The 99,969-nt window shown below is 54.9% G+C and carries 96 protein-coding genes and 1 pseudogene; 5 read left to right on the top strand and 92 right to left on the bottom strand.

Features of this window, described 5'->3' with window-relative positions; all coding sequences use genetic code 11:
* Positions 1-119 precede the first annotated feature (119 nt).
* The 24 genes from TCARDRAFT_RS08650 to TCARDRAFT_RS14630 form a co-directional block, all read right to left on the bottom strand.
* Entirely contained in the window at positions 120-1,886 is a 1,767-nt protein-coding gene (locus TCARDRAFT_RS08650; protein ID WP_007289621.1) for a BamA/OMP85 family outer membrane protein, read from the bottom strand.
* Between the two features lie 14 nt (positions 1,887-1,900).
* Positions 1,901-2,452 (bottom strand): hypothetical protein, encoded by a 552-nt coding sequence (locus TCARDRAFT_RS08645; RefSeq protein WP_007289620.1) that lies wholly within the window; start codon positions 2,450-2,452, stop codon positions 1,901-1,903.
* 155 nt (positions 2,453-2,607) lie between these two features.
* Positions 2,608-3,255 carry a sigma-70 family RNA polymerase sigma factor gene (locus TCARDRAFT_RS08640; RefSeq protein WP_007289619.1) on the bottom strand — a complete coding sequence of 216 codons (648 nt, stop codon included), beginning with the start codon at positions 3,253-3,255 and terminating at the stop codon, positions 2,608-2,610.
* Between the two features lie 23 nt (positions 3,256-3,278).
* Positions 3,279-7,613 (bottom strand): translocation/assembly module TamB domain-containing protein, encoded by a 4,335-nt coding sequence (locus tag TCARDRAFT_RS08635; protein ID WP_007289618.1) that lies wholly within the window; start codon positions 7,611-7,613, stop codon positions 3,279-3,281.
* Positions 7,614-8,275: 662 nt separating this feature from the next.
* Complete coding sequence (locus TCARDRAFT_RS15810; protein WP_007289617.1) at positions 8,276-9,394, bottom strand: RNA-guided endonuclease InsQ/TnpB family protein; 1,119 nt, start codon at positions 9,392-9,394, stop codon at positions 8,276-8,278.
* A 142-nt stretch (positions 9,395-9,536) separates the two neighbouring features.
* Complete coding sequence (locus TCARDRAFT_RS08620; protein ID WP_007289616.1) at positions 9,537-10,832, bottom strand: TolC family protein; 1,296 nt, start codon at positions 10,830-10,832, stop codon at positions 9,537-9,539.
* A gap of 338 nt (positions 10,833-11,170) precedes the next feature.
* A complete protein-coding gene (dcuC, locus tag TCARDRAFT_RS08615) occupies positions 11,171-11,530 on the bottom strand; it encodes a C4-dicarboxylate transporter DcuC (protein ID WP_007289615.1) in 360 nt (119 codons plus the stop codon).
* A gap of 422 nt (positions 11,531-11,952) precedes the next feature.
* Positions 11,953-13,071, bottom strand: a complete 1,119-nt coding sequence (locus TCARDRAFT_RS15305) for an RNA-guided endonuclease InsQ/TnpB family protein (RefSeq protein ID WP_007289614.1) — start codon at positions 13,069-13,071, stop codon at positions 11,953-11,955.
* 157 nt (positions 13,072-13,228) lie between these two features.
* Positions 13,229-14,503 (bottom strand): MlaD family protein, encoded by a 1,275-nt coding sequence (locus TCARDRAFT_RS08600; RefSeq protein WP_007289613.1) that lies wholly within the window; start codon positions 14,501-14,503, stop codon positions 13,229-13,231.
* Positions 14,500-15,258 (bottom strand): ABC transporter ATP-binding protein, encoded by a 759-nt coding sequence (locus tag TCARDRAFT_RS08595; RefSeq protein ID WP_040683227.1) that lies wholly within the window; start codon positions 15,256-15,258, stop codon positions 14,500-14,502. Before TCARDRAFT_RS08595 ends, TCARDRAFT_RS08600 begins: the two co-directional genes overlap by 4 nt.
* Positions 15,259-15,276: 18 nt before the next feature.
* Entirely contained in the window at positions 15,277-16,047 is a 771-nt protein-coding gene (locus TCARDRAFT_RS08590) for an MlaE family ABC transporter permease (RefSeq protein ID WP_007289611.1), read from the bottom strand.
* 184 nt (positions 16,048-16,231) lie between these two features.
* Positions 16,232-18,037, bottom strand: coding sequence for a SpoIVB peptidase S55 domain-containing protein (locus TCARDRAFT_RS08585; protein WP_040683226.1), 1,806 nt, complete (start codon positions 18,035-18,037; stop codon positions 16,232-16,234).
* A 5-nt stretch (positions 18,038-18,042) separates the two neighbouring features.
* On the bottom strand, positions 18,043-18,351 hold the full coding sequence (locus TCARDRAFT_RS08580; protein WP_007289609.1) for an HlyD family efflux transporter periplasmic adaptor subunit: 309 nt from the start codon (positions 18,349-18,351) through the stop codon (positions 18,043-18,045).
* A 41-nt stretch (positions 18,352-18,392) separates the two neighbouring features.
* The gene (locus TCARDRAFT_RS08575) at positions 18,393-19,856 is read right to left on the bottom strand and encodes a phosphodiester glycosidase family protein (RefSeq protein ID WP_007289608.1); all 1,464 of its coding nucleotides are present in this window, start codon (positions 19,854-19,856) and stop codon (positions 18,393-18,395) included.
* Positions 19,857-19,911: 55 nt separating this feature from the next.
* Positions 19,912-20,271: a rod-binding protein gene (locus TCARDRAFT_RS08570; RefSeq protein ID WP_007289607.1), complete on the bottom strand. Its 360-nt coding sequence runs from the start codon at positions 20,269-20,271 to the stop codon at positions 19,912-19,914.
* A 340-nt stretch (positions 20,272-20,611) separates the two neighbouring features.
* Positions 20,612-21,031 (bottom strand): hypothetical protein, encoded by a 420-nt coding sequence (locus TCARDRAFT_RS08565; protein WP_007289606.1) that lies wholly within the window; start codon positions 21,029-21,031, stop codon positions 20,612-20,614.
* A 196-nt stretch (positions 21,032-21,227) separates the two neighbouring features.
* The gene (locus tag TCARDRAFT_RS08560; RefSeq protein ID WP_007289605.1) at positions 21,228-22,337 is read right to left on the bottom strand and encodes a flagellar basal body P-ring protein FlgI; all 1,110 of its coding nucleotides are present in this window, start codon (positions 22,335-22,337) and stop codon (positions 21,228-21,230) included.
* 14 nt (positions 22,338-22,351) lie between these two features.
* Entirely contained in the window at positions 22,352-22,942 is a 591-nt protein-coding gene (locus TCARDRAFT_RS08555) for a flagellar basal body L-ring protein FlgH (protein ID WP_007289604.1), read from the bottom strand.
* A gap of 9 nt (positions 22,943-22,951) precedes the next feature.
* Positions 22,952-23,689, bottom strand: coding sequence for a flagellar basal body P-ring formation chaperone FlgA (flgA, locus tag TCARDRAFT_RS08550; protein ID WP_007289603.1), 738 nt, complete (start codon positions 23,687-23,689; stop codon positions 22,952-22,954).
* Between the two features lie 9 nt (positions 23,690-23,698).
* A complete protein-coding gene (gene flgG / locus TCARDRAFT_RS08545) occupies positions 23,699-24,487 on the bottom strand; it encodes a flagellar basal-body rod protein FlgG (RefSeq protein ID WP_007289602.1) in 789 nt (262 codons plus the stop codon).
* A gap of 160 nt (positions 24,488-24,647) precedes the next feature.
* Positions 24,648-25,391, bottom strand: a complete 744-nt coding sequence (gene flgF / locus TCARDRAFT_RS08540) for a flagellar basal-body rod protein FlgF (RefSeq protein WP_007289601.1) — start codon at positions 25,389-25,391, stop codon at positions 24,648-24,650.
* A 38-nt stretch (positions 25,392-25,429) separates the two neighbouring features.
* A complete protein-coding gene (mreB, locus tag TCARDRAFT_RS08535) occupies positions 25,430-26,455 on the bottom strand; it encodes a rod shape-determining protein (RefSeq protein ID WP_007289600.1) in 1,026 nt (341 codons plus the stop codon).
* A gap of 161 nt (positions 26,456-26,616) precedes the next feature.
* Positions 26,617-26,883 (bottom strand): sporulation transcriptional regulator SpoIIID, encoded by a 267-nt coding sequence (spoIIID, locus tag TCARDRAFT_RS08530; RefSeq protein ID WP_007289599.1) that lies wholly within the window; start codon positions 26,881-26,883, stop codon positions 26,617-26,619.
* A gap of 108 nt (positions 26,884-26,991) precedes the next feature.
* Entirely contained in the window at positions 26,992-27,756 is a 765-nt protein-coding gene (locus tag TCARDRAFT_RS14630; RefSeq protein WP_007289598.1) for a peptidoglycan DD-metalloendopeptidase family protein, read from the bottom strand.
* Positions 27,757-27,958: 202 nt separating this feature from the next.
* Between TCARDRAFT_RS14630 and TCARDRAFT_RS08520 the strand changes: the two genes are divergently transcribed.
* The gene (locus TCARDRAFT_RS08520) at positions 27,959-28,147 is read left to right on the top strand and encodes a hypothetical protein (protein ID WP_040683224.1); all 189 of its coding nucleotides are present in this window, start codon (positions 27,959-27,961) and stop codon (positions 28,145-28,147) included.
* A gap of 51 nt (positions 28,148-28,198) precedes the next feature.
* Here TCARDRAFT_RS08520 and spoIID read toward each other — a convergent pair whose 3' ends face one another.
* From spoIID to TCARDRAFT_RS08370, 30 genes and pseudogenes are all read right to left on the bottom strand, one after another.
* The gene (spoIID, locus tag TCARDRAFT_RS08515) at positions 28,199-29,194 is read right to left on the bottom strand and encodes a stage II sporulation protein D (RefSeq protein WP_007289597.1); all 996 of its coding nucleotides are present in this window, start codon (positions 29,192-29,194) and stop codon (positions 28,199-28,201) included.
* A gap of 260 nt (positions 29,195-29,454) precedes the next feature.
* Positions 29,455-30,714 carry a UDP-N-acetylglucosamine 1-carboxyvinyltransferase gene (murA, locus tag TCARDRAFT_RS08510; RefSeq protein ID WP_007289596.1) on the bottom strand — a complete coding sequence of 420 codons (1,260 nt, stop codon included), beginning with the start codon at positions 30,712-30,714 and terminating at the stop codon, positions 29,455-29,457.
* Between the two features lie 26 nt (positions 30,715-30,740).
* The gene (locus TCARDRAFT_RS08505) at positions 30,741-31,523 is read right to left on the bottom strand and encodes a YwmB family TATA-box binding protein (RefSeq protein WP_007289595.1); all 783 of its coding nucleotides are present in this window, start codon (positions 31,521-31,523) and stop codon (positions 30,741-30,743) included.
* 214 nt (positions 31,524-31,737) lie between these two features.
* Positions 31,738-32,148, bottom strand: a complete 411-nt coding sequence (locus TCARDRAFT_RS08500) for a F0F1 ATP synthase subunit epsilon (RefSeq protein ID WP_007289594.1) — start codon at positions 32,146-32,148, stop codon at positions 31,738-31,740.
* A 3-nt stretch (positions 32,149-32,151) separates the two neighbouring features.
* A complete protein-coding gene (atpD, locus tag TCARDRAFT_RS08495) occupies positions 32,152-33,561 on the bottom strand; it encodes a F0F1 ATP synthase subunit beta (protein ID WP_007289593.1) in 1,410 nt (469 codons plus the stop codon).
* A gap of 12 nt (positions 33,562-33,573) precedes the next feature.
* On the bottom strand, positions 33,574-34,425 hold the full coding sequence (atpG, locus tag TCARDRAFT_RS08490; RefSeq protein WP_007289592.1) for an ATP synthase F1 subunit gamma: 852 nt from the start codon (positions 34,423-34,425) through the stop codon (positions 33,574-33,576).
* 6 nt (positions 34,426-34,431) lie between these two features.
* Entirely contained in the window at positions 34,432-35,973 is a 1,542-nt protein-coding gene (atpA, locus tag TCARDRAFT_RS08485; RefSeq protein WP_007289591.1) for a F0F1 ATP synthase subunit alpha, read from the bottom strand.
* Position 35,974: 1 nt separating this feature from the next.
* Complete coding sequence (gene atpH, locus TCARDRAFT_RS08480; protein WP_007289590.1) at positions 35,975-36,541, bottom strand: ATP synthase F1 subunit delta; 567 nt, start codon at positions 36,539-36,541, stop codon at positions 35,975-35,977.
* Positions 36,535-37,038, bottom strand: coding sequence for a F0F1 ATP synthase subunit B (atpF, locus tag TCARDRAFT_RS08475; RefSeq protein WP_007289589.1), 504 nt, complete (start codon positions 37,036-37,038; stop codon positions 36,535-36,537). Before atpF ends, atpH begins: the two co-directional genes overlap by 7 nt.
* 72 nt (positions 37,039-37,110) lie before the next feature.
* Entirely contained in the window at positions 37,111-37,362 is a 252-nt protein-coding gene (gene atpE / locus TCARDRAFT_RS08470; RefSeq protein ID WP_007289588.1) for a F0F1 ATP synthase subunit C, read from the bottom strand.
* A gap of 54 nt (positions 37,363-37,416) precedes the next feature.
* On the bottom strand, positions 37,417-38,097 hold the full coding sequence (gene atpB, locus TCARDRAFT_RS08465; protein ID WP_007289587.1) for a F0F1 ATP synthase subunit A: 681 nt from the start codon (positions 38,095-38,097) through the stop codon (positions 37,417-37,419).
* Between the two features lie 4 nt (positions 38,098-38,101).
* Positions 38,102-38,506, bottom strand: a complete 405-nt coding sequence (locus TCARDRAFT_RS08460; protein ID WP_007289586.1) for an ATP synthase subunit I — start codon at positions 38,504-38,506, stop codon at positions 38,102-38,104.
* Positions 38,507-38,512: 6 nt separating this feature from the next.
* Positions 38,513-38,725 carry an AtpZ/AtpI family protein gene (locus tag TCARDRAFT_RS08455; RefSeq protein WP_007289585.1) on the bottom strand — a complete coding sequence of 71 codons (213 nt, stop codon included), beginning with the start codon at positions 38,723-38,725 and terminating at the stop codon, positions 38,513-38,515.
* 210 nt (positions 38,726-38,935) lie between these two features.
* Positions 38,936-40,342, bottom strand: a complete 1,407-nt coding sequence (locus tag TCARDRAFT_RS08450; RefSeq protein ID WP_007289584.1) for a DASS family sodium-coupled anion symporter — start codon at positions 40,340-40,342, stop codon at positions 38,936-38,938.
* A gap of 292 nt (positions 40,343-40,634) precedes the next feature.
* Positions 40,635-41,810 (bottom strand): non-hydrolyzing UDP-N-acetylglucosamine 2-epimerase, encoded by a 1,176-nt coding sequence (gene wecB, locus TCARDRAFT_RS08445; protein WP_007289583.1) that lies wholly within the window; start codon positions 41,808-41,810, stop codon positions 40,635-40,637.
* A 144-nt stretch (positions 41,811-41,954) separates the two neighbouring features.
* Positions 41,955-42,983: an MraY family glycosyltransferase gene (locus TCARDRAFT_RS08440; RefSeq protein WP_007289582.1), complete on the bottom strand. Its 1,029-nt coding sequence runs from the start codon at positions 42,981-42,983 to the stop codon at positions 41,955-41,957.
* Positions 42,984-43,369: 386 nt separating this feature from the next.
* Entirely contained in the window at positions 43,370-44,281 is a 912-nt protein-coding gene (locus tag TCARDRAFT_RS08435; RefSeq protein ID WP_007289581.1) for a hydroxymethylglutaryl-CoA lyase, read from the bottom strand.
* A gap of 13 nt (positions 44,282-44,294) precedes the next feature.
* Entirely contained in the window at positions 44,295-45,488 is a 1,194-nt protein-coding gene (locus TCARDRAFT_RS08430) for a CaiB/BaiF CoA transferase family protein (protein WP_007289580.1), read from the bottom strand.
* 11 nt (positions 45,489-45,499) lie between these two features.
* Positions 45,500-45,988: a LeuD/DmdB family oxidoreductase small subunit gene (locus tag TCARDRAFT_RS08425; RefSeq protein ID WP_007289579.1), complete on the bottom strand. Its 489-nt coding sequence runs from the start codon at positions 45,986-45,988 to the stop codon at positions 45,500-45,502.
* Positions 45,989-45,999: 11 nt separating this feature from the next.
* Entirely contained in the window at positions 46,000-47,262 is a 1,263-nt protein-coding gene (locus TCARDRAFT_RS08420) for a 3-isopropylmalate dehydratase large subunit (RefSeq protein ID WP_007289578.1), read from the bottom strand.
* A 28-nt stretch (positions 47,263-47,290) separates the two neighbouring features.
* Positions 47,291-48,550 carry an SLC13 family permease gene (locus TCARDRAFT_RS08415; protein ID WP_007289577.1) on the bottom strand — a complete coding sequence of 420 codons (1,260 nt, stop codon included), beginning with the start codon at positions 48,548-48,550 and terminating at the stop codon, positions 47,291-47,293.
* Between the two features lie 236 nt (positions 48,551-48,786).
* Positions 48,787-49,713, bottom strand: a complete 927-nt coding sequence (locus TCARDRAFT_RS15300; RefSeq protein WP_050769612.1) for a sigma-54-dependent Fis family transcriptional regulator — start codon at positions 49,711-49,713, stop codon at positions 48,787-48,789.
* A gap of 1,029 nt (positions 49,714-50,742) precedes the next feature.
* The gene (locus tag TCARDRAFT_RS08405) at positions 50,743-51,600 is read right to left on the bottom strand and encodes a DUF6282 family protein (protein WP_007289575.1); all 858 of its coding nucleotides are present in this window, start codon (positions 51,598-51,600) and stop codon (positions 50,743-50,745) included.
* A gap of 9 nt (positions 51,601-51,609) precedes the next feature.
* A complete protein-coding gene (locus TCARDRAFT_RS08400; RefSeq protein ID WP_007289574.1) occupies positions 51,610-52,881 on the bottom strand; it encodes an MFS transporter in 1,272 nt (423 codons plus the stop codon).
* 54 nt (positions 52,882-52,935) lie between these two features.
* The gene (locus tag TCARDRAFT_RS08395) at positions 52,936-53,688 is read right to left on the bottom strand and encodes an MBL fold metallo-hydrolase (RefSeq protein WP_007289573.1); all 753 of its coding nucleotides are present in this window, start codon (positions 53,686-53,688) and stop codon (positions 52,936-52,938) included.
* 317 nt (positions 53,689-54,005) lie between these two features.
* Positions 54,006-55,405, bottom strand: a pseudogene (locus TCARDRAFT_RS08390) (anion permease).
* A 365-nt stretch (positions 55,406-55,770) separates the two neighbouring features.
* On the bottom strand, positions 55,771-56,274 hold the full coding sequence (locus TCARDRAFT_RS08385) for a 3-isopropylmalate dehydratase small subunit (protein WP_007289571.1): 504 nt from the start codon (positions 56,272-56,274) through the stop codon (positions 55,771-55,773).
* Between the two features lie 12 nt (positions 56,275-56,286).
* Entirely contained in the window at positions 56,287-57,540 is a 1,254-nt protein-coding gene (locus tag TCARDRAFT_RS08380) for a 3-isopropylmalate dehydratase large subunit (RefSeq protein ID WP_007289570.1), read from the bottom strand.
* A gap of 256 nt (positions 57,541-57,796) precedes the next feature.
* Positions 57,797-59,083 carry a nickel-dependent lactate racemase family protein gene (locus TCARDRAFT_RS08375; protein ID WP_408643047.1) on the bottom strand — a complete coding sequence of 429 codons (1,287 nt, stop codon included), beginning with the start codon at positions 59,081-59,083 and terminating at the stop codon, positions 57,797-57,799.
* A gap of 97 nt (positions 59,084-59,180) precedes the next feature.
* Positions 59,181-60,584, bottom strand: coding sequence for an anion permease (locus tag TCARDRAFT_RS08370; RefSeq protein WP_007289568.1), 1,404 nt, complete (start codon positions 60,582-60,584; stop codon positions 59,181-59,183).
* A gap of 230 nt (positions 60,585-60,814) precedes the next feature.
* On the opposite strand from TCARDRAFT_RS08370, the gene TCARDRAFT_RS08365 reads away from it, so the two are divergent.
* Positions 60,815-62,680, top strand: coding sequence for a sigma-54-dependent Fis family transcriptional regulator (locus TCARDRAFT_RS08365; protein ID WP_007289567.1), 1,866 nt, complete (start codon positions 60,815-60,817; stop codon positions 62,678-62,680).
* Positions 62,681-62,696: 16 nt separating this feature from the next.
* Here TCARDRAFT_RS08365 and TCARDRAFT_RS08360 read toward each other — a convergent pair whose 3' ends face one another.
* The 3 genes from TCARDRAFT_RS08360 to TCARDRAFT_RS08350 form a co-directional block, all read right to left on the bottom strand.
* The gene (locus TCARDRAFT_RS08360) at positions 62,697-64,055 is read right to left on the bottom strand and encodes a PFL family protein (protein ID WP_007289566.1); all 1,359 of its coding nucleotides are present in this window, start codon (positions 64,053-64,055) and stop codon (positions 62,697-62,699) included.
* An 18-nt stretch (positions 64,056-64,073) separates the two neighbouring features.
* Entirely contained in the window at positions 64,074-64,343 is a 270-nt protein-coding gene (locus TCARDRAFT_RS08355) for an ACT domain-containing protein (RefSeq protein WP_007289565.1), read from the bottom strand.
* A gap of 165 nt (positions 64,344-64,508) precedes the next feature.
* Positions 64,509-64,952: a deoxycytidylate deaminase gene (locus TCARDRAFT_RS08350; RefSeq protein WP_007289564.1), complete on the bottom strand. Its 444-nt coding sequence runs from the start codon at positions 64,950-64,952 to the stop codon at positions 64,509-64,511.
* A 249-nt stretch (positions 64,953-65,201) separates the two neighbouring features.
* On the opposite strand from TCARDRAFT_RS08350, the gene TCARDRAFT_RS08345 reads away from it, so the two are divergent.
* On the top strand, positions 65,202-65,912 hold the full coding sequence (locus tag TCARDRAFT_RS08345) for a YetF domain-containing protein (RefSeq protein WP_007289563.1): 711 nt from the start codon (positions 65,202-65,204) through the stop codon (positions 65,910-65,912).
* 96 nt (positions 65,913-66,008) lie between these two features.
* On the opposite strand, the gene TCARDRAFT_RS08340 is transcribed toward TCARDRAFT_RS08345, so the two are convergent.
* The 5 genes from TCARDRAFT_RS08340 to spoVAD all read right to left on the bottom strand — a co-directional run bounded on the left by TCARDRAFT_RS08340 (position 66,009) and on the right by spoVAD (position 69,615).
* Positions 66,009-66,215: a hypothetical protein gene (locus TCARDRAFT_RS08340; protein ID WP_040683222.1), complete on the bottom strand. Its 207-nt coding sequence runs from the start codon at positions 66,213-66,215 to the stop codon at positions 66,009-66,011.
* 15 nt (positions 66,216-66,230) lie between these two features.
* Entirely contained in the window at positions 66,231-67,142 is a 912-nt protein-coding gene (locus TCARDRAFT_RS08335) for an acyl-CoA dehydratase activase-related protein (protein ID WP_007289562.1), read from the bottom strand.
* Positions 67,143-67,215: 73 nt separating this feature from the next.
* A complete protein-coding gene (locus TCARDRAFT_RS08330) occupies positions 67,216-67,422 on the bottom strand; it encodes a DUF1657 domain-containing protein (RefSeq protein WP_007289622.1) in 207 nt (68 codons plus the stop codon).
* A gap of 92 nt (positions 67,423-67,514) precedes the next feature.
* Complete coding sequence (locus TCARDRAFT_RS08325) at positions 67,515-68,597, bottom strand: hypothetical protein (RefSeq protein ID WP_007289561.1); 1,083 nt, start codon at positions 68,595-68,597, stop codon at positions 67,515-67,517.
* Positions 68,598-68,610: 13 nt separating this feature from the next.
* A complete protein-coding gene (gene spoVAD / locus TCARDRAFT_RS08320; protein ID WP_007289560.1) occupies positions 68,611-69,615 on the bottom strand; it encodes a stage V sporulation protein AD in 1,005 nt (334 codons plus the stop codon).
* A 357-nt stretch (positions 69,616-69,972) separates the two neighbouring features.
* Between spoVAD and TCARDRAFT_RS08315 the strand changes: the two genes are divergently transcribed.
* On the top strand, positions 69,973-70,947 hold the full coding sequence (locus TCARDRAFT_RS08315; protein ID WP_007289559.1) for a 2-hydroxyacid dehydrogenase family protein: 975 nt from the start codon (positions 69,973-69,975) through the stop codon (positions 70,945-70,947).
* Between the two features lie 71 nt (positions 70,948-71,018).
* Here the strand turns inward: TCARDRAFT_RS08315 and TCARDRAFT_RS08310 are convergent, their stop codons facing one another.
* The 28 genes from TCARDRAFT_RS08310 to TCARDRAFT_RS08175 all read right to left on the bottom strand — a co-directional run bounded on the left by TCARDRAFT_RS08310 (position 71,019) and on the right by TCARDRAFT_RS08175 (position 97,296).
* Positions 71,019-71,633: a class I SAM-dependent methyltransferase gene (locus TCARDRAFT_RS08310; protein WP_007289558.1), complete on the bottom strand. Its 615-nt coding sequence runs from the start codon at positions 71,631-71,633 to the stop codon at positions 71,019-71,021.
* Between the two features lie 139 nt (positions 71,634-71,772).
* Positions 71,773-72,093, bottom strand: coding sequence for a DUF2680 domain-containing protein (locus TCARDRAFT_RS15510; protein ID WP_007289557.1), 321 nt, complete (start codon positions 72,091-72,093; stop codon positions 71,773-71,775).
* Between the two features lie 158 nt (positions 72,094-72,251).
* Positions 72,252-72,878: a uracil phosphoribosyltransferase gene (gene upp / locus TCARDRAFT_RS08300; RefSeq protein WP_007289556.1), complete on the bottom strand. Its 627-nt coding sequence runs from the start codon at positions 72,876-72,878 to the stop codon at positions 72,252-72,254.
* Between the two features lie 39 nt (positions 72,879-72,917).
* On the bottom strand, positions 72,918-74,159 hold the full coding sequence (locus TCARDRAFT_RS08295) for a serine hydroxymethyltransferase (RefSeq protein WP_007289555.1): 1,242 nt from the start codon (positions 74,157-74,159) through the stop codon (positions 72,918-72,920).
* 27 nt (positions 74,160-74,186) lie between these two features.
* Positions 74,187-74,753: a TIGR01440 family protein gene (locus tag TCARDRAFT_RS08290; protein ID WP_007289554.1), complete on the bottom strand. Its 567-nt coding sequence runs from the start codon at positions 74,751-74,753 to the stop codon at positions 74,187-74,189.
* A 15-nt stretch (positions 74,754-74,768) separates the two neighbouring features.
* Positions 74,769-75,209: a ribose 5-phosphate isomerase B gene (gene rpiB / locus TCARDRAFT_RS08285; protein ID WP_007289553.1), complete on the bottom strand. Its 441-nt coding sequence runs from the start codon at positions 75,207-75,209 to the stop codon at positions 74,769-74,771.
* A gap of 24 nt (positions 75,210-75,233) precedes the next feature.
* On the bottom strand, positions 75,234-75,731 hold the full coding sequence (locus TCARDRAFT_RS08280; RefSeq protein WP_007289552.1) for a low molecular weight protein arginine phosphatase: 498 nt from the start codon (positions 75,729-75,731) through the stop codon (positions 75,234-75,236).
* A 77-nt stretch (positions 75,732-75,808) separates the two neighbouring features.
* Complete coding sequence (locus TCARDRAFT_RS08275; RefSeq protein WP_408643046.1) at positions 75,809-76,417, bottom strand: manganese efflux pump MntP; 609 nt, start codon at positions 76,415-76,417, stop codon at positions 75,809-75,811.
* A 54-nt stretch (positions 76,418-76,471) separates the two neighbouring features.
* Positions 76,472-77,512 carry an L-threonylcarbamoyladenylate synthase gene (locus TCARDRAFT_RS08270; RefSeq protein WP_007289550.1) on the bottom strand — a complete coding sequence of 347 codons (1,041 nt, stop codon included), beginning with the start codon at positions 77,510-77,512 and terminating at the stop codon, positions 76,472-76,474.
* Positions 77,513-77,523: 11 nt separating this feature from the next.
* Complete coding sequence (prmC, locus tag TCARDRAFT_RS08265) at positions 77,524-78,393, bottom strand: peptide chain release factor N(5)-glutamine methyltransferase (protein WP_007289549.1); 870 nt, start codon at positions 78,391-78,393, stop codon at positions 77,524-77,526.
* 1 nt (position 78,394) lies between these two features.
* A complete protein-coding gene (gene prfA / locus TCARDRAFT_RS08260) occupies positions 78,395-79,465 on the bottom strand; it encodes a peptide chain release factor 1 (RefSeq protein ID WP_007289548.1) in 1,071 nt (356 codons plus the stop codon).
* Entirely contained in the window at positions 79,455-80,354 is a 900-nt protein-coding gene (locus TCARDRAFT_RS08255; protein WP_007289547.1) for a DUF1385 domain-containing protein, read from the bottom strand. The genes prfA and TCARDRAFT_RS08255 overlap by 11 nt, the downstream gene beginning before the upstream one ends.
* Positions 80,355-80,444: 90 nt before the next feature.
* Positions 80,445-80,645, bottom strand: coding sequence for a 50S ribosomal protein L31 (gene rpmE / locus TCARDRAFT_RS14990; RefSeq protein ID WP_007289546.1), 201 nt, complete (start codon positions 80,643-80,645; stop codon positions 80,445-80,447).
* 190 nt (positions 80,646-80,835) lie between these two features.
* Entirely contained in the window at positions 80,836-82,275 is a 1,440-nt protein-coding gene (locus tag TCARDRAFT_RS08245; RefSeq protein ID WP_007289545.1) for a glucosyl-3-phosphoglycerate synthase, read from the bottom strand.
* 191 nt (positions 82,276-82,466) lie between these two features.
* Positions 82,467-83,720: a radical SAM protein gene (locus TCARDRAFT_RS08240; protein WP_040683220.1), complete on the bottom strand. Its 1,254-nt coding sequence runs from the start codon at positions 83,718-83,720 to the stop codon at positions 82,467-82,469.
* Positions 83,721-83,726: 6 nt separating this feature from the next.
* The gene (gene pth / locus TCARDRAFT_RS08235; protein WP_007289543.1) at positions 83,727-84,284 is read right to left on the bottom strand and encodes an aminoacyl-tRNA hydrolase; all 558 of its coding nucleotides are present in this window, start codon (positions 84,282-84,284) and stop codon (positions 83,727-83,729) included.
* On the bottom strand, positions 84,281-85,111 hold the full coding sequence (locus tag TCARDRAFT_RS08230; RefSeq protein WP_007289542.1) for a polysaccharide deacetylase family protein: 831 nt from the start codon (positions 85,109-85,111) through the stop codon (positions 84,281-84,283). Before TCARDRAFT_RS08230 ends, pth begins: the two co-directional genes overlap by 4 nt.
* The gene (locus TCARDRAFT_RS08225) at positions 85,104-85,736 is read right to left on the bottom strand and encodes a GNAT family N-acetyltransferase (RefSeq protein WP_007289541.1); all 633 of its coding nucleotides are present in this window, start codon (positions 85,734-85,736) and stop codon (positions 85,104-85,106) included. The genes TCARDRAFT_RS08230 and TCARDRAFT_RS08225 overlap by 8 nt, the downstream gene beginning before the upstream one ends.
* A 397-nt stretch (positions 85,737-86,133) precedes the next feature.
* Entirely contained in the window at positions 86,134-87,087 is a 954-nt protein-coding gene (locus TCARDRAFT_RS08220) for a ribose-phosphate diphosphokinase (protein WP_007289540.1), read from the bottom strand.
* 47 nt (positions 87,088-87,134) lie between these two features.
* A complete protein-coding gene (glmU, locus tag TCARDRAFT_RS08215; RefSeq protein ID WP_007289539.1) occupies positions 87,135-88,505 on the bottom strand; it encodes a bifunctional UDP-N-acetylglucosamine diphosphorylase/glucosamine-1-phosphate N-acetyltransferase GlmU in 1,371 nt (456 codons plus the stop codon).
* Between the two features lie 152 nt (positions 88,506-88,657).
* Positions 88,658-89,872, bottom strand: a complete 1,215-nt coding sequence (gene ilvA, locus TCARDRAFT_RS08210; RefSeq protein ID WP_007289538.1) for a threonine ammonia-lyase — start codon at positions 89,870-89,872, stop codon at positions 88,658-88,660.
* Positions 89,873-89,902: 30 nt separating this feature from the next.
* Positions 89,903-90,715, bottom strand: a complete 813-nt coding sequence (gene purR, locus TCARDRAFT_RS08205) for a pur operon repressor (protein ID WP_007289537.1) — start codon at positions 90,713-90,715, stop codon at positions 89,903-89,905.
* 151 nt (positions 90,716-90,866) lie between these two features.
* Positions 90,867-91,637 (bottom strand): nucleotidyltransferase family protein, encoded by a 771-nt coding sequence (locus TCARDRAFT_RS08200; protein WP_007289536.1) that lies wholly within the window; start codon positions 91,635-91,637, stop codon positions 90,867-90,869.
* Between the two features lie 35 nt (positions 91,638-91,672).
* Entirely contained in the window at positions 91,673-92,368 is a 696-nt protein-coding gene (locus tag TCARDRAFT_RS08195) for a GntR family transcriptional regulator (RefSeq protein ID WP_007289535.1), read from the bottom strand.
* A complete protein-coding gene (gene ispE, locus TCARDRAFT_RS08190) occupies positions 92,369-93,232 on the bottom strand; it encodes a 4-(cytidine 5'-diphospho)-2-C-methyl-D-erythritol kinase (protein ID WP_007289534.1) in 864 nt (287 codons plus the stop codon).
* A 12-nt stretch (positions 93,233-93,244) separates the two neighbouring features.
* Complete coding sequence (locus TCARDRAFT_RS08185) at positions 93,245-93,715, bottom strand: chemotaxis protein CheW (RefSeq protein WP_007289533.1); 471 nt, start codon at positions 93,713-93,715, stop codon at positions 93,245-93,247.
* A 93-nt stretch (positions 93,716-93,808) separates the two neighbouring features.
* Positions 93,809-96,466 (bottom strand): cyanophycin synthetase, encoded by a 2,658-nt coding sequence (gene cphA, locus TCARDRAFT_RS08180; RefSeq protein ID WP_007289532.1) that lies wholly within the window; start codon positions 96,464-96,466, stop codon positions 93,809-93,811.
* Positions 96,467-96,483: 17 nt separating this feature from the next.
* Positions 96,484-97,296: a cyanophycinase gene (locus tag TCARDRAFT_RS08175; RefSeq protein ID WP_007289531.1), complete on the bottom strand. Its 813-nt coding sequence runs from the start codon at positions 97,294-97,296 to the stop codon at positions 96,484-96,486.
* Between the two features lie 192 nt (positions 97,297-97,488).
* Here TCARDRAFT_RS08175 and TCARDRAFT_RS08170 point away from each other — a divergent pair, with 192 nt between their 5' ends.
* Positions 97,489-98,124: a L,D-transpeptidase family protein gene (locus tag TCARDRAFT_RS08170; RefSeq protein ID WP_007289529.1), complete on the top strand. Its 636-nt coding sequence runs from the start codon at positions 97,489-97,491 to the stop codon at positions 98,122-98,124.
* On the opposite strand, the gene TCARDRAFT_RS08165 is transcribed toward TCARDRAFT_RS08170, so the two are convergent.
* Complete coding sequence (locus TCARDRAFT_RS08165; RefSeq protein ID WP_007289530.1) at positions 98,086-98,877, bottom strand: HipA family kinase; 792 nt, start codon at positions 98,875-98,877, stop codon at positions 98,086-98,088. The genes TCARDRAFT_RS08170 and TCARDRAFT_RS08165 overlap by 39 nt on opposite strands.
* 386 nt (positions 98,878-99,263) lie before the next feature.
* Complete coding sequence (locus TCARDRAFT_RS08160; protein ID WP_007289528.1) at positions 99,264-99,923, bottom strand: IS110 family transposase; 660 nt, start codon at positions 99,921-99,923, stop codon at positions 99,264-99,266.
* Between the last annotated feature and the right edge of the window lie 46 nt (positions 99,924-99,969).

Genomic DNA, 99,969 nt, shown 5'->3' with positions numbered 1-99,969 from the left:
GGCCAAGAAAGTAACGAGCATGCTGATGAAAAACCTTCTAACCAAAATAACCGTCAACCTCCCTTAGCGCAAGAGTCAGGCCGGCTGGCCTGACTCGCGCGGGCTGCAGTGTATGGTTGTTAGAACTGGCCGCCAAAGCTAAAGTGCGTCCGGCTGCCCTGCTCGCCGACAGCGTAGTCGATGCGGATCGGTCCGATCGGGGTAGTTATCCTGAGCCCCACACCGGCGCCGGTTTTCAGGTCGTTCAGCTTATAGTGGTCACCGTCCCAGGCATTGCCCACATCGGTGAATACCACACCCTGAACCTTTTGAGCCACCGGGAAGCGGTATTCGGCCGTGGCCGCAAACATTTTGTCGCCTTTAAACTGATCGTCATTGTATCCGCGCAGGGTATCGGCGCCGCCGACAGCAAACTTGCCGGCTTCCGGCATCTTGCCATCGGCATAACCGACGGTGAGACGGAAGGCCACCACTTGCGAACGGCCCACTTTCAGGTATTGCCGGCCTTCGGCGGTGTATTTGTTGAAGTCAAAATCGCCGCCCAGCAGGCCGCCGGCAAACTCGGCCGCAAGCGAATAACGCCGGCCCTCGGTAGGATTGAAGACGTTATCGCGGGAGTCATAGACCCGCATAAGGGTAATGCTGCGGGTCAGCCCGAAGTTGTCTTGGAGGTACTGTTGGTTGTAGCTGGCATTGTAGTTGGCCGACCCTGGTGTCGCCATGTAATCCACCGGGCCATCGACATATTTTACATAGGTGTCGCGGCGGTTTTTTAAGGTAATATAGTTTTGAATATATTCACCAGCCGGACGGCCAAGGGTAATGTCCCAGCCCTGGCGCTTTCTGTCGTAGGTGGAGCGCAGGTCACCGTTATCGTAGTAGTCGTCATACTGATTGGTCATATTGTAAATATTGAAGCCCAACGATGTCTGTTTTTGGTCCAGCCAGGGACGGGTGTAGCTAAATTCGTAGTTGTTGTTGCTGCCGCTGTTGCCGCCAAACTCCCAGTGCACTTTCACCTTGTCACCGGTGCCGCGGAAGTTGTTGTCGCCCAGCTCGATGATGCCGACCAGGCCGTCAGCCTTGCTGTAGCCGGCGCCGATGGAGAAGGTGCCTGTTTTTTGCTCAACAACGCTGGTTTCCAGCACTACGCCGTTGGGTTCTTTACCGGGATTGAGCTTCATGTTGACATCCTCGAAGTAGCCGAGGTTGTACACTTTTTGCATGCTGCGGCGGGCGTCCTTGACGTTAAACGGCTCGCCCGGTTTAAGCTTCATTTCCCGGGTAATGACATACTTCTTGGTCTTGTCGTTGCCCTTAACGACAATGTCTTCCAGGATGCCTTCGTTAATGGTAATGGTCAGCACCCCGGTCGGGCTCATGGCCACATCGCTGACCCGGGCGAGAATATAGCCCTGGTCGTGGTAATACTGCTCGATGGCCCGCATGTTGTCGTTGAGGATCTTAGTGTTCAGCGTCTTGCCCTTTTCGGCGGTAACAAGCGAATTAAGCTTGTCGGTCGTCACTTTGGTGTTGCCCTTGAAGACAACGTCCTGTAGGGCGGGGTTTTCCAAAACGGTATAGACTACTTTGACGCCTTCCGGAACTTCGGTGAAATTAGCTACGACATCAAAAAAGTAGCCAAGTTCGTAAATGGCCTGCATGTCCTCTTTAATCTTGTCCGCGCTCAAAATATCGCCCGGCTTGGTCTTGACCGCCGCCATGATGGTGCTTTCGGCTACGGCCTTATTGCCGGCAACGGCCACCGCCGTTACCGTCCGGCCGGTGAGGTCGGCGGCAAACGCCGGCGTCAAGGCGCCAACGACGATGCTGAGCGCGAAAATAGCCGCAAAGAATAGTAGCCCGTAGCGTCGAGTTCTCGTCATGCATTACCTCCTTATTAAGGTTGCTGGCCGCGCAAGGATTTGCCGGCCGCCCGGATAAGTTTTTGTATTTCCTCAGGCGGCAGATTAACATCATGACCGCCTGGGCGGGCCTCCTTCACCGCCGGTTCCTGACGCACCGCCTCCGCCTGCTTGGGCGGCTCGGTCGCCGGCTGAGCCGCGACAGTGACCGGTTTGGCATTTTCCGGCCGCGGTTGCTCTGGGCCTTGCGGTACGGTCTGTTCCCCCGCCGCCGGCCGCGGCTGGGGCGTGGCGAGCGGAATAGGAATGGCGGCTTCCTGGCGCTGCAGCCACCAGTAAGCGCCCGCCCCGCCGACGGCGACACTGACGGCAAGCACGAGCGCCAGACCATGGCGCAGCAGCGAGTATTTATAGCGCCACTGCCGCGAGCGATGCTGCTCTCTGGCATGCTGAAGCTCGGCCTGGGCCAACAAGAGATCAAGCTCGCCCCGAATGTCCTGATCCCGGTCAAAGGCTTCTTCCGCCCGGGTGAGCCACTGCCGAGCACTGCGGAGATTACGGGTAATACGCTGCTTGAAGTCCGCCATTTCACCACCCCTCTATTATACCTACATTTTTATAATCCTGAGAAGGGGACCGATTCTGGGCTTATCTTATCGGTAAAAAACAGGCTTATTTCGGGATTATTATAAAATTCACTGCAAAAGCTCCTGTTTTCTACTTGTTTTCGCTGTTATAAACTTTATTTTGCTTTCAGTTCGTGCATCAGTCGGGCCAGCATGCCGCGCACGCGGCGGATGCCCTGCTTCTGCAGGCGGTACAGGTGAGACAGGCTCATGTCCAGCGCTTCAGCCAGCTGCTTAGGTTCCCGTTCTTCCAGGTACACGCCGCTCAACACCAGCTGCTCTTTGGCCGGCACCGTCCCAGCGCCTGCAGCACCTGGTTCGATAAGGAAGTTGCGCTCGGCCTGCTCGGGAACGGCCGCCGCCTCATCCACCAGCCGGTCGGCCAGTGTACCACTCTCGTCCTCGTCTGCCGGGCCGTCAATGGACGCCCACTTTCGTTTGCCTTCCCGCTCCAGATAAGTGAGCATCCGGCCGCGGATGCGGTGCGGAGCATACAAGCTGAAGGCTACGCCCCGTTCCGGGTCGAAGTTTTCCACCGCCTCGATCAGGCCGACCGTACCCTCCTGGATAAGGTCCATGACAACGCCCTCGTGCGCCCGCCAACGCATAGCCTCTTTGAAGACCAGCGGTTGGTAGTGCTCAATCAGCCGACGGCGACAATCAAGGCAGCCATCGACCTTGAAACCGCGCCACAACGCCGCTTCTTCCGCCGGCTCGAGCAGGCGGATTTTCTTGAGTTCATCCAGATATTGGGCAAAAAGCATGGACCATCATCCTTTTACTAATACTAAAATCTAAACCGTGTTTCCAGACCAAACCGGCGGTGATTTTGTTCATCGACTGAGCCGGTAATACTGAAGCGACGAGTAAGGTCGTAGCGAAAACCCATCGTCCGCTCGTTGTGACCAACCCCCAGCGTGTAACTAAGCATCAGCCGGTCATTGACATACTTGCTGACTTCAATGTTATAGACCTCGCGGTCGGTGTAGAGCTCTTGTTCGGTTTTATCGGTCGCATTTTTATCGGTCCGGCCGTCGGCGGCCAGCGTCCCGCGCACCACGCGAAACTCGTCCAGACCGAAGGCGCGGCGGAAGGCATCTTCCATCTCGGCGATGAAGCGCATCTGCAACCCGGCGTCAAGGAGGCTCATCACTTCCTCCCGGTCAAGCCCCGCGTCCCGTCCGGTGCTCGCGCTTTTTTGTTTGTCAAAATAGCGGCTGCGCAGGGTGAGCAGCGACAAGATTTCCTGCTGACTCATGGCCGGCACGGCGGTAAGCCGCATTTCCATCGACGTCACCGGACCATGCAAGTCAAGCAGCACCTGGGTGCGCTCCAGCCGCGTTTCGGCGCTGAGATGAATGACCGGCTCAAACGAGCCATACTGGGTAAATTCGGCCCGCGCTTCCTTCAGCCGGAAGATGGTGCGCAGATAACTGACCGTGCCGCGGATCGCCTCAAACCGGCCGCTGGCGGCCGGCTGACGGACGCTTCCGGCGAATTTGGCCCGACCGGTAACAAGAATGTCATACATGTATGGGTTATGGAGACGGACCTTGTTGCCAGCCACAAGTTCGACGTCCAGGCCAAGATCCCAGTCAGCTGCCGCGAATTCGGGCACAAGCGGGATATCGATTTCGGCGTTCTCAAAGAGCAGCCGGCCGCTCAAGAAAGGGGTGCCGCCGCGGCTGGTCAGGGTGAGCGTGCCGTTTAGCGGGCCGTGGAAATATTTATGGCTAATCCCCAGGTGGTCAAGGACCAGGAGCAGGTCGTAGTCGGCGAGCGCCATCCCTTGCAGGCGCAGCGCCCCGGCCAGCCGGTAGGACCCACCCCCCATCTGCCCGTCAAAGGTTTTTATATTAATTTTATCACCATCAAACTGAATATCAACCGCCACATTTTGGATGGGCTCGGCAAGCGACGCCAGTTTGATCGCCCCGTTTTTGACGAGAATTTGTCCCCGCAGGGTGGGTTCGGCCAGCGTGCCGCCGATGGTGAGCTCACCTTTGGTTTCGCCGGCCGCCCAGGCTACTTCCCGCGTCAGAAGCGGCAGAATGCTGAGGTTGGCCTGTTCCAGCCGCAGTCTGAGATCCATCTGGTCGGCAACGCTGGCCTGACTCCGCCCTTCCTGGCTGAGCGCCGCCAACGGAATAACGCCGTAAGCGCTGGCCCGGTAGGGCCCTTTAGTCAGCAAGATTTGGTCGACGCGAATGCTGCCGTTGTCCAAGATAAACAAGCCGTACAGGCTATCAAAGGTGGCGCTACCCAGCTGGCCGCCGGCAATTTCCATGGACACCGCCGTATGGGGATGCCTGGCGGTGCCGGAAACCTGGGCGGCAAAACTTAGTTTGCCTTTGGTGGTGACCGCAGCGTCGAACCAGGCGGTCAATAGCCCGGCATCAATGTCCCGGCCGCCGATCTCCAGATTTAGTGGCCCATCCAGGTTGGCAACGCCACGGGCCGCCAAAATCCCCGTTCCTTGTTGGGCCGTAAAGGTGTGAATGGTCAGGATATTGTTCGTGAGTTCGACATCAAGGTCAACGCTGTCCAGGGGATAGTTCCGGAGTTTGCCTTGGCGAAGCTTGCCGGTGACGGCGATATTGGGGCGGTCGGCGGCGCCATTGACCATGACATGGCCGTCCAGCCGCCCCTCAATACCCTTGGCCGGCACGCGAACAACGGCAAGTATTCCAGCCAGATCACCGTTGGTCACATCAAGGCTGCCGTCCACCCAGCGGGTATTAAGGTCAAAGGTGCCGCTAAAGGCAAAGGTCCCCTGGGCTTGGCTGAACCCAAAGTGAGGAATATGGATGCGCCCAGCGTTGACGCTGATAATGCCACGTACATTTTCTACTTCGCGTTCGGCCAGCACAAGTTTGGCTGCCGTGACTTCCCCATAAAACACTGGCGCGCTGGCTGGCCCGCTGAGGGTGCCACTAAAAGTAGCCCGGCCAGTTACCGGATAGGGCAGGCCATAGTTAAACCGCGCCAAGTCAATGTCCTGAGCGGCGAGCTTAATATTGAGTTCATTGTTGGCGTCCACGCGACCGCTGAGCCGAATTTCCGTGTTTAGCGAGTGAATGAGTGCATCATCAATAATCGTTACGCCATCCTGGCGGTGGAAGCGGCCAACCGCTTTGGCAATCAACTGACCGCGAAAGCTGCCCTCGGTCAGCGTTACCGTACCGGCGGCATTGGGGTTACTTGCCGGCCCGGTGAGCACAAAATCGCTGTCCACATTGCCAGTCAGGCGCTCGCCGGGCGCCACCAGGAGAATAAGGTTCTCGGCCCGTACCTGGCGGGTCGTCACCGTTAGATTCACTGCCTGCTCCCCGGTAAGGCTGATTGTCCCGCTTATCCGGTAGACGGCCGGGCCGCTTGCGGCGACGATATTATCCAGCACCAGCTGCCCGGAATGCAGCTTGAGGCCGCCGGTCGCCGTCCGGAACGGCTGGTGAAGGACGCGGCCGTTGGTGGCGGTAAAAGTGATGCTGGCTTCCGGGCGATCAAGTGTGCCGGTTACCGTGCCGCTAAAGTCGGCCGTACCGTCGGGAAGCAGGCCAAAAGCGACCGGCGCCAGCGCCGACAAGGGCGCCTGATAACCACAAACGGCAAGATCGAGCGCCTGCCCCGCTATTTTGCCGCTGGCAGTCAGCAACCCTTGGCCGGTTTTGATATTCATATAGTCGAGCGTAATCTGTTCACCTGATTTGTACAGACCGGCTTTGAGCTCGGCAAACGGTATACCGGCCGCCTGCCCGCCCTGCACCACGACCGTACCGCTGGCGACGGTCGGCATTTCCCCAGCCTGGCCGGCAACAAAGAAATCGCCCTCGATGCGGCCGCTCAGCCGGGAAGCCGTGCCGGGCAGCGCGCCGGCGTCCAGGCCGCTGGCCGTCACATACAGCTCGTAATTTTGACCGGTCAGATCCAATGTGCCCTTCACGGCCACCCGGCCGCCAAAGGCGTTGACCGTACCGTCAGTGACGGTCAGGACTTTATTTTTTAGCACGATTTTCGTTTGCAAATTAGTCACGGGGTAGCCGGCGATACGCCCATCCCGCAAGGCGGCTTGGCCGGTCACGACCGGATTTGCCGCCGTCCCGGCAACCGTCAGTTTAAAGGCCAGCGGGCCCTGCAGCGGCTCATAGCCCAAAGCCGCCGGATCAAAGGCCGCCGACGCCACCGCGAGATCGAGCACCGGCTCGCTGGTTGCGAGCGCAATCCGGCCGTGCACGGTGACCGTCTGGCCGTGGATTGTCGCCTTGCCCTTGTATAAATAAAGGTATTGCGGCGTTATAGTCAGCAGAGCGCTGCCATCGCGAATAGGAATGCCGTCAATGTCCAGGGCGGCGCCAGCAATGCGCGCCTCGCCGGCATAGGTCAGGCCCTGCCCGTCCCGTCTTACGGTAAGCATTATGTCTTGGGCAGTGCCCGCGGTGAGCTTGACCATGCTGCCGGCCGGCGCCAGCGCGGCCAAGCGCGTCAAGGGAGCCTCTGCCGCCGTCAGACGGACTACGCCCTGGCCGTCGGTATTTAGCGTTCCTTCGGCCGTAACTTTTGCCCCATCGACGGTGCTATCCAGCTTAATGAATATTGTCGGATTATGTACGAAATCAATAGTACCGCTGACTTTTTCCGCCTGCCATGCCCCTTGCGGGCTGCGCATACTGACCGTGCCATCTTCCAGGGTGATGCGGGCCCGACAAGCCGAACCGTCACGGCCGGGTCGATCAAGAAACTGCTCTACGTTCCACCGGCCGTCATGATGCTGGATAAGCTCGAGCAGCGGCCGCTCAAGCGTCACGCTGGTAACGGCCTCGGGACCGAAATGGCCGCTGAGCATGCTCGTCAGGGATATAGTGACGGTAACGCGCTCGCTGGCAGCCAGCCGCTCTCCCCGGGCATCATAAACAGCCACGTCATAAAAGCTCAGTTTGTTATAGCCGGTTACTTCCACCCGGGCAAAGGTCACTCGCCCGCCTGCGGCGCGGCCGAGTTCTTCCGCTACTTTATCCTGCATGCGGGCCAATACCGCCTGACTCCGCCCGCTTCCCCAAAGGCCGGCGGCGATCACCATAATGGCGGCGGCGATAAGCAGTAAAACCAGGGACTTTTGACGCATGGATGCGCCTCCTGCATAATCAGTACCTGCTACATTCGACATAACCCGTCTATCTTCCTGTAGCACCTGGCTGGAATATTATTCTGCACGGAAAAATTTGGGTTATGCGCTGCGCCGAAAGTGTAAAACCGCGAAGGGCGCAAAGAACGCAAAGGGCTACGCGCGCGACAGTTGTCGCGCTTGAATTTATATTATAGAACCGCAGAGGACACGGAGGGTATTTTTACTTTAGCGCGATGAAATCGCGCTTTCTGCGCTCTCCGCGGTTGAATAACTATTTTCATGCTTTTGTGGTGCCAATTTATTGGCATTATTATCTTCGTGGTTAAACTTCAATGTTTTCATGTTTTGTGATGACATTTATGTCATGAATATCTGCGCGGTTAAAAATTTATACTTTGATATGGGGATATAGAAAAAAGCCGCCCCGCCGGGCAGCCGCCAATTACACGAAACCTTCATTCTGCTTAATAATTTGTACTGCTTCGTTTACCCGTTCGTCCGGAACAAAGGCCACCAGCGTGACATCCTCCCCTCAATAAATTGAGGGGCATCCCAACGTGGGATGGCGATTGACCAATCGCAGGTTAGCCAGCATTCCCCGGTCGACCCGGATCATCACCTTGGCCTTAAGGGGTGCCACACTCCCCTTTCTCCTAGGGTCATGCCCCAAGAGCATTGAGCGCTTTGGCGGCAATGTTTAAGGCACCAACTCTGTCCGCATCGGATTGGTAGCCACATTTGATACATTTGAACCAACCCTGCGTTTTGCGGTTGCAGCGGGAAACATTCCCGCACTTCGGACAAGTCTTGGAAGTCTCTTTGGGGTCAACGTAGAAAACCAGCACTCCGGCAAGAGCGGCTTTGTACTCGATAAAAGATGCCAATTCTTTGAAATTCCAGCCGGACAGCATCCGGTTGAACTTCTTTGAACCTCTGACCCGCTCGCGAATACCGGTTAGCTGTTCCAGCGCGATGGCTTTACCTTCATCCTTCGCTATCTGCACAATGCGCTTAGAAATGCAGTGGTTGATATAGCGCATCCACCTGCGCTCATGACCAGCTTCTTTCTTCATGCGGGAAAGCCGGCCTGTCTGCTGTAGCGCTTTGCGCCGCTCTGCCCAATGTTCTTTGCGCCACCTTATCGGGCGACCGTCAAAAAAGATATTGCTTGACAGTACGGCCAATTTTACTATCCCAAAGTCGACCCCTATTACGCCGCTTGGCTCTTTAAAACTTGGTTCATATATAAGAGATATAGAAACGTACCATTCGCCGCCTTTATCACGCCAGATTTCCATAGACCCCTGGCGGCAAGAACCTCTTGCCAAATCTATGAGCTTTCTGACGTGATATAAAGAAGCGGCAATAGGTACGGCTATCTGGCTTCTGCCGGAAGAGACGGGAAATTTAATAACCCACGTCCCGGAAGGGAGCTGGTGGAGAGAGTAGCAGTCCTGCCGCACCATTACCGGAACCATTGTCTCAAACTTAGGCAGACTAGCCTTTTTACCCCTTTGCTTGCGGGAAAGGTAGGAGCGCCTGGCAGACAAGGCTTTAAGCATGGCGCACTGGAGCGTACCTCGATTTAGGTCGAATAATCCCGAAGCCTGCTTATAAGTTTCACGGTTTAAAACTGCCCGGCTGACAGTATTGAGTGCTTCGGCCTGGGCCAGGAACCAGGAGCACGCCTGGTGGTAGATCTCCAGCATCCGGATCATTTTCTCCAGCTTACCTTTGTTGGGAGACAGGAGTTTCATTTTAAGAGTTATAGTTTGCATTTAATATCTCCTCCGGTTTGCTTAAATTATAGCATAACCAGGGGAATTTTCAAATCGCCATTCATCCCCCGATTAAAATCAGGGGTATTCTGGCGGAAATTTTGTAAGAAAATTAACAGCCGGAAATTCCGGCTGCATGCTTTTATTTGACAGGAATGCCCATGGCTTTGTCCAGTTTGGCTTTGCTGGTGTTGTAGTCGTAGAGGGCCTGCACATAGTTGGTCTTCGCCTGGGTCAGCGCGACCTGGGCGTCCATGACGTCAAGGTTGGTACCCACGCCGGCGCTGTAGCGGACCTGGGCGATCTTATAGTCTTCTTCGGCCTTGTCTACGGCCACTTTCGTTGTTTCAATGCGTTTTTCCGCTTCCTTCAGGCTAAGATAGGCCTGGCGCACTTCCAGCTGGACCGCATCCCTGGTCTGGCGCGCCTGTTCCTGCGCTTTGGCCAGGGCGGCGTCGGCCTGCTTGATTTTGGCGCTGGTCACGTTACCGTCAAAAATGTTGAAACTGGCCGACAAGCCCAGCGCCCAAGAGTCGCTGCTTCTCCCGGGATCGGTATCAGACCAGGTCTGGCTGCCCTGGAAGGATACGGTCGGCCGCTGACCGCTCTTGGCTACTTGCATGCCGTCTTCGGCGCTCTTGACATTGAGGTCGGCCTGAGCGACCTCCGGCCGGTTTTTGAGGGCATAATCAATTGCTTCTTCCAAGGTAAGGGAGTATTTATCGTATTTTAGGTCGTCCTTAACCGAAATTTCGGTGTCCAACGGCAAGCCAAGCACGTTATTGAGGCTAGCCACTGCCAGGTCATAGCTGTTCTGAGCTTTAATCAGGTTTTGCTCGGCATTGGCCAGTTCCACTTCCGAACGCAGCACGTCCGATTTGGCCACCGTGCCGACGGCATACTGAGCCTGCACGTTCTGTAGGTGGGCCGCCAGCCGGTCTACCGATTCCTGGTTGAGTTTAACCATGTTGCGGGCTTGCAAAAGATTGAAGTAGGCGGTGGTGGCATCAAGTTTTATCTGTTGCTGTGATTTGGCTACCCCCAGTTCGGCAGCCTTCAACCCCAGTTTGGCCTGGTCAATGAGGCCCTCCAGCTTGCCGCCGGTATAGAGCGGCAGAGTAAGGGTGACTTTATTGTCAAATTTATCAATAATCATTTCCGGCGAGGCTGAACTTGCCGGAACATCCGACCGGGCGGCCGAAAAGCTATAGCTCAGTGTCGGCAGCTTGCCGCCTTTGGCCTCGGTTACCTTGCCGGCGGCCGTTTCCTTATCCGCCTCGGCGATTTTTACCGCCGGGTTGTTCTTGAGGGCGAGAGCGATGCTTTCCTCCAAGGTCAGCTCTACCGGCGCCGCCAAAGCGGCCGCTGTATTGACCGCCAGCAGCCCGCCGATAACGGCTGCGGTAATGCGCTTTTTCCAATAGGCTTGTCCCGTCATTAGGCTCTTTCCTCCCACTCATGTCGCTTGTGCTGCTGACTGATTAGTCAATCATGTTTTAATTATAGGCCACTGTGCTGGCACTGTCAATAAATAGATATACCCTTGTCTGGCGGCAATTGCCAGTCCTGCGGCGACAAAAGGGGCGCCCAAAATAGGGCGCCGAAAAATTAAGTTTGCTTTCCCCGCGGGCTAGCGTATATTGAAGTAGTCAAGAAATTGCCACTACGAAATGTATATGGCAGGGAAACCATTCTCCCTGCCGTTTCAACGAAAAATTTGCTAGCGGCTTGAATTAGCGGCCAATTAAGGCGGTATCAGAAGAACGTTAAACATTTCTACACGAGCATAAGCATCGCGACGATAACGGCCAAGGTCATGCCCAAAGCATTGCGTTTGGCCAGCTCCATAGGGCTGACGCCGGCAATTGTGGCGCAAATAATGCAAGCGCCATTCACCGGCGACATGGTACGGCCAATGGCGCCGGACAACGCAGCAATACTGCCCATGTTGATGATTTCCATGCCAAACTGTTTGGCATGCGGAGTAACAGCCTCGTTGAAGGCGAACGTGGCTGCGTCGCCCGAACCGGTGATGATGGCCAGCAGCCAGGGGCCGAAGGTGGCAGCGTATTTGGCGGCTCCGGCGACGCTGGTGAGAGAGCTAATCAAGTATTTTACCAGGCCAATGGCATTCATAAAAAATTACTAATCCAAACACAATATATATACTTTGGAACCTGCAAAAACACTATATATTGTGTTGTGGATAACTTCATTTGGAATTATGAAAATCCCTCACACTAATAACTCTTGAATTTGACATCAAAAGTCTTAAAGATATCTCATTGTGGATAACTTGCGATTGAATTATGCAAAACTCTCATTTAGGTTAAACATTACATTGGTTTTCATTATTTGTGGTGCCAATTTATTGGCATGATTAGCTTGGCAGTTAAAAATTTATACTTTCTGATATAGTGACATCCTCCCCTCAATAAATTGAGGGGCATCCCAACGTGGGATGGCGATTGACCAATTGCAGGTTAGCCAGCATTCCCCGGTCGACCCGGATCATCACCTTGGCCTTAAGGGGTGCCACACTCCCCTTTCTCCTAGAGTCATGCCCCAAGAGCATTGAGCGCTTTGGCGGCAATGTTTAAGGCACCAACTCTGTCCGCATCGGATTGGTAGCCACATTTGATACATTTGAACCAACCCTGCGTTTTGCGGTTGCAGCGGGAAACATTCCCGCACTTCTGACATGTCTTGGAAGTCTCTTTGGGGTCAACGTAGAAAACCAGCACTCCGGCAAGAGCGGCTTTGTACTCGATAAAAGATGCCAATTCTTTGAAATTCCAGCCGGACAGCATCCGGTTGAACTTCTTTGAACCTCTGACCCGCTCGCGGATACCGGTTAGCTGTTCCAGCGCGATGGCTTTACCTTCATCCTTCGCTATCTGCACAATGCGCTTAGAAATGCAGTGGTTGATATAGCGCATCCACCTGCGCTCATGACCAGCTTCTTTCTTCATGCGGGAAAGCCGGCCTGTCTGCTGTAGCGCTTTGCGCCGCTCTGCCCAATGTTCTTTGCGCCACCTTATCGGGCGACCGTCAAAAAAGATATTGTTGGACAGTACGGCCAATTTTACTATCCCAAAGTCGACCCCTATTACGCCGCTTGGCTCTTTAAAACTTGGTTCATATATAAGAGATATAGAAACGTACCATTCGCCGCCTTTATCACGCCAGATTTCCATAGACCCCTGGCGGCAAGAACCTCTTGCCAAATCTATGAGCTTTCTGACGTGATATAAAGAAGCGGCAATAGGTACGGCTATCTGGCTTCTGCCGGAAGAGACGGGAAATTTAATAACCCACGTCCCGGAAGGGAGCTGGTGGAGAGAGTAGCAGTCCTGCCGCACCATTACCGGAACCATTGTCTCAAACTTAGGCAGACTAGCCTTTTTACCCCTTTGCTTGCGGGAAAGGTAGGAGCGCCTGGCAGACAAGGCTTTAAGCATGGCGCACTGGAGCGTACCTCGATTTAGGTCGAATAATCCCGAAGCCTGCTTATAAGTTTCACGGTTTAAAACTGCCCGGCTGACAGTATTGAGTGCTTCGGCCTGGGCCAGGAACCAGGAGCACGCCTGGTGGTAGATCTCCAGCATCCGGATCATTTTCTCCAGCTTACCTTTGTTGGGAGACAGGAGTTTCATTTTAAGAGTTATAGTTTGCATTTAATATCTCCTCCGGTTTGCTTAAATTATAGCATAACCAGGAGAATTTTCAAATCTCCATTTATCCCCCCGATTAAAATCAGGGGTATTCTGGCGGAAATTTTGTAAAAAAGACCCTGGGAGCAAACCCCAAGATCTGTGATAACGGCCGGCGGACTCAAAACGTCGTCCGCACGCCGACCGAAGTGCTTGTGTCAGCGCTTTTGTTTACGCCGTCTACCTGGCCGACAATAAAGGTATCAGGGGCCACCTGGTACTGGGTACGCAGTTTGACCCGGACATCGTTGGGGTCGTAGGCATCCAGGGAGAGGCGCAGCTGCTGCCCAAGTTTGGCGTCAAGGCCAATGCCGGCTTTGCCGTCGATGACGCCGGCGCGCCCGGCCAGACTCTCGCCGCGGCCTACTTGGAAGTTGGTTTTGCTGCCATCGCCGATATCGCTGACACCGATGACGGCAAAGTCGCGGGGCGACGTTTGGATGCGCACGTCGGCACTACTGCGGTACTTGTGGTTGTCGGTATCGTATAACATTTCAATGCCAGCTTCGGCTTTGACACTGTTCACCTTGCCCAGCATGCGGTTGGCCTTTTCGCTGGCCTCCCGGGCGTTACGCAGCGTTTCTTTGAGATTGCGGGCAGTTTCCGGGTCGGTAACTACCCCCTCCAGCGATGCGGCCATTTTTTCTACCCGGGCGCTGGTCGTTTTTAAATTTTCAATTGTTTCACGCAAGTCTTTGGCCGTCCGGCCGTTATTATCCACCTCGGTCATCAGTCTGTCCACCCTGGCCGCCACATCGCGCAAACTGCCGGACATCGTCCGCAGATTGCGCACCGTATCCTGGATGTCGCCCTCGCTGTTTTTTGCCATCCGGGCCATGCTCGCGCTCAGTTCATTTAAATGGTTGGTGATTTCGCGGGCGTTCAGCAAGGCTTCCTTCATGGCTCCCTTCACTTTTTCGTCGCCCAACACCTCGTTCAGCGATTTGACCAAGGCCTGAATGTCTAAGAGCACCCGATCGGCAGTGGCGATGAGCTGGTCAAGCCCTTGCGGGTCTTCGCCGCGCACATGGGCGCCGGGGGACAGAAATCCCGAATTGGTCGCGGGGGGAAGAATATTGATAAATTTTTCGCCGAGCAGCCCGTCGGTACCGATGGTAAACTGCGCTCCCTGCGGGATTTTTACCCCGGGATTGATAAGTAGATGTACCTTAACCCCCTCGGGGACAACCGCGACCTCCTGCACCCGGCCTACCTCCACGCCGGCGTAGCGGACTATGTTGCCCTCTTTCAGACCGCTCACCTGGTTGAACGTGACGGTCACGGGATAGCCCTTGTCGCTGAAACTAAAGCCGCCCAAGTGGACGATCATATAAGCCAGCAGAAAGAGGCCGACAATGGTAACGGCACCTACCTTCGCTTCTGTGCTCAGTTTCATGGTTTCTGCCTCCTTCGCGCCAGGGCGCTGGACTTGTAACCGTGGATAAACTGCTGGACGATGGGGTTTGTCGACTGCCGAATTTCGTCAACCGTCCCGATTTCAATAATCCGGCCGCCATAAATCATGGCGATGCGGTCGGCAATGTTAAACGCACTCGACATGTGGTGAGTAACTACCACCGATGTCACGCCGAAAAGGCGGCGAGCGCTGGTAATCATCCGGTCAATGGTGCCGGACATAATTGGATCCAGACCGGCGGTAGGCTCGTCGTAAAGGACGATTTCCGGATTGATGGCCATCGCCCGGGCTAAACTGACCCGCTTCTTCATCCCGCCGGAAAGCTCGCTCGGCATGACGTTTTCCTGTCCCGCCAGGCCGACCATCCGCAAGCGCCGCCGCACCACGCGGGCGATTTCTTCCTCGCTCAGGTCGGTATGCTGGCGCAGGCCAAAGGCGACGTTTTCCCCCACCGTCATGGAGTCAAACAGCGCCGAATACTGAAAGACCATTCCCATATGCCGGCGCAGTTTATTCATTTCGTCTTCGCTGGCGCGGGAAATTTCCTGTCCCTTGACCCAGATCTCGCCGCTGGTGGGTTTTAGTAAGCCGATGATGAGGCGTAGCAGCGTACTCTTGCCCGAGCCGCTGGGGCCGATAATCACCATGATTTCCCCTTTGGCGATTTCTAGGTTGATGTCGTGAAGAACAGGTCGGCCGCGAAAAGACATATTAACGTTTACTAATTTAATCACGCCTGCCACCTCTGGCTCCTAGCGATATAACAGGAGCGACAAAAAGTAGTTGGTAACGAAAATCAGAATGATGGAAGCAACGACTGAGCCGGTAGTGGCCCGGCCTACCCCCTCGGCCCCTTCGTCGGTCGTCAGTCCTTTGTAGCAGCCAATGATGGCGATTATGGCGCCAAAGACCATGGCTTTTATAAGGCCGCCGGTCACATCGTTGATAGCGGTGAAAACCTTGATGGAGTGCAAGTATGTAAAGGAGCCGATGCCGGCGTATAGCGTGGCCACCAGATAGCCGCCAAACGTGCCGATGACGTCGGCGAAAACTACCAGGATGGGCAGCATAAAAACGCAGGCCACCAGCCGCGGCACGACCAGATAGGCAATGGGGTTGGTCGCCATTACCCGCAGGGCGTCAATCTGCTCGGTCACCTTCATCGAACCGATCTCGGCCGTGATTGCCGCCCCTACCCGGCCGGCCGCCACCACTCCGGTCAGCACCGGCGCCAGTTCCCGGCCCATGGCCACGGCGACGACGCCGCCGACCGAAGACTGGGCGCCGTATTTGATAAATTCATGGGCGGTCTGCACGGTCATAACCATGCCGGTAAACAGGATGGTTAACAGCACGATGGGCAGCGAATCGACGCCGAGGTGGGCTGCCTGGCGCAGCGTCAGCTTTAGGTTAAACCGCCGCAGGTGGTAAATTGTTTCGGTAAATAAAAGGATAACACGGCCGGTGGTTTCCAGTTGCACCAGCACCGTCCGGCCAAGTTTTTCCAGCATTGGTATCAGCATCTGTCCAGCCTGCCTTGGGCCCGAAACGGGCGCCGTTTTTTTGCAATATATTACTCACTGGTTGGTATTATTCAATATTATGCGGCCATTCCCCTGCCCGGCTTGTTTTTTTTCGTCCGATGGCCAACGAGGCCAGGCCGGCGTTAAGGCGAGAGGTGCATCCCGCTTACACGGGGTGCACCTCTCATTTGCCTTCATCTTTAACTACCTCAATCATGACCTGGGCATCGCTGTCAATGATATAGTCGGTAGTGATATGATATTTGGTCCGGTTTTCCTCGCTTTTTTTCAAAAAGTCGCCCAGCGGGCCGCGCGCCCTGCTTGGCTGGTTGGTTTTATCGCCGGCGGGTTGGGGGTCATGGCCCAATTTCAGCCGGTTGGTCTGACTGCCAGCCAGACCGCTGCCCAGCTGTGACAGATCAACGTCGAGAATTTCGACGACGATATCATTGTTGCGGTCGCGCTCCACCACGTCCCGGACGACGTCGGCAAAAGTGCGGTGTTTGTTTTTTTCCACCCGCGCCAGTTCACCTTCCAGCCCCTGGTCTTTCAGCAAACCGTACATAAGCGGTACAGTGCCGCCGCCGCGCACTTCAAGGGTCAGCGGCCCGGCCGGCTGGTCCTTGGGAATGACGAAGCTGACCACGCGGGTAATGGGTTCTTCCCGATAAGGCTTGAGTTTAACCGTAATGTCAATTTTATCGCCCGGCTTCGCCGTCGCTACATTGGCCCGTGCCTCCATGATGGTGGCCGTGCGGCGCTCGGCGGTAACGTCGACATTAACTTTCACGTCCATAAGCTCGACCGGCGTAAACTTGTTGTCGGCAACAAGCGCGAGCGCTTCGTACAGTTCGCCGACAGCCGCCTCGCCAATATTGACCGGACTGTAAAACATGTTCTCGCGCCTCAGTGTTTCATCCGGCAGGTTGCGGCCGCTGACCTCAAAGGTGACGCGGGCCGAGCCGGGGCCGACGCGATCCATGGTCTTTTCAATAAAATTGAAGACCGTGGTGGCCGTGAGAATGGGGGCCAGCTGTTCGTCCTGCACAATCTGCACGGCGGCGTCGGTCGTTTTGCCGGCGCTGCTATCCTTGACGATAATGCGCACCGGGATCACACTGGGATAGCGACCGGTTATGCCGGCCACCCCGGCGCCGCGGTCCTGATTAATCGTGCCGAGGAGACTCCCGGTAACACCTACTTTAAAGGAGTTCTCCACGCCTTTCACGGTGGTAAACACGTAGGCGTCAGTAAGGAAAAAGTTCGTATTGCCTTTTTTCAGGAAAGGATGGCCAAACGCCAGCACCTTATCGCCCTCGACATAGGTAACGGTGCCGATTGCGCCTAGGCTGACGTCGCCCCGCACCAGCTCAATGCCCACGGCGCTACCGGGTTCAAGCCGGTCCTGGCTTGCCCCTGGATCCGCACTGCCAACGGCGTATGGTACCAGATTGAAGGGCTTGAGTTTTTCGGCCAGCATCGCCAGCGCCCGTTCGCCAAAACCGGCGGCCATGACCGGCGTTGCCACCGGGCGAGCGTCTGCTAAAAGCGGCGGGCTGGCCCAGCTATTCGCCTTATCCGGCATTTCCCACAGCTTTAGCATGTCGGCAATCGGCGTCACCATGCCGATCCGGTGGTCGGTCAGCGACCAGCCGTAAGCAATGGCCCCGACCAATTTGCCGTCAATATAAACGGGGCTGCCGCTCATGCCTTGAGCGATGCCCCCGGTACGCTCAATCACATCGCCATAAGTACGAACTAAGATGAGGTCGCCGGACGGGCCTTTATCTTTCATGACCCCCAGCACTTCGACCCCGAACTCTTCAATTTGGGTTCCGGCAACGACTGTCTTGCCCACACCCTGCATTCCCGGCCGTACCTGGTCGACCGGCATGATGGCAACGGCCTGCACGAGCGCCGCCGGCAAAATCAGAAGCAGCGCCAGCAGCACAATCCGGTACGGCTTTTGTAAACGCGCCAACAATATCATCCTCTCTACTTGCGGGACGGTTCAATCCGCACCACCGTATCCCCCTGACGGATAATGTCTCCAGGGCTTATCATTACTTCTTTGACCACGCCGTCCACGGTGGCACGCACGGCCGGTACCGGGCCGGTAATCGTGCCAACCACAACCAGCACCGTACCTTCCTGCACAGCCGTGCCAGGCGTGACAACGCTCAGTACATGACCCGACAGGACGCTGCGCTGGTCGACGAGCGCCCCGGCTGACGCCGACCAGGCGCCAATCACGGCAACCATTACCAATGTCAGCAACAGGATGGCGGTTTTTCGGCGGAACATAACCTCACCCCCCATGTTACTTTCATTATACCCTATCTGTTTTAAATAGCAAGCCTTGCCGAAATTACCGCCAAGGCACTGCCCACCTTGCGCTCCCGGCCGTCAGAGGGTTTATTGACCACTTTGTCATTAATTACCATCTCACTGGAACCGCCGCCATCCAAATTCATGGCATCCACCGCCCCGAGTTCCTGTAAAAACAGCGCCAGTTCCAACAGGGTCATGCCAGCGCTGGTTGGCTGGCGGCCGTCCACCACCACCAGCAGTACCCGCCCGTCCTTGGTCAAACCAAGGGCGGTGCGCGGCGCCCGCCCGCCGGCGACATCGCTGCCAAACTCCTCAATTTTGGTGGTAAGATAAATACTGCCGTTTTTTAGCAGCATCGGCCCGGCCCCCAGGGCATGTACCGTCTTGTCCCATACCGGTCCGAGCGACTGGTGGATTTTAACTTTATCCCCTACCTTTAGGCCCGCCAGGGCCTGCGCCTGCCGGCCGTGAGCCGACAGGACGAAGCCGTCGGCGGGGATAACGCTGTCATTGGTCTTTACGGCCTTGACCTCATCACCGGCAATTACATATTCAATCCCGTAAATATTAGTGCCGGTCGTCACGCCGTAGCGGCTGCTGTATAAGATAATCTCATCGACGCCGCGTTCGCGGTTGACGCCGTCCAAGCTGAGCCGGTCACCGCTCGGCAGCTGTACATAGCCCTGGTAAGTTACCTGGTCCATAATTATTTTCCCGTCAGGCATGATGCCCATGGCGGTGCGCGCCAGCGGCGGGGTGCTGACAATTTCGCCGTCCAGCTTGAGCAGGCCCAAAATTTCCCCCGTCGGGGCGAAGTAAGAGCCGTTGACGGCTGCTACCGCCCGACAAGCGCGGGCCATGGCGGAAACGGTGTCCAGGCCCTGCACCACACCGTTGGCCAGAACCGGTTTTAAGACAAAGCCCTGTTTGAGGTCAATGGTTAAAATATGGGCCGACACCGGGCCGTACGGCCGTCCGCTCAGCCACGACGTATAAGTAAGCCCCGGCATCACTTCCTGGGTGACTTTCTGTTCATATACTTTCACTAGGTCGATAACCAGCCGGTTGGGCGCCTTGAGGGAAAATACATTATAAATTACGGCCTGCTTGAGGTCGATCGTCAGCCGCAGTTTGCCTGGTTCGGCTTGAGCCAATCGCGCGGCGCCCACCAGCGGGTCGTTAAATTTGAGCTCGGTCAGGTCGCTTTTGTTTACCGCGCCTTCCAGATCAACGACCAGCCGCAGCGGCTCGTCGAGCAGCCTTACCTTATAGGCCGGAACTGCAGTCATATCCAAAACAATGCGCACCTTATCGGCCGCCTGGCTGGAACGGACCTTGCTGACAACTGCCGCCGGCGCAGCTGCTGACTCGGCAGCCGGAGCACCGGTCGGGGCGGTGGCCGGCGCGGCGGCCCAGGCCAGTGAAGCCCAGAGCAGCAGGAAGGCAAGTGTGATTGCAGTAATGCGGCGTTTGTTCAAGGATGATCCCTCCACTTTCCACTTTCTACTTACCATAGGAACAAAAAGCCAGACCCTAACGCGGAGCCTGGCTTTTTTCCCTGTTTTCACTAGTAAGCTGGCGGTAAAGCATATCGGCCAGACCGATGCCGCCCGCCTGCGCCATCGTGCTTGTCAGCTCCCGGTCGAGCAGGGAGCGCATTATTTCTTCTTGGGACGTATCCACCAGTCCCGATTGAGGGACCGTGCTGCGCATCCGGCTCAGCAGCAGGTTCAAGAACACAGCCTCCATGTCCCGGCAGGCCTGGCGCAGTTTTTGGTCGTCGCGGTCCGTGATCATAGCCTGCTTTTGTTTTGCGGCAGGGCTGGCGCCCCCTGCCTTTAGCGCTTTGTCCCGAAAGGCGCGTGGGGCGCCGCCAATGGAATCGCTTCGCATAACCATCACCTGCATTACTTGGGTACAACAATAGAAAGTGCCTCAAAACCTTATTTTATATAGCGTCTCGCCGTTTTCAGAGCGCTCGCCCCCTTGAGGTGGCACTCAAACCCTTTACCGAAGGCTTTCAAAAAGGCAATTTGATTATACTCTATCTTGGCCATTCAGTAAAGGACTATATTCAAAATTTTATATACAAGCTGGAACAACCAGAAGTAATTGCAATTGCTGTAACGAAGCATGGTGCAATAACGAGTTTTTTGTTCATCGATATATTCACCTCCAAATACAAAGACACAGCCTGTCCGATTCAGTGCTGTGTCTTTTGCGTCGTAAGGTTTTATTTGGCCTGTTTGAACGCCGCTAGTTCTGATTCCGTGTGCAGCTGGCGCATGGCAAGAATATTGATCGATTCGCCCTGGATAGTTTGCGTAGCAATGATTTTATCAATTTTAGCTTCTAACCGGCACATGTCGTCTTTGGTGGCGACATTGTCCAGTTTTTTGTCGATATGTTGCAGAAGGTGGTAAACATCTTGCTGTTGAATGTACCCATACTGCTCGACTTTGGCATCAAGGGCTGCGATATCCGCTTTCAGTTCGCTCTTTACGGCGTCAATCTTTGCGTCAAGGCGTGCTATGTCGTCTTTGGTGGCCATTTCCCGACGGATAGCCGTTAATTCTTTTTGCATGGATTGCATGTTTGCTTCCATGCTTGAGAATTTTTCAAGCATCAACTTTTGGAATTCCTCGTTAGTCATGGCTTCGCCTCGCTTTAATACTTCCGGATAGTCTGTTTCACTTTGCCGACAATCCGGATTTTTTTGCGCTCTTCGCCCGTATAAATTTGTGGAGGATATGCCGGGTTTGACGATTGAAGGACGATGCTGTCGCCTTTGACTTGCAAAAATATATGCTTTGCGCCGTTGACGTCTTTTTTGTCGACATATTCATAGCCTATATGATTTGCAGGTCGGCGTGCAGGGCGCCGGCTGCCTTGATTGCCTGAAGAATGGCGATAATGTCCCGCGGCGTGGCACCAATGGCATTGAGAGCGGCGACGACATCGCTGACGCTGGCCGCCGGCGGCAGCGTTACCACACTGGCTTTGGCCTCATCAACCTGCAGGGTTGTCTTGTCGGTGACGACGGTGCTGCCACCGGATAGCGGCGGCGGCTGAGAAACCGCTTTGTCCCGCGTAATCCGCACGCTCAGACCACCCTGGGCTACCGCCACCTCGTCGATTGTCACTTGGCCGCCCATGACAACCGTGCCGGTCCGCTCGTTAATTATTACCTTGGCAGCCGTATCCGGGACAATCGTCAGTTCCTCGATTGCGGCAATAAAGCCAACGATATCGCCGCGATAATAATCGGGTATGCTGACCGTCACGGTACCGGGATCGCGGGCAACGGCAATGGGGCCAAAGCGGCCGGCAATCGCCTCGGCAATTCGGCTGGCCGTGGTAAAATCAGGCTGGCTAAGCGCCAACGCGATCTGGCCGCCGGCCGTAAATTCGACCGGCACGTCCCGTTCTACGATCGCGCCCCCCGGAATAGTGCCCACGGTAGGGAAGTTTTTCTGCTGGCTCGCCCCGCCGCTGCCGGCCGCATACCCACCAATCGACAGCGGCCCCTGAGCAACGGCGTAAACCAGGCCATTGGCCGCCCGCAGCGGCGCCTGCAGCAGCGTGCCTCCCTGCAGGCTCTTGGCGTCGCCAAGGGAAGACACGGTAATGTCGATGGTATCGCCGGGCTTGACGAACGGCGGCAAGACGGCAGTCACCATGACGGCCGCCACGTTTTTCGCCTGGAGCTGGGCCGGCGTAACCGTCACGCCAAAGGTCCTGAGCATATTGGCGATCGACTGCATTGTCGCCATATTTTTCGTCGAGTCGCCCGTACCGGCCAGGCCGACGACCAGGCCGTAGCCCACCAGCTGGTTGCTGCGCACCCCCTGGACCTTGGCTACATCTTTGATGCGCACGCCGGCGGCCAGCGCCCCGGCCGGGACAATACTAACCGCCAACAGACAGAGAACGCTCAGCAAGACTAACGCTTTGCGCATAATTCCTCCGGATATTACAACAGAATGTTCAAGATTTGGCTGAGGACGCCCTGACGCTGTTTGCGGGCCAGCGGCCCCTGGCCGTCGATGCGGATTTGGGCATCGGCAACATAGGTCGACAGGACGGTATTATCGGCCCGCACATCATCGGGCCGCACCACGCCGGTGATGGTAATCCGCTGCTCCTCGCCGTTTTGTTTAATACTTTGCGTCCCGGACACGACCATATTGCCGTTTGGTTTTACTTCCACCACCTGCACGGTCAGCTTGGCCGATACATTATTGCTGTTGGCAATTGTCCCCTGGGTTTTGAAGCTATCGGAATAGCCGGCACTAGCGTCCGCCAGCCAGCGGAAAATACCGGTGCCGGCCTGCAGGTCGGTTTTGCCTGACTTGGTGTTTTCCGCCTTGCCGGTGCGGCTGGCGCTCGAACTCTCGCTAATAATAATCGTGATGATATCGCCGACGGCATGAGCTTTCCGGTCGGCATACATGCTGGCCGCCGGACCGGTGTCGGTCCACAGCGAAGCGGCCGCGGCCGGCTCCGCCGGTACCGTCAACATTAAGACGGCAGTGAGGAGAATAATAACGGCTTTGTAGCCCATATTTTCACCTTACTTTCCCCGGTAAGTCAGCACCAGCGCCGACGCGTTGTCCAGCACCTGGGCCGACAGGATTTTTTTCGATTGGATATTCTGCACCCGGATGACCTGGCCTTCCGCACCGTCCTGGAGAGCCTGGCCGGCGGCCACCACTTCAATGCCGCCGCTACGGGCGATAATGGCAATGAGTTGGCCGCGCCGGATAAGGACCGGCTTGGCAAGAACGCTGTCCGTGATGACGGCGCCCGGGGTGAGCGACCGACGGGCAGCCAGGCCGAGCACTTTCTGTTCGTCGGTTATGTAGCCTGACGCCAGTTTCCCGACATCGCGCCGTTCCCGCTGCAGACTGTCAGCGGTGAGAATTTCCCAGGCCGCAATCGGCCGGGCCGCGACCAAAATCTCACGGTAGAGCTTTATATCCAGCTTCACGGTGGCGGCCGCCACGAGCCGGCCGTCCACCTGCACGTTTACTGTTGCCGCCGTCAGGCCGCTAAGCCGGATGCCGTAGGGAAACTCGACGGTTAGCTTAAGCTCGCCGGCCGGGACGACAAGGTCAGTCGGCTCAGTGTCCGGACTGATAGTTACTTCGCCGTCAATGCCGGCCAAGCGCTGTTTGGCGGCCATAGCCGCCGCGTCGGCCAGCTCTGCGCCGGCAACCACCTGACTAGCGGCTGTTGCCGCGGCAATGGGCGCCGGCAGGACGGCAGCCAGCAGGCATAGGGCCAAAAGTACCGCGACTTTCCGCAGCATGGCCGTCACCTACCGCTTAAGATTGGCGACCTGGCCCAGCATGTCATCGGCGGTGGTGATTGCCTTGGCATTAATCTCGTACGCCCGTTGGGCAACAATCATGTTGACCATTTCTTCCACGACCTGGACGTTCGACATCTCGAGGTACTGCTGTACGAGCGTCCCGGCCCCGTCCGTACCTGGGTTCAAAACCACGGGGGCGCCGGAAGCGGCCGTTTCTTTGAGCAGGTTGCGGCCGATGCTGTCAAGACCGGCCGGGTTTATAAACCGGACAATCTGGATCTGTCCTAAGTCCTGCGGGTCGGTCTGGCCGGGAATTTTCGCCGTTACCCGGCCATCGGCCGAAATGAGTAGTTCGGTCGCGTTTTCCGGAATAATTATTTGCGGTTCCAACGGATACCCTTCGGATGTGACGATGCGGCCTTGCGCATCTTTTTTAAAGGCGCCGTCACGGGTATAAGCCAGGGTGCCGTCAGGCAGGGTAATCTGGAAAAAGCCGTCGCCTTCAATGGCCAGATCAAGAGGGTTACCGGTTTGCTGAAAGTTGCCCTGGGTATAAATTTTCTGGGTAGCCACCTGGCGGACACCATGGCCAATTTGGATACCGGTCGGCAGTTGGGTATCCGCCCCGGTTGCCGCCCCCGCCTGGCGGATGGTCTGGTACATGAGGTCCTGGAAATCAGTGCGGCTCTTCTTAAAACCTGTTGTATTCACGTTGGCCAAGTTGTTGGAAATGACGTCAACATTCGCCTGCTGGGCCACCATCCCTGACCCGGCAGTCCAAAGCGCACGCATCATACCTGTTTTACCTCCCCGTTTATACTGCCAGCCGCGTCAGTCGGTCGGCGGCCGGCCGGGGCCTCCGCAATTCGGTCCGGCCCCTCCTATATTTATATATCGTAAACCCAACCTAAATTATTAAGTCCTGATAAGTGGCAAATTCCGCCAACCAGCGCCGTTATACCTTGCCTACTTCGTTGACGGCCTTATCCAGCAGCTGGTCATGGGTCTGCACCATTTTAGCGTTAATCTCATAGGCCCGGTACCCAGCAATGAGGTTGACCATTTCCGCTACCACGTTCACGTTCGCCAATTCGAGCACTCCCTGGCGAACCTGGCCGCTACCAGCCTGCGGCGCGGCGCCAGGCGCGGCAAACAGGCTGTCGCCTTCCTTGACCAAAGCCCGCTGGTCAGGAAAATCCACTACCTGCAGCCGGTCAACTTCCACCTCGTCGACGAAAACGCGGCCATCGGCGTCAATGGTGACTTTGGCACCACTATTCAGCCGGACCGGACCGGCTTGACCCATGACGCGGTAACCGGCTTGGGTGACCAATTCGCCTTCACTATTTCGGGTAAAAGCCCCATTCCTGGTGTAGCGCAGTCCGGCCGGGGTAGCCACCACAAAGAAGCCACGCCCGTCAATAGCCAGGTCAAGGGCATTGCCGGTCGAACGCATCATGCCGGCGGTATGAATGGTGGCCACATTGTCCACCACCGCGCCCAGGCCCAGGCTACCGATAACCGGCGCGTCAGGCCCGTCATTGATCCGGCTGATGAGTATCCCGGCAAAATCGCGGCTTAATGCCACGTCTTTTTTGTAGCCCGCGGTATTGGCATTGGCCAGGTTGTTGGCGGTCACATCCGCCCGGATCGCCTCGGCTAGCATGCCCGACGCCGCGGTATAGATGCCGCGGATCATAGCTTTTCACCTCCGTGCTATGGAATAAACGGCAGCACCTAGGCGATGCTGCCTTTTTTCAACGTTGTCAGACTGTCCTGCAGGCTTTCCAGGGCATCAAGGGCCTTGCCGGTGCCAAGGGCCACACAGGACAGGGGGTCATCAGCCAGATAGGTGGGAATACCTGTTTCCCGGTTGATCAGCTTGTCCAGTCCGGACAGCAGCGACCCGCCGCCGGTCATAACGATGCCGCGGTCGACAATGTCGGCGGCCAGCTCGGGCGGCGTCTTTTCCAGCACGCCCTTTACACATTCCACAATCAGGGAAACCGGTTCGGCCAGCGCTTCCCGCATCTCGCTAGAGCTGATGCGCAGCGTTTTCGGCAGGCCGGACACCAGGTCCCGGCCGCGGATTTCCATGGTTTCGTTGCGCTCATTCGGGAAGGCGGAACCGATCGCCATCTTGATTTCCTCGGCGGTTCGCTCGCCAATCATGACATTGTATTCTTTTTTCACATAGCGCACAATCGCTTCGTCAAACTTGTCGCCGCCGATGCGCAGCGAATCACTGACTACGATGCCGCCCAAGCTGAGTACGGCCACATCGGTCGTGCCGCCGCCAATATCCACTACCATCGAACCGCAGGGCTCGGAAATCTCTAAACCAGCTCCAAGCGCGGCGGCCAATGGTTCTTCGATAAGGTAAGTCTTGCGGGCGCCAGCTTGCATGGCCGCTTCCAGCACCGCCCGCTTTTCGACCGTCGTTACGCCGGACGGGATGCAGACCATAATGCGGGGTTTAAAAAACATGCGTTTGCCGGCCACCTTCTGGATAAAGTGCCGCAGCATGCTCTCCGTCGTGTCATAGTCGGCAATAACGCCTTCCCGCAGCGGCCGGATGGCGATGATGTTGCCCGGCGTTCGCCCCAGCATGCGCCGCGCTTCCTCACCAATGGCCAGAATGCGGTTGGTGTCGCGGTCAATCGCGACAACCGACGGCTCGCGCAGCACGATACCCTTCCCTTTTATGTAGACCAAAACATTGGCGGTGCCTAAATCAACCCCGATATCCATTGACCCAAACACGCGTAAAACTCCTTTCCCTGCCGCTGCCAGCTTGTCCTGTATTAAACCAATAAGAAATGGAGCAAAAATTAGGGTAGTTGTGAAGAAACAGTGCAAAAAAGACCAGGACAAGGAGCATATGACTTAGCGTGTATATTTTCTACATTTTGGGCAAAAGTCCTTTATTTTTCGCTACTTTCTTTTGTCTCTTTGTACTTTTTGCGGGTAGCTTCGCCGCCGCGGATGTGACGTTCGGCCTTGTTCATTTCCAAAATGGCTTTAACCTTATTCGCCAACCGTTTATTAATGGTGGGTAGCCGCTCAATCATGTCTTTATGGACCGTGCTTTTACTAACGCCGAAAACGGCAGCCGTTTGCCTGACCGTATGTTTGGTTTCGATAATATGGTTGCAAATGTCCAGCACCCGCTTGCGGATATAGTCTTTCATGCGTTTTTCCTCCCCCTCGCCTCCATTTGCTAAACTATATGCGGACAAAAATAAAAAATGCGTAGGGATTCCCACGCATTACAGATAACTTCGCGAAGCTTCCGGCAATTATCGGGCCATGGCCGGGAGAACGGTCAGGGGGTCACAATATTTTTCGCCTTTTTTAATGCTCAGGTGCAGATGCGGGTAGTTTTCGGCCGCGGCGGCGCCAACCGTGCCCACCGGTGCGCCGGCCCGGATATAATCGCCTGCGGCTACCGCCGCGGTGGTCAGCGAGCTGTAATCCACGGTATAGTCACCGGTCGTTATGCGCACCGTCAGGCCGGTGTGCCGGTCAGTATAAACATCGGCCACCACTCCGTCCCAGACGGCGGTTACGGTTTGTCCGACGCGGGCCGTCACGTCAATGCCGGTATGGTAGCGCCAATCCTTGAACAGCGGATCTTCATACCAGCCAAATTCGCGCGTCACCTGACCCACTACCGGCCAACGGGCCGGTCCGGGCTGGACTTTGGGCAGTTCTTGCGGCTTTGTTGCGGACTTGGTTGCGGGTTTGACTTCAAGCTGACCTGCAGGCTGCTCCCTGGTCTTAACCGGCGATGCAGGTTCAGCTCCTGTCAGTGCGGTATTCGCCGCGGCTGGCGCCGGGGGCGCGTGCGGTTGCTTCGCATCGGGTGCGGCCCGCGCCGGTCCAGGCAGCGGCGTCGCCGGTAGCGAGGCCCGCAGACCGGTTACAACGACAATAATAAGCACACCGGCTACCGCCAACAGACCGGCGGCCACCGCCGTTTGTCGAGCCATAACGGCCGTCTGCCGCATTAACCGGTCTACATTATGGCGTAAAAAATGCAGATAGCAGGAAGATTTGCCCATGCAATCACCTCCCTACTATCATGCCCATAATTTGCCTTTTTTATAAGGCCGCTGCTGCATCGCCATAATCGTTTCGTTATTATCTCGGTAGAATTTTGAAATATAATATTTTTTATAATTTTATATAGTTTTTCTTATAGAGATATAATATAATGTTATTAGGAGAAAAGTTCGGATTTTCACAAAAAGGACGGTGTGCAGTATGTCCATCCCGCTGCGAATAGTGCTTGGCATCCCCTTTATCCTGTTAAGCTGTCTCCTGGCGCCGGTATTCATCTTCCTGCTTATTGTCGCTTCGCCGGTTTCCTTTATCGTCGCCAGCCTGATGCGGCCCAAAGACCATCATGACGATAGCTCTTTTTCGCTCCACACCCATCTGCAGCCCCGGTAACAGAAAGGAAGCGGGCAGGGCATCTCTACCGCAGATGCCCTGCCCGCTTTTTTATGAACCATGGATGTCCCGGATGGCGACACCGGTGTAGTAATAGGTAAGAATTTCCCGAAAAGTGCGACCTTCCTTCGCCATGCCGTTGGCGCCGTATTGGCACAGGCCAACGCCGTGACCATAGCCAATGGTCTTAAAGACCAGACGGTCTTCCTTGGTTTCTACGGTAAAATTGGCGGACCGGAGGTCAAGTTTTTCCCGTATGGCCACCCCGGAAAAGGTCTTAGCCCCGATCCGCACTTTATCTACCCGTCCTGACTCGGTACGGTCCAGGACTTGGGCTATGGCGGTCTCCCCGGTTTTGGCCGCCGCCAGAGCCCCGACGTCGGCGCCTAGCCGCTGCTCAAGCTCGGTGAGCGTAATTTCCTTGGCATCGGTATAGCGGGGCGACTTCTGGTCCCATTTGCAAGCCACGCTTTTAAGATAGGGGTAATCAAAGCCCCATACTTCCTGGGCGCTGGCGGTACGCTCGCCGCTCGTCGAGTGAAAGACGGCGTGAATGGGCTCACCGCTATAGGTCAGGATGAGGCCGCGCGTCTCATCCACGGCCTGACTGATTTTTTGCCAGTAAACGTCGCTCTTAAAAGGCCCCCAGCGCTGGCGGAGCTGTGCCTCGCTCAGCCACGCCTGGCCCTGCCGGTGATCGGTGCTCACATCCGCGCCCGGCCGGTCGGGCAGGCCGCTGCCGCCAAACAGCACCATCTGCTTGACGGCATAGGTGCGGGCGGCGACCGCCTGGGCCTTAAGCGCTTCCAGCTCAAACTCGGCCGGCATCTCGGCGGCCACTACCCCCTTTATGTAGTCCTCCAAGTTCATTTCCACAATTTTATCCGCCTCGTGCAGGTAAACCTTGATGGGGATATCCTCTCCCTTGTGGACATTGGCCCGCGGCTGTATAGTCGTGGCGGCGGGGATGCCGCGCACGATGATGGCCGGCAGGACAATTACGATTAATATGACGATAATCGCCGTCAAGACCGCCACTTGTCTCACACCCGCGCCTCCTCCCGCCTGTAAGCAGTACATACTATGCAAACTGTAGCGGTCTTAATGCTAAAAATTTATTAAACCGCAAAGATATTCATGCCAATAAATTGGCACCACAAGCGATGAAAACCGTTATTCAACCACGGAGGGCACAGAGGCGCGATATTCATCCCCACCTCATACTTCATACCTCATACTTCATACCAAATAATCAAAACCTCCCGGCGTTTAACCAGGAGGCCCACAATTATCAATAGTTATTAGTGCTAACCAATAACCCGTTCAATGTCGGCGCCAAGACTCTTGAGTTTACCGACGAGGTTGTCATAACCACGATCAATGTGATGAATGCAGCTAATTTCGGTCTGGCCTTCGGCGGCGAGTCCGGCAAGGACCAGGGCGGCGCCGGCCCGCAGGTCAGTCGCCTTAACCGGGCAGCCCTGGAGGCGGGGCACGCCTTCCACAACGGCGCTGCGGCCCTCGATTTTAATGTTCGCCCCCATCCGCTTGAGTTCGTCCACATGCATAAAGCGGTTCTCAAAGACGGTCTCGGTAATAATGCTCGTACCGTGTGCCACCGTCATAAGTGCCATGAACTGGGCCTGCATATCGGTGGGAAAACCGGGGTACGGGAGAGTCTTAATATCGACAGTGCGCAGAAAACCGGTGCCTTGCACCCGCACGCCGTTTATATCTTCTTCGATGCGCACGCCTGCTTCCTTCAATTTGGCGACGACCGGCTTGAGATGTTCGGTCAGGGCGTTTTCGATGTAGACATCGCCATTGGTGATCGCTGCCCCCACCATATAAGTGCCGGCTTCGATGCGGTCAGGAATGACGGTGTGGGTGGCACCACGCAGCTCATTTACTCCTTCGACTTTGATTACGTTGGTGCCGGCGCCGCGGATTTTGGCCCCCATGGCATTGAGGAAGTTGGCCAAATCAACCACTTCCGGTTCTTCGGCCGGGTTTTCCAAAACCGTCGTCCCCTTGGCCAGCGCTGCGGCCATTAAGATGTTTTCCGTTGCCCCTACACTGGGAAAATCAAGATAAATGCGAGCGCCGTGCAGGCCCCGGGGGGCTTTGGCCTCAACATAGCCATGGCCGAGCACGATCTCGGCACCAAGAGCTTCAAAACCCTTAAGGTGCAGATCAATGGGCCGCGTGCCGATGGCACAGCCGCCCGGCAGAGAAATTTTCGCGAAACCGGTGCGGGCCAAGAGTGGCCCCATGACCAAAAAGGAGGCCCGCATCTTTCGCACGAGCTCGTAAGGAGCTTCGCAGCCTGTAATGTCACTGCTATCCACGACCAGCGTATCGGTATCTTCCCACCGCACCTTGGCGCCAAGACATTCGATGACTTCGGAAATGGTGCGCACATCGTCCAGCCTGGGCGTTTCCATCAGCCGGCTGGGCGAAGTACCGAGCAGCGCCGCGGCAATAATCGGCAGGACGGCGTTTTTCGCGCCGCTTACTTTTACGGTGCCGCAGAGCCGTTTGCCCCCGCTTATAATAAGTTTGTCCACAAAAGTTCCTCCCACCATGCAAGCTGCTAATGCTCGCGGGTAATCACCGGCGAGCCGATTAAGACATATGTTCGATCATCATAAGGACTATAGCGCATAGCCATATTAACGTTCACTCGCTCGCTGCCAATCTGCAGCCAGTCGGCAATGACCGGCGAGTAACCGCTAAAACTAGAAAAATTGGCATAATGCACCTGATTATTAACAGTGCCGCCGATGCGGTCAAAGGCGGCGGTCAGCCTTTGGACCCGCTCCGCCTCCTCTAGTTTACCATCAATATAACCCGCCAGGCAAGTAGACAGCCGCGGCGAGCCGCCGGCATTCCTGATTATATTATCAATTTTATTACGCCAGGCGTCAATGGGCGCGTCCGCCAAAGCGTCCACATTTATTACCAGATAGGCTTCGACGCGGCCAGACGCCAGCTGCATAACTTGCGCAATCGCTACGACGTGAGTGCGGTCGCCGGCCGCGTCGGCCCGCACCAAGCGATGACGCTGACTGCAGTTATAATTTAGTTTATAGTCGGCAGAATCTATACCGAGCCGCGCCATAACCATGCGAACAAGCTCTTCCAGATCATTGTCGTTTACCGTGGCCGTCGGTAGCTCAGCCCACCCGTTCAGACTGAAATCGTTGAGCTGCGCGCCGGTAGCCGTCATGGTCTCCACCAGCAGCGCCGTCTCTGGCTTGTCCCAGGCCGGCCGGCTCAACCCGGCTGACAGATGGTTATCCTTGGCCACGATTAACACCAGAAAAACCGAAACGATGATAATGCTGAAAATCCATCTATTGCGGCGAAAAACCATTTTCTCCCCGTCCCATCCATTTCAGCGTTTTGCGGCAGTTTTCTCCCTAACACAATTCTTGCCAGTTTTTAGGGGAGTTATACGCTGAAAATTTCGCCACAACCCAACTACTCAAAAAAGAAAACCACGGAGGACACGGAGGGTTAATTTTTAACCTGACGCGATGAACTCGCGTCTCCGTGTCCTCTGCGGTTAAATATAGCGCTTCATTGGTTTACATCTTTTTATGGTATTCGGCGACGCTGAGGCGCATGAGCGCCCGTTTCAGAGCCTGTTCGGCGCGGGCCACGTCGATCCCTTCGCGGTACTTCAGCCGGGCCTCGGCCCGCTCGCGCGCCGCCTCGGCCCGTTTTACGTCAATCTCTTCGGGCAGTTCGGCGCAGCCAGCCAAGACGGTCACTTTATCGGGGCGGACTTCGATGAAGCCGCCGCACACGGCAATGCGCTTTTCGCCGTCGTCTTTGAGGATGCGCAGGGGTGCAATCTCCAATCCGGCGATAAGGGGGGCATGGCCGGGCAAGATGCCGATATCGCCGTCGGTGGCGCGGGCGATAACCATGTTAACGTCATCGGAATAGGCCAGGCGCTCGGGGGTGACAATGTCCAGTCTAACCGTTTTGGCCACCTGTTATTCCCCCTTCATTTTCCGCGCCTTTTCCACCGCTTCATCTATTGTGCCGACCATATAAAAGGCCGCTTCGGGCAGGTCGTCGTGTTTGCCGCTAAGAATTTCTTTAAAGCCACGTATCGTCTCTTTCAGCGGTACGTATTTGCCGGGCGTGCCGGTAAAGGCCTCGGCGACGAAGAAGGGCTGGCTGAGGAACCGCTGAATTTTCCGCGCCCGGGCAACGGTGAGTTTGTCTTCGTCGGACAGTTCTTCCATGCCCAAAATGGCAATAATATCCTGCAGCTCTTTATACCGCTGGAGCACTTCCTGAACGCCCCGGGCCACTTCATAATGCTCCTGGCCAATGATATTGGGGTCAAGGATCCGCGACGTCGAGTCAAGCGGGTCCACGGCCGGGTAAATGCCCAGTTCGGCGATTTGCCGTGATAGCACGGTAGTAGCATCGAGGTGGGCGAAGGTCGCCGCCGGCGCCGGGTCGGTCAAGTCGTCGGCCGGCACATAGACCGCCTGCACGGATGTAATGGAGCCTTTTTTGGTGGAGGTGATGCGTTCCTGCAGCGCGCCTACGTCGGTGCCCAGCGTCGGCTGATAACCTACCGCCGACGGCATCCGGCCCAGCAGCGCCGACACTTCCGAACCGGCTTGGATAAAGCGGAAAATGTTGTCAATAAACAGCAATACGTCCTGGCCGTGCACATCGCGGAAATACTCGGCCATGGTCAGGCCGGTGAGGCCGACCCGCATCCGCGCGCCAGGCGGCTCGTTCATCTGACCGTAGACCAGAGCGGTCTTATCAATAACGCCCGACTCGCGCATTTCCATCCACAGGTCATTGCCTTCGCGCGTCCGTTCGCCGACACCGGCGAACACGGAGAAACCGCCATGCTCAGTGGCAATGTTGCGGATAAGCTCCATGATGAGTACGGTTTTGCCTACGCCGGCGCCGCCGAAGAGACCGATTTTACCGCCTTTAGCATAGGGGGCAATCAGGTCGACGACCTTGATGCCTGTTTCAAGAATAGTTGTGGAAGTTTCTTGTTCCTCAAAGCTGGGCGCCGGCCGGTGGATGGGCCAGTAGTCTTCGGCAATTACTTCCCGGTCGTCGTTGTCCACCGTTTCGCCCAGTACGTTGAATACCCGCCCCAGAGTACCTTTGCCGACAGGGACTTTAATCGGCGCGCCGGTATCGACGGCCGTCATGCCGCGCACCAGGCCGTCGGTCGAAGACATGGCCACGCAGCGGACGGTGCTGTCACCCAGGTGCTGCATGACTTCGGCCGTCAGCTTAACTTTGACGTCGCCGTTTTGACCTTCAATCCTGATGGCATTGTAAATAGCCGGCAGTTGTTCCGGGGGGAATTCTATGTCAACGACAGGGCCGATTACTTGAATTACTCTACCAGTGTTCAACAGTTTCCCCTCCTACTTTAGCGCCTCGGCGCCACCCACGATTTCAGTGATCTCGCGGGTGATGGTGGCTTGGCGGACCTTGTTGTAATTGAGAATGAGTTTTTGGATAAGTTCCTGGGCATTGTCGGTGGCCGAGCTCATGGCCGTCATCCGGGCCCCGAGCTCGCTCGCCGCTGCTTGCAGCAGGGCACTGTAAATCACCGTCTCCAGGTATTTGGGCAGCAGCAGGTCCAAAACTTCTGCCGCCGACGGTTCAAAAATATATTCGGCCTGCGGCGCCTCACCGCCGTCCGGAGTATCGGTAAGCGGCAGCAATTTGACGGTTGTCGGTTTTTGGTTGATCGGTGAAAAAAACTGGGTGTAAACGAGGCGAATTTCGTCATATTTCCCGGAAATAAAGGCGCTCGAGAGTTCCTTGGCAATTTTCACCGCGTGATCGTAGGTCGGCTTTTCCGAAAAACCGAGATACTCGCTGTCAATGGTGTAGCCACGGCGCTTGAAATAATCGCGCGCCTTGCGGCCGACAATCACCATACCAATGTTGTCTTTGCCGCGAACCTGGGGCAGTACCTCCCGGATAATGTTGGCCGAGTAGGCGCCGGCGAGACCTTTGTCAGCGCTCAGGATAAGATAGCCGATGCGGTTCACCTCACGCACCGCCAGCAGCGGATGGCTGACGTCGCGAGTACTGGCGGCAACACTGGCCAACACTTCCCTTATTTTTTGGGTGTATGGTTTGCTGGCGGCGGCCCGTTCCTGGGCCCGGCGCAGCCGGGCCGCAGCCACCATCTTCATGGCCTTGGTAATCTGTTGGATGTTTTTGACGCTCTTAATGCGGCGCCGGATATCCCTTGCGCTAGGCATTTGTCATCACCTCGCCGCGCCGGCGGCGCCTTCCTGGCTGATGGACACAAAGGTGTCTTTAAACTCCTTGATGGCCTTTTGCAGGGCCGCTTCGGTTTCGCTGTCAATAACCTTCTTCTCGCGGATGGTCTTGCCAATCTCGGCGTAGTTGGCACGCATAAACTTCAGGAAGTCTTGTTCGAATTTCGTGACATCCGCGACGGCCACATCGTCAAGGAAGCCGTTAACGGCAGTGTAAATGACCATAACCTGTTCCTCAACCGGCATAGGCGCGTATTGGGGCTGCTTGAGAATTTCCAGCGTCCGCTGGCCGCGGTCAATCAGGGCCTTGGTCGCTTTGTCCAGGTCAGAACCGAATTGGGCAAAGGCCGCCAGTTCACGATACTGGGCCATGTCCAAACGCAGCCGACCGGCAACCTGCTTCATCGCTTTAATTTGGGCCGCGCCGCCAACACGGGATACAGAGATACCGGCGTTGATTGCCGGGCGGATACCCGAGTAGAACAGCTCGCTCTCAAGGAATATTTGGCCGTCGGTGATCGAAATGACGTTAGTGGGAATGTAAGCCGACACGTCGCCGGCCAGGGTTTCGATGATCGGTAACGCGGTGATGGAACCGCCGCCAAGGGCGTCAGACAGTTTTGCCGCGCGCTCGAGCAGGCGCGAGTGGAGATAGAACACGTCGCCGGGATAGGCTTCCCGTCCGGGCGGACGCCGCAGGAGCAACGACATGGCGCGGTAGGCTTGGGCGTGTTTGGAAAGGTCGTCATACACGCACAGCACATGGCCGCCTTTATACATGAAGTATTCACCCATGGCAACCCCGGCATAAGGCGCCAGGTATTGCAGCGGCGCGCTGTCGGCAGCGGTAGCGGCAACGACAATGGTATAATCCATGGCGCCGGCTTCTTCCAGCGTACGCACTACCCGGGCGACAGTCGACGCTTTTTGGCCAATGGCGACATAAATGCAGATAACGCCCTGGCCCTTTTGATTGATGATGGTATCAACGGCGATGGCCGTTTTACCGGTACCGCGGTCGCCGATGATCAGCTCCCGTTGGCCACGGCCGATGGGGATCATGGCGTCAATCGCTTTAATGCCAGTCTGCAGCGGCTCTTTTACCGATTGCCGATCAGCAATACCGGGGGCCGGATATTCGACCGGACGATGCGTGGTAACATTAATAGGGCCTTTGCCGTCCAGCGGCTGGCCCAGCGGATTGACGACCCGGCCAATCAAGGCTTCGCCGACCGGCACTTCCATAATCCGGCCGGTACGGCGGACCGTGTCGCCTTCTTTAATTAACGTTTCGCCACCAAGGAGCACGCCGCCGACACTGTCTTCCTCCAGGTTGAGCACCATGCCGTATACCCCGTGGGGAAATTCCAGGAGTTCGCCGGCCATGGCCTTTTCGAGACCGTGGATGCGGGCAATGCCGTCGCCCACTTCGATAACGGTGCCGACGTCATCGACATTGAGGTCCACCTGATAGCGCTCTATCTGCTGCTTAATGATAGCCGTTATTTCTTCTGGCCTCATCTTCATGCTAGTCTGTCACCCCAATCTTAGTCAGTTCAGTGCTAAGCAGCGCCGCTTTCAGCGAGTTGAGCTGACGCGCCACGCTGCCGTCGATCAGCTTGTCGCCAATTTTTACGACAACACCGCCAAGGATGGAGTCGTCCACAGCGGTTTTAAGGGCCACATTGCGGCCGGTCACGGCGCTGAGTTTGGCCGCCAAAGCCTGCTGCGCTTCAGGGCTGAGGGGTCGGGCGGTCGTGACCTGGGCTTCAACGATATTGCGGGCTTGATTGGCCAACTGGATAAACTCGTGGACAATGGCGCGCAAGGCCGTCTCCCGGCGTTTGTCAACAAGCAGCAGGAGAAAGTTGCGCACATATTCGGTCAGCTCACTGCCAAAAACCTTGCGGATGGTGTCTTTTTTCGCTTCCGCCGGCACGCGCGGGTGATAAAACAGGGTGGCCAGGTCGTTATGGCTGGAAATAGTGCTTTCAACCAGGGTGAGCTGTTTTTCCACCTCGTCCAGCATGCCTTTTTCCTGGGCCAGTTCAAAAATGGCCTGGGCGTATTTCAGCGCCAACTGGCTCTTTAGCATGGCATACCACCTATTTTTTGCCGGTCAAGCTTGTCAATAAAATCTTCTACCAGCTTGGCGTTGGCTTTTTCATCCAGGTTTTGGCCGATAATTTTGGTAGCGGCAGCAATGGACAGGGAAACCACCTCGTTTTTCATTTGCGCGAGGGCGCGCTCGCGCTCACGGGCGATCTCGGCCTGCGCTTCCTTAAGAAGCCGAGCATGTTCGGCCCGGGCTTCTTCCAGAATTTGCTCCTTGGTCTGCTCCGCCAGTTTCATCGCTTTTTCGACAATGGCCTGGGCCTGGGTACGGGCCTCGGCCAGCTGCTGCTGATACTCGCGGCGAAGCTCTTCCGCCGCCGCCCGTTCCCGGTCAGCCGCCGCAATGCTCTCGGCAATGCGGGCCTGCCGGTCGGCCAGTGCCTGCATCAGCGGTTTATAGGCCACCTTGGTCAGAATGGCCACCAAAATAAGAAAATTTATTATTTGCGCGATAAGTGTCGCGTTGAGTTCAACCAACGAGGGCCCCTCCTCTTTCCGGCGTGTAAGGGAGGCGACGGAAAAACTTTCCGTCGCCCGATCTACGCCCAATTACTTGATAAACGGATTGGCAAAGACCAGCACGATGGCGATAACGGCGGCAATAATGGGAATAGACTCGATCAGGCCCACGGAAATGAGCATATTGACCAGAATCGTACCCTTGGCTTCCGGTTGTCGTGCCATGCCCTCGATTGCCTTGGCCGTTACCTGGCCGTCACCCATGGCCGCGCCAAAAGCGGCCAAACCGATGGCCAGCGCAGCGGCAATTACAGAGGCAGCAACAATGATGGCGTGTTCCACAATGAACTCCTCCTTCAGCTATTTAAAATGTGTTTTTGCACGGTAAATTATTGGTTAATGATGGTCATCTTTTAACGCATTGGAAATGTACGACATCGACAAGATGGTAAAGATAAACGCCTGGACAATGCCGACGAAAACGCTGAATGCCAACCAAGCTGTCGGGATTACATATGGCACTAAAATCCCCAAAATGATTATCAGAATTTCCCCAGCCAGGATATTGCCGAATAAACGGAAAGAAAGCGTTACCGGCTTGGACACCTCTTCGATGATGTTGATTGGCAGGAACAGTATATTCGGCTCCAGGAAGTGCTTGAGATAATTAAAAAGTCCTTTGCTCGCAGCTCCGGCGACATGAACGACAGCGATGACCAACAGCGCCAACCCCAGGGTGGTGTTGAGGTCGTTGGTCGGCGACGTGAAACCAGGCACAAGCCCCAGCTCGTTCGCTACCAGCAAAAACAGGAATAGCGTAATGAGCAGCGGCGCCAATTTCTTGCCTTTCGGTCCCATGGCGGCCTCAATTTGCTCTAAAAGCGCCAAAATCACCATTTCCAGCGCGTTCTGCCAGCCGCTGGGCACCAGGCTTAAGCGTCGCGTGGCCAGAACAGCCAGGATGATGACAATGGCCATTGTCAGCCAGGTCATATACAGCGTATCCATATTGAACGCCAGACCGGCAAAATAGGCAACTTTGTGACCGCCAATTTCATGTCCTCCACCATGTCCCATACCTTCACCCCTTTCTTGCGTATTGTCGGTTGCTGTTAAACAGCTCTTTAGCTACCAGGACGGTGGCATTCAAAAAGATGACTATCTGGAGGGAAAATAATCCCGTCACAGCCGCTAAGAAGTTGATGGTTGTCAGCTTGAGGGCAAGGACAAGCGCTAGAGCAATAAACATAAGCCGCACCAGCCAGCCTGACCGCATGTAAGCCACCGCTTTGGCCGCCGGCATTTCCGCGCTGCGGCGCACCCGGTAGCAAAGCAGGCAAAAATAAATAGCGCTCACCGCTGACCCGAAGGCCAAGCCCCGAGCCCAATCGGCGCGTCCGGCCAACAGGGCGCCGCCAATGACCGAAAGCGCCAAGACGGCAATTTGCAGCAACGTGCGTCTTGCTTCAATAGCGTATTCCTGCATAAAACCCTACTTTCCCACAATCCGTTTATAGGTACTCCACAGACCGGAAACCATGCCAAGGACGATGCCAGCCACGGTGGCCCACGGATGGGTATTCAGCCAGTTGTCGACCATCCGGCCCCCGAAAAGGCCTACCGCCACCGATACGGCCATGTGCAGGCCGATGGTTCCGGCTAGTCCTAAGGCGGAAAAAAGCTGGCGTTTGTCGTCGTCCTCCATCTGCTTGCACCTCATGCGCGGATTACGAAAGTTAGTATGCCCTTTATCCGGTAATTTAAGACAATCCTAATTTACCTATATGACGAAGTATTTTTATTCGTCATAATTGGTATTAATCCTGCTTTTCTTTTTCGATAAAAACATTTTGGGCAAATTTAACAAAAGCAATAAAAACCTGGTTGACATCAGTCAGCCAGGTTTTGTGCATCCTTAATACCAAAGACCAACAACTTTCCAGTAAACAAGCCCAATTGTCAAATAAATGACGGTATGCAGTGCGGTTACTAGTAAACCTATGCTCCACCACGACTTTTTATCGTTGTACCCCTTGGCAAACAAGATGGGACCAACACCGTTGCCATAATGGGTTAGCGTCGAGGATACAACCATGAGAAAGAGTACCAGAAATACCGCTGGATAACGCGGCACATCAGTTGCGGCAATTACCGAGTAAGCCAGCGGAGCAAAAGAAGCGACATAACCGACGAGCGAAGCGAACAAGTAATGAGGAATGGTCGCCAGCAAAGCGACTAATGCTAATGTAGAATATACCCCAAGACCGCCCGGTAAGATAGTCTTAATATAGGCAGCCAGCCAAGTAAAGAAGCCCAGTTTCGTTAATGCCGTCGACAGGCCCATAATGGCGCCGAACCACATTAAACTGGCCCATGTTTCCTTGCTTTCAGCCAGGTCTTTCCAGTCGAGGATGCCAAAAATCAACATCAACGCTATACCCACAAAGGCTACGAGAGTTGCATCGATTTTGGTTACACTGCCTGTTACCCACAGGCCGAGGATGAGAATAAAGATTGCGCCGGCCAGCCATTCCTTGACCGTAACCTCGCCCAGTTTTTCCAGCTCTTGCTTGGCCGATTGGCGGACTGTTGCCAAGGATGTCAATTCAGGCGGATAGATTTTATATACCAAATAGGGTATCAGGAAAAAGCCGATAAAGCCCGGCAGGGCAGCCATCGTCCAGAGCGGCCAGGTTATCTTGACGCCCAATGTATCCTGCGCCAGCTTCACATTAAGCAAGTTGGGACCAAGTGCCGTCATAAATAAACTGCCGGTGGTCATGCTCATCAAATATAAGAGCAAGGTAATATAAGAACCAATCCGGCGCGGATTTTTCGTCGGACTGGAATCACAGGCCTCAAACACTCCTTCCGCCAGCGGGTAGACAAGACCGCCAGTGCGGGCAGGGGCTGTTGGCGTACTCGGACTAAGTAATAAGTCCATGAAGCCGAGAATGTAACCGATCCGCAGAGTCGTTTTGCCAAATTTACTAATTAAGATGAGTCCAACGCGGCGAGCTAACCCGGACTTTTTGAAGCCCACGCTGATCATGATGGCGACAACGATGAGCCACACGGTGCTATCGGTGAAGCCCACCAGCAAGTCTTTTAAAGGTACGACCAAGACCGCGGCGGCAGTCATGGTAACCATCAGCCATGCTGCCTCCGGCAACGATTGCACTATCAACCCGAGAATAGTAGCGATAAAAATACCGAACAGTTTCCAAGCGGTAGGCTTTAAGCCGACCGGTGCCGGCACCAGAAAGAAAATACTGGCCAGTACTACAGGAATAAGCAATCTTACAAAACGATTGCTGAACATCCAATTCCTCCCCATTCAAAGCAAGCTTATCTAACTGAACGGCAAATTAACTTCGCATTCGCTATGTTCCAAGTCCCCCCTCTGCTTTCAGCCCTGCCGTCGCCAGCAATGCCTCTTACAGAGCTTATTCTGGAAAATGCAAATGCTATTATTATTCAGGCCATAATTTTAGACAAAGCCAGCTGCAAACTAACCGACAAATAAGCGGGTTATTGCGTGCCTCGCAGAGCCTGTACGTTAATTGGGCCGCTCCCCAAATAGCCGCCCCTTAATGCGCGGGCAGCCATATTTTTTACTTTTCTGTTGTCGGCGCGGGGCAGCCAAACTGCTGGGGAGGGCTGTTTAGCAAGCCGTACCGCCACAAAATGGTCTCAACAATCCGCCCGGCCGCCTTGCCGTCGCCGTAAGGGTTGCAAGCGGTGGCCATACGGTGATATTCGGCGCTGTCGGTTAAGAGACGCTCCGTCTCGGCGTATACCCGCTCGCGGTCGGTACCAATTAACTTGACAGTGCCAGCGGCAATAGCCTCGGGCCGTTCGGTGGTGTCTCTCAGCACGAGGACCGGTTTGCCGAGCGACGGCGCCTCCTCCTGGATGCCACCCGAGTCGGTGAGAACAATGTGCGAACGGGCGATGAGATTAGCAAAGGGCTGATAATCCAGAGGGTCAATGAGGATGACGCGTTCGATACCGCCCAGTTCGGCGCTTACCACCTGCCGCACCAAGGGATTTTTATGGACCGGGAAGACAATTTCTACATCGTCATAGCGGGCCACGATGTCGCGCAGGGCTTGATACACCTGCCGCATGGGCTCTCCCAGGTTTTCCCGGCGGTGCGTCGTAACCAAAATCACCCGCCGGCCGCCTTCGCCTATCCCCGCCAGGGCCCCGTCGGCAAAACGGTACTCTTTGTTCACCGTGGCCATAAGGGCATCGATGACCGTATTGCCCGTGACAAAAATAGCATCGGCGCCCACTCCTTCACCCAGCAGGTTATCCCGCGCCGTAGCCGTCGGTGCAAAGTGGAGGTCGGTGAGCGCGCCCGTCAGCTTGCGGTTCATTTCCTCCGGAAAGGGTGAATATTTATGGTGGGTCCTGAGGCCGGCCTCCACATGGCCTACCGCCGTCTGATGATAAAACGCGGCCAGGGCGCCGGCAAAAGTCGTGGTCGTATCGCCATGAACAAGAACGATATCCGGCCTTTCGCGCATCAGTACTTCATTGAGGCCGTGCATGGCCCGGCAGGTAATATCAAACAGCGTCTGTCCCTGAGACATGATATCCAGATCGTAATGGGGCTGAATGCGGAAAAGATGCAGCACCTGGTCAAGCATTTCCCGGTGCTGAGCCGTAACTGCCACCACCGGCGTAATAAGCTCAGGATATTTACCAAGCTCGATCACCACCGGCGCCATTTTGATGGCCTCCGGCCGGGTGCCAAAGACAGTCATGACTTTAATAGGCGACAATCTGCATCACACTCCAAACCGCTTTTTTATCACTCTGTACTTTCCGCTTTCCACTTACCTCATACCTCATACCTCATACTTCATACCTCATACTCCATCCTAATAATTAAACAGGCGGGCCACAGGCCCGCCCATTTTGGTTCATCAATGACTTTTTACCGAATCTACGTCTTTAAGGACGCCGATTTTCTTCGCGCCAAAAAACGCCACCGCCAGCAGCACCACAATAATGAGCATGCCTATGACTTTGTTTACTTCCGTAAGCGCGATGGCGCTTAGTCCCAGGCAGCCGCTGATCACATACATCAAGAGCACCGCCTGCCGCTGGGTCAGGCCCATGGCCAGGAGGCGATGGTGCAAGTGCCCTTTGTCCGGTTTAAAGATTGGTTGTCCGCTAGAATATCGGCGAATAATGGCAAAAGCGGTGTCCATAATCGGCAGTCCCAGCGCGACAATGGGCACAACCAGCGCAATGGTGGCTGCGCTCTTCACCGTGCCGAGAATAGACACGGCCGCCAGCATATAGCCAAGAAACATGCTGCCAGTGTCGCCCATGAAAATTTTCGCCGGGTTAAAGTTATGATAGAGAAACCCGAGCGCACTACCGGCCAAGGCTGCGGTCAAAATCGCTACCGTCCAGAAATTCTGTTGGAGCGCCACAAGCAGGATGGTGATGGAAGCAATGGTCGAAACGCCTGCCGCCAACCCGTCTAACCCATCAATCAGGTTTACGGTGTTAGTCAGCCCAACCACCCATAAAATGGTGAGAGGAATAGAGAAATAATCGAGATAAATCATATCGCCGAAGGGATTGGTCAGCCATTCGATGCGCACATTAAACAGCAGCAGTACCATAGCGGCCACAATCTGACCCAGTAGTTTCACCCGCGCCGGCAATTGCTTAAGGTCATCGATAATCCCGACGACCAAAATCACCGTACCGCCCATCAAAAGGCCCATGATTTCCCGGTTAACATGCATGCTGGCCAGCACTGCCAGAACAAACCCAAGATAAATGGCCAGCCCCCCCAGACGCGGAATGGGATGGGTATGCACTTTGCGGGCATCAGGCGCATCGAGCGCCCCTGCCTTTATTGCCAGTTCCTTTACATGCGGCGTCACAAAATAAGCCACAGCCAAAGCTACGGTAAAAGCCACAACGTATGTCTGCACTGCGAACACCCCGTTTCTAGCAAAGCCCGATTTCCATCGGCACCATTTACTGGCAGAGGAAAGTCCAACAAACAGGAATATTGTACTCCGCGCCAGCAAGATGTGTCAAACGGCGGTTAACCGCCAAATTTCTCTTAAAAATTATTATTTTCATTACCAATAACTATATACATCCGAAAGGACAGCATGACGCGTTCATCCGCGGCCTAGCGCCGCCGGTTTAACCGCGAGAAGCCCGGTAAGTTAACGTCATCTGTTGCCATTGTATCATAACTATCGCCGCTTGTCACCAGGCCGGCAAAAAACGCCCGCGACAATACCCGGCTTAGTACAGAAATAACTCGCCAGTTTTGAAACGGCGAGTTATTTCTGTACTAAAATTTTAGTTATAAATTGTCATACCGGCAAGCTTTACCCATATGTCCTGTCAGTTCAGCCTGGATATGGTCGCGTACTGTCTGGACAACCGCAAGACACTTGTCAAGATCAATACCAGTGGCAACCCCCATTGCCTGAAGCATGTTCACCATATCTTCGGTTGCCGTATTGCCGGCAGCACCGGGCGCAAAGGGACAGCCCCCCAGACCGCCAACCGATGTTTCAAAGCTAGTCACGCCGGCCGCCAATCCAGCCAGCGTATTGGCCAGGCCCATGCCGCGGGTATCATGGAGATGTAAGCCTAATGGTATATTGGGAAAAGCGTTCTGCACAGCACGCACTAAATTATACACCTGCTTCGGATTAGCCACCCCGATGGTGTCGCAGAGTACTACCGTGGATATACCGCGCTGTAACCCTGCCTCGATAAGGCTGAGTACGAGGCCGTCATCCACCCGGCCCAGAAACGGACAACCGAAGGCGGTGGCCACATCGAGCCGCACCTTCAGGTCCGGCAGTTCCGAGGTAATACTAGCCAGTTCGACCAACGACTGGTCACGGGTACGGTTGATGTTTGCCAAATTATGTTTTTCGCTGGCCGAAATGACATACGCGACTTCACGGATACCGCAACGGTAGGCATTCTTGGCCCCTACCAGGTTTGGCACTAAGGCCAAAGGAACAAAATCCGCTTCTTGGTATTTGGCACAAACCGTTGAGGCAATTTCTGCCGCGTCAGCCATCTGGGGAATGGCTTTGGGATGAACAAAAGATGTAACTTCCATCTTACGCACCCCGGCGGCTATCAGCTGTGCAATTATTTGCAGTTTCACTGCCGTAGGAATAAAGGTCTTGATATTTTGAAAGCCGTCGCGGGGACCAACCTCCACCACTTCGACGCGGGAGGGAAATTCCATCATGTTTATCACCAGCTTATATTATTTCTTGTTCTTTTAGGGCTGCTATTTCTTCAGCGGTTAAGCCAAGCAGATCGCGATACACTTCATCGTTGTGTTGTCCGAGGAGCGGCGCAGGCGTACGGACACAGGGCTTGGTTTCGGACAGTTTCAGGTGGGTACCAGCAATCTTCATACGGCCGGCTTTAGGATGATCGATTTCGACGAACATTTCACGGGCGCCAGCGATATGCGGGTCATTTACCACCTTGTCAATGGTATTGATCGGAGCTGCCGGTATCCCGGCCGCAAGCAGTGCATCAACAACTTCATCCACCGTTTTGGTCATTGTCCAGGCCTCAACCAGTTTTTTCACTTCTTCGTGGTTCTGGACGCGCTTATAATTTTTATCAAACTCAGGCCGGAAAGCTAAATCAGGATCTCCCATGAGTTCACATAACTTTTGCCATAGTTTATCATTGGCGGCGCCAATAACTAAGCTGCCGTCCTTAGCCCGAAAGGAATCATAGGGATAAGTGGACTCATAACGGTTGCCAATTCGCTGCGGAATACGGCCTTCCACCAAGTAAATCTGGTTAATGATTTCCAGACTGGCCACGGCCGAATCAACTAAGGCCACATCCACTTTCTGACCGATGCCGGTCATATCGCGATAGCGCAAAGCTGCTAAAATACCGATTGTGACCGACAGGCCGGCAAGGACGTCAGCCATAGCGGTACCAGTACGGGTAGGTTCACCCCCAGGCCAGCCGGTGGTGCTCATCAGGCCGCTCATAGCCTGACCGATGATATCATAGCCTGGGCGGTCTTTATATGGTCCGTAGTGGCCAAAGCCAGATACGCAGCCATAAATGATCCGGGGGTTGACTTTTTTTAGATCTTCATAGCCAAGCCCTAGTTTTTCCATCGTCCCTGGCCGGTAATTCTCCACGACAATGTCGGCCTTTTTCACCATTTCGAGGAAAATTTCCTTGCCCCGGCCTTTAAGATTGAGGGTTATGCCTTTTTTGTTGCGGTTGAGATTCATATAATATGAACTTTCGCCGTTAACAAAGGGACCAAACTGGCGGCTGTCATCGCCTTTTTTGGGTACCTCAATCTTAATCACTTCCGCCCCCATGTCAGCCAACATCATGGTGCAAAAGGGTCCAGCCAAAACCCTGGTCAGATCGAGAACCCGTACTCCGTGAAGTGCTCCTTGGTATTCCATGACTAATCCTCCTAAATCGTCTTTTTCAGATATGGCACCAGTCCGCCCACGTTAACAAGTTCCAGGATATGCGCGGGGATTTTAGTGCCATAGTAAGTCTCCTGCCTGGTAACATTGCGAATAATGCCGGCCTCCAGTTCAATCTCGATGGTGTCGCCGTTTTGGATTTTATCGACATCGGCGCACTCAATAACCGGAATGCCAAGATTAATGGCGTTACGATAGAAGATACGGGCAAAAAATTTCGCAACAATGGCGCCTACCCCGAGGTACTTAAGCGTCAGCGGCGACGTTTCCCGACTGGAACCAGAACCGAAGTTGGCCCCTGCTACCAGGATATCACCGCGTTGTACTTTGCTGGCAAATTCGGGGTCAATGGCACTCATGGCATATTTTGCCGCCTCGGCAATACTGAGTTCCATGTATTGCGGCGGCGAAATTATATCGGTGTTGATGTTGTCACCGTATTTATGCACTTTTCCGCGTACTATCGTATTCATAAGCTCCCTCCCTAGAGAAATTCGCGCGGATCGGTAATGACGCCAGTAATAGCACTGGCTGCGACCGCCATTGGCGATGCCAGGTAAATGCCAGCATTTTTACTGCCCATGCGGCCAATAAAATTACGGTTAGTGGACGAAATGCAATATTCGCCATCGGCCAGCAAACCCGAATGCAGGCCCACGCACACGCCACAGGTCGGCGCCAGGATAATCGCCCCTGCCTCAGCAAGTATCGACAAGATTCCGTCAGCAGCAGCTTGTCGCCAAATTTCATGCGACGCCGGCGATACAAGCAGACGCACACCGTTGGCTACTTTACGCCCTTTAAGGACACGGGCCGCCGCTGCCAGGTCGTTATAACGTCCGCCGGTGCAGGAACCGATATAAGCCTGATGAATGACCTGACCTTTTACATTACTGAGTTCTGTGACGTTATCCACTTCATGCGGACAGGCGACAACCGGCTCAAGTTCGCTGGCATCAAAGCGGTAGGTTGCACAGAAAACAGCATCGGAGTCGCTGGCAAATAACGTATAGCCTTCGGTAATGCCGCGGGCCTTAAGATATTCCACCACCTTGGTGTCAGGCGCCATCAGGCCTGCTTTGGCGCCCATTTCGACAGCCATGTTGGTGATGGCCATACGTTCATCCAGGCAGAGGTTGGTAATGGCGTCACCTACATATTCCACCGCTTTGTAGGTAGCGCCGGCGTGACCGATCGTCCCGATGGTTTTAAGCGACATGTCTTTGGCCATGACGCCGTCGGGAAGACGGCCGGTCCACTCCACTTTGATCGTCTCCGGCACGCGCAACCATGTTTTGCCGGTCAACAAAATACCCAGCATTTCGGTAGAACCAACACCACTGGCAAATGCCCCCAGTGCCCCACCCATGCAGGTGTGGGAATCAGTGCCCAGCACCACTGTCCCCGGTAGGACGTGGCCATACTCTACCATAACCTGATGACAAGGACCGATGAATTCATAGTAGTTAGCCACGCCATGGGTTTTCGCCCAATCACGGGTAAATTTGACGATTTCGGCCTGCTTAATGGTCGCTGGCGGCGTATAGTGGTCAGAAATAATCACTACTTTATCTCTGTCCCATACTTCATCTTTAATTTCTTTCATTTTTTCGGCGATTTCCACCCGCGGACCAAGAATGTCGTCCATCATAGCCTTATCCACATTAACCCACAGAATATCGCCAGCCGTAGCAGTTGGTACACCTGCCGCCTTGGCCAGTATTTTTTCGGACATTGTCTTACCCATCGCAATCCTCCCTTAACAATATGCCAGGTTATAGGCCCCAGATACGATACAAACCTGATGCCGCTACCAATGTCATGAAAATTACGCCCGTTACAGCCACCAGGAACATTTGGATAAAGAGTTTGTTTTGGTCGGCAGCGGAAATGTGTGCATTGGCCGCATACGAAGCGAGGGCAAGAGCACCGCCGGTGGAAGCAGGGCTGATACCGGCCGTATGGGCCGTCATGGTAATGGCGGAAATTAGGTCAAGCGGCGAAACATTGCCGCCCAGTGAATTAATGAGGGCTGAAACAGTAGGAATGAGCGTCGGCATAACTACCCCGGAAGTACTGGAGAACCAGGACATGATGCCGGCCGTAAGACCAATAATCGGCGAAGCGGTTGCCGGTGTCATAAAGGTAGCTAAAAATTTGGCTAACATATCGATACCTTTTAGTTTAATAGCAATATTCATCAGTACACCAACACCGCAGACCAGAATAAGCGTTCCCCAAGGTATGCCGGCAATGGACTTACGTTCATCGGCAACGTTTAGCCATAATAGCACGACGCCGGTAACAAAAGCAACCAGGCCAACATTATATTTAGTCAGCAGTACGACTACCACCATGGTTACGATACCGGCCATGGTGATGAGCTGGTCGCGGTTAAAGGCCGGCAGATCTGACTGCTTTAGCACTTTATCGGATTTAATCTTATAGCCACCAAGAACAAGGTACAAAAAGGCGGCGAACAGCGTTTCACCCATAAGAGAATTGTAAAAGTATGGCAAGTCAATACCGGTTATTCCCTGCTTAGCGGCCAAAGTGATGCCAATAATCCCTGTCGGCGCAATCGGCGAAATACCGCCGGCGCAAGCCCCGAGAATGCCAATTGGCGCCAACAGTAAGGGCGAAATACCCAGTTCGGCTGCCAACGCCATACTGATGGGAGCAATCAAGGCCATGACGGGAATGGTGCCCGGACCAATAGCCGCGAGAAAAGTGGTAAGCAGATAAATAGCAATCGGAATCAGACGGGTCTGACGACCGGCCACGGCTACTACTTTGCGGGCAAACAGTTCAAGCGTACCGTTTGTCTGGGCGATGCTGAACAAGAAAGTCACTCCTAGCAGCATCATGAACAACTGAGTACTCCAGCCGTTAATGATATCTGCTTCCTTGAACCCCGCCAGCTTGCCCAGAATAAAGGCAAAAGCAATGGCAATAAGACCGGTATTAAGCTTGCGGAAAAAACCGATGGCAATGGCTAATACCAGCGCAATCAAAGACAATAGACCTAAATTCACAACTTTCCCTCCATTTCTGAAACGTAATATTGACACTAATTTGTCTGGCGCATCAGATTAAGTCCCCCCTCTTCTCACCTCCGCCGTTTAATTATGCAAAAAGCGTGCCACCGCCAAAAAAAAACAAATTTAGGTACGCCAAAACAAGTCCTTTTTTATTTTTGAAAATAAAAAAACGGCGGATTACGAAAATCCACCGCATCAGCAAGGCACTTTAAATTTTTTCAAATTAAATATTACTTTTTCATTTTTGGAAACTCCGTACCGCCCTGTTTGCGCCACAAAGTAGTACGACCAATCCCCAATCGTTTAGCTACCTGCTCATAGTCCTTCCCCGATTTTTCCAGTAAGATTTCAATGATTTTCTTCTCCACCTGGCTAACTGCTTCCTTAAGACTGCCGGACAAATTGACGCGGACCGTTATGCTATCATCCTCGTTAAGCGGGGCGTTGATGACCTTCTGCAGCATGTCCCGCCAGGCAGGTACGGGAAAATGAGCCGCCAGCACGGCCAGCCGCTCCATAAAATTGCTCAACTCCCGGATATTGCCCGGCCAATTGTAAGCCATTAACAGCGGCGCCAGTTCCTGCGCCGCCCGATTGTAATCTATGCCGGGCCCTAATCGTTTTTGTAAAAAGTACATAGCGAGAGGAAGAATATCTTCCGGCCGCTCCCGCAGCGGCGGTAGAGTAATTTTTAGTACGTTGAGGCGATAATACAAGTCTTCACGGAATTCCCCCTGCTCAACACGTCGATTGAGGTCTTTATTGGTAGCACTGATAATGCGAATATCGATGGGAATAATTTTATCACCGCCAACCCGCATGATTTCTTTTTCCTGGAGCACCCTCAGTAATCTGGCCTGTAGCGACGGCGCAATTTCACCAATTTCATCGAGAAAAATCGTACCGCCGTGGGCCAATTCAAATAGTCCCGGCTTGCCATCTGGGATACCGGTGGCCGTAGGCGGCATTGTTACGGTGGAACTGGCGGCTAAGCATGGCTTGAATTGCTTCTTCAAATGTATGACAAGTAAACTGCGGCCCATTACCAGTCCGGATAACTTGAGTCTGTAGCAATTTACGCTTAAATAGAGCTCTTTTAACAGGTTGGCGGCATATTCGCCCTCACAGGTCAGACCAATATGGTAGTCTATGATCACTCTCCCAAAGCTCATTGGGGTTGGTAACAGTCCGGTTGCGGGTCAGGCGGCGGATACTGATTGGTTATAAGAGTAACCAGAGACTGGCTGGTCGCCGCGTGGTACTGGTGCTTGTGTTTTATCTTCGGCAGACTGGGGAGACTGTTTGTGTTTACGCTGCTCATAGTAGGTAGACTCATTAATGCCGATAATACGCAGCACTTTGGCCGCATGGTATTCCCGACTTATCCACCTATCGGTAACAGCTATTTTGTCCGATAGCCGTACGTTGTCTTTTTTAGGAGATCACGCAGTATTGCGATTTCCAGATGTTTATCGCCTAAAAGTTTTTTAGACGCTCATTTTCGGTTTCGAGTTGCCGGAACTCCTTCCCTGAATTCTTTTTTTGTTGTACCGTTTTGATGTTTGATGTCATGTCTCGCCTCTCCTCTCGTGATTTAATTTTACTCTATTTTGAGACGAGACTCCAATTGGGTTAGGGGCTAAATAGGTAGCACTCTTTGATTTATCTTCGTCCCTTCGCAAGTACACAGGCTTTTGGCTCTGGGTACTCCACTGCAACTTAGTGCAGTGTCTCCCTGGTTTTCCCCTCCAGTCCTGTTACCAGGTTTCATCGGCCAGGAATTGTTCTGCCACCCACAACTACTTTATTTCATCCTTGTGGTTCCCCTTGTTTGAAACGACCTGCTAAAAGTACAGGATAGTGATGGGCTTCCCCGGTTAAGGTTGCTTGCCTTAACTTGAACGCATCCGTTCTAACCTCTCAGGTTAATCAGCTTTCGGGCTTTCCCACTTCATGCAAGGTTACCCACCTGAGCGGCCAACATCGGTTCGCTTTCGCTATGTTCCGAGTTCCCCCTGCAGCTTCCTTCAGACCTCGCCGTTACCAGCGCCACCCTTGCCCTCAGGTTGTTTTCCCGCTGATTAGGCAACAAGGCTTATTTCAGCCCATCGGCTCAGCAACCATGCCAGGCGAACACAAAAAATCCCATGCTGTACGACAACATGGGATGATATATTTAATTCTTATTATTTAATGCCAAGCAAATAGTAGGGGTTATTTTTAATCATGATCCGTATTTCATCCGGCGTAAGCCCGTGTTCCAGCAATGCGCTGATAAATTTACGGAATCCAACAATAGGGTCCTCATTAAACGTTTGCCCAAAATCACTGCTAAGCACAGTAGATTCTACCCCTACCTCTTTAATTTGCCGGGCAACTTCTGACACAGGCAGTTTCTGCGGCGAATTAGTGGCATAAAAACACCGTTCAAAGAATACTCCCTTCTTTGCCAGATCCTTTTGAATCTCAACTGGCATAGCAACAACTTCAAATTCGGGATGGGTTATAAGAATCTTCTTGACCCCCGCGCTTCTAGCTGCCTCTACCACTTTAATGCATTCGTCAACTGTAAGGTGTCCGGTCCCCAGGATTATTCCTGCCTTAGCTACCAACTCCAGTATTTCATAAACTTCAGGCAGAAGGTTTCCATCGCTGTCAACCACCTTAACCGCCTTGGCCAGATCACCCTTATGAAAACGAATATGGTTTTCCGCTGATATTGTCGGCAGCCATACTTCCTTAGCCCCTAAGGCGATTTCCGTTTCGACGGCAGCCGGGTTTAGGCCTCCTACGGAACGATTAAGTACTATGCCGCCATATACCTTTACACCCTGCCTGACACATTCTTGCACCAGCGCTGCGCGCGCCGCCGTCCCCATATAGTGACACTTTAAAAGAATGCCGGCCAAATTAGCCTGCTGCGCAGCTTTAGCAACTTCCAAATCAGACATCTTCCGCGGGATAACGTCAGGATTACTATGGATATGCATATCAATTGAGCCCTGAATAAGCTCAATTGCCTCGGGGGCTCTTTCATCCACCATGCTCCCCTCCTAGTCGTCAAGCACTTTCCCCTTGGTTTCCGGCAGGAATGCTACCGTAATAACTCCTCCGATAAAAAACGCCGAAGTAACAAACAGCGACGTGCCGATACCGAAAGTCTTTGCCAAAGTCCCTATAATGAATGGCGCCAAGGCGCTTACCCCACGACCAAAGTTATATACAAACCCTTGGGCCGTACCACGCACGCGAGTCGGGAACAACTCTGCCAAAAACGCGCCAAACCCGCTGAAATAGCCTGACCCGAACAAACCGACCAACGGTCCCAAAAGAAAGAGATAGAACGGATCGCGCAGACTGCCGTAGACCGGCACGAGAATTGCAGCAATGACTAGAAAAATGGTAAAAGCCCTTTTGCGGCCGTAGTGATCTGCCACAAACCCGAATGAATTATAACCAATCAAAGCGCCAATTTGCATTGCGAAAACCCATCCGGCCGTCTTGACTATATTAAGTCCAGCTCCGCCTTTTTCCAGCGGAGTGGATAAAAAGCCAGGCAGCCAGGTAAACAGCCCCCAGTATCCCAGTTGAACAAAGGAGACAAAGATTGCGCCAATGACTGTAAAGCGAAGCAAATCAGGCTTAAATATTTGGAAGAATGTAAAGCCATCGCCGGTTTTTTGTACCACCGGCGCAGCTGCTTTTGTCTTTTTGTTAGTAAGCCAAAGTTCAGGCTCCTGAGTATAAAATACTATGAAAAGAAACATTAGAACGCTCGGCACAACTCCGACAAAAAACAGTACCCGCCAGCCATATACAGGCAAGATTGCGCCGCTCAGCGCAGCAGCCATCATATAGCCAAGCGCCCAACCACCTTGCATAAACCCGGAAGCTTTCCCACGATGCTCTTTCGGCCACGTTTCAGATACCAACAGCGCCCCCGATGCCCAGGTTCCGCCCATCCCTAAACCCAAGAGCGTGCGATAAATGGCAAGTTCGGTTACTGAAGTCGCAATTCCGGACAAACCTGTAAAAACGGTATAAATTGCAACTGCTCCGGCTAAAGCCTTTTTCCTGCCGAAATAATCAGCTACAATGCCGAAAACGATTCCGCCAATCGCAGATGAGAACAAGGTAACAGATGCAAGCAATCCCGCAATAGCCGTATCGATATTAAATTCTTTCATTATGCTCGTCAAGGACATTACATATAAAAGAACGTCCATAGCGTCAAGCATCCAGCCGCCCATCCCGCCAATTAGCGCGTTTCGCTGCACCTTATTGATGGTCTTGTACCACTTTGGTTCGACTACTTGGTTATTCACTTTCTCTTCACCTTTCCCCTAAATTCTTCCAAATACTTCCAGTTTCGAAAGCGATTATTTTTTTATCAACTGGCAAGTAGGCTCAACAACTAATTCTATTAGCCGCGGCTTGTCCAAATCGGCAACGCCGGCAGGAACGATAATGGTTTCCCGGACTGAAGTCGCTGCAACGATTTTATCTTCTGCAACTTCCAGCACGCGGTCATGTCCGGGAATCACCACTTTCGCAATCTCTCTAATTCGGCGAATCGTTTCCGCGCTCGCTTCATTGTCCCACGACATCGCTACCTCGCCGGTTGCCAATTCATTAAGATTTTTTACCGCGTCCCCTGCAAGAACCGTTGTTGGCATTGTGTTGCTGCTCAGCACCAGGGACATGCATCCCGGAGTATGTCCGGGTGAATGAAGGGTTTTGACGCCAGGCGCTATCTCGATATCTTTGCTGACAGCCTCCAATCGACCGGTTTTTTCCAGGGCAGGAAATAAATACTTAGGGATTGGCCAGTCATCGGGATCGCTTAACACCCAGTTTATTTCGGCCTCATGCAATAGAATTCTCGCGTTGGGGAAAAAATCAAAATTCATTGCGTGGTCATAATGAAAATGACTTAGCACTACAATATCAATCTCATTCAGGCTAATACCGCGGTCTTTAAATCGTTTCGGCACCTCGCTTCTCTCCACCATCCCCCCCGTGTCAAAAACAATTTTACAGTCATTAACTTCCAAATAAACAACCGAACTCCAGCTCATATACCCTCTAGTCATTCTTCCGGGAAAGCCATGGAAAACGATGTCGACCTTCATTTATTCACCTCCCCCCGGCAGAATTTCCCGCATTTGCGGGCGGCTCACACATGTGCCACCGCCTTTTTTTGTCACCGCCCCCTCTGGCTACCAGCTATTAGTTCCCTTAATCGCTCGGTAATTACTTCTGATAGTTTTCTTGGTTCAACTTTCCTTGGTATACACCTCAAAAATCAAAAATTTGTCTGACCACCCAATATATTGACACTATTTATATAATTCCGGCTACTCATGTAAATTCCTTTCAGCGCACGCGATAAAGTGATAAAAATAACTCGCCAGCCATAAGGCGGCGAGTTATTTTGCTAATGTACACTTTACCACAAGCCGAGGACTTTCCACCAGATAGCGCCAATGCCCACCCAGATGACCATGTTGATCACCGAGATAATGAAGCCCAGCTTCCACCAGGTACCCTGGTCGATGTAGCCGGCGCCGAAGTAGATGGGCGCGGGGCCGGCGGCGTAATGGGTCAGAGACATGCAGAGGTTAGACATGAAGGCCAGCGCCAGCGCTACCAGGTAGGCCGGGGCGCCGGCAGCGACGGCCACCGAGGCGAAAGCGGCGTACATGGCCGTGATATGGGCGACCAGGCTGGCAAAGCCGTAGTGGGCGTACATGTAGACAACAAGCAAGACAAAGAAGGCCTGAATCCAGGGGATGCCGGCGATGCCGGCGCTGACTGTCTTGGCGAACCAGGGAATGAACCCTAATTTAGAGAGATAGTCGGCCAGACCGATAAGGCTGCCCATCCACACCATGGTGTCCCAGGCGCCTTTTTCGTCGAGAATGTCTTTCCACTCCAGCACCTTGGTAATCATCATCACCGCCACGCCCAGCATGGCAACGACGGTAGCGTCCAGTTTTGTGTACTGGGAAGTGCTCCATAACGCCAGCGCGCCGACAAAGACGAGGGCAACGATTTTTTCGCCCCAGGACATGGGGCCCATTTTCGCCAGTTCCTCGGCGGCCAGCGTCTTAGCTTCCGGCGTTTTGGTGATTTCCGGCGGGTAGAACTTATACAAAAAGTACGGCACGACCAGCAGGGAAATAAGGCCCGGAACCGCCGCCGCCAACGCCCACAGACCCCAGCTGATCTGGATGTTGAGCGTTTTGGCCGCCAGAAGGGCGATAAGCGGGTTGCCGGCCATCGAGGTCATAAACATGGCCGAGGTGATCGTATTGGCCTGATACTCGGTCTGCATCAGGAAGGCGCCGACTTTGCGGGCGGTAGGGCCAGGCTCGGACCCGAACGCCGTCGACAAACTTCTAACAATCGGAAACAGGATGCCGCCGGCACGGGCCGTATTGGACGGGGTAGCCGGACTGATAATGAGATCGCTGAGAGCCAGCGTGTAGCCCAGTTTCAGCGTGCTGTCGCCGATGGCCCGGATGAGCATGTAGGCGATGCGTCGGCCCAGGCCGGTCTTAATGAACCCCTTGGCAAACAGGAAAGCGGCGACAATCAGCCAGATAGTGGTATTGCTGAAGCCGGACAGCGCTTCGGCCGGTTTGAGTACGCCCGCCAGGGCAGTAAAAGTAATGCTGATAAATGCAACGGAACCGATCGGCAGGGGCTGCAGGATGAAGCCCAAAATGGTCGCCACGAAGATGGCCAGTAAGTGCCAGGCCTGCGGTTGAGGCCGGCCGGGACGGGCCACAGCCAGAGTGCGGCGCCGACAGCAAGAACGATAAGGCCGCGAACAAGATTGTTCATGAATACTACCTCCTAGCAAAATATGTATATAGTGCATATATTTTTACTATAGCAAACTCGCCGGCAAAAGGATAGCCCTTTTGAAGAATGTTTAGTAACACCAAAAGCGCTAGCCCGCCTTTTTAACAAAACTGCAAAAATATAGGGAATATAGGGAACCGCAGAGGACGCGGAGGAAATTTTTTACTTTAATCTTTAGCGCGATGAATATCGCGCTCTCTGCGTTGTCCGCGGTTGAATAACGGTTTTCATGCTTTGTGGTGCCAATGTATTGGCATGATTATCTTGGCGGCTAAAACATATAAACATATAATTTCTGATATACAAATAACAGGCGGGGAAGTTGCCCCGCCTATCGGTCTCCATTATCCCTGACCGTATTTGCTCCTAATCAGCGGTTTGATGCCGCCGCTGGCCAGGATGTTCATAATATAGTCGGACAGCGGCTGAGCCTTGGCAGTGGCACCGGTCGTCTCATTGACCACCTCACCGGTCGCAATGTTTACCGTCAGAACATCGCCTTTTTTCACCATCGCGCTGATATTCGGGCACACCAGGACTGGAATGCCCAGGTTGATCGCATTGCGGTAGAAAATGCGGCCAAAGGAGTCGGCCAGGATGCAGCCTACTCCGACGGCTTTCAGGGTCACCACGGCGTGTTCACGGCTGGAGCCGCAACCAAAGTTGGTAGAAGCAACGATGATGTCCCCGGGTTGAAACTCTTTCACAAAATTGGGATCGGCCCCCTCCATAGCGTGTTTGCCCACGTCTTCGGGGTCGGTCAGGTCCAGGTAGCGGCCGGGATAAATCTGGTCGGTGTCAATGTTGGCGCCGTAAACAAAGGCTCTTCCTCTAATCGTTTTCTCCATTGTCAGCACCCCTTAGTCCAAGTATTTAGCCGGATCGACGATTTTGCCCTCCAGGGCAGCGGCAGCGACAGCCGCGGGCGAGCCGATAAAGATTTCGGCCTTGGTATGGCCCATGCGGCCGGGGAAGTTGCGGCTGGACGCGGTTATACATGTCTCGCCGGCAGCAAGCATCCCCTGGTGCGTGCCCAGGCAGGCGGCGCAGCCCGGCGTGACAAAGGTAGCCCCAGCTTCGACCAGCGTCTGGATGTAGCCTTTTTCCATGGCTTCCAAAAAGACGGCCTTGGAAGCAGGAACGACGATGAAGCGGGTGCGAGGATGAACTTTTTTGCCTTTGAGAATTTTGGCCGCCACGGCCAGGTCTTGGACGCGCCCGCCAGTGCAGGTGCCAAGGAAGGCCTGCTGGACGGGCCGGCCGATATACTCGGTAATGTCGTGGACGTTGTCGACGCTATGCGGCGCTGCCACTTGCGGTTTGAGACCGGACACGTCGAAGGTGTGCTCGGCAGCATACTGATAACCGGGGTCGGTATGGAAGATCTCGTAGTCGCCCTTAACCTTGTCTTTAAGATATTCCAGCGTGATTTCGTCAGGCTGGATGTAGGACGTTTTGGCGCCCATCTCGGTAGTCATGTTGCACAGGGCCATGCGCTCCGATACGCTGAGCTGTTTGAGGACAGGGCCGGTAAATTCGACGGCTTTATACACGGCGTAATCGGCGCCCAGCGTGCCAATGACCTTGAGGATAATGTCTTTAGCATATACGCCTTTCGGCAGCTCGCCTTCCAGGTTGATGCGGACGATTTCCGGCACGCGGAACCAGAGATGGCCGGTAATCATGATCGTTGCCAAGTCGGTAGCGCCCACGCCGGTGCCGAACGCGCCGAAAGCGCCGTGGGTGGTGGTGTGAGAGTCGGTTACTACCAGCACCATACCGGGATAAACAAGGCCTTTGTCGGCCAAGACTTGATGGCACACACCCTGATCGACGTCCATCAGTTTGTCGATGCCCTGCTCCCAGGCAAACTCGCGGAACTGTTTCTGGTTGTCGGCCTGCATGATGGTCGAGGCCGGTGCATAGTGGTCAAGGAAAATGACAATTTTACTAGGGTCAAAGACCTTTTTCCCGCCCATTTCGAAGAACGAGCGAATGGTCTGGAGATAGAGGTCATTGATGCCGGCCAGGTCAACTTTGCAGTTGACAATTTCACCGGTGGCGACATGGTCCTTGCCGGCAGCCTTGGCCAGGATTTTTTCAATCGCGTGCATGCAAATTTTCTCCTCCCATATCAGGCATAGTTTTTAACCGGAAAAGTTTCAAGCCCTCGGAGATAATCATGTCAATAAACTAGCCATAAACCATGAAAACCGATTTTAACCGCAGAGGACACAGAGGCGCGATATCCATCGCGCGAAGAAAATAATTAAAAAATTTTCTCCGCGTCCTCTGTGGTTCCTATTTCCATGCTATTTGAGTGTTACCAGTTTTCAAGGTAAACTGCGGAGTTACACTAAGGATACGCTGTTATTTGCAGTGAGCGGCCGCCAGCGGAACGGTCAGGCTGCCCTGGGGCATAAGCGTGATGCTGGGCCGGGGGCCTAATTTCTCGTAAGCTAATTGCAGGGCTTCGTTAATATCTTTGGCCGGTGTAAACAGCAGCGTCCGGGCCAGTTCAGGGTCAAGGCCGGAAACGAGGATAAATTCCGCCTTCTTCATCAGCCTGGTGACGGCATAGGCCTTGTGGGCGCCGATTTGGAAGTTGGCCCGGAGCGCTTCCTCCACCGCCTGGGGCGTGCGATGCTGCTGCATGGTCTTCTCGTACAGCGCCGAACCCGATCCTTCCTCGCACTCGCCCAGGATAATGACGACCCCGCCTTCGCGGACGGCGCACCAGGCGTTGTCCATCGTCTTCTGGAGCTGGTAAACGTTGATGTCCTTGGGATAGCCGCCGCAGGAGGCAATGACCAGGTCGGCCTCCTTTTCCACTTTGACGCCGTAGACTTCGTCGACAAATTTGCAGGCTTCCAGGTGAGCCTGGATGTAGTCGCCGGCAAAGACCTTCAGGAATTCCTTCTTCTCGTTGAGCACCACGTTAAGCAAGAAGGAAGGGCGGCACATCTCGACGCCTTCCACCTGGTCCTCGTAGACAGGGTTGCCATGGAGCCGACCGATGACGGCATTGGGATCAAAAATCATGCTGTGGTTTTTCCGGATGGTTTCATACAGGGCCACGCCGGGCAGCATGGCTTTGCGGCCGCCGCCGTAACCGGCGAAGAAATGGTGGACGACACTGCCGGTACAGACGATGTGATCGGCCTCGGCCACCAGTTTATGGAAGTAGACTGGCGTGCCGCGGGAGGTAGTGCCAAAGTATTTGAACTGGCTTTCGTCCCGGCAGTCGCTGTTGTACATACGAACCCTTTTGGCCACTTCCGGCCCCACGGCCTCGACCATCTCTTCTTCGGTCATCAGCCGATGCGTGCCGAGGGAGAAAATGACAAACATATCTTTGTCGGGTACGCCGACAGCATTGAGTTCATTGAGCAAGAGCGGCATGAAGACATGGCTGTTGGCCACCCGCGTCGGGTCGTTGACGATAAAGGCCACCGTTTCGCCCGGTTTAACAATTTCCCGCAGCGGTTTGGAACCGATGGGATTACGGATAGCTTCCAAGATAGCCACCTCGGGGTCGGCCAGTACCGGCATGTCTTTTATTGTTAGCTCGCCGATGACAAGGTCGGAGTCTACCTCGAAATTGACCTTGCCGCGACCGTATTTGAAGGTATACTGCTTTAGAGCCAATTGTCTCACTCCTTGCAAGATAAATCTAATGTTTCATACTTTCCGACTACCTCATACCTCATACTTCATACCTCATACCTCATACTTCATACTTCACACCCCATACCTACCAAAGCCCCAGCACCTTCCACCACATTGACCCAAGACCTACCCAGACGATCATGTTGATGACCGAGAGGATGAAGCCTAAGCGCCACCATGTGCCTTGGGGGACGAAGCCAGCGCCGAAATAGATGGGCGCCGGACCGGTGGCATAGTGGGTCAGACCGGCGAACAGGTTGGAAACGAAGGCCAGCGACAGGGCGGCAAGGTACGGCGGCGCGCCGGCCGCTACCGCCACCGCGGCAAAGGCTGCGTACATGGCGGTCACATGGGCCGCCAGGCTGGCAAAACCGTAGTGGGAGTACATATAGACGATCAAGAGCAGCATCAAGGCCGGTAGCCAAGCAATACCGGCAATGGCGGCGCCGACGCTCTTGGCAAACCAGCCGATAAGGCCCAACTTGGCGAGATAGTCGGCCAGACCAATCAGACTGCCCATCCAAATCATGGTATCCCAGGCGCCTTTTTCCTCCAGAACGTCTTTCCACTCCAGCGCCCCCGCCCACAGCATGATCGCCACACCGATCATGGCCACGTTGGTGGCGTCGAGTTTGGTATATGTGCCGGTAGCCCACAGAATAAGCGCCAGCAGGAAGACAAAAGCAACTACTTTTTCGCCGTAACTCATAGGGCCCATCTTTTCCAGTTCCCGGCGGGCCAATTCTTTGGCCTCCGGCGTCTTGGCGATTTCCGGTGGGTATATCTTGTACAGTATGTAAGGAATCAATGCCAGCGAAATAATGCCGGGCACGGCCGCTGCCGCCGCCCACATGCCCCAGCTAAGCTGGATGTTGAGGGTCTTAGCGGCTAATAGAACGATTAACGGGTTGGGCGCGCAAGCGGTCATAAACATGGCCGACGTTACGGCATTGCCCTGAAAGACGGTTTTCATCAGGTAGGCGCCAACGCGGCGGGAAGTGGCGCCAGGCTCGGAATCAAAAGCCGACGCCAGGCTGCGCACAATCGGAAACAGGATGCCGCCGGCGCGGGCGGTGTTAGACGGCGTCGCGGGCGCGATAATCAGGTCGCTTAGCACCAGCGCGTAGCCTAATTTAAGCGTGCTGTCGCCGATCGCCCGCATTACCATGTAAGCGACCCGGCGTCCCAAACCGGTTTTAATGAAGCCTTTAGCAAAGAGAAAGGCCGATACGATGAGCCAAATAGTGTTGTTGCCAAAACCGGACAGGGCCTCGGCGGGTTTGAGCACTCCGGCCAAAACGGTAAAGGCGATACTGGTAAAGGCCACTGCACCGATGGGTAGCGGCTGCAGAATAAAGCCCAAAATGGTGGCCACAAAGATGGCCAACAAGTGCCACGCCGCCGGTTTCACGCCGCTCGGCGCCGGCGCAAGCCAGATCGCGGCGCCGACCGCCACGATGAGCAAAACGCGCATTAGTTTTTGATTCACACGCTTCCCCCTCCCTGTTTGGCTTTCCAGCAGCAATTAAACGAACGCCATTTCTCACCTCCCGCCTCAGCGACAAGCGCCGCCGTCTTATTTTTTAATAATGCAAAAACCGTGCCAATCCCCCAAATGGCAAATTTACTGACTTTTTCGGCAAAAGTGGTTGCAACTATGCGACAATTGTTTTAAACTTGTTTTAGAATGTTTCATTTTGTTTCAACGCAGGTGATTGCATGGCTAACATTGTCTTTCTCGCCCCTGACGAAGATATGTATCACATGGCGCTGGAAACACTGCGTCATGCCCATCCCGACATCAGGATTGAACGAGGCCTGCTCAGCGCCGGGGTGCGCATCGCCCGGAAGCTGGTAGAAGACGGCGTTGAAGTAATTATCTCCCGCGGCGGTACCGCCAGCGCCATTAAAGACGCCGGCCTGCCGGTCACCATCGTGGAAGTGCCGATTACCGGCTTTGACGTCATCCGCACCGTGGAACAAGCCAAGCAGTACGGGACACGCATCGGGGTCGTCGCCTTCCCTTCTATGGTCATGGGTATTGACTGTTTGGGCCCCATTCTTGGTGTCGACATCCGACAGTACATCATCACCGACGAGTTTCAGGCCGAAAGCCGGGTGCTCCAGGCTTTCCGGGAGGGCGCCGACGTCGTCGTTGGCGGGGTCATCACCGGCAAATCGGCCCAGAAACACCACCAGCCCTATGTTCTGATTAAAAGCGGCAGCGAGGGCATTGCCCAGGCGGCGGCCGAAGCCAAACGCATCGCAGCCGCGCGGGAACTGGAAAAGGCGAAAGCCAGCCTCTTCCGCACCGTTCTCGATTTTGCCTACGATGGCATCATCTCGGTCAACCAAGACCAGCGCATTACCATCTTCAACCCCATCGCCGAACGGCTTACCAAAATTGATGGTGCTGCGGCCATTGGCAAAAAAATAACCGACATATGGCCCGAACTGGGGCTGGAAAAAGTGCTGACCACCGGCCGGGATGAACTGGGCCAGCTCCTCAAGGTGAGCGGCACCAGGGTGCTCTGCAACAAGGTGCCGATCGTCGTCAACGGCAAACCGGTCGGCGCAGTGGCTACGTTTCAGGACGCCGGCAACATCCAGCAGATGGAGGCCCGCATCCGCCGCGAAATTTACGCCCGCGGCCATGTGGCCACCTTTACTTTCGAGGATATTGTCGGCGACAGTCCCCAGATCCGCCATACTGTCCATATTGCTCAAGAATTCGCCCAGACCCATTCGTCCGTCCTTATCCTTGGCGAAACAGGCACCGGCAAAGAGGTCTTCGCCCAGAGCATCCACAATGCCAGCGCCCGCGCCAACGGTCCCTTCGTGGCAATTAACTGCGCCGCCCTCCCCAGCCAAATCCTGGAGAGCGAACTGTTCGGCTATGTCGGCGGCGCCTTTACCGGCGCCAGCCAGAAAGGCAAGCCGGGGCTGTTTGAGTTGGCCCATGGCGGTACTATTTTCCTTGATGAAATCGCTGAGATGGACTATGTCACCCAGGGCAAACTGCTGCGCGTCCTTCAGGAGAAGAAAGTCATGCGGCTTGGCAGCGACCGCGTCATCCCGGTTGACGTGCGGGTCATTGCCGCCACCAACCAGAACCTCAGCCGCCTGGTGCGGGAAAATAAGTTCCGCGCCGACCTGTATTACCGCCTTAATGTGCTGCGCCTCAAGCTGCCGCCCCTGCGCGAACGGGGCGCCGATATCATCCGCTACGCCGAATTTTTTCTGGAAAAACACAGCGCCGCCCAAAACCGGCGCCTTGCATTCACTCCCGCCGCCCTCGAGCGGCTTGCCCGCCATCCATGGCCGGGCAACGTCCGGGAACTGCAAAACACGATTGAACGGATCGTCGCCGTATGCCGCCAGCCGCAGGTGGATGCCGGCCTGGTGGCGCAAATGCTGGAGGACGACGCTGACAGCGGCATAGAGGTAGCAGCGGCCGACAGCGAAAAGGAGCAAATCCGCCAAGCCCTGGCCATCGCCAAAGGCAAACAGGGTGAAGCAGCCCGCCTGCTTGGCGTCAGCCGCTCCACCCTGTGGCGCAAAATGAAAAAATTAGGTCTGCGTTAATAACCTAATTCACTTTTTAATTTGTCAGACTGCGTACCGGGGCCGGGATGCGCCCGCCGCGGGCGATAAAGCCGTCGGATTTAAAGGGATTGACGGCAATGATCGGACTATGTCCGAGCAAACCGCCGAATTCCACCCGGTCGCCCACCGTTTTGCCCGGCACGGGAATGATGCGGACGGCCGTAGTTTTGTTATTAATCACGCCGATGGCCGCTTCGTCGGCAATGATGGCGGCAACGGTGGCCGCCGAAGTGTCCCCGGGCACGGCGATCATATCGAGTCCCACCGAACACACGCAGGTCATAGCCTCCAGCTTTTCCAGCGTCAGACTGCCGCGCTCCACGGCGGCAATCATGCCGGCGTCCTCACTCACCGGAATAAAGGCGCCGCTTAGGCCGCCCACATAGGAAGACGCCATAAGCCCGCCCTTTTTGACGGCGTCGTTTAAGAGGGCCAACGCCGCCGTCGTCCCGGGCGCACCGCAGCTTTCCAGGCCCATTTCTTCTAAAATATGGGCCACACTGTCGCCAATGGCCGGCGTCGGCGCCAGTGACAAGTCGATAATGCCGAACGGCACACCCAGGCGGCGCGATGCTTCCTGCGCCACCAACTGCCCCACGCGGGTAATTTTAAACGCCATCTTTTTCACCGTCTCGGAAACCGTGCCAAGGTCACGGCCGCGTACTTCCTCCAGCGCCCGTTTCACTACGCCGGGACCGGATACGCCGACATTAATGGTGGTTTCCGGCTCGCTTACGCCGTGGAAGGCGCCGGCCATGAACGGATTATCCTCGACGGCGTTGGCAAACACCACCAGTTTGGCGCAGCCGAGCGCATCCCGGTCGCGGGTGAGCTCGGCTGTCTGTTTAATAATGTCGCCCATCTCCCGCACCGCGTCCATATTAATGCCCGCCTTGGTGGAAGCCACGCTGACCGAAGCGCAAACGCGCTCCGTCCGGGCCAGCGCTTCCGGGATGGAACGGATGAGAATCCGATCGCCCGCAGTATAACCCTTGTCCACCAGGGCGGAAAAACCGCCGATAAAGTTGACGCCCACCGCTTTGGCCGCCGCATCCAGCGCCTCGGCCACCGGCACAAAGCTGTCGGTGCGGCAGCTTTCGGCGGCAATGGCAATAGGCGTCACCGAAATACGTTTATTAATAATCGGGATGCCGTATTCGGCCTCGATGTCTTCCCCGACGCGCACCAGGCGGTCGGCCAGCCGCGTTATCTTATCATAGATATTGCGGCAGAAAACGGCGATATCGGGATGAGCGCAGTCGCGCAGGCTGATGCCCATGGTGATGGTGCGCACGTCAAGCTTGTCTTGTTCAATCATGCGGTTGGTTTCGAGAATATCGTGAAAAGTCAGCATGGCAAGCCTCCGTCCGAGTTAAATGCGGTGCATGATGCGGAAAATGTCCTCATGCTGCACCTTGATGTCCAGGCCGATTGCTTCGCCCCGGCTTGTCAGAATTTGTTGCAGCTCTTTCAGGCTGATAGTAGCTGCCGCCATGTCGGCGATGAGCACCATGTTAAAGAAGCCGTCGACGATGTTTTGATTAATATTTAAAATGTTGATATTATGATCGGCCAGAATATTGCTGACCATGGCGATAATGCCCACCCGGTCCTGACCGACGACGGTAATAACGATTTTCACGGTTTTTCCTCCTCTTGCCGCAAATAATGGGTTGAATTCAACCACAGAGATAATCATGCCAATACATTGGCACCACAAGTGATGAAAAGTAAGTTTTTGAACTAATCTAGCGCGACAACCGTCGCGCGCGTAGCCCTTTGCGTTCTTTGCGTCCTTTGGGGTTCCTTATTTTAAACAAACGCACTCGATGCCGGCCTCTTGCACCAGCTCCCGCGCCAGCGGGTCGGGATAGGGATGCTCGTAGACGATACGGCGGATACCGGCGTTAATGATCATCTTGGTACAGGCTGAACAGGGCTGATGGGTGCAGTACAGCGTCGCCCCTTCGATGGCCACGCCGTAGAGCGCCGCCTGGACGATGGCATTTTGCTCGGCATGCATGCCGCGGCACAGCTCGTGCCGCTCGCCGGACGGCACATGATAGGTGTCGCGCAGACAGCCCACATCCTCACAGTGGGCCAGACCGCGCGGCGCGCCGTTATAGCCGCTGGTCAGGAGCCGCTTATCCTTGACGATAACCGCTCCCACCTGTCGCCTGAGACACGTTGAGCGCAGCGCCACCACCCGTGTAATATCCATAAAATATTCATCCCAGGTCGGTCGGCTCACGCCATCACCATCCTTCCACGGAGCAATTTTGTTCTTTTTACGCGGAGTTAATACGATTATATCACAGCAGTTCAAGCTGTACCAGCAATTTCGCAACTAGTCGCCAGATTTTGACCGCGAAGATAATTTCATGCCTCACCTCATACTTCATACCTCATACTTCATCCTTATACCTCGTCCAACATAAAAGGACCGACTTCTGTCCAAGCTATATCTTGCAGGCATTCGAACACAAAAGGATGGTGAGATATGGATTGGCAGGAAATCATGCGCGACACCTGGCAAACTGCGTTAGTTTTCTTTAGTTTACTGCTCTTTGCGCGTTTTTTGGGCAATACCCAAATCGGTCAGTTAACGTTTTACGAGTATGTCAGCGGTATCACTATCGGTTCTATTGCGGCCAACGTGGCTGCTTCTGAACCTGATAAAGTGTGGAGCCACTTCTATGACTTGGCGTTATTTGTAGCCCTTACCTATTCTATATCCTACCTTACCATAAAAAGCCGGCCGCTCCGCAAACTGATCGAAGGCTCCCCGACCGTCGTGATCGAAAACGGGCGCATTATTAAGGAAAACATGCGCGGCCTGCGGTACGATTTGGATGAACTGGCCGGCCAATTACGCCAGCAAGGCATCTTGGACCCGTCAGAGGTGCAATACGCCATCATCGAAACATCGGGTGAGCTGAGTGTGATTAAAAAGGCCGACTATCAGCCCCTGACCAAGAGCGATTTGGGAATTCACCTGCCTGACCCGACTTTTCCGGTAGAGCTCGTGATGGACGGCGAAATCATTGAACAAAACCTGCGCAAACACAACCTGACAAAGGACTGGCTGGCAAAGCAGCTCGCCGTCCGGGGCATCGCCGACGTATCCGAAGTGACCTACGCCGCCATCGATTCTAAAGGTCAACTATTTGTCAGCGTCAAAACTCCTGCCAACAGGCAAAATAATAATTAGCGCTACAAATAAAAGCGGTTGGGAGCTTCACCTTCCAACCGCTTTTATTTGTAGCCGATAACAGACTGCCAATAGGTCGCTTCCCGGCTTCGCACGCTATTTATCTATATCGATATTCTCGGCATGACTATGGGTGATTTCGCCGGTTGTTTCAATCAAGCCCGCGGACTTAAGCTCTTCCGCTACCGAAAACAGCGACTGCCGTTTCTTTTCCGGCAAAGCGCGGACAAACCGGTTAATTCGGCTCGGCGACACTTTCGCCTGAAAACCCGCGCCAGCGTATCTGATATGGTTTTTCGCCATAATGCTCCCCCTCGCTTAAGGTTTTGCTCTTCTATTCGCTAAGTCCCAAAACGCTTCTAGTCGCGTAATAATCCCGGCGCTGCCGGTATGCTCGTCAATATTAATAATGATATATGGTTTATCGCTTTTCCGGAAAACATGATGTTCTAGGTATTCATTTACCAGCGAATCCGGACCACAGCCAAAGCTCGACACCATAACAATGCCTGCAATATCGCTTTGCCGACAAAAATAGCGAGCCGCTCCGGCGATCTTGGCCGATAATTGCCAGTAGATGTCCGGCGCAAAGGCTTTAGCCTCATCGTAGAGAACTTTGCCGCCAATGTTATCGGGAGTAACAATGACCGCCCCCTGGGCTGTCAACGTACCGATTATGTCTTTGCCAAACAATGCGTCCTTCAATAAGTAATTGTGCCCGATGACGGCGATGCGAGGCCGGGGTGATTGCTCTTGGGAAGGCAACTGGGCTCGCCATGATTTTAGCGACCGGTTGTACGCCAGCTCCCCGGCTAGCAAAGATAAGTCTAGCGCCCGGCAAGCAGCATAAACGGCCTGAACTTGCGCGGCCAGCGACTTGGTTTCGATTGTGGGGGATATCAACCGTTCAGCGGGCAAGTTAAAGGTATTTCTGACTATATCGGGCAGGCCGGCAAATTTGGCGCAGAAATAAAAATGGCGATGGTACCGGACAATCCGCGGGACAAAGATATGGCTGCATTTATCTAATAAGGAAGCAACATGCCCCAGATATACCTTTAACGGCAGGCAGGATTCATCAATCGCAAGTGACGTACCGTAATCTAACATGCGTTTGCTGGTTTCACCGGATACCATAACTTGAACTCCCAAATTCTGAAAAAAAGTGGTCCATAAGCCGCCAAATTCATGGTATAGCAGCGCCTGAGGGATCCCGACATTATCGAACATATTATTCATCCTTTACCAAGAAAAAAGTTGCCTGCCATTAAAAGGGAGGTAGTTCTGCTACCTCCCTTGTCGGTTATTGGTCTTGGTTTGTTAGTTTGTTCTCTGCAGTAGAACTAAGGCGGCTGTTGAGTTGCGCGATATGACGATCCATGTCTTGGGACATTTGTTCAAACATTGTCTTAGCGCTTTGATCGTCAGTAGCGGTAGCGAATGTTGAGTAAGTGCCTTTAGCGGCCTCCGCGGCGGCAATGGCTTTCTCCAAATCTTTTTTTACGGTCATAATCTAGCCCCCTATCATGAAGTGTTGAGCGATGCGTTAATATTTTTTGCAGGCCGCACGTATTTATAAATGGAAAATATAGAGCGTTACGGTTAATTTTCCCGTTTTTGTTTTTTCCGTTTAATGCAGTCGACAAACGCCTCAAGGCGGGTAATAACGCCGACGTCACTTGCGTGTTCATCAAGGCTAATGGTGAGCAGCGGCAACTCATAGTCCCGCGCGATGTTTTTCAGCGCGTACTCGGCAACCACCTCGGGCATACAGCCAAACGGGTAGATATGGATTATGCCGTCGTACCCGTTCTTGGCGCACCATAAAGCGCCGCCAACCGTTCTTAAGCCTTCACCGCCGACATGATAGTTAAGATAAGGCCGCGCCTTGTTTAGATAGGCCGTCTCTTCATTATGCAAGCCCAGCGCCTGCAGCATGGTATTTAAAAACACCCAATCACCGGTATAGACGAACCGCTTAACCTCTATCCCCTGTTTTATCAGTACATCTTCGATGGCATGATTCACATAGGGTTCAAGCAAGACATAAAACTCGCCGACAAGGCCAATTCTAACCGGCTGTTTGGCGGACTCCCCAACGGCCCGCACCAAGTCAATCACGGCTTTTTGCTTATAGCTTATATCGCTGAAACTCAGGCAACCGGCAAAACTTTGCGCCGCGTTGTTGCAGATGGCAATCAGCTTATCTGGACAATCCGAGCGTGCGCCGTAAAAATTCTTGGCGCTGCAGATAGCATCAAGAGCTTTAAGCGTCTTTACGGCCAGCATGATGTTTTTTAAAATGTCCCAGCGGTTAACGTGCGGGGCGACCTGCCGCAGGAAGCGGTAAATACTGCTGAAAAGATTATTGGTGTCGATAGTATAAAACCGGACGTCTCCGCGCTTGGCCAACTCAATTTTCTGTACGGCGTTGTAAAAACCTAAACGGCATTTACCGGCGCCGCATACGGTTAAAAAAGTATCAGCGCCACGGTCGATACTTTCCAAAAAATTACCCATATTGATTTTGTATGGCAAACATACACCCTCCGGGGAATAGAGCGAACCCAGCTCGATCGTTTTTTTCGTAATCGGCGGCGCCTCAACCACTTCAAGGCCCAGGTTGGTTAACATATTGTAAACTGGAATACTCAGATACCCCATATGGGGGTAAGTAACTTTCAAATTATCAACCTCCTTATATTTCCACCGCGACGGCATGGGCAATGCAGGGAATGGATTCCTTTTGCTGGTACGAAGTAGGGCTGTGCAGGCTGCCTGTACCGATCAATAAAATTTTTTGCAGTTTACGCGCTAGCATCATTTGATAAAGATAACCGGTAAATACTACCCCGGAACTGGCGCAGCCGCTGGCGCCGGCGTGCGCGTCCTGGTCCTCGCGATAAATCATGCACCCGCAGTCTTCGTAGTTTTGCGATATATCCAAGCCCTTTTCCTGCATAAGTTGAATAACCAAAGTTTTGCCAACAACCCCTAAATCGCCGGTAACAATCAGGTCATAGTAGGCAGGCTGCCGTCCCGTGTCTTGAATATGCTGCCAGAGCGTGTCAACAGCCGCGGGAGCCATCGCCGGACCCATGGCGTTTGGGTCTTTAATCCCCATATCAATTATTTTCCCGACCGTTGCCGCCGTAATGCGCGGCCCGCTACCTGCATACGCTAGTACCACCGCCGCCGCCCCCGTAACTGTCCACTGCGAAACAGGCGGCCGCTGCACCCCTAATTCAGTAGGAAAACGGTATTGCCGTTCAGCCGTGTCATGGTGGCTTGATACGGCAACGGCCACTTTATTGGCAAAGCCGCCATCGAGCAGTACGGCGCCAAGCAGCATGCCCTCCGCCAGCGTCGAACAGGCGCCGTATAAGCCTAAAAAAGGCCTTCCCAAACTTCGCAAAGCAAAATGGGTGGCCATCAACTGATTGAGCAGGTCACCGGCCAATACATAGTCAACAGTAGCGATGGTGCTGTTTTCTTTTGCCACGGCTTTGCGGATAGCCCACTCGAGCATATAGGATTCACATTTTTCCCAGCTATCTTGATTATTTAAGTTGTCGGCCATCACTTGGTCAAAGTATCCCGCCAGCAGCCCTTCCCCTTCCATCGGGCCAACGATGTTGGCGGTACTGGTAATAATAGGTGGAGCACCAAAAATAATACTTTGCTTACCTTGCTTTTTGTTCAAAGTTAGCCCCTCCGATCTTATCACCCAGCAGCTACGCTATAGCCAACGGCCGCTTGATCATGCTGTCGGGTTTTTTCATGCCGGCGATTACCACCATTTCCCCGACAGCTATTTTTAGTATTGGCCAGGGCAATAAAATAATTCTTGGCCTCTGCATCTGCAAGGCCAAGCAGGCTTGACTCATTTAGAAAATTGACTTATTTATCACAGAAACAATCCTGACAAATCAAATTATCATTTTTCATCGACAACAGTATTCATTCGCAAACAGAATAATTACTATTTCAACTATATATTTTACTCATATGTAACCGTGCGATACAATGAAGCCAAACAATAGCCAACGGAGGTATCGGTATGAAGCAAAAAGTATTTATTTCCGGTTTAATTCCGCAGATTGCTTACGAAATGCTGTCGCAGGAATTCGAAGTTACCATGCACCGCGACCTGCGGCTGTTATCGAAACAGGAGATCATTGAAGGCCTGGCCGGAAAAGATGCCCTGCTCTCGCTGCTGTCCGACCCGATTGACGCCGATGTCATTGCGTCCAACCCCAAGCTGAAAATTATCGCTAACTACGGCGCCGGCTACAATAATATCGACGTGGCGGCCGCAACGGCCCGCAAGATTCCGGTGACCAATACGCCTGGCGTCTCGACCGACGCGACGGCTGACCTGACTTGGGGCCTCATTATCGCCATTGCCCGGCGGATTGTGGAAGGCGATAAAAACACCCGGGCCGGACGGTTTACCGGCTGGGCGCCGCTTTATCACCTGGGCGTGGAAGTCAGCGGCAAGACGCTTGGTATTGTCGGCATGGGCAATATCGGCAAGGCGGTAGCCAAACGGGCCAAAGGGTTTAACATGCCGGTAATCTACTATTCGCGCACTCGGTTAAGCCCAGAGGTGGAAAAAGAACTAAACGCCGAATACCATGACCTGGACTACGTTATCAAGAACGCCGATTTTCTTACCTTCCATGTCAGTTACAGCCCGGAGCTGCATCACCTGATCGGCGCCAAAGAGCTGGCCAGCATGAAGAAAACGGCGTTTCTTATCAACGCCGCCCGGGGCCCGATTATCGACGAACAAGCCCTGCTCACCGCCCTGCAAAATAAAACCATCGCCGGCGCAGCCTTGGACGTATACGAGTTTGAACCAAAAATTACGCCGGGACTGGAAAAGCTGGACAACGTCATCCTCTGTCCGCATCTTGGCAACGCAACGGTGGAAACGCGCGAGGCCATGGCGCGTATCGCCGCTGAAAATATTATTGCCGTACTGCATGGCCAAAAGCCCCTCACCTGTGTCAACCCGCAAATTTACGCCTAACGGATTAATCAAAAAAATGATGCCACCTTCCCAATCGGGAAAGTAGCATCATTTTTTAATCGAGTAATATATCAGGGACGGGCGATGATGAGCTTTACAATTTTCCCTTTTACGTTCTTGACGTCCTCGATATGGATACCGGCAGCAATGACATTTTGCACTGTGTCTCGGTTAATATTCGAGCCGATCAAATACAGCGAAACAGGGTTTAACAAATCCATAAGCCAACCCAGCAGCGGATTGTCGCTCCGGACATGCTCCAGTAAAATTATTTTCCCGTTTTTTTTGCACACCCGCTTTATTTCACGCAGGCCTTGCACTGGGTCCGGAACCGAACAAAAAACACAGGTGGCGACAACGGTATCGAAAGTTTCATCGGCAAAACTCATTGCTTGCGCATCCATCTCTAAAAGCTTTACCGGAACCTTGGCCAGCCTTAGTCGTGCCTGGGCTTTGCGCAGCATGCCAGGACTAAAATCAATGCCTGTTACCTCGCAGTCCCCCTGATAAAAGGGCAGGTTTTGCCCGGTACCGACGCCCACTTCCAATACTTTGCCTTCCGCCAGTTCGATTGCTTGCCGACGCAAACGCGGTGAGATCATCTTGTCCATCCAGTCATAAAAAAGCGCCGTCCGATTATACCGCCGCCGGATGATTTCTGTTTGACTGACATTATGAACTGCCATACGCTTCCCTTCTTGCCGCACAAAGTTAAATACACTTACAATTATATACTTAACAGGCTGGATAATAAATATTCGGAAAACCCTAAGCGCTTATCGCCGGCAAAAAAGCGCGGCCGTGCCGCGCTTTTTTGCCAAGCTATTACTGATTGTTGCCGCTGGCCGCCAGGCCGGGGCAGTTAACCGCATTGCCGCCCATCATTCCAGAACCCATGCCGGTCATCATCTGCTGCATCATGGGCGCCATCTGGGTCATATGTTCATTCATGAACTTAGCTTGTTCGGCGGTTATGCTGCCGTTTTTCACCGCCTGGTCAAGCATTTGTTTGTGGAATTCGAGCATTTGGTCGACATTCATCATCGGCCCTGCCGGAGGCGCCGGCTGAGCCTCCTGGGCATAAACAAATGCTGCGCTAACCACCATCACCGCCACAGCGGCTACTGCGACAATCCATTTTTTCATGTTGTTCAACCTCCCTAACTTTTGTTTGTCTATACTATACCAAGGCATTGTGAAGATCTTATGAAGAAATTTTGAAAAAATGATGGAATTTGCCGCCGACGCAAAAATCCCCGGCCGCAGCGCTGTGCGGCCGGGGAGTGCCGTCAAATAGCCAAATATTACTTAGTGCCAAAAATACGGTCGCCGGCATCGCCAAGGCCGGGAACGATGTAGCCGTGGTCATTGAGGCGCTCGTCGACCGAGGCGGTGTAAATCTCAACATCGGGGTGCTGCTCATTGACCAGGTGCACCCCTTCCGGAGCGGCTACCAGGCACATGAGCTTAATGTTTTTGGCGCCCTTGCGTTTCAGCATGTCAATGGTAGCCACCGAAGAACCGCCGGTGGCCAGCATGGGATCGATAACAATAAAGTCACGCTCGGAAACGTCGGTTGGCAGTTTGCAATAATACTCGACCGGTTTTAGCGTTTCCGGATCGCGATAGACACCGACATGGCCGACTTTGGCCGCGGGAATGAGCCGCAGCACACCATTGACCATGCCCAAACCGGCCCGCAGAATGGGCACAACCCCCAGCTTCTTGCCGGTAAGGACCTTGCACCTAGTGCGGGCGACAGGCGTTTCGATCTCTGTTTCCTCCAGCGGCAGATTGCGGGTTAGCTCATAAGCCATGAGCATGGCGATTTCCTCTAACAGTTCCCGGAAATCTTTGCTGCCGGTGTTTTTGTCGCGCAGCAGCGACAGCTTGTGTTGAATAAGGGGGTGGTCAATCACTTTTACCTGCATACACACATCTCCACATATATTTAATTTTTTCGCTTACCGCTATAAGTTGGCATAAAGAGGATATTTGGCGCAGAGCTGTCCCACCAAGGTGACGGCTTCGGCTTTGGCCCGGCTGTCGTCAGGATGCTTGAGCACCATGGTGATGATGCGCGCAATTGTCACCATGTCTTCCTCCTTCATGCCGCGGGAGGTAACGGCCGGCGTCCCGATGCGGATGCCGCTGGTGACAAACGGACTGGCCGGGTCAAAAGGAATGGTGTTTTTGTTGACCGTGACGCCCACTTCATCCAGCAGCCGTTCGGCCTCCTTGCCGGTGAGATTGAGGCTCCTGACATCTACCAGCAGGAGGTGGTTGTCGGTACCGCCGGACACGAGGGTAAAGCCGGCGGCCATGAGCTCTTCGGCCAGCGTCTTGGCGTTTTTCAGGATTTGGGCCTGATAAAGGCGAAATTCTTCGGTCATTGCCTCTTTCAGCGCCACCGCTTTGGCGGCGATGACATGCATAAGCGGCCCGCCCTGGATGCCGGGGAAGACGGCCTTGTCAATCGCCTTGGCTAGCTCCGCCCGGCACATGATCATACCGCCGCGCGGTCCGCGCAGCGTCTTGTGGGTCGTCGTTGTCACCACATCGGCGTGAGGAATGGGGCTGGGATGCAGCCCGGCAGCCACCAAGCCGGCAATATGGGCCATGTCGACAAACAGGATGGCGCCCACCTCACGGGCAATTTCGCCGAGCTTGGCAAAGTCAATGATGCGCGGATAGGCGCTAGCGCCGGCCACAATCATCTTGGGCCGCTGGCGGATGGCCTCGGCGCGGACGGCGTCGTAATCGAGCTGCTGGGTAGTGGGATTAACGCCGTAGGGAATAACTTTGAAATATTTGCCCGAGATGTTAACCGGGCTGCCATGGGTAAGATGGCCGCCGTGAGACAGGTTCATGCCCATGATGACATCCCCGGGCTCCAACAGAGCGAAATAGACAGCGGTGTTGGCCTGCGCGCCCGAATGCGGCTGAACATTGACATGTTCGGCCCCAAACAGTGCTTTAGCCCGCTCAATGGCCAGATTTTCAACAATATCCACATATTCGCAGCCGCCATAGTAGCGGTGGCCGGGATACCCCTCGGCGTACTTGTTGGTTAGCACTGATCCCTGGGCTTCCATTACCGCTTTGCTGACAAAGTTTTCCGAGGCGATAAGTTCCAGTTTGTTTTGCTGGCGCTGACGCTCCAGGTCTATAGCCTGAGCGATTTCGGGGTCAATTCCGGCAAGTACGTTCAAAACTGCTTCCTCCTTCGCCGCTGATGTTTAGCTCTCTAGGTCAACCGGCCATTCGTAGACAGCACGAGCCCCGCCGATAAGTTTCGGCCGGGTGCGCGCCGCCGTTACCGGCGCCTGGCCGATAAACTTTTGCTGAAGACGGACGGGTACCGCGACCCGCCTGAGATGCATACCAATTAGCGTGGCGCCGATGTCCAGCCCCGCATGGGCCGCTATCGTCTCAACCACCACCGGATCGGCAAACTGGCGCATGGCCCGTGCCGCCAAAGCACCGCCTGCCTTGGGCACCGGCACGACGGTGACCTCTTCAAGACCGTACTGCTCCATGGTCTGGCGCTCGACGACAAGGGCCCGGTTTAAGTGTTCACAGCACTGAATAGCCAGTCTCACCTGAAACTCGCCGGCCACGGTCATCAGTCCGGCTAAAATTTCCTGGGCCACCGCGTCCGAACCAGCCGAACCGATTTTAGCCCCTTGCACCTCACTGGTGCTGCAGCCAACAACCAGAAGCTGCCCGGGCGCCAGGCCGGCCACCGTAATGAGCTCCCGGACCGCCCGCTCGGTCTGCGCGCGAATGGTCAGGCTGTCGTCCATAAGTCATCCCTCCGCCTATTCTTCTTCCAGGCTGGCGATCTGGCACACCCGCCGGGCATGACGACCGCCGGCAAACTCGGTGGCGAGCCATTTGGCCACGATGGCCCGGGCCAAGCCCGGTCCGATGACCCGCTCGCCCATGGTGAGAATATTAGCGTCATTGTGTTCCCGTGACATCTGGGCCGAATAGACGTCATGGCATAGAGCCGCCCGGATGCCCTTAATCTTGTTCGCGGCGATGGACACGCCGATACCGGTACCGCATATAATAATGCCCCGGTCACATTCGCCGGTCGCCACCGCTTGGGCGACGCTGCGGGAAATGTCGGGGTAATCTACCGAATCGGTCGAGTAGGTGCCAAAATCGCGGTAGGCGATTTTCTCCTCCTCCAAAAACCGTTTGATTTCTTCCTTAAGGCGAAATCCGCCGTGATCACTGCCGATCGCTACTAACATTCGCCACGCACTCCAATTCCTGTCCTATTTTTCCCTTTCTTGTTCTGCGGCGCCGCCGCCATCTCCTGCTAACGCGCGGATTTTTTCCCAAACTTTAGCTAGTATCGCCTCAATCTGGCAGGCGCAAGCCTCATATTCCGCCTCATCGCCGCCGAACGGATCGGCCACATCGCCGGTTTCGCCGGCAAACTCGGCCAGCGTAAACGTCTTGCCCGCCGCTTGGGGCATAGCGCGCACCAAGGCCTGCTTATGCGCATCCGTCATCGTCAGGATAATGTCGGCTACCTGCACAAATTCAGGTGCGACCTGCCGCGACCGGTGGGCAGACAAATCCAGGCCGCGCCGCTTCATGACCGTCTGGGCGCCATGGGAAGCAGGCAGCTCCCCGCCGGCCGCCAAACCAGCCGACAGTACCTTGATGCGGTCGGTCAAGCCACTTTCTTTGATTTTCGCGGATAAAAGCGCCTCAGCCATTGGACTGCGGCAAGTGTTGCCGGTGCACACAACCAAAATACGCAGCATATTTCTTTTCAACCCCTAAATAGTATGTCCGCTCCGTTTGCATCATTTTCGCTTTACCTACGGCTATTCCCTGCTTTTCACCACAGCGCCGTCCACAGGACATGCAGGCCGAGGGCAATAAGGGCGGCACCGCCGATTGCCGCCGCCCGTTCGCCGATAAATGCGCCGACCCGCCGCCCGAGCCCCAGACCGAAGACGGCGATAGCAAAAATAACGGCACCAAGGATAACGCTTAATTTAATAAGATCCACATCCATCATGCCCAGGCTGAAGCCGGCCGCCAGCGCGTCAATGCTGACGCTGACCGCCAGCATGACCAGCGTCAGTCCCTGCAAGGGGTGACTGGCACTACCCACGGTGTCATCGCCGGCTCTTGTTTCCTTAATCATATGCAGGCCTAAGCCGGCCAGCACCAGCGCGCCCAAGGCACTGGCCCAGTTTTGCACCGCGACTGCCGGCAGATCAATATGGTAGGTGCTCACATGTTCGACCACCGCCCCTAACCAGTGGCCCACATAATAGCCGGTTAGAATCATAATAATGTGAAACAAGGCAAAAACAGCCGCCGACTGGACGATAACCCTCAGTCTGACCCGATTCATACCAATGGGCACGGCCACGGAAAACAAATCGGTTCCGAGCGCCGCACTCAGCACGAATAGTTCCAAAACGCTCAATCCTCCCACCTCCATACGGTAATGTATATGAGCGGGAGGTGAGAACTTATCCTGGAAAATTCGTCACGCTTGCAAAATACGGTAGCCGGCCGCTTTGCGCAGCCGGTTCATGACCGCCAGGCCAAGACCGCTCTCGGTAATGCCCTCGGCATAAATAACATCTACCGGGCAAGCGTCAAAATGGCGCAGCGCCTGGTACAGGTTAGCGGCAATCGCGGCGGCATCGTCCCGCGGGCCATACACGGCCTTAACCACCGCCGATGGCAATAGCGCCGCCGTTTCCGCCGAAACGACCGCCCCGACCCGCCATCCCGCGGCCAGCGCTTCCGTCACTTTGCGCCGCACCATGGCGGCGGCGCCCGCTCCTTCTACCAGCGTCATCGGCGCAGCCGGCGCATAATGGGTATATTTCATCCCCGGCGAACGAGGCGTGGCCGTACTCTCGGCCAGAGCCGAATCAAGTTCGACCTCGCCCAGCGTTTCCAGCAGCATCTCCAGGGTAATGCCGCCGGGCCGAAGCAGCGTCGGCACCGGCGTCGTACAGTCCACCACTGTGGATTCAACGCCGATATCGCAGGGGCCGGCGTCCAGCACGGCATCGATGCGGCCACTCAGGTCAGCTAGCACTGCCTGGGCCGTCGTCGGGCTGGGACGGCCGGAGGTATTGGCACTAGGCGCCGCGACCGGCACGCCGGCCAACCGGATAAGTTCTCGCGCCACGGTCGATGCGGGCAGCCGCACGGCTACCGTGCTCAGCCCACCGGTAACCGCATCCGGCACAACGTCCGTCCGGTCCAGGACAATGGTCAGCGGCCCCGGCCAGTAACGCGCCATCAGCGCCGCCGCGTTGGCCGGAATGCGGCGGGCAAGAAGCGCTACGTCGCCGCTGTCGGCGATGTGCAGGATAAGCGGGTTGTCGGACGGGCGTCCCTTGGCGGCATAGATGCGCGCCGCCGCCTGTGCGTCCAGGCCGTTAGCGCCCAGGCCATAAACCGTCTCGGTCGGAAAGGCGACTAGCCCGCCGCGCCGCAGGATATCAGCTGCTTCTGCCAGAATGCGCTTGTCAGGATGCTCTTTATCAACAAGGTAATATTTTGTTTCCATATTCTCTCTCCTCACCGGCCGCGCCGCATGACCACGACGCGCTCAATGCCGGCATAATCCCTAATGACGGCTTCGACCCCAAGGCCGCTCACTGCGGCCAGGCCGGCCACCGCCGCCGCCTGGCCGCAGCCAACCTCGACCGCCAGAAAGGCGCCGTCCTTAAGATGGCCCGGTGCCATGGCAACAATACGCCGGTAAAAATCCAGACCGTCCGCCCCGCCGGCCAGCGCCGTACGGGGCTCGTGCCGCACCTCGGGTTCGAGGCCGGCAATATCGCCGTCGGGAATGTAGGGCGGATTGGCAACAATGGCATCGAAGGCTTGTCCGGCAACCGGGGCAAAGAGGTCGCCTTGCTTTAAGGCAAGGCGCGCCGCCACGCCGTGCTTTTGGGCATTGGCGCGGGCAACGGCGAGTGCGCCGGGCGAAATGTCGACCCCTATGCCGGTGGCCGCCTGTAGCCGGTGAAGCAGGCTAACGATAATCGCCCCGCTGCCCGTCCCCAGATCGAGCACTACGGGGGTGGATACACCGGCAAGGCGCGCCAACGCCGCCTCCACCAGTACCTCGGTGTCGGGGCGCGGCACGAGTACGTCGCTCGTTACAATGAAATCAAGGCCCATGAACTCTTTATGGCCGGTAATATAGGCCACCGGCACGCGCAGCACCCGCTTTTTTACCGCTTCACGGAAGGCGGCCAGCTCCGCGGGCTCCAGTGGCTGGTCATAATTCAGATAAAGGTAGAGGCGGTCCCGTCCCAAGATGTGGGAAAGCAGCACTTCGGCGTCAAGGCGCGGCGTAGCCACGCCCTTGTCCCGGAAGTACTGCCCCGTCCAGCTTAAGATAGCGCCAATTGTCCAGGTCTTGTGCTCTTTGGCGCTCATGTTATCCGACCTGCTTTAGCCGTTCGGCCTGGTCGGCCGTAACCAGCGCATTGATAAGCTCGTCCAAATCGCCGTTAAGAATAAAGTCCAGTTTATGCAGCGTCAAGCCGATACGGTGGTCGGTCACGCGGCCCTGCGGAAAGTTGTAGGTGCGGATGCGCTCACTGCGATCGCCGGTGCCGACCTGGCTTTTGCGCGTCTGGGCCAGCTGGGCCCGCTGCTCTTCCTGCGCCGCCTCGAGCAGTTTGGCCCGCAGCACGCGCATCGCCTTCTCGCGGTTTTTAATCTGCGACTTTTCGTCCTGGCACTGCACCACAATGCCGGTCGGCAGGTGGGTAATGCGCACGGCCGATTCGGTCTTGTTGACGTGCTGGCCACCGGCACCGCTGGCGCAGTAGGTGTCGATGCGGAGGTCGCTAGGATTAATGACCACGTCGTCGACATCATCGGCTTCCGGCAGTACGGCTACCGTCACCGTCGAAGTATGGATGCGGCCGCTGGCTTCCGTTTCCGGTACGCGCTGCACGCGGTGCACGCCGCTCTCGTACTTAAAGCGCGAGTAAGCACCATCGCCCTGGATACTGAAGACAACTTCCTTGAACCCGCCCAGATCGGAGCTGTTGGCGTCCAAGAGCTCCACTCGCCAACCCTGGGCTTCGGCGTAGCGGGTATACATGCGAAAAAGGTCGCCGGCAAAGAGGGCCGCCTCATCGCCGCCGGCGCCGGCCCGAATTTCGATGATAACGTTTTTCTCATCGTTGGGATCCTTGGGCAGCATCAGGATGCGCAGCTCCTCTTCCAGCCGGACGCATTTAGCTTTCAGTTCGGCCAGCTCGGCCTCCACCATTTCGCGAAAATCATCATCCAGTTTTTCCTTAAGCATTTCCCGGGCATCGTCCATCCCTTGCAGCACCTTTTTGTACTCCCGGAACTTTGTGACAATCTCCGTGAGTTTGGCATGGGCTTTGGCGTGTTTTTGCCATTCGCTTTGGTTGGCAATAATATCCGGGTCGCTGATCAGATTTTCCAGTTCCAGGTATTTATCTTCAATCGCCTGCAATTTATCCAGCATTGGCATTCACCTCCTCCGCTAGTTGCGCCGGTTCCTCCGGCTTTACCGCTTCCAAAGCGCGGATAGCCACCTCAATCTGGTCGTCACTCGGTTCGCGGGTGGTCAGTTTCTGCAGCCACAGGCCGGGGGCAATGGCGCAGCTTACCCACCGCTTGTCACTGCGGCCGGCATAGCGGATAATTTCGTAGCTAATGCCGGCAATGACTGGCAGTAGGAGGATCCGCGACAGAATGCGCAGCCACAGGTCAGGCCAACCTAAAAAGGCGAAAACGATAATACTCACTACCATGACAATCAGCAGGAAATTGGTGCCGCACCGGGGATGGAGCGTGCTGTAGGCCCGCACATGTTCCACGGTGAGCGGCGCGCCTGCTTCAAAGGCGTGAATGGTTTTATGCTCCGCACCGTGGTACTGAAAAACGCGCTGAATGTCTTTCATCAGCGAAATGCCGTAAATATAGGCGATAAAAATGGCTAGCCGCAGCAATCCTTCCATCAGATTGAGAATACGGGCATCGGCGGTGACGCTATGCATGAATTTGGCGGCATAGGTAGGAATGACGACGAAAAGCAGGATGGCCAGCCCCAGGGAAAAAACCATGGTCATGGCAATATCCCGCGCCGATAGCGCTTCCTCCCCTTCGCCGGCAGCCTGGGCCGAAAACGACAGAGCCTTAAGACCGTAGGTCAAGGATTCAACTAACGCCACTACGCCGCGAATAAGCGGTTTTTTCAAAAAAGGATAACGGTCAGTGATTGACGCCAGCGGTTCTTTATTGACGACAATGTTCCCCGACGGCTCGCGCACGGCGGTAGCAATATAACCCGGCCCACGCATCATGACTCCCTCGATAACGGCTTGGCCGCCGATGGTAATTTTGCTCTTCACGGCTGCTCTCCTCTCCAATAGATCAAGAGTGGCCGAAACGCCCACATACAGCGAGAGCAGAGCATTAGCTGCTCTGCTCCGATGTCAAGCTTATTCCTGGCCGTAGCGCTTATTGAATTTCTCGATGCGGCCACGGGCAGCGACCGTACGCTGTTGGCCGGTGAAGAAAGGATGGCACTTGGAGCAAACGTCTACACGCAGTTCTTTTTTAACAGAACCAGTGGTGAAGGTATTGCCACAACCGCATATGACTCTTGCTTCACCGTACTTGGGATGGATTTTCTCTTGCATCGTATCTTGCACCTCACTTTATCTAACCTTTACGGGGCTTCGCTTCTACGCTACGTTATTATAGCACAACGGCGCCGCGTGTGCAACAAATAGAATGCTGCTTTAATATTAAGGTCGCACCGGTCGCGAATATATTGTTCTCCCTGCAGGTACCATTATTGCCCGCCGGTAGGCTTTTATCTGCTATTTATTAGATTTTGTCACTCGCTTCCGATTTATATTCACGCCAAAACGTTTTAAAACGTTTGCTACTTAACTCAAATTTGCCGAAAGCCGAATATACTCGCCGCAATGTTTCATGCCGGCCCAGTTCCTTAATGCCCATAAGTTCAATAAGCACTTGTAATATTTGAAACGACATTTCACTTAAACTGGCTACGTCTTTCGACCGATGAATAACCTCGCCCAAATTAACCTGACAGGTAGACCAAAGGCCAGCATTCGCTACCGCCTGCACCAGCATGGCAATTTCAACGCCATAATTGGCCGGTATGCGCATCTTTAACATTTCCTCACGGTAAATGGCAACTGTCCCAGCCAACGGTTGGATGAAGCCGGAAAGCTGCGGCAAAAAGGCATTGATCCACGGCCGGGCAAAAATCTCAGTAACACGCCCGCCTCCCAATTCCAGGCCAGATGCTTCCACCCGCACAGGCCGGGAAAAATAACCTTTAGAAAATTTGATTTCCGGATGAGTCAACATTGGCCCAAGCAGTCCATAGAAAAACCGCGGTGTAATACTTTCAATGTCGGTATCCACCCAAGCCAAAATATCACAGTCTGTAACAAATAAACTCTTATACATTGCTTCACCCTTGCCGCGATAACTGCCGAGCTGCGGTTCGATCTCCGGGTGGCGAAAAACCGGAATGCCAAACGTCTCCGCGACAGATACGGTATTATCTGTCGACTGCGAATCAACTAAAATCACTTCGTCAATAATGCCTGCATCTTTAACTTCCAAAGCCGTTTCAATAACGTTACCTACAGTCCGCTCCTCATTGAGACTGGGTAATATGACGGCAATCTTTTTATTTAGTTTCTTTTTATGACTGCGTAATACTGAAGGCAGGGCAAAGTCCGTCGCTTCAAATGTCCGCTGGCGTAGCCATTTGTATATTTCATCAGTCTCATCAAACTCAATATCATGGCTCGATGCCTTAACAATAGTGATACTGCCTGCATAATATTCTTTTATTGATTTGTAAAAAGGCAATATTTCCGATAAAGCAAGAGGTGCTCCAAATAATAGCATATTATAATCTTTGCCAATTTGGGTAACCAAGTCATAGATAGAAGGCTCCCGGCGCCAATGCACGGCCACATGGTCAAACATTTCATGGGCAGGAGCTACCACTGAAGACAAAAAAACATCCTCCAAATAAGGTATTTTTTCCTCAAGATGAAAAATAGTTATTTCTCTAACCCCTGAGGCCGCTAAAACGTCAAGCACCGCCTTTGCATTGATGCCACCGCGCAACACAGCAGCTAAAGGCCCTTGTTGCCAGCCCTCCGTATAAATAACGGTTTTATCCTTAATATCTTTAATGTTATTAATGTCTGGTGTTAGAATGTGTACAGCATAATCCTGTTCTACCAATGGCCAGCCAACAAATTTTTCTGTTACCATATCGGCACCCCCGTAAGATTATCCTCATGCATTAATTATTGCCAAACTTCTATAATGCACAAAAAGGAGTCTTCTGCCATCAGACTCCCATATAAGCTAACCATGGTATTATTTTTATATTATATATTATTTGTAAAATTTTTACTACATTATATAATTTTGCCATTGACAATAATCTTGGCCCTCTTGCTTTATTTATGTTTAGCAAAATTGTACTCGGTAAAACTGCCCAGGCGCAGGCGGGGAAAGCGGTGCGCCAGTTCGGCCAGGAAGGGGCGCACGCCTATGGGCTCGGCAGATGATGGCGGCATGGCGGTCAGGAACAAATCAGGGTCGAGATTGAGGTTGCGCAGCTGCACCATATCTACCCCGGTTTCCGCAAGAAAATCAAACCAGGCCGCCGCCTCCTCCGGCCGATCATTAAAACCAGGAAAGAGCAGCATATTCAGCGAGACATATACCCCTTTCGCTTTGGCGTAACGGATGGACGCCTTCACATCGTCCAGGCGGTAGCCGGCACGGTAATAGGCTTGGTAAGCGTCGGGGCGGGCGCTGATAATGCTTACCCGCATGCTGTTTAGGCCGGCGTCGACAATTTGGGCAATGCCGTCGGTATAGCCGGCGTTGGTATTAATGTTGATGATGCCCCGGCCGGTCCGGGCCCGGATGCGGCGAACCGCGGCGGCAATGGTGCCGGCGGCCAGCGCCGGCTCGCCTTCACAGCCCTGGCCGAAGCTGATGATGGCGTCCGGAGCGCCGGAAAGGTGATATACGCCCACCTCTGCCACTTCTTCGGCCGTCGGGTGGAAGGCAATGCGGCTTTGCGGCGCGGGACAGCACTCGGCTGGCTGCAGGGAAATGCAGCCCAGGCAGTTGGCATTGCAGACCGGCGACACAGGGATCCCCGCCTCCCACCGCCGGTAAAAGAGGTTTTGGGCCGTGCAGCAATGCCACTTGAGCGAGCAGTGCGCCAAATGCTCCACCAGGCGGTTGTTGGGCAAGTCCTTCTTCACCCGCGCGATGCGGCGGGGCAGGTCGGCAGTATTGTAGCGGGCCGGGTCCCATTTATCGTTGGCGGCGCTCTGCATGGCAGCCACATACATTTCGTCCTTATACAAAGCTACGGCCGTGTAGCCGAACAGGGGCAGCGGCGGCGCCCCCTCCTGCCGGTGAAAAGCGGGCAGATAGGTGCGAGTGTAGCCGACCGGCAGCATGGCGGCCACCGCCAGGAGCGGCCCGGCAAGAGGTTCGATCTTATTTTCGCGGGCGGCCAGGGCCGTCCGGCCGGGCAAAAACATGAGCTCAGCCCCTTTCGGGAGGGGAATCATTTCGTCAGCACTAAGTCTGACCGTAGCGCAGCCCGACCGCCCCACGGCCTGATAGCCCGGGGCATCAAAGATATTGCCGCTAGAGTCGGCGTATAATGCGGTAACTAAACCCATCATTTTCACCTACTTGTTAAACGCATTCATCGCTTTGTTCAGTCCGTCTTTGAGGATGGTCTCCACCGCATCGGCGGCGCGGACAATGGCCTGTTCGATCAAAGGCGCTTCGTCCGGCGTGAATTTGCTCAGGACATAATCGGCCGTCGCCCACCCTTGCGGCGGCCGGCCGATGCCGACCCGCACACGGGCAAAAGTATCGGCGCCGAGCTGAGCCAGAATGGATTCAATCCCCCGGTGTCCGCCGCTTGAGCCCTTCATGCGCAGGCGCAGCCGTCCCACCGGCAGGTCGAGGTCGTCGAAAACAACGATGATGTCTTCGGCCGCCAGTTTGTACCAGCGGGCAATCTCGCCCACGGCGCGGCCGCTTAAATTCATGTATGTCTGCGGTTTGACCAGGAGCACGGCTTCGGCGCCCCGGTATTCGGCCACCTCGGCCTCGTGGCGGCGGCGCCAGTCACTGACGCCCCACCGGCGCGCCAGCTCGTCGACCACCATAAAACCGACATTGTGGCGGGTAGCGCTGTACTCCCGGCCGGGGTTACCCAGGCCCACAATTACTTTCATCGATTCTTTTCCTCCGTTTTGGCCAGAATTTCGTCGACAGTCACAAACCGGTAGCCCTTGGCTGACAGGTCGCGGATAATGTGGCGCACCGCCTCCACCGTTTGAGCGCGAGACGCACTGGCCGCTACGCCATCGCCGTCATGAAGCAGGATGATGGAGCCGTTTTTGACTTTGCTGACGGTGCGGGCAACAATAACATCCACTCCGGGACTTGTCCAATCGCGGCTCATGACTGACCATTCGACCACTTTAAGGCCCTTTTCAGCCATAACGTCCATCACGACGGCATCGCGAAAACCATGAGGCGGTCGGACAATGCGCGGCGGCGCCTGGCCGGTGATGGCCGCCAGCACTGCGCTGGTCCGGTCAACCTCGGCGGCAATCGTCTCCCGGTCGGCCTTTAAAAGATCGATATGGTTATAGGTATGATTACCAAGCTGATGCCCTTCCGCCACGATCCGTTTCACCAGGTCAGGGTGTTTTTCCGCATTTTTGCCGATGACGAAAAAGGTGGCCGGCACCTGATATTCTTTTAGTATGTCCAAAATCTGGCCGGTATAGGGCGGATAGGGGCCGTCGTCGAAAGTGAGGGCCACCAGCTTCTGGGTGACATCGCCTTCGGAAAAAGCCGGCCCGTAAAAGTCCGTTCCCGGCAAAACGGCATTAAGCGTAAACACAAAGCCGGCAATGATACCCAGGATGGCCACGCCCAGCCCCAGGCGCGCCGGCCGCCGTAAAATCCGCAAGTAGTCGAGAACCAGGCTGATGACGACCACTGTTGTCAGCAGTCCAAGTATACTAATCAGCCGCAGCTTAGGTTCAAACATTTCCGGCCCCCATTTCCTTAAACATGATGAGCCATGGCCCCTGCGAATCGTAGGTAACGCCGCCCCGCACAAAGCCATGTTTTTCATAGACGCGAATGGCCGGAGCGTTGTCCGGCCGGACTTCAAGACGCACTCTTCTTACCCGGCAGGAGCGAAAATATGCGAGCGCCGCGTCCATGAGGGCGCTGGCAACACCCCGGCCGCGACACGCCTTGGTAACGGCAATCGACAGAATGCGGGCATCCGCCGCTTTGGCCGGCGCCACCGCTGAACGCAAAAAAGCCAGTTTATTGAGCACAATAATTTTAAACGGATGCAGGCCGAAACCATAGCGGCCCGTGACCCACCGCCACCCCCAGCGAAAAAGCGCTCCGCTCAATACCGCGCGCCGCCACAGTCTGGATAAACGGGCCGGCGCAAAGCAATAACCCACGACGGCGCCCCCGTCCCGGGCGACAAAAGCCGCCGACGGCTCGGTGTCATACACCAGAGTAAACACATCGATCATCGCCTGCGGCTTCGGCAAACGCCCGCCGCAGTGATGAAGCACGCTCTCTTTAAAGCACTCGGTAAAAATCGCGGCAATGGCCGGTATATCCGCCGCCGTGGCCTGCTCGATGCGCATGGCGCCGCCTCCTCTAGCGAATTAACCACGAAGGACGCAAAGGGTTAACGGTAATTATCCGAACTGCAGAGATAATCATGCCAATAAATGTCGCCACAAATAATGAAAAATTATTTTAACCACGGAGAACACAGAGGCGCGATATTCATCGCGCTAAAGATTAAAGTAAAAAAATATTCCTCCGCGTCCTCTGCGGTTCCCTATATTCCCTATTTTGAAGTCACCGATTTTCAGGGTAGACCACGGAGACGCGCTTTCATCGCGCTAAACAAATTTTCTCCGTGTCCTCCGTGGTTTTCCTCCACTTTCCATTTACCATTTTCCACTAAAACTTGCTTTTTATAACAAAATGAGATTGCCGCTCCTTTAGCCGGCAATCTCACTAAACAGTCGCTGTTTAATCGTCAAAGAGCTTGCTCACCGACAGATCGCCGAAGATGCGGATGATGGCCTCACCAAACAGCGGTGCGACGGACAACACCTTAATTTTCGGCGTCCGTTTCTCCGGTGGAACGGGGATGGTGTTGGTGACAATAAGTTCTTTAATATTGGAGTTTTCCACCCGCTCGATCGCCGGCGGACTAAGTACCGGGTGGGTGCAGCAAGCGTAAACTTCCTTAGCGCCGAACTGGGCCAGGGCCCGGGCGCCTTCGGTCAGCGACCCGGCCGTGTCGACGATGTCGTCGATAATAACCGCGGTCTTGCCTTCAACGCTGCCGATAAGGTTCATTACCTCGGCCACACCCGGCGCAGGGCGGCGTTTTTCAATTATCGCAATGGGCGCATGCAGGCGGTCGGCCAGTTGCCGAGCCCGCGTGACGCCGCCCAGGTCGGGGGAAACGACAATCAGGTCTTCCAATTTTTTCGCGGCGATATATTCAGCCAAAATCGGCACCCCGAGCAGATGGTCGACCGGGATGTCGAAAAAACCCTGAATTTGGCCGGCATGCAGATCCATGGTAACGACGCGCGTTACCCCGGCCGTTGTCAGCAAATTGGCGATCAGTTTAGCGGAAATGGGTTCCCGGCCCCGCGTCTTGCGGTCCTGCCGCGCATAGCCGTAATAGGGAATTACGGCGGTAATATGGCGGGCCGAGGCCCGCTTGAAAGCGTCAACCATGATTAAGAGTTCCATCAGGTTGTCGTTTACCGGCTGGCTGGTCGGCTGGACGATGAAAACATCCTTGCCGCGTACACTCTCATCAATGATCACCTGAATTTCACCGTTGTTAAAGCGACCCACGAAAGCGTCGCCGACCGTCAGGCCGAGATAAGACGCAATTTCTTCGGCCAACGCGGGATTAGCGTTGCCGGTGAAAATGCGCAGTCGTTTACCGTCGTCTAACATCATTGTCCGTAAACCTCCAGATACAAGCCGCGCCGACAGCGCCCGGCCTGTTACTTTTTCCGGTGCTTGTCCGCCCATCCTTCGATGTTGGTCTGCCGGGCGCGGGCCACCCCCAGGGCGGACGGCGGCACATTCTTGGTAATTGTCGAGCCGGCAGCCACATAGGCGCCGCAGCCTACCGTCACCGGCGCCACCAGATTGGTGTTGCAACCGATAAACGCATCATCCTCAATGGTGGTGCGGTATTTTTGCTTACCGTCGTAATTGACGGTAATCGTACCCGAACCAATATTGACCCGCGCCCCCATATCGGTGTCGCCAATATAGCTAAGGTGGGGAATCTTGCTGTTTTCCCCGACCTGCGAATTCTTTACTTCGACAAAATTGCCGATTTTGACGCCCCTGGCCAGGACCGTACCCGGCCGAAGATGGACATAGGGACCGACCGTCACGTCGTCGCCGATTTGGCACTCGTGCGCATAAGTAAAGTGGATGGTGACATTGTCGCCAACAGTCGTGTCCTGGATACGCGTACTGGGGCCGATAACGCAGCCCTGGCCAATCACCGTCCGGCCTTCCAGCCAGGTAAAGGGATAAATAATGGTATCCGGGGCGATTTGGACCTCGGCGTCGATAAACGTGCTGGCCGGGTCCATGATGGTAACGCCGCTTTCCATCAGCGCCGTCAGCTTGCGCTGGCGGATGATCCGTTCGGCCTCAGCCAATTGCAAGCGTGAATTAATGCCCAGCGTCGCCCGGTAATCAGCCGCCGGCAGGGCCCAGACTTTGGCGCCTTCGTTTACTAAGATGCCGATCACATCAGTAAGATAATATTCTCCTTGGGCGTTATCGCGGCGCACGCTCCGCAGGGCACGAAACAACGCCGGCCCTTCAAAACAATAAATACCGGTATTTACTTCATTAACCGCTCGTTCAGCCGGACTGGCATCTTTTTGCTCCACAATCTTAAGCACCTGCCCGTCAGTGCTGCGGATAACCCGTCCGTAACCGGTCGGATCGGGCATATGGGCCGTCAAAACGGTCGCCGCAGCCTGCTGCGCGCGGTGCTGGACCACCAGTTCTTTCAGCATTTCGCCTTCAAGCAAAGGTGTATCGCCGCATAGCACCAGGACCGTGCCCGGAAAGTCGGCCAGCTTGCTTTCCGCCTGCATTACGGCATGACCGGTACCTAATTGCTCGGCCTGGACAACAAACTCCGCCTGGCCATCCAGTTCGGCCGCCACCGCTTCGGCACCAAAGCCGATTACGACGATATTCCGGGTCGCTCCCGCTTGGCGGGCCGCATCCAGCACATGCTGCACCATGGGTTTACCGCCCACCTTGTGCAGCACCTTGGGCAGGGCTGATTTCATCCGCGTGCCCTTGCCGGCCGCCAGCACAAGCGCCGCTAGTTCAGACATACCGTACCTCCTGCTTTCGCCGGTCAGTATTCCTCTCAACCGGCGAGACTTGCTAGCTTTCCAACCATTTTCCCTTTCGACACTGTATGCTATATTCCTCTCCCGGACAAAAATATCCTAACCTTTTGATTAGTCGGTTTATTCACGCCGACTTAGAGCAAGTTAACCGTGTAGCCTTCACGGCGCAAGTTCGCCAGGATTTCATCGGTATGGAGGGCATCGCGCGTTTCCAGGCTGAGCTCCACGACGGCCTGGCCGAGCGGTACGTTGCGCGCTACCCGGTCATGATAAACATGGATGACATTGGCCCGGGACCTGGCGATTATGGCCAGCAGCCGCTGGAGCTCACCGGGACGGTCGAGAACCAGGGTGGTCATTTTTACGCGGCGGCCGGCTTTTACCAGGCCGCGTTCAATAATGCGGGAGATGAAGTTGACGTCGATATTGCCGCCGGACAGAATGCAGGCCACTTTGCCCTTGGCGGGAATTTTGCCGTGGAGAACGGCCGCCAGGCTTACCGCCCCGGCGCCCTCGACCATGAGTTTGGCCCGCTCCAGCAGCATGAGAATTGCGCCGGCGGTGGCCTCATCATCAACGACCACCACATCGTCCACATATTTGTCAATAATGGCAAAGGTAAGATCGCCCGGTACTTTGACCGCGATCCCGTCGGCCATGGTGACGGCGTCGGGAGTGGTCTTGAGTTCATGGGCCTGTTTCGACATATACACCGCCGACGCACCCTGGGCCTGGACCCCATAAATTTTCACATGGGGCGCCAGTTCCTTGACCGCGGCCGCAATGCCGGCAATGAGGCCGCCGCCGCCAATCGGGGCAACGATGGCCGACACGTCGTCGAGGTCGTGCAAGATTTCCAGTCCCACCGTCCCCTGACCGGCAATAACGGCCGGATCGTTAAAGGCGTGAATAAAGGTCTGGCCCTTTTCCGCCTGCACCTGTTTGGCTTTTTGGAATGCTTCGTCGTAAACCGCGCCGGCGAGCAGCACCTCCGCGCCGTAGCCGCGGGTCGCCATGATTTTCGCCAGCGGCGCTACTTCCGGCATGACAATGGTTGCTCTTATCCCGGCCAACCGCGCGGCAAACGCTACTCCCTGGGCATGGTTGCCGGCGGACGCGGCGATTACCCCCCGGCGCTTTTCGTCGTCGGTTAGCGAGTGAATCTTGTTATAGGCCCCGCGAATTTTGAAAGAACCTGTCTTTTGCAGGTTTTCCAGTTTCAAATATACTTCGCAGCCAACCATGGCACTGAAGGTGTGGCTGCGGTCGAGCGGGGTGTGGTGAACAAGGCCGGCAAGGGCAGCCTGAGCCTTTTTGACATCATCAAGGGTAACAGTAATATTGTCCATAATATGTCAAGCCTCCGCTTTTCCTGCGTATCAGACCAGAGCCGGCCTGATATCTGTTTTCTTAGTATGCTCATCCACCTCGTGCAAGATAAGCAGGGCCACATAGTCTTCGACCAGTTTTTCCTGCGGCTCAGCCGTAGCCACCAGCACACCGACGCCAACGACCCGGGCACCCACTTCCTGGGCCAGATCGACAAGGCCGCGCGCCGTCCCGCCGGCCTTCATGAAATCGTCGATGATTAATACCCGCGCCCCGGCCGGGACGGCGCGCTTGGCCAGCGACATCGTCTGAATGCGCCGCGACGACCCGGTCACATAATTGATGCTAACCGCCGGACCCTCGGTAACTTTACTGCCGCGCCGCACAATGACAAGCGGTACGTGGAACGCCCGGGCGGTAGCGAAAGCAAGGGGAATCCCTTTGGTTTCCACGGTCATGACACAATCGGGCGCCAAATGCTGAAAACGGGTCATAAACACTTCGCCTATTTGCAGCATCAGCTGGCTGTCAAACAAAATATCGGACATATACAAAAAACCGCCGGGAATAATCCGGTCGGCACTCTTTAACCGTTCGGCCAGATCGGTAAGCAGGCCGTTAATCGCGGCTGCCTCCTGCTGCGGCAGGTAGCGCACACCGCCGGCAGCGCCACTCACTGTTTCGAGCGTTCCCAACCCAAAGCTCTGCAGCGCTTGTTTAATGGTGAGTATATCTTCGCTGATGGTGGACTTGGCGGCGCCGAAAAGTTCGCTGAAATACCCAAGCGAAAACAGGTGGTGCGGCCGGTCGACCAGCAATTTGGTGAGCGCCACTACCCGTTCCACTCTCCGTACTTTTTCCATTTTTTCACCTCCATTATCAGGAAAGCTAGCGAATAATTTGTTCGATTTAAATATTTTTATTCATGTTCTCTGCCAAAGCAGCAATTCCTGCTCAAAGTAAAAAAAAGTATGAGGTATGATGTATGAGGTATAAAGCTTCACACTTCATACTTCATACCTCATACTTCATACTCATACTCACCATGCTGCGCACCATTTCCAGGTCGCTGGGTTTATCGACATCGATCCCCAGTTCCGGGTAGCGCGATTCGATAACGGCGCCCGTAATGCCCAGCATCGCCGCTACCCGCTTCTCCACTTCCGCCAGCGTCAGGCGGCCAAATATAAATTTGAAGACAAAGTTCCAGCCCAGTAAGCAGCATAGTTTAAACGGGTTTTTACGGTTGGCGATGATGCGTTCGGCTACCGCCATGCAGCGTGGCACGATGGCCGGATTGACCAGAAAGATGTTGCCGCCTGTGTACGTACCTTCCCGGAAGCGCACATAGGTACGTTTGGTGCCGGGGTAGTAGCGCTCATTGTATTCCCGCCGGACAATCGGATAGTACAAATCAGCTTCCACCCGGCTGCATTGGGCCAAAAAGTCCTGGATGGCCTCCGGCGTCAGCAGCGGGATGTCGGCGGTTACGACCAGCACTTTGTGCTCATGGCCCAAGGCGGCCATGCCGCGGCTAATGGTCTCGACAATTGTCCTGCCGCCTTCCACGACCACGGCGCTGGGGGGCAGAGCGCAGTTTGCCAGTTCTCTGGCCGGGCCGACGACGAAAATGCGCCCGACCTGCGGACAGGCTGCCAATGCTTCGGCGACAAATGTTACCATGGGCTTACCGGCGATATCAATCATAGCTTCATACGGCTGGGCCGAAACTTGCCGGAGCGGTTCGGCATTTTGGCCGCCGGCCAGGATAATGGCGTCATACATACGGCGTGCTTCTCCCCCTAGTGTCAAATCCGGCGTTAGTACGGCCGGTCGCTGCTGTGCCGTTCGTTTAAATCCTGTAATAGCACCTGCTCAGAATTTTCCATGTGTTCGCGGGCCACCTGTTGAGCCGCCTCGATATCCCGCGCCGCAATCGCCTCCACCAATTTCCGGTGTTCTTCCAGCGTGTTTTTCAGCCGGCCCGGATAGGCCATCGAAATAGAGCGGAACCGGGTAAACTGCTCCCGCAGGTTATTGATAATGCCGACCAAACGGTCGTTACGGCTGGCCCGGTACAAAATATCGTGAAACATACTGTCAAGTTCTACGATTTTTTGGATTTCGCCCTTGTCAATCTCTTCCCCAATTTGGACCAGCAGCCGCTCGAGCTGCTCGAGTTCCTCATCGGTAATGCGCTCAGCCGCCAGCCCGGCGGCTAAAACGTCAAGGGCCGTACGGATTTCAAACACCTCGTTAATGTCCTTGATAGATAGGCCGGCCACATAAGTGCCGCGCCGCGGGATCATGACGACAAACCCTTCCAGTTCCAGTTTCCGGATGGCCTCCCGCACCGGCGTGCGGCTAACGCCCAATTCTTCGGCGAGTTGTGTTTCCATGAGCCGTTCGCCGGGTTTTAACAGGCCGCTGTTAATGGCATTGCGCAGTGTTTCGGCCACCACCTCGCGCAGCGGCTGATAACTGTCCAGTTTAATCGGCAGTAAGCGCCGTTCCATTTACTCCTCCACCTTCATCAATGTCTCAGCTACAAAAATTTCCGCCGCAGTTTGCTCCCTAAGCGTGGCGGCAATATGTTCCGCCTGCTCGCGGCCGGCGGCCAAACCAAAAACCGTCGGCCCGCTGCCGGACATGAGACTGCCCAGCGCCCCCGCCTCGACCATCAGCCGTTTAAGCCGGTCAATATCCGGATAGGCGGGAATGGTTACGCTCTCCAGGACGTTGCCCAGCCCCGCGGCCACTGCAGCCAGGTCGGCTTGTGCTAGGCTGCGGCGCATGGCCGCAATATCAGGACGGCGCCCGACCGCCTCGCGGCGGAAATTGCCGTACACCCAGGCCGTAGACACGCTGACCGCCGGTTTAGCCAAAACGACAAAACAATGGGGTAGTGGCGGCAGCGGCGTGAGGATTTCCCCCCGCCCGGTCGCCAGCATGGTACCGCCGTGCAGACAAAAAGGCACGTCCGAACCTAAAGCAGCGCCCAGCTGCTCAAGTTCACGACTATTTAAACTAAGCCCCCACAAGCGGTTGAGGCCGCGGAGGACAGCGGCGGCATCGGCGCTGCCACCAGCCAAGCCGGCCGCCAGTGGGATGCGTTTGGTCAGATGAATATGTACACCGCGGCCAATCCGGAAGGTATCCCGAATTAAGGCTGCGGCGCGATAGGCAAGATTGGTATGATCGCAAGCAAGATCAGACCGGTCGCAGGTGACGGTAATATCCCCCGGCTGTTCGGTCAATGTAACCGTATCCGCCAAGGTAACGGCCTGCATGATCATGACTACCTCATGGTAACCGTCGCTGCGTCGGCCCAGTACATCCAGGGCTAAATTAATTTTGGCGTACGCGCTAATGGTCAACATAGACTTCAGCCGCTAAGCGCCCACTTGTCGGAGGGCAATTTCCTCCTGACTGGTCAGGATTTTATCAATATCGAGCAAAATGAGTAGCCGGTTGTCCAGTTTGCCTACGCCGTGCAGATATTGGGCATCAAGCACAAAAACAGGCGGCGGCGGCTCGATGCTGCTGGCTGCAAGACGCACTACTTCCGTAACGGCATCGACGATAATCCCCACCGTCTGGCCCTTCACTTCCACAATAACGATGCGCGTATCATCGGTATAGTCGGTCACGGTGAGGCCAAACCGCTTGCGCAGGTCAATCACGGGAATAATGCGTCCCCGCAGATTAATGATGCCCTCCATAAAGGCCGCTGCCTGCGGCAGCTTGGTGATCGGCGCCAGGCGATTGATTTCCTGGACTTTGGTTATTGGCAGACCGTACTCTTCGCTGGCTAACCGGAAGATAACCAACTGGATTTCGGGAGCAGACTGGACGTTATCCATGGCACACCTCCACATAAAATCTGTGGCTGTAATATATTCTACGCTTTGGTAAGGTTCGCCTGCAACCGTCCAGCCATTTTTTCTTGAGAAATGTTAAAAATGGTGCACACCCGCCACCACGAGCCGGCCGACACCGCTTCCCTCATCCTCCCGGGGGGCTTGCCGCCGCGCCTCAGCAAACTCCTGGATACCGGCCAGAACTTTCTCGTATTTTTCGTAAAAAACAACAACAAGATCGCCGGGCCGGGCGTCGGCCAAAGCCTTGGCAACCGCTTCCGTTTCCGCCAGAATAGTGACAATGCGGTCTTCGGGAAACTGCGCTTCCAGGACGCCGCGCCGGAGAAGCTGCGCCACCTCGCCGGGAGCGCGGCCGCGCCGGTCGGCATCTTCTTTGATATAAATGTAGTCAAAACCACGGCCGGCAATGCGTCCCACATTGACAATGACGTCGTCCCGCCGGTCGCCGGGTGCGGCAATAACACCGACGAGACGTGTTGCTCCCAGCCGCCGCACCGTATTAATCAGGGCCTGGTACCCGGCGGGATTATGGCCATAGTCAATACAGACGCGAATATCGCCCAGCGTTAAAAGGTTGAGCCGTCCCGGATTTTGGTCAAAGGTGGCCAGTCCCTGCCGGATATGGGTCATGGGCACTTTCAGGCAATAACAGGCAGCGGCCGCCACTAAGGCGTTCTGCAGATTGTGAACGGCAATGCCGCCAAGGGTGACCGGAATGTCGCCCACCGCACAGATCGGGCTGGCAAGACTACCGCAGGCGGCATAGAGTATGCTATCTTTGACAAAGAAGGCCTTGCCGCCAATCCCCAGATGCCGGCGAACAACAATGTTATCTGCTTCGGTGCTGAAATAAACCACCTCGCCCCGCACGCGGCCGGCAAGCCGCACGACATAAGGATCATCGGCGTTGAGCAGGGCATAACCGCCAGGCCGGACCGTTTCAACGACCAACGACTTTATGTAGGCCAAGTCATCCAGGTCTTCGATGCCATCCTGGCCAAGGTGATCTTCCGTAATATTGGTAATGATACCCACATCACACTGATCAAAGGCCAGTCCCCCGCGGACGATGCCGCCCCGCGCCGTCTCCAGCACGGCCACTTCCACCGTCGGGTCGGTCAGTACCGCCCGGGCGCTGGCGGGGCCGGTGGTATCGCCTTTCTGAATGCAATGCCCGTCGATATAAATGCCGTCGGTAGTCGTCATCCCCACGCAGTAACCGGCCGTGCGCCAAATATGACCGATCATCCGCGTTACTGTTGTTTTGCCGTTGGTGCCGGTGATGGCGATAATGGGAATACGCCCTTGACCGTCAGGGAATAAATAATCGACAATGGCGCCGGCCACGTCGCGCGGTTTGCCGGCGCTCGGATAGTGGTGCATGCGGATGCCGGGGGCGGCGTTTACTTCGATGACCGCCCCGCTACCGGGGCCGACCGGCTGGGAAATATCGCCGGCCACAATGTCCACCCCGGCCACATCAAGGCCGACAAGCATGGCGGCCCGCTCGGCCAGGCGGGCGTTGTCGGGATGAACGATATCGGTCACATCGACGGCAGTGCCGCCGGTACTGAGGTTTGAAGTTTCCCGAATATACACGATGCTTCCTGGCGCCGGCACATCGGCCGGCGTCAGGCCTTGCTTAGCGAGAACGGTCAGCGCGATGGGGTCAATGCTAATCTTGGTGAGCGGCTTTTCATGCCCTTCGCCACGCAGCGGATCGCTGTTCACTATCGCCACCAGCTCGGCGACCGTATGGACGCCGTCGCCTACCACATAGGCGGGGATGCGCTCCGCTGCCGCCACCATTTTGCCATTAACGACGCATAGCCGGTACTGCCGGCCGGGAATATACTCTTCGACCAGTACTTCCCGGTCATGAGCGGCAGCAAAAGCAAACGCCCGTTCGACCTCAGCAGCGCTGTGCACATTGAGGGTGACGCCCTTGCCTTGATTGCCGCGCAGCGGCTTGAGCACCACCGGGGCGCCAAACTGTTCCCACGCTTTGACCGCCTGGCCGGCCGCGGTAACAATGACCCCTTGAGGCACAGTAATGCCGCCGGCGGCCAGCACCTGCTTGGTGAGATGCTTGTCCGAAGCCAAATCGCCAGCCACCAGGCTTGTCCGGCCGGTGGTGGTAGCCCACACCCGCTGTTGGCGCCGGCCGTAGCCAAGCTGCAGCAAGTTGGCGTCTCCGATCCGCATGACCGGAATGCCCCGTCGCCGGGCCGCCTGGTAAATAGCACCTGTACTCGGCCCGAGTTCATAGCTGTCCCCGGCCGCACGGATGGCCTGGACCGCGCCAGCCACGTCATAAGGACGGTCGGCAATGGCGGCGGTAAGCAGCTCGTAGGCCGCATAAGCGGCCTGCGTGCCCGCCGGCGCCTGCCGGAAGCTGAAGACAACGTCGTAGATGCCGGCCTTGCCTGCGCCGCGCGTCTTGCCAAAGGCCGCGTCATAACCGGCCAGGCACTGCAATTCCAGGGCTACATGCTCAAAGATGTGAGCGAGGTAAGTGCCCTCCTGTAGCCGCTCGACAAAGCCGCCGGTATGGCCCCGCGAACAATGATGTTCGGCCAACCCCGGCAGCAGGGCCGTCAGCCGGTCGACAAAACCCGGTATGGCCGTACTAGGTACATCGCTTAAATCGCCCAGGTCGAGCTTAACCAGTACTACCGGCCGGTAACTGTAAATATTCGGCCCTTCCAGTACGCGCACAGACAAAATTTGCATAAAACCAAAGCCCCCTCTTACGATCGAACCATGTACGGCAGCCGCCGTTTCAGGTCGTAGCCAAACCCGGCCGGCAGGACATGCATAATGATATTGGTGAGCGCCAGCGGGTCGTTGCGTTTGGATTCCGATATATTTGAGTGAACGATTGCTTTGCCGTCCACGATAGTAACGGTCTGGGAGCCGATGACTTCGCAAGCACCGTCGCGGGTGACGGCCAGCGCCGTATCCTCGTCGATGCCTACTCCTAAGACATAAGGATTTTGGGCTACCGCCGCCAGCAGGCGGTTAATGCGGCCACGCTGCGCAAAATGCTGATCAATGACGACATCTTCCAAAAGCCCCATGCCGTGGGCCATACTAACCGTAGATTTGGTGGGCGTGTCGCTGGAAGCACCATCCACGATCATGGTGTCGCTCATAACCGAGGCGCCGGCGCTGGTCCCGGCAATAACCGTCCCGCGCCCGTATGCGCGACGAATGGCCATGTCGGTGCGGGAGCCGCCCAGGATGCTCGTCAGCCTGAGCTGGTCGCCGCCGGTAAAGAAAATGCCGGTGGCGCTTTCCAGTTCGGCCGCCTGGTTTGGATCGTTGGCTGTTTCCCGATTGCTGATATACAGGACTGACACCGTTTCGGCCCCTAGCTCTTGAAAAAGCGTCCGGTACTCGTCGCCTACCTCCCGCGGCAGTTCTGTTGCCGTGGTAACGACGGCGATGCGGGCCTGCCGCCCGCCGGCCATGGCAATGAACTTACGCAGAATGAGACATTCGCCTTTTTTATCTTCATTGCCGCCGATAATCAGGAGATTGCCGGCCCGCTTATCCGCCATATACGACCTCCGTCCGCTAAGATAGTCATGCCAATAAATTGGCACCACAAAGCATGAAAACAATTTATAACCGCAATCACTTTCTATTTTTGCCATTTCCTAGGGTTATTTATACAAAAAATTCCTACCCGTAACCACCGGCAAGCGGCATTCATATAATGGTCCAAAATATTGCTTAAGGGAGGACTCTCGATGAACGTCCGACTCATCCATCTGCCGCACCGGCTGGACACGACCAGAATAGGCGAGGGCGCGTCCGGACCGCTTGTCGCCGAGTTGCAGCACATTCTCGCCATCCGCGGGCATTATAACGGAGAGATCCATGGTCGGTTTGACGCCGAAACCCGCGCCGCACTGGCCCGGTTTCAAGAAGAGCAGGGCCTGCCGGTCACCGGCGAGCTGACGCCCCTCACCTTCTGCCGCCTGCAGGCAGCCGAAAAAATTAGCGTCGACCCGGCGCCGCAACCGCCGGCGCGGGGCAAGAGCAGCCTTAGCCGCCCCCATATTCTCATCACCAAGGCTAAGCGCCAGCTTACGCTCTTTGAAAGCAATACGCCCTTCCGCCAATGGCCGGTGGCAATCGGCAAACCACATACGCCCACGCCGGTCGGCAACTTTGCCATCGCCGCCAAAATCATGAACCCCGGCGGCGTCCTTGGTACGCGCTGGATGGGACTCAACCATGACTCCTACGGCATCCACGGCACCAACGCCCCATGGCTTATCGGCCAAATGGTTTCCAACGGCTGCATCCGCATGCACAACCCCCATGCGGAAGAATTATTTGCGCTAATTTTTGTCGGCACGCCGGTTTACATCCGGGATTAAGCGAACCAGACGGTCGGCGATTTCGCCCACCAGGTCGCGCCGGCGCCGCAAAAATTCCACCAGGGCTTGCCGTTCCGCGGCATCAGGCAGCCATTCATACGGAATGTCAGCGACCAGGGCGGTCAGCTGTTCGTCCCTGAGCGCCTGCACCCGGGCGACAAAAGGGGCAAAGTCACGGGGCGTAAGAAAATGTTTGAGTAAAACGCCGTAAGACCGACGGTAATTGACGGTGAGGCGGCCGGCCATTTTAACCAGCCCGTCGGCCGTCCATACCCCGCGCCGAAACAAATGGGAGTTATCGATAGCATAGATGCGCCAGCCCGTTTCCTCCCGCCGGACAATAAGATTGCGGCGGTTATAGGTACGGTCGAGATTAAAAAACATATGGTCAAACAACATGACCCCGGCCAGTTCGCTTTTGTTTTCCGCCCGTGCGAGCGAGCGGCGCTGGACATAGCGGGCATCAGACAGGTAACGGCAGGCAAAGTGCGGTCCTGGCGCTACATTGGCCCGCCTCAACCACCGGCTCTGCCGCAGGACAGGCTCATCGATATAGATAATATCCGCCGACGGAAAGCATAAGCCCACAAGGGCGCCAAACCGGGCAGCCAGATACTCATTGGCCAAAATTTTCGGCCCCAGGCGGTTATTCTGCAATTTGACCACATAGACTTGCCCGTCACTGGCGCAAAAAAGCTGCGGCGACGTAGCGCCAACCCCCACCGGGCCCAGATGTCTAATGGCTCTCAACACAGTCTTCACCTCGCACAGCATCGCCAATACCTTACAATATATGACCGAAATACCTAATACTTGCCGCCTTAAAGCCAAAGCGCTGACGCGCCTTTTTACCAAAACCGCCAAGGCCGCTAAGGCCGCAAAGGGTATACCAGGCGCGACGCATGTCGCGCCAAAAATACTTTGCACCAGCTTTGCGTTCTTCGTGTACTACTCCAAAAACTCTACACCTGTTTTCATTCTTTGTTGGTGTCGTGCTAACGACATGGGGGTCTACTCCGAAAACTCACTTCAAAAATTTATGTCAACTACTTCGAATAGAGACAAAGAGATCCCAAGGCCTACTCTATAGGTTTTTTATAGTAGGCATTTGTAAAGAAGGATTTACTTTTAAACTGATCTTAAGCAACTATATTTTCAAGGTTTATTTCAATTCCTGCGTTTTGTAAAAGTTGAAGTGCTCTTTTTATTGCAGCATCTTTACTTCGCTGTTCAAAGTAGTTGGCACCTAATTCAATGTACGGCTGTTTTTTCTTGAGAATATGATAGGCAATTATTAAAATGCTATGTCCTACAGCTACTGCAGCACGGTTAGAACCACGACGGGAACAGATTCTACGGTATTGAGACGCAAGATAAGTATCTTTTTGGCGGGCGGCAGAGCGAGCTGATTGTACAAGTGTTGTTCGCAGATGTTGGTTTCCTTTACGGGTTTTTCCTGATTTTCGCTTATCAGCGCTTTCGTTATGCCCTGGAGCCATTCCTGACCAAGATGAAAGATGCTCCGCGGATGGGAAGCGACTCATATCTACTCCAATCTCAGCAATGATTTCTTCTGCATTGCGCCGATTAACACCGGGTATGGTGTCTAATAGCTCCAAGGCTTCTTCAAAAGGGCGCATACGGTCTGCTATTTCTTTATCCAATTCTTTAATACTTTCATCTAGCGTTTCAATATGTTTTAGTTGCATGGATAGCATCATTTTTTGATGGTAACCAAGAGAGCCCTTTAACGCCTTTTCTAAATCGGCAAGTTTATTACGCAAAGCTCCTTTTGCCATTTGCGCTAACTGCTTGTATCATCGGTTCCTTTATCATAGCTTCTAT

This window comes from Thermosinus carboxydivorans Nor1 (genome assembly GCF_000169155.1).
Taxonomy (GTDB): Bacteria; Bacillota; Negativicutes; order Sporomusales; family Thermosinaceae; genus Thermosinus; species Thermosinus carboxydivorans.
Note: the sequence above shows the minus strand (reverse complement) of the source record. Positions and strands in the feature narration are given on the sequence as shown.

Bases quoted from the DNA above. Each gene is read 5' to 3' on its own strand.
- TCARDRAFT_RS08460 (WP_007289586.1), bottom strand. From the start codon at position 38,506: ATGCAGGAATACGCTATTGAAGCAAGACGCACGTTGCTGCAAATTGCC.
- upp (WP_007289556.1), bottom strand. From the start codon at position 72,878: ATGCAGGTAAAAGTGATTGACCACCCCCTTATTCAACACAAGCTGTCG.
- TCARDRAFT_RS08385 (WP_007289571.1), bottom strand. From the start codon at position 56,274: ATGGAGAAAACGATTAGAGGAAGAGCCTTTGTTTACGGCGCCAACATT.
- purR (WP_007289537.1), bottom strand. From the start codon at position 90,715: ATGGAAAAAGTACGGAGAGTGGAACGGGTAGTGGCGCTCACCAAATTG.
- TCARDRAFT_RS08160 (WP_007289528.1), bottom strand. From the start codon at position 99,923: ATGGCAAAAGGAGCTTTGCGTAATAAACTTGCCGATTTAGAAAAGGCG.
- flgF (WP_007289601.1), bottom strand. From the start codon at position 25,391: ATGATCCGCGGCATCTATACCGCGGCGTCGGGCATGCTAGCCGAGGCG.
- prfA (WP_007289548.1), bottom strand. From the start codon at position 79,465: ATGCTGGATAAATTGCAGGCGATTGAAGATAAATACCTGGAACTGGAA.
- atpG (WP_007289592.1), bottom strand. From the start codon at position 34,425: ATGCCTAGCGCAAGGGATATCCGGCGCCGCATTAAGAGCGTCAAAAAC.
- TCARDRAFT_RS08520 (WP_040683224.1), top strand. From the start codon at position 27,959: ATGTCCATCCCGCTGCGAATAGTGCTTGGCATCCCCTTTATCCTGTTA.
- TCARDRAFT_RS08280 (WP_007289552.1), bottom strand. From the start codon at position 75,731: ATGCTGCGTATTTTGGTTGTGTGCACCGGCAACACTTGCCGCAGTCCA.
- TCARDRAFT_RS08200 (WP_007289536.1), bottom strand. From the start codon at position 91,637: ATGTATGACGCCATTATCCTGGCCGGCGGCCAAAATGCCGAACCGCTC.
- TCARDRAFT_RS08650 (WP_007289621.1), bottom strand. From the start codon at position 1,886: ATGACGAGAACTCGACGCTACGGGCTACTATTCTTTGCGGCTATTTTC.
- rpiB (WP_007289553.1), bottom strand. From the start codon at position 75,209: ATGTTAGTAGCGATCGGCAGTGATCACGGCGGATTTCGCCTTAAGGAA.
- TCARDRAFT_RS08380 (WP_007289570.1), bottom strand. From the start codon at position 57,540: ATGCACGCGATTGAAAAAATCCTGGCCAAGGCTGCCGGCAAGGACCAT.
- TCARDRAFT_RS08505 (WP_007289595.1), bottom strand. From the start codon at position 31,523: ATGGTTTTTCGCCGCAATAGATGGATTTTCAGCATTATCATCGTTTCG.
- TCARDRAFT_RS08450 (WP_007289584.1), bottom strand. From the start codon at position 40,342: ATGTTCAGCAATCGTTTTGTAAGATTGCTTATTCCTGTAGTACTGGCC.
- TCARDRAFT_RS08600 (WP_007289613.1), bottom strand. From the start codon at position 14,503: ATGAAACTGAGCACAGAAGCGAAGGTAGGTGCCGTTACCATTGTCGGC.
- atpB (WP_007289587.1), bottom strand. From the start codon at position 38,097: ATGGGACATGGTGGAGGACATGAAATTGGCGGTCACAAAGTTGCCTAT.
- TCARDRAFT_RS08640 (WP_007289619.1), bottom strand. From the start codon at position 3,255: ATGCTTTTTGCCCAATATCTGGATGAACTCAAGAAAATCCGCCTGCTC.
- TCARDRAFT_RS08455 (WP_007289585.1), bottom strand. From the start codon at position 38,725: ATGGAGGACGACGACAAACGCCAGCTTTTTTCCGCCTTAGGACTAGCC.
- TCARDRAFT_RS08340 (WP_040683222.1), bottom strand. From the start codon at position 66,215: ATGGCGAAAAACCATATCAGATACGCTGGCGCGGGTTTTCAGGCGAAA.
- TCARDRAFT_RS08565 (WP_007289606.1), bottom strand. From the start codon at position 21,031: ATGACTAACGAGGAATTCCAAAAGTTGATGCTTGAAAAATTCTCAAGC.
- TCARDRAFT_RS08435 (WP_007289581.1), bottom strand. From the start codon at position 44,281: ATGATGGAATTTCCCTCCCGCGTCGAAGTGGTGGAGGTTGGTCCCCGC.
- pth (WP_007289543.1), bottom strand. From the start codon at position 84,284: ATGAAAGTAATTGTGGGCCTGGGTAACCCCGGCCGGGAGTACAGCGCT.
- TCARDRAFT_RS08330 (WP_007289622.1), bottom strand. From the start codon at position 67,422: ATGACCGTAAAAAAAGATTTGGAGAAAGCCATTGCCGCCGCGGAGGCC.
- TCARDRAFT_RS14630 (WP_007289598.1), bottom strand. From the start codon at position 27,756: ATGGGCAAATCTTCCTGCTATCTGCATTTTTTACGCCATAATGTAGAC.
- TCARDRAFT_RS08220 (WP_007289540.1), bottom strand. From the start codon at position 87,087: ATGATGTTAGACGACGGTAAACGACTGCGCATTTTCACCGGCAACGCT.
- TCARDRAFT_RS08240 (WP_040683220.1), bottom strand. From the start codon at position 83,720: ATGATGGGTTTAGTTACCGCATTATACGCCGACTCTAGCGGCAATATC.
- TCARDRAFT_RS08195 (WP_007289535.1), bottom strand. From the start codon at position 92,368: ATGGAACGGCGCTTACTGCCGATTAAACTGGACAGTTATCAGCCGCTG.
- TCARDRAFT_RS08230 (WP_007289542.1), bottom strand. From the start codon at position 85,111: ATGTTTGAACCTAAGCTGCGGCTGATTAGTATACTTGGACTGCTGACA.
- TCARDRAFT_RS08570 (WP_007289607.1), bottom strand. From the start codon at position 20,271: ATGCGAAGCGATTCCATTGGCGGCGCCCCACGCGCCTTTCGGGACAAA.
- TCARDRAFT_RS08555 (WP_007289604.1), bottom strand. From the start codon at position 22,942: ATGGGCTACAAAGCCGTTATTATTCTCCTCACTGCCGTCTTAATGTTG.
- TCARDRAFT_RS08420 (WP_007289578.1), bottom strand. From the start codon at position 47,262: ATGGGTAAGACAATGTCCGAAAAAATACTGGCCAAGGCGGCAGGTGTA.
- TCARDRAFT_RS08310 (WP_007289558.1), bottom strand. From the start codon at position 71,633: ATGGCAGTTCATAATGTCAGTCAAACAGAAATCATCCGGCGGCGGTAT.
- TCARDRAFT_RS08170 (WP_007289529.1), top strand. From the start codon at position 97,489: ATGAACGTCCGACTCATCCATCTGCCGCACCGGCTGGACACGACCAGA.
- TCARDRAFT_RS08590 (WP_007289611.1), bottom strand. From the start codon at position 16,047: ATGCTGATACCAATGCTGGAAAAACTTGGCCGGACGGTGCTGGTGCAA.
- ilvA (WP_007289538.1), bottom strand. From the start codon at position 89,872: ATGGACAATATTACTGTTACCCTTGATGATGTCAAAAAGGCTCAGGCT.
- TCARDRAFT_RS15810 (WP_007289617.1), bottom strand. From the start codon at position 9,394: ATGCAAACTATAACTCTTAAAATGAAACTCCTGTCTCCCAACAAAGGT.
- TCARDRAFT_RS08360 (WP_007289566.1), bottom strand. From the start codon at position 64,055: ATGCTGACTTTTCACGATATTCTCGAAACCAACCGCATGATTGAACAA.
- TCARDRAFT_RS08335 (WP_007289562.1), bottom strand. From the start codon at position 67,142: ATGTTCGATAATGTCGGGATCCCTCAGGCGCTGCTATACCATGAATTT.
- TCARDRAFT_RS08365 (WP_007289567.1), top strand. From the start codon at position 60,815: ATGGCTAACATTGTCTTTCTCGCCCCTGACGAAGATATGTATCACATG.
- glmU (WP_007289539.1), bottom strand. From the start codon at position 88,505: ATGTCTGAACTAGCGGCGCTTGTGCTGGCGGCCGGCAAGGGCACGCGG.
- TCARDRAFT_RS08395 (WP_007289573.1), bottom strand. From the start codon at position 53,688: ATGAAGGTCGACATCGTTTTCCATGGCTTTCCCGGAAGAATGACTAGA.
- TCARDRAFT_RS08645 (WP_007289620.1), bottom strand. From the start codon at position 2,452: ATGGCGGACTTCAAGCAGCGTATTACCCGTAATCTCCGCAGTGCTCGG.
- TCARDRAFT_RS08225 (WP_007289541.1), bottom strand. From the start codon at position 85,736: ATGCGCATCGAGCAGGCCACGGCGGCGGATATACCGGCCATTGCCGCG.
- ispE (WP_007289534.1), bottom strand. From the start codon at position 93,232: ATGTTGACCATTAGCGCGTACGCCAAAATTAATTTAGCCCTGGATGTA.
- TCARDRAFT_RS08635 (WP_007289618.1), bottom strand. From the start codon at position 7,613: ATGCGTCAAAAGTCCCTGGTTTTACTGCTTATCGCCGCCGCCATTATG.
- TCARDRAFT_RS08270 (WP_007289550.1), bottom strand. From the start codon at position 77,512: ATGGAAACAAAATATTACCTTGTTGATAAAGAGCATCCTGACAAGCGC.
- TCARDRAFT_RS08405 (WP_007289575.1), bottom strand. From the start codon at position 51,600: ATGGTGGATGAAAGAGCCCCCGAGGCAATTGAGCTTATTCAGGGCTCA.
- TCARDRAFT_RS08425 (WP_007289579.1), bottom strand. From the start codon at position 45,988: ATGAATACGATAGTACGCGGAAAAGTGCATAAATACGGTGACAACATC.
- TCARDRAFT_RS08620 (WP_007289616.1), bottom strand. From the start codon at position 10,832: ATGACGGGACAAGCCTATTGGAAAAAGCGCATTACCGCAGCCGTTATC.
- TCARDRAFT_RS08185 (WP_007289533.1), bottom strand. From the start codon at position 93,715: ATGGATAACGTCCAGTCTGCTCCCGAAATCCAGTTGGTTATCTTCCGG.
- rpmE (WP_007289546.1), bottom strand. From the start codon at position 80,645: ATGCAAGAGAAAATCCATCCCAAGTACGGTGAAGCAAGAGTCATATGC.
- spoIIID (WP_007289599.1), bottom strand. From the start codon at position 26,883: ATGAAAGACTATATCCGCAAGCGGGTGCTGGACATTTGCAACCATATT.
- TCARDRAFT_RS08430 (WP_007289580.1), bottom strand. From the start codon at position 45,488: ATGGAATACCAAGGAGCACTTCACGGAGTACGGGTTCTCGATCTGACC.
- TCARDRAFT_RS08345 (WP_007289563.1), top strand. From the start codon at position 65,202: ATGGATTGGCAGGAAATCATGCGCGACACCTGGCAAACTGCGTTAGTT.
- TCARDRAFT_RS08580 (WP_007289609.1), bottom strand. From the start codon at position 18,351: ATGTTCCGCCGAAAAACCGCCATCCTGTTGCTGACATTGGTAATGGTT.
- TCARDRAFT_RS08560 (WP_007289605.1), bottom strand. From the start codon at position 22,337: ATGCGCAAAGCGTTAGTCTTGCTGAGCGTTCTCTGTCTGTTGGCGGTT.
- TCARDRAFT_RS08585 (WP_040683226.1), bottom strand. From the start codon at position 18,037: ATGATATTGTTGGCGCGTTTACAAAAGCCGTACCGGATTGTGCTGCTG.
- TCARDRAFT_RS08315 (WP_007289559.1), top strand. From the start codon at position 69,973: ATGAAGCAAAAAGTATTTATTTCCGGTTTAATTCCGCAGATTGCTTAC.
- TCARDRAFT_RS15510 (WP_007289557.1), bottom strand. From the start codon at position 72,093: ATGAAAAAATGGATTGTCGCAGTAGCCGCTGTGGCGGTGATGGTGGTT.
- atpH (WP_007289590.1), bottom strand. From the start codon at position 36,541: ATGCTAAAGAGCCAGTTGGCGCTGAAATACGCCCAGGCCATTTTTGAA.
- flgG (WP_007289602.1), bottom strand. From the start codon at position 24,487: ATGATGCGTGCGCTTTGGACTGCCGGGTCAGGGATGGTGGCCCAGCAG.
- TCARDRAFT_RS08245 (WP_007289545.1), bottom strand. From the start codon at position 82,275: ATGGTAACAGAAAAATTTGTTGGCTGGCCATTGGTAGAACAGGATTAT.
- prmC (WP_007289549.1), bottom strand. From the start codon at position 78,393: ATGAGCGCCAAAGAGCACAAGACCTGGACAATTGGCGCTATCTTAAGC.
- flgA (WP_007289603.1), bottom strand. From the start codon at position 23,689: ATGCTGCGGAAAGTCGCGGTACTTTTGGCCCTATGCCTGCTGGCTGCC.
- TCARDRAFT_RS08290 (WP_007289554.1), bottom strand. From the start codon at position 74,753: ATGGACGACAGCCTGACCATTCGCGCGCAGACCGAGCGGGCGGTCCGG.
- TCARDRAFT_RS15305 (WP_007289614.1), bottom strand. From the start codon at position 13,071: ATGCAAACTATAACTCTTAAAATGAAACTCCTGTCTCCCAACAAAGGT.
- TCARDRAFT_RS08175 (WP_007289531.1), bottom strand. From the start codon at position 97,296: ATGGCGGATAAGCGGGCCGGCAATCTCCTGATTATCGGCGGCAATGAA.
- cphA (WP_007289532.1), bottom strand. From the start codon at position 96,466: ATGCAAATTTTGTCTGTGCGCGTACTGGAAGGGCCGAATATTTACAGT.
- atpA (WP_007289591.1), bottom strand. From the start codon at position 35,973: ATGAAGATGAGGCCAGAAGAAATAACGGCTATCATTAAGCAGCAGATA.
- dcuC (WP_007289615.1), bottom strand. From the start codon at position 11,530: ATGAATGCCATTGGCCTGGTAAAATACTTGATTAGCTCTCTCACCAGC.